Here is a 114,182-nt window from a genome sequence, read left to right on the forward strand (position 1 = left end):
CAGAAGCGCACCACGAGGATGGCGAACGAGACGAACATCATCAGGCCGGCAAACGGATGCAAAATGCGCGTCCATTGCCCGCCGCCGAACAGGTTCGCCAGCCACGCCATCGAGGGATGGAACATGGCCAGGCCGGACAGGGCCAGCATGACGAAGGTGATGGCCGTCACCCAGTGATTCGTGCGCTCGTTCGGGTTGTAGCGTTCGATCAAGGGATTGCCATCCTTGTCGCGCAGCTTGCCATCGTGAAGGTCACTATGCTTCATGCTGTTCCTCCCGGATGCGCTTGGCCTCTTCCAGCGCCTCGTGCTCTTCGTCCTTGCTCACTTCGTTCGGGCCGACACGCGTGTAATGGAAGAAGCCTGCCAGTGCCGTGGCAGCCATGCCGGCCACCGCCAGCGGCTTGGACCAGCCCTTCCAGAAGCCCACCATCGGGCTGATGCGCGGGCGTTCCGGCAAGTTCGAATACAGCTTCGGCTTGTCGGCATGGTGCAGCACGTACATCACGTGCGTGCCGCCCACGCCCAGCGGATCGTACAGGCCCGCATTCTCGAAACCGCGCGACTTCAGGTCGACGATGCGCTCTTCCGCATGCACCTTCATGTCTTCCTTGGTGCCGAAAACGATGGCGCCCGTCGGGCACGTCTTCACGCAGGCCGGTTCCTGGCCCACGGCGACGCGGTCCGAGCACAAGGTGCACTTGTAGGCGCGGTCGTCCTTTTTCGAAATACGGGGCACGTCGAAAGGACAGCCGGCCACGCAGTAGCCGCAGCCGATGCAGTTTTCCTGGTGGAAATCCACGATGCCGTTCGTGTATTGCACGATGGCGCCCGGCGCCGGACAGGCTTTCAAACAGCCCGGGTCCTCGCAGTGCATGCAGCCATCCTTGCGGATCAGCCACTCGAGGTTGCCGTCGTTGTTTTCGTGTTCGGCAAAACGCATCACCGTCCACGATTGCGGCGTCAGGTCCGTCGGATTGTCATAGGTGCCATGGTTTTCGCCGACTTCGTCACGCAAGTCGTTCCATTCCATGCACGCCGTCTGGCAAGCCTTGCAGCCGATGCATTTCGACACATCGATCAGCTTGGCCACGGTGCCCGTCACCGGGCTGCGCGCCTGCGGCGGCGTTACCGTGGTCGCCGACAGGCGCCGGATATCTAAGGATTGCAGTGCCATTATTGAGCTCCCATCATGCTTTTTCCACCTTCACGAGGAAGGACTTGAATTCCGGCGTTTGCGAATTCGCATCCCCCACGCCCGGCGTCAGGGTATTGATCAGATACCCCGGCTTGGCCACGCCCGTAAAGCCCCAGTGCAGCGGCAGGCCCACGGTATGCACCGGCTTGCCTTCGATCATCAAAGCCTTGATGCGCTTGGTGACGACGGCCTTGGCGATGATGTGCCCGCGCTTGGAACTGACGCGCACTTCGCCGCCAGCCACCACGCCGATGCTCTTGGCCAGCTCTTCGCCGATTTCAACGAATTGCTGCGGCTGGATGATGGCGTTCAGGCGCGCATGCTTGGTCCAGTAATGGAAATGCTCGGTCAAACGGTAGCTGGTCGCCACATGCGGATATTCCTCGTGCGTGCCGAACATTTTCCGGTCGTCGGCGAACACGCGCGCGGCCGGATTGCTGGTCGCCTGCGGGTTTTTCGGATGCATGGGGTTGTAGCCCAGGGGATTTTCGAACGGCTCGTAATGTTCGGGGAACGGTCCTTCGGCCATGGCGCCGCGCGCAAAGAAGCGCGCCACGCCCTCGCCCAGCATGATGAACGGCCCCATGCCGTTTTCCGGCGGTTCATCGGCCTTGAAGTCGGGAATATCGGCCCCGCTCCAGTTCGTGCCATTCCATTCGATCAACTTGCGGGTCGGATCGAAGGCCTTGCCCTTCAAGTCGCACGAGGCGCGGTTGTACAGCACGCGGCGGTTCGCCGGCCACGCCCAGGCCCAGCCCAGAGTCTGGCCGATGCCGGTCGGGTCGCTGTTGTCGCGCCGTCCCATCTGGTTGCCCGCCTGCGTCCAGCTGCCGGCGAAGATCCAGCAACCGCTGGTGGTCGTGCCATCGTCGCGCAATTGCGCAAACGAGGCCAGCTGCTCGCCCTTTTTCACCAGCAGCTTGGTCGGATCTTTCGGATCGTACAAGTCGGCCAGCGCCTTGCCGTTGAATTCGCGGGCGATTTCTTCCGGCTGCGGGTTATGCGGCTGCGCATAATTCCACGTCAGGTTGACGATAGGATCGGGGAACTTGCCGCCCTCTTTCTTGTACATGCTGCGCATGCGCAAGAACAGGCCCGACATGATCTCCAGGTCGCTGCGCGCCTGGCCCGGCGGTTCGGCTGCCTGCCAGTGCCACTGCAGCACGCGCGAGGAACTGACCAGCGAACCGCGTTCTTCGGCGAAGCAACTGGTCGGCAAGCGGAACACTTCCGTCATGATCTTGGTGGGATCGACTTCGTGGTATTGCCCGTGGGCCTTCCAGAATTCGCCCGTTTCCACGGCCAGCGGGTCCATGATGACGAGGAACTTCAGCTTCGACAGCGCTTCCGTGACCTTCTGCTTGTTCGGCGCGGATGCCAGCACATTGAAACCCTGGCAGATATAGCCCGTCATCTTGCCTTGGTGCATGTTCTCGATGGCTTGCATCAAGTCATACGGCTTGTCGAGTTTCGGCAGGTAGTCAAAGGCGTAGTTGTTCTCGGCCGTGGCAAAGTCGCCCCACCACGTCTTCATGAAGCTGACGTGGAACTTGCGGTAATTGCTCCAGTAGCTGAGCTGGTTCGGCCGCAGCGGCTTGGTGGCGCGCGCGGCGATGTAGGCGTCGAAGTCCTGCTCGCCCTCGTTCGGCAAGGTCATGTAACCTGGCAACAGGTTCGACATCAGGCCCAGGTCGGTCAAGCCCTGGATGTTCGAGTGGCCGCGCAAGGCGTTCATGCCGCCGCCCGCGATGCCCATGTTGCCCAGCAACAGCTGCACCATGGCGCCCGTGCGGATGGTCTGCGCGCCCGTCGAGTGGTGCGTCCAGCCCAGCGCGTACAGGATGGTACCGGCGCGTCCCGGCACGGCGGTCGAAGCCAAAGCTTCCGCCACCTTGTGGAACTTGTCGGCCGACACGCCGCACGTACGCTCGACCATCTCGGTCGTGTAACGCGCGTAGTGCTTCTTCATCATCTGGTAGACGCAGCGCGGGTGTTCCAGGGTCGGGTCGACCTTGGCGTAGCCGTCGTCGCCGATCTCGTAATCCCAGGTGGCCTTGTCGGTGTACTTGCCTTTTTCCTTGTCGAAACCCGAGAACAGGCCGTCCTCGAACGCATAGTCTTCGCGCACGATGAAGGGCATGTCCGTGTAGTTGCGCACGTACTCATGCTGGATCTTGTCGTTCGTCAGCAGATAATTGATGATCGCGCCGAGGAAGACGATGTCCGTGCCGGTACGCGTGGCGCAGTAGTAATCTGCCACGGATGCGGTACGGGTAAAACGCGGATCGACAACGATCAGCTTGGCCTTGTTATGCGCCTTCGCTTCCGTGACCCATTTGAATCCGCAAGGATGTGCTTCTGCTGCATTGCCGCCCATGACCAGGATCACGTCGGCATTCTTGATATCGACCCAATGATTCGTCATCGCGCCACGGCCAAACGTCGGGGCAAGACCTGCCACCGTCGGTCCGTGTCATACACGCGCCTGATTATCAAAGGTCAGCATCCCCATGCTGCGCACTGTCTTGTGGGTCAGATACCCGACCTCGTTGCTGCCGGCGGACGCGGCAAGCATGCCGGTGGAGAGCCAGCGGTTGACGGTCTTGCCGTCGGCATTCTTTTCGATCAGGTTGGCGTCGCGGTCATCCTTCATCAGGCGCGCGATCTTGTCGAGCGCCACATCCCAGGAGATCGGTTGCCATTCCGTGCCGCCCGGTGCGCGGTATTCGGGCACTTTCAGGCGGTTCGGGCTGTGGATGAAGTCGACCAGGCTGGCGCCTTTCGGGCACAGCGTGCCGCGGTTCACCGGGTGATCGGCATCGCCTTCCACGTGGATGATGCTGGAGACGGCGTTTTTCGCGCCATCGCCCAGGCCATACAGCAGGACGCCGCAGCCAACGGAACAGTAAGGACAGGTATTGCGGGTCTCGGTCGTGCGAGCCAGCTTGTATTGCCGTACCTCTGCCAACGCCTGCCCCGGCGCGAAACCGAGCAAGGCGAGGCTGGAGCCAGCAATCGTGGCGCCAGTGACCCGAAGGAACTGGCGCCTGGATATCTGAACCATATCAGACCTCTATGATGTGAGTAAATAAAAAGTCATACGGCGTCATGACAGTGTCATATCCATAAGATATAAGCACCATGCCTGTGCCGTATGAGGCGTATTTTACCCCTCAAAGGCAATCAAGGCTCAGTCCGCCGGAAAAAATTGCACATAGTCAACATTATTTTATCGGTACCGAATAGTTCCTCTAAACAATACCAGCCTGCCCATGCAGCGCCCGCCATGAAAAAAAACCCGCTCACGTGAGCGGGTTTTTTATGGATGGGACCGAACTTGCAAGCTAATTTACAGGCTGTAGCGCAAGGTCAACGCCACGTTGCGCGGCGCGCCCGGCAAGCTCAGGTTCGGGCTGGAACCGTGGCCTGACACGATGTAGCGCGTATCGCCGATATTGTTGATGTTCAGCTGCACTTCATAGCGGCCCGTGCGATAGGCAGCCATGGCGTCGGCCGTCACGTAGCCCGGCAGCACGACCGTGTTGCCCGGATTGGCGAAGCGGCTGCCGACGGCATTCGCACCGCCGCCCACCGTGAAGCCGTGGCCCAGGTCTTTCGTCAGCCACAGATTGGCCGTGTTGCGCGCCGTCAAAGTGGCGCGCTTGCCCTTGATGGCCACCGAACTGGCCGTCGTCGTGCCCGGCGCATTCACGCTGCGGTCGACGGCGATGGAATCGGTGATGGTGGCGTCCAGGTAAGCATAACCGGCCATCATTTTCCAGCCGTCATGCAAGTCCGCGTTGAAGGTCAGTTCCAAACCATCCGTGCGCTGCGTGCCGACGGGCACGATGCGGTTCGTGATCGGGTCGCTGGTCTTGATGTTGTCGCGTTCCAGACGGAACAGCGACACGGTGGCGTTGGCGCGACCGCCCCACAGGTCGTACTTGGCGCCCACTTCCGTGTTGCGCGTGGCTTCCGGCGCCAGGTCGGCATTGTTGGCGGCCAGGGCGAAGTTCTCGCCGCTGGGCTGGAATGAGCGGCTCCACGACGCGTAGTACGATTGCATGGCGCTCGGTTGCCAGACGAGGCCGGCGCGGGGGCTGTAGGCCGAATCCGTGCGCGACAGATTGGCCGTCGTCACGCCAAGCGCATTGGCCAGGCGCGACTGCTGCTTGTAGCGGTCATAGCGCAAGCCGGCCAGCGCCTTCCACTCGTCGCTGAAGCTGATGGCGTCCTGCACGTAGGCGGCGGCCGTGTCGTAGGTGCCGAAGGTATCGCTGCGCGCGCCCAGCTTGCTGCGGTTGACCACAGGCAGGACGGGATGGAAGATCGAGACATTCGTCGCAACCACGGTCGAGGCCCAGCTCGACGCATCCTTGTTTTGCTTGCCGAACTCGGCGCCGTACAGCACTTCGTGGCGCAGGCCGCCCGTGACCAGCTTTTGCGTCAGTTCCGTCTGGTTGAACCAGCCGCTCTCGTCGCGGTTGAGCTTGGCATGACCGAGGCTCATTGTGCCTTTGACCTCGTTGACGTTGCCGGAAATATTCGTGTTGTTGCGGTCCAGGTGGTAATCGTAATAGCGGAAGGCATTGCGCAGCGACAAGGTATCGCTGAACTTGTGCGTCAGGGTGGCGGCCGTGGAGACCACGCGCGACTGGCTGAAGTCCGCATCGCGGGCATTCGCGGCGCCATAATAAGTGCCCGCATCGACGGCGACGGGGCGGCCCTGGTAGGACGGGATGCCGAAGTCCGTCAGGCGGCGGTCTTCCAGGTAGTCGCCCTGCAGCAGCAGTTTCGTCGCGTTTGAGAGGCGGATGGCCACGGATGGCGCCAGCGCCGTGCGGTTGATGAATTGCTGGTCGCGGTAGCTGTCCGACAATTCGCGCGCGCCCGTGAAGCGCCAGTCCACCGTCTCGCCGACACGGCCCACGTCGACTTCGCCGCGGCGCCCTGCCGTATTGGTCAGGCTCAGGGCCACGTCCGTGATATCGATGCCGGGCTTCTTGGTGATGCGGTTCACCAGGCCGCCCGAGGAACCGCGGCCGTACAGCACGGCGGCCGGTCCCTTGATCACTTCCAGGCGCTCGACGTTCGACAGGTCGCGGAAATACAGCGCGTCATCACGGAAGCCGTCGACGAACTGGTCGCCGATGGCCGTGAAGCCGCGGATGAACACCTGGTCGCGCTGGCCGTCGCCCGTGGACAGGCCCACGCCGGGGATGTTCTTCATGATGTCCTGGATCGACATGGCGTTCTGGTCGCGGATGACGGCGGCCGGCACCACGTTGATCGTTTGCGGCACGTCGCGCAGGGCCATTTCCGTCTTGGTGCCGCTGGCGGAGGTGGCGGCGACATAGCCGTCCTTGTCCTTCGATGCCGTCACGGTGACGGCGGGCAAGCTTTCCTGCGCCCAGGCCGCCAATGGCGTGGCGCCCAAGGTCAAGGCGCCCAGTACGGCGATGGTGATCGGTTTACATCCTGGCTTGCGACGTTGCTGCATACAATTCCCTGGTCGATGTTTTAATACGAATGATTATCATTAGTATTTTATCAGGCGAACATGCATAAAGTAAGCGTTTCTGTAAGTGATAGTACTTATGGACTAGGTACTTGATGTAAAAACACAACAGGAAATCAATATCAAAAAATAATTAAAATTGCCGTAAGAAACTATTTCTCTGCGTCAATGCTATACTTGCGCCTTGCTGGGCAACGGTCAGCCTGACCGGCATGCCCCCTGTTTCACCTCCAACGCCACGCTCAGCGCGGCGCGCCGCACAGCCATCACGCGGCACCCGAAGACCCCGATCCCCTGCGCCTCGCGGCGCCTGTCCGCCCCTGCTGGCGGCGGCGATCATGACTATTAAACTGTTAGGAATTACATGAAAAACCTGAACATCGGCAGCCGCCTTGGCGTCGGCTTTGCTGTCGTATTGCTGTTGCTTGCCGCCTTGACCATCACCGCCCTCGTGCGCATGCAAACGGCCAGCGACCTGACTTACCGCCTGATCAATACCAGCATCAAGAACCAGCGCATGGTGGCCGAATGGTCGAAGATCATTGAACTCAACAGCGTGCGCGGCGTCGCCTCGTTCGAAATTACCGATCCTGTCGTGCGCGCCAAGATCGAGGACGACTTGAAAGTCGATGCGGAGCGTTCCAGCAAGCTGCAGGACGACATCGTCGCGTCCCTGCTCAACCCTGCCGTGATCGAGCAATTCAAGGTCGTGCGCAAGGTACGCACCGATTACGTGACGACGCGCGCGCGCGCCTTCAAGATGAAGGCCGACGGCGACATGGCAGGCGCCAAGATCGTGTTCGACAAGGAAGTCGCGCCCATCACCGTGGCCTATCTGGCCGAAGTGAAGCGCTTCGCCAACATGCAGATCAAGGCGGCCGACGGCGTCGGCGCCAGCATCATCGAAGCGTACAGCAGCACGCGCATCTTCCTGATCACCATGGGCGTGCTGGCCGTGCTGATGGGCATCGGTTTTGCGTGGTGGATCACGCGCTCGATCACCGGCCCCATCCGCGACGCCGTGAAAGTGGCGGAAACCGTGGCAGCAGGCGACCTGAGCAGCACCATTACGGCACAGGGCCGCGATGAAACGGCCCAGCTGATGCATGCGCTGAAAACCATGAACGACAGCCTCGTCGGTATCGTGGGCCAGGTGCGCAGCGGCACCGACACCATCGCCACGGCATCGGCGGAAATCGCCGCCGGCAACCAGGACCTGTCCTCGCGCACGGAACAGCAAGCCAGTTCGCTGGAAGAAACCGCCTCGTCAATGGAAGAACTGACATCGACCGTGAAACAGAATGCCGACAACGCGCGCCAGGCGAATAAGCTGGCCGGCGACGCGGCCGGCATCGCCAGCCGCGGCGGCGCCGTGGTGGCCGAAGTGGTCGCCACCATGGGCGAGATCAATACCTCGTCGAAGAAAATCGTCGACATCATCTCCGTCATCGACGGCATCGCCTTCCAGACCAACATCCTGGCCTTGAACGCGGCCGTGGAAGCGGCGCGCGCCGGCGAACAGGGACGCGGCTTCGCCGTCGTGGCAACAGAGGTGCGCAACCTGGCGCAGCGCTCGGCGGCGGCAGCGAAAGAGATCAAGGGCCTGATCGACGATTCCGTGCAAAAGGTCGACGTGGGCACGGACCTGGTCGACAAGGCCGGCAAGACGATGGAAGAAATCGTGCAAAGCATCGGCTTCGTCACGTCCATCATGAGCGAGATCAGCAATGCCAGTGAAGAGCAGAGCGCAGGCATCGAGCAAGTCAACCAGGCCATTTCGGAAATGGATCAGGTGACCCAGCAAAATGCGGCGCTGGTGGAAGAAGCGTCGGCAGCGGCCGAAGCGATGCAGGAACAGGCGAGCGAACTGGCGCAGGTGGTCAGCGTGTTCCGCCTCGATGCAAACGCTGCGGCCACCGACCGTTTCAGCGCCAAGGCGGCGCAGCGCAGCGCGCCGGCAACCCCGGCAGCGCCGGTCCGCAAGGCCTCCATCCCTGCCCTGCGCCTGCCCGCGACGCGCGCCAGCAGCAAGGCGAGCGCACCTGCCGAAGGCGAGTGGGAAGAGTTTTAAATCTGCTGCAGCAAGCCGCGCGCCATCAAGCCGCGCGCGCTTGCGCTGTGGCGATCAGTGCCGCCAGCTCGCGCGGCGCGGATTGCCCCAGAAATTCCAGGGCCAGCGCCTCGGGATCGATGGCGGCCTCCGCCGGCAAGCCATGCTCGAAACCACCCACCATGGTGCGGCAGAAATGCGGCGATTCGGCCCGCGTTTCCACATACCAGCAACCCGCATGACCCTGCACAAAGTATTCGCCGATAAAGTAGCCGAGCATGGTTTTCACCCATTGCCAGCTCTCGTCGCGGATGACGATGGTGCGCATGGCCGCATCGATGTACGGCAGGTACTCGGCCGCATTGGTCAGCACTTCGTGCGCGGGCTGGATGCCCAGGCGCTCGACAAAATTCACTAGCGACGCGCCCAGCGCGTCATAGTAGGCATCAAAAGCCGTTTGGCTTTGCTGCAATAATTGTTCTTGTTCGTACGACAGCATTCACACTCCACAGACATTCAACAATTCCGCCCATCCCGAGAAATCGGGCGGAGCAGACTTTCCCCTATTTTACGCCACGCTCACATCGACGCCCGCGCGCTGCAGCAAGGCCTGGTTGCGGGCGGACAGATGCGTCACCTGCAGGTGCTTGCCCGCCTTGTCGTAGCGCTCGTACAAGGCTTCGATGGCCGCGACGGCCGAGTGGTCGGCCATGTGCAGATGCCGGCAATCGAGGATGACGCGGACCGGATCACCGGCCGGCTGGAACAGTTCCAGGAAATGCGTGGTCGAGGCGAAAAACAGGGTGCCGTGCGGCAGGTACACGCGCACGCCGGAGCTGCCATCATCGATGTCGGCGCGCATGTCGCGCGCATGTTGCCAGGCAAAATTCAAGGCGGCAATCACGATGCCGCACAGCACGGCCATCGCCAGGTCCGTAAACACCGTGATCACCGTCACGGCGACGATCACCAGCGCATCCTGCAACGGCACCTTGCCCAGCACGCGCAAGGAACCCCAGGCAAACGTCTGCTGCGCCACGACGAACATCACGCCGACCAGCGCAGCCAGCGGGATGCGCTCGATCAGCGGCGACAGGAACAGGATGAACAATAAAATCATCACGCCGGCCGTCACGCCCGACAGGCGCGAGCGGCCGCCCGAGCTCAGGTTGATCATCGTCTGCCCGATCATGGCGCAGCCGCCCATGCCGCCAAACAGCCCCGACACGACATTCGAAGCGCCGAGCGCGATGCATTCGCGGTTCGGCTGGCCCCGCGTTTCAGTCATCTCATCGGTGAGATTAAAGGTGAGCAAGGTTTCCAGCAAGCCCACCATGGCCATCAGCGCCGCATACGGGAAGATGATGTGCAAGGTCGCCATATCCAGCGGCACGGCGGGCCAATGCAGGGCCGGCAAGCCACCGGCGATGTGCGCGAGGTCGCCCAGGGTGCGCGTGGGCAGGTGCAGGAAATGGCTGAGCACGCCCACGCCCAGGATGGCCACCAGCGCGGGCGGCACGGCTTTTGTCAGGCGCGGCAACACGTAGACGATGGCCATGGTAAGCAGCACCAGCGCGCCCATCACATACAAGGGCGTGCCTTGCAGCCAGGCCTCGCCCTGCGGCGTGGCCTGGCGAAAGTGTTCGAGCTGGGCCATGGCGATGACGATGGCCAGGCCATTCACAAAGCCCAGCATTACGGGATGGGGCACCATGCGGATCAGCTTACCCAGGCGCAAGAGGCCAAACAGCGCCATGATGATGCCGCTCAGCACCACAGTCGCCAGCAGATATTGCACGCCATGCTGGGCCACCAGTGCCACGATGACGACGGCCATGGAACCGGCCGCGCCCGAAATCATGCCGGGACGCCCGCCAAAGATGGCCGTCAATGCGCAGATGATGAAGGCGCCATACAGGCCCATCAGGGGATTCAACTGTGCCACCAGGGCAAAGGCGATGCATTCGGGCACCAGGGCGAACGAGGTGGTCAGGCCCGCCAGGACATTTTTTTGTATGTTCGAGAACCAATCTTCCCGAAAACTTGCGTTGATCATTGATTCACATCCAGGGTCGGAACAGGGAAATGCGCGTCCAATGGACAGCGCAGCCATGCAGGCAGGCTTCGCGGGGGAGCCACGACTAGCTTTAACGGAGAGGGAAATCGTCAGCGACTACATGGGGTGGCGAAAAGGAAAAGATTCATCAGCGCACCATAGGGTGTGGCTGAGCCTGCAGACATTATACAAGATGCGGCCGGGCCGGATGGGCGGGACCGCGGCACCCAGACGCGGGCAGGAAAATAATGTTTCCAGCAGCTGTATTTGCAAAATAAAAATAATTTAAATGGAATATTTTTAAATAATACTGCTGTTTCAATTGGATAGTATCTATGCAATTTTCTCCATTATTCTACACAGCAGCGGTGGAGACTGCTTACCACATTAAAAAACGGGGCGTATCCGAAAAGCCAGACGAGTAGGAAAACCGAGGAGGAATCATGACCGACGCGCAATTATATGCCAGCAATATTACAATCAACATTCTCGTTGTAATAGACACCGATCTGATTATGGCTCAGCATCCGCGTCAGACCGCCCCTGATCAGAGCAAGCCCGTGGGCCTGGCGCATACCAGCCAGTACATGATTGCCACCGACCCACGCGGCATCAATAGCGGACAAGGCTCTGCTGACCTGAGTTTCAGGGCCAACGTGGGCGACTATGTCTCGTTCACCGGCGCTTCCATCTATGACAACGCCGATTCGGCCGTCATTGTGTATGGCATCAATTACTGGAATGGCGACAAGGTCTTCAATACCTTTGTCTCCAATACCATTACCCGCAGAAATGCGGTCATGCCGAATTCGGATTCCTCGAATGGTTTGCCGGCAATACAGCAACCGCGCAATTTTTCTAATTTCACGGCGCAGGTATCCAAATCCGGCACGGAAAATTTCTATGTCTATATTGCCGTATATAGCCTGAATGACGATGGCCAGACGCAAAGCCTGTATGGTTATTTTTATTGGGATCCACAGATTACTGTCGGTTAGTCATTTCCCGGAAATCAAATAAACTGAAGCCCTGTATTTAATTGCAGCCGACGCCGTTCAGCCGCATAGGCAAAAAAAAGCCCACCGAAGTGGGCTTTTTTATCTGCGCGTCAATCACTGCGCTGCATCTGGAGGCGAGGACGGGAATCGAACCCGTCTAAACGGCTTTGCAGGCCGCTGCATAACCTCTTTGCTACCTCGCCAGAGGAACTGCTTGGATGCGCCTTGCGGCCCACCTTGAAAACTGGAGCGGGAGAAGAGTCTCGAACTCTCGACCTCAACCTTGGCAAGGTTGCGCTCTACCAACTGAGCTACTCCCGCATTGGAGCTTGTTTACCGCTTAATCACGCCGCATGACTGCGTTGCGGCGGATAAAAAAAGGAAGCCAGCTTAGCTTCCCTTTAGAATTCTGGAGCGGGAGAAGAGTCTCGAACTCTCGACCTCAACCTTGGCAAGGTTGCGCTCTACCAACTGAGCTACTCCCGCATTGGAGCTTCTATTTTCTGCTACTGCCATTTTTGCTATGCTGCTTCAGCTTTCGCTGGAGCGGGAGAAGAGTCTCGAACTCTCGACCTCAACCTTGGCAAGGTTGCGCTCTACCAACTGAGCTACTCCCGCATACGAACCGCTATTTTACTGCTTTTTGCTACCGTTTACCAGTGCTGCTTTACTGCTGATCCAGTGTTCACTGGAGCGGGAGAAGAGTCTCGAACTCTCGACCTCAACCTTGGCAAGGTTGCGCTCTACCAACTGAGCTACTCCCGCAGTGGACAACATTGTATCAGAAGCTCTACTACATCGCCAGTACTACTTTTTACTGCATTTGCTGTTTTTACCTATGACACGATCCAGAAAACTGGAGCGGGAGAAGAGTCTCGAACTCTCGACCTCAACCTTGGCAAGGTTGCGCTCTACCAACTGAGCTACTCCCGCGTCATCAACAACAGGCCAGCATTATAGAGGGATTACAGGGGCTGTCAACGGGCAATATCTGGTCTTTTGCAAAATATTTGGGGTCAGACCCTTTGGGTCTGACCCCAGCTCTTGCGTTTGGGTTAAAAAGACGCCAGCCCAATGCTATCGGCGTCCATCACCTCAATGCAGATTGCCCGCTTTTTCCTTGATGAGCGGCCATGCCAGGCGCAGGTAATAGAACATCGACCACACCGTCAGCACGCAGGCGATCCACAGCAGCTTCTCGCCCCACACATGGGTGTCGATCGCGCCGAAGATCACTTCGTGGTACAGCAGCAAGGGAATGGCCGTCATCTGCGCGGCCGTCTTGATCTTGCCGATCGAGCTGACGGCCACCGATTTCGACGCGCCGATCTGCGCCATCCATTCGCGCAAGGCGGAAATCGTGATTTCACGGCCGATGATGATGAAGGCCAGCACGGCATTGACACGGTCCAGCTGCACCAGCACCAGCAAGGCGCCCGCCACCATCAGCTTGTCGGCCACGGGGTCGAGGAAGGCGCCGAAGGCGGACGTCTGGTTCCAGCGCCGCGCGAGGAAACCATCGAACCAGTCGGTCACGGCCGCAACGATGAAGACCAGGGTGGCAACCAGGTTCTGGTCGCCATGCAGCAGCATCGACGGCGGCAGGTAAAACACGCCGACGACGAGCGGGATCAGGGCCACGCGCAGCCAGGTCAAAAGGATGGGAATATTAAAAGGCATAAGAGAGCAATCGGCCGACGGGTAAATTGAACATGAAGAAAGCGTGAAGAAAGCGCCACTAGTCTACATGGCCCGGCAACATTAGCCTAGTCCGGTTGCCGCAGCGCCGGACCAGGCCCCCATCCATTAATGCAGCTGCTTGTAGATCTCTTCCGCCAGTTGCGTGGAAATCCCCTCCACCGACATCAGGTCCTCGACGCTGGCGTCGACCACGCCGCGCAAGCCGCCAAAGCGCGACAGCAGTTTCTGGCGGCGCTTGGCGCCGATTCCTTCGATTTCTTCCAGGCGCGACGTCTGGCGCGTCTTGGCCCGCTTGGCGCGCATGCCGGTAATGGCAAAGCGGTGCGCCTCGTCGCGGATTTGCGCGATCAGCATCAGCGCCGCCGATTCCTTGCCCAGTTCCTGCGCCGCGCGGCCATCTACGAACAGCAGGGTTTCCAGGCCCACCTTGCGCCCTTCCCCCTTGGCCACGCCGACAATCAAGCTGATATCGAGTCCCAGCTCGGCGAACACCTGGCGCGCCATTTCGATCTGGCCCTTGCCGCCGTCGATCAGCACCACGTCGGGCATCACGCCGTCGCCATTGGCCACCTTCTCGTAGCGGCGCATCAAGACCTGGCGCATGGCTGCGTAATCGTCGCCGGGCGTGATGTCGTTGATGTTGTAGCGCCGGTATTCGCCATTCTGCATAGCGTGATGATGGAACACCACGCACGAGGCCTGCGTCGCTTCGCCCTGCGTGTGGCTGATGTCGAAACATTCGACGCGCAGGCTGTCGAGATCCTCCGTTTCCAGGCGCAGCGCCTCGGCCAGCGCCCGCGTGCGCGACTGCTGCGAGCCCTGCTCGGACAACAATCGCGCCAGCGAAATCCCGGCGCCCTTCTGCGCCATTTCCAGCCACTGGCGACGCTGCCCCTGCGGCTGGAAGATCAGGTTGATGCGGTGGCCGCACTGCTCCATCAACGCCACCATCAGGGCCGGCTGGTCGAATTCGATATTCAGGATCAAGGTGCCGGGAATGAATTTTTCCGTGTAGTGCTGGGCCAGGAAGGCGGCCAGCACTTCCACCTCGATCGGCTCTTCGGCAATCGCCGCCGCATCGCTGAGCTGGCTGGGGAAATAGGCGCGGTCGCCCAAGTGGCGCCCGCCCCGCACCATGGCCAGGTTGACGCAGGCGCGCCCGCCCTGCACCAGCACGGCGATGATGTCGACGTCGGCGTCGCCCGTCGTTTCCATGCTCTGCTGGTGCAGCACGCGCGACAGCGAGGCGATCTGGTTGCGCACCACCACGGCTTGCTCGAATTTCAGTTCGGCGGCAAACGCGTGCATCTTCTTTTCCAGGTCGGCCATCACCTCGCTCTGGCGCCCGCGCAGGAAGCGCGCCGCGTTTTCCACGTCGTTTTTATAATCTTCCTTGCTGATCAGGTCCACGCACGGCGCGCTGCAGCGGCCGATCTGGTGCAGCAGGCAGGGCCGCGTGCGGTTCGCATACACGCTGTCCTCGCAGGTGCGGATGAGAAAAACCTTTTGCAGGATCTGCATCGATTCCTTGACGGCCCAGGAACTGGGGAACGGCCCGAAATACTGGTTTTTCTTGTCCACCGCGCCCCGGTAATACACCATGCGCGGCGCATCGCCATTGGTGATTTTCAGATACGGATACGATTTATCATCGCGGAACAGGATGTTGTAACGCGGCTGCAGCGCCTTGATCAGGTTGTTTTCCAGGATCAGCGCTTCCGCCTCGCTGTGCGTGACCGTCGTTTCCAGGCGCGCGATGCGCTCGACCATCATGGCGATGCGGGGGCTGGCCAGGTTTTTCTGGAAATAGCTGGAGACGCGCTTTTTCAGGTCGCGCGCCTTGCCGACGTACAACACCTTGTCGGCGGCGTCGAAATAGCGGTACACGCCGGGCAGGTTCGGCAGCTTGGCAACGGTGGCCAGCACCTGCGCGCGCGGGTCGGGCGGCGTTTCCGTGGAATTGAGGTCGGGTATTGCTTCGGTCATTGCTGGCTCTTAAATGGGGTCAGACCCGCCGGGGGAATACGTCCCAGTGGGACGCATTCCGATCGAAAAGACTGACCCCAGCAGTCGTCTGCATTACGGCGCTTGCTCCACAATCACAAACGCCACGGCATACTCTTCTTCATCGCTGATCGTCACTTGCGCGCTCAGGCGATTCTTTTCCATGAAGTCGGCCAGCACGCCGCTGCAGACGATCATCGGCTTGCCGCTGGGGTGGTTCAGCATTTGCGCGGCGGGCCACGTCATCGGCATGCGCAAGCCCAGGCCGATGGCCTTGGAAAACGCCTCTTTGGCCGCGAAGCGCGTGGCCAGGAAGCGCACGCCGCGCACGGCGTTCTTGGCGCTGCGGGCGCGGAACTTGTCCAGCTCCTGCGGTCCCAGTATCTTTTTGGCGAAACGCTCGCCGTGGCGCGCCAGGGCCGCCTCGATGCGGGGAATCTTGCAGATATCGGTACCGATGCCGTAAATCATGCCGAGCTCCCTTGTCAGGCCCTGTGGCCCAGGCGCGTGGCCACCATGATGGCCTTCATTTCGCGCACGGCGTTTTCCCAGCCGACAAACACGGCATGCGCGACGATGGCGTGGCCGATGTTCAGTTCGGCAATATCGGGAATCGCGGCAATCGCCTGCACATTGGTGTAATGCAAGCCGTGGCCCGCGTTGACCTTCAAGCCGCGGCCCACGCCGAACAGCACGCCCGCCTTGATGCGTTCCAGTTCCGCCAGCTGTTCCGCGCCTTGCGTATCGGCGTAGCGCCCCGTGTGCAGTTCGATCACGGGCGCACCGAGTTCGGCGGCGGCGGCGATCTGCTGTTCGTCCGCGTCGATGAACAGGCTCACGCGGATGCCCTCGCCCTGCAATTGCTTGACGGCAGCCTGCACTTCCTTGAAGTAGCGCACCACGTCCAGGCCCCCTTCCGTCGTCACTTCCGTGCGTTTTTCCGGCACCAGGCACACGTCGGCCGGGCGGATGCCGCAGGCGAAGTCGATCATTTCCTGCGTCACGGCCGCTTCCAGGTTCATGCGCGTGAGCAACTGCGGCGCGATGGCGATCACGTCCGCATCCTTGATGTGGCGGCGGTCTTCGCGCAGGTGCAGGGTGATGGCGTCGGCACCCGCCTGTTCGGCCAGCAATGCCGCGCGGATCGGGTCCGGATACGCGGTGCCGCGCGCATTGCGCAAGGTGGCCACGTGGTCAATGTTGACGCCCAGGTCGATGACGGGGCCGGAAGGCTGCAAAAAGCTCATAGTGATGGTATCCGTAAAGTGCTGTCCTGCGACGAACCGCCGCTACAGCTGCATTAAATCGATCAGTATCTGGCGCGTGTTCAAGGTGGCGCCCCCCAGTTGATGGGCCAGCAAAAAGCGCATCAGCAGCTTGCTTTGCGCCTGCGTGGCCACGTCAAGGTAATCTTCGCGCTCCATGTCGAGCAGGGTCTTGCCCGTGATCTTGGGCCAGGCGTCGGCGGCGCGCGCCGGGCGCGGTCCCCGTTCCGGGTCGACCACGTACACCTGCCCCGCTTCGACGGCCTGGCGCGTGCCCGTGCAGCGCGTCAGGTCGGCCGCCACGCCCGTTTCCTTGAGCAGCGCGCGCTCGAACTTGCGCAGCACGATGGGCGGCGGCTCATTGTGCGCCAGTTGATTCAAGGTGGCAACGTAGTGGTCGAACAGCACGGGATGCGGATCGTCGCGCGCCAGCAATTTCACCAGCAATTCGTTCAAATAGAAACCGCACAGCAGGGCCGTCTTTTCCAGCGGCAGCATGCCGCCCACCCATTCCGCGCCCGTCAGGATGCGCAGCTCGGACTTGCCCGTCCAGCCCGCCTGCAGGGGCTGGAACGTCTGCAGCACGCCGCGCAACTGCGAATGGGGCCGCTTGGCGCCCTTGGCGACGAGCGCGATGCGGCCGTATTCGCGTGTGAACACGTCGACGATAAGGCTGGTCTCTTTATGCGGATAGCTGTGCAGCACGAAGGCTGGCTGGCCCGTGATGCGGCCGTCGCGCGCGGGCGGACGGCTGCGCCGGGGTGCTGCGGAAGGTGCGGCCGGCGGCGCGATGGCCGCCGGCGCGGGGACAACGGGTGAGGCTGGCGCAGGATCGTGCAGCGCTGGCGTGGTGGTGCTCATGCGTGTGGTGTCGCCCCCGGGTTGCGGATTACTCGTAGCCGTAGGCGCGCAAGCCCGCCTCGTTGTCGGCCCAGCCCGACTTGACCTTGACCCAGATTTCCAGGTACACGGGGCCGCCGAACAGTTTTTCCATATCCAGGCGGGCCTGGGTGGAGACTTCCTTCAGGCGCGCGCCCTTGTTGCCGATGATCATGGATTTATGCGTATCGCGCTCGACCAGGATGGCGGCGAACACGCGGCGCAAATCGCCTTCCTGCTCGAATTTCTCGATCAGCACGGTGCTCGTGTACGGCAGTTCGTCGCCGACGAAGCGGAACAGTTTTTCGCGCACGATTTCCGAGGCGAGGAATTTCTCGCTGCGGTCCGTGATGTCGTCCGGGCCAAAGATGGGCTGGTTTTCCGGCAAGAAGCGCTTGATCTCGTTCTGCAGGCCTTCCAGCTGGAAGTGCAGCTTGGCGGACACAGGAACGATGGCGGCGAAGTCGCGCATGGCGGCGATCTTTTGCGCGAACGGCAGCAGCACGGCCTTGTCCTTGACCCTGTCCGATTTATTGATGACGAGGATGCACGGCACTTCCTTCGGCAGCAGGTCCATCACTTGCTGGTCGGCCGGGCCGAACGTGCCCGCCTCGATCACGTACAGGATGACGTCCGAGGAAATCAGCGTGTTCGTGACGGTCTTGTTCAGCGTCTTGTTCAGCGCGTTCGAGTGGCGCGTCTGGAAGCCGGGCGTGTCGACGTAGATGAATTGCGCGTCCGGCACCGTCTGGATGCCCGTGATGCGGTGGCGCGTGGTTTGCGCCTTGCGCGAAGTGATGCTGACCTTCGCGCCGATCAGCACGTTCATCAGGGTCGATTTGCCCACGTTGGGGCGGCCCACGATGGCGATATAGCCACAGCGGAAGTTGTCGGGCATTTTGGTGGCTGTCATGCTAGTGTCGATTCTGTTTAGTGTGAGCGGCGATCGCCGGGGCAGCCGGGGCTGACGCGTCGTCGCTCTGGATGGTGGCAATGCCGGCCAGCTTGAGCTGGGCGGCGCGCGGTTTGGGCTTGCGGCTGGCGGCAGGCGACTTCAACAGCGCCTGCTCGGCCACGTCCAGCGCCAGTTTGGCGGCGGCTTGCTCACCGGCGCGGCGGCTTCCGCCACGGCCGTAAACCTGGATGTTCAATTTCGGCACCAGGCATTCGATCTCGAATTCCTGGCTGTGGGCGGCGCCATGGGTAGCCACCACGTTGTACTGTGGCAGCGAAATTTTCTTGCTCTGCAAAAACTCCTGCAGCAGGGTCTTGGCATCCTTACCCAGCGTTTGCGGATCGACCGAGTCGAGGATGGGAATGTAGAAGGCGCGGATCACCGTGCTGGCGGCGTCAAAACCCGTGTCGAGGAAGATGGCGCCCAGCAAGGCTTCCAGCGTGTCGGCGAGGATCGACGGACGGCGAAAGCCGCCCGATTTGAGCTCGCCTTCGCCCAGGCGCAAAAATTGCGACAATTCCAGCTTTTGCGCGATTTCATACAGCGACTGCTGCTTGACCAGGTTGGCACGCAGGCGCGACAGGTCGCCCTCGTCGATAGTCTTGAAACGTTCGTACAGGATGGAAGCGACCACGCAGTTGAGGATGGAGTCGCCGAGGAATTCCAGCCGCTCGTTATGCAAACTGCTGTGGCTACGGTGCGTCAAGGCTTGCTGCAACAGGCCAGCATCCTGGAACGTATAGCCTAAACGGGTTTGCAATAGCTGAAGATTCATTGTTGTTTCTGTGTCATCTGAGTAATTCGGCTGGCCGCCGCGCGGGGAGTCGGCGCGGCAGCCATGGTTGGTCCATTACAGACCAGGCCGGCTTAGTGTATGCCGCCCACGCGTTTCGGATTGCTGAAGTTCATCCACACCAGGAAAGCCTTGCCGACGATATTCTCGTTCGGCACGAAACCCCAGTAGCGGCTGTCCGCGCTATTGTCGCGGTTATCGCCCATCATGAAGTAATTGCCTTGTGGCACCACACACGTGAAGCCGTCTTCGTTATAGTTGCACGCCTCCTTGTGCGGGAAATCCTTCACTTCGCGCAAGTTCAACGTCGGAGCGGGCTCGTCGTTGAGGATGCGGTGGCTCACGCCCGTCAGGTTTTCTTCCAGCTGCTTGTGGTAGACCGTGCTTTCGTCATCGAGGTAGTCGTCCAGCGGGGTGTACGCCACTTCCTTGCCGTTGACCGTCAAGCGCTTGTTTTCATAGGTGATTTTATCACCGGGCACCCCGATCACGCGCTTGATATAGTCTTGCGACATATCTTTCGGATACTTGAACACCATCACGTCGCCGCGCTGCGGATCATTGACTTCAATGATGCGCTTGTTGACGATCGGCAAACGAATGCCATAGGTGAACTTGTTTACCAGGATCAAATCGCCGACCAGCAAGGTCGGCACCATCGAGCTCGACGGGATCTTGAACGGCTCGTACAGGAACGAACGCAGGCAAAACACGAGGGCGATGACGGGAAAGAAGCTGCCCGAATACTCGACCCAGGTCGGCTGGCGCAACAGATCTGCCTCGATGGCGGCGCGGCGGCTGCTGCTACTACCATCGGACTTGATGCCTTCAGCCAACGACTTCGCTTGACGCTCATCGAACTCGGCCAGGGCACGGTCGGCCGCCTTGCGGCGCTGCTTGGAGAGATAAAACACATCCAGGCACCAGACCAGGCCCGTCAACACCATCAGCACGAACAGGATTAAAGCGAAATTTCCTAAAATCACTTGCAGGTTCATTGATTAACCATCCACTTGTAAAATTGCCAGGAATGCCTCTTGCGGGATCTCCACGGAACCCACTTGCTTCATGCGTTTCTTACCCGCCTTTTGTTTTTCCAGCAATTTTTTCTTGCGGCTGATGTCGCCGCCGTAGCACTTGGCCAGGACGTTCTTGCGCAAGGCTTTTACGTTCTCGCGCGAAATGATGTTCGCGCCGATGGTCGCCTGGATGGCCACGTCGAACATCTGGCGCGGAATCAGTTCGCGCATCTTGGCAGCCACCTGGCGGCCACGGTACTGGCTGTTCGAACGGTGAACGATGATGGCCAGCGCATCGACTTTTTCGCTGTTGATCAGCATGTCGACCTTGACCACGTCGGCCGCGCGGTATTCCTTGAACTCGTAATCCATCGAGGCATAGCCGCGCGACGTCGATTTCAGGCGGTCGAAGAAGTCCAGCACGATCTCGGCCATCGGCATTTCATACACGAGCTTGACCTGGCGGCCGTGGTAGCTCATGTCCATCTGGATGCCGCGCTTGCCGATACACAGGGTGATCACGGAGCCCACGTATTCCTGCGGCATGTACAGATTGACCGTGACGATAGGCTCGCGCACTTCCTCGATGCGCGACGGATCGGGCATCTTCGACGGATTGTCGACGTTGATCATGGTGCCGTCGCGCTGGATCACTTCGTACACGACGGTCGGCGCCGTGGTGATCAGGTCCATGTCGAATTCGCGTTCGAGGCGCTCCTGCACGATTTCCATGTGCAGCAAGCCCAGGAAGCCGCAGCGGAAGCCGAAGCCCAGCGCCTGTGACACTTCCGGCTCGTACATCAGGGCCGCATCGTTCAGTTTCAGCTTTTCCAGCGAGTCGCGCAACGCGTCGTACTGGTTCGCTTCCACGGGGAACAGGCCGGCGAACACTTGCGGCTGCACTTCCTTGAAGCCAGGCAATGGCGCGGCGGCAGGACGGTTGGCCAGGGTGACGGTATCGCCCACTTTCGCCGCTTTCAATTCCTTGATGCCGGCAATGATGAAGCCCACCTGGCCTGCTGACAACTGCGGCAAGGATTGCGAACGGGGCGAGAACACGCCGATGTCTTCCACCAGCTGCACCGAATCGGTGGCCATCAGACGGATCTTGTCTTTCGGTTTCAGGGTACCGTTGATCACGCGTACCAGCATGACCACGCCCACATAGGCGTCATACCAGGAGTCGACGATCAGCGCCTGCAGCGGTGCATCGGGGTCGCCCTTCGGTGGCGGCACCTTGACGATCAGCTGCTCGAGCACGTCCAGCACGCCGAAGCCCGTCTTGGCCGAGCAATGCACGGCGTCGGCCGCGTCGATGCCGATCACGTCTTCGATCTCGGCAATCGCGCTCGGCGGATCCGCGTTCGGCAAATCGATCTTGTTCAGGACGGGCACCACTTCCACGCCCAGATCCAGCGCCGTGTAGCAGTTGGCGACCGTTTGCGCTTCCACGCCTTGCGATGCATCCACCACCAGCAGCGCGCCTTCGCACGCCGACAGCGAGCGCGACACTTCATAGCTGAAGTCGACGTGGCCGGGCGTATCGATCAGGTTCAGGTTGTAGATCTGGCCATCGCGCGCCTTGTAGTGCAGGGCCGCCGTTTGCGCCTTGATGGTAATGCCGCGCTCGCGCTCCAGATCCATCGAATCGAGCACCTGCGCCTCCATCTCGCGGTCGGACAAGCCGCCGCACAATTGAATGATGCGGTCAGCCAGGGTCGATTTACCGTGGTCAATATGGGCGATGATGGAGAAGTTGCGTATGTTGTTCATTAACTAATATAAGTGCGAAGTTGACGACACTGCTTTAACAGGAATCAGGGGGATCATGTCCGGGCCAAACAGGGCCAAAACCAGGCGCCCCACTCATGATGAAAAAAGCGCTCCGAGCAGGACATCTGCATGCCCAGGCGAGCGCTTTTGAAGCGACAGAAGCTGCTGCCTCGGACAGTAGCTTTTTCGACCTCCCCATTTTACCGGATTTCAGAGTAGAAAGCCCGTCTTATGAGGCCGGCACCGGGGCAAGCCGACATTTTCGGCTGTTTTCAGCACCAGAATGGTGCAATGCAGTGTCAATATTGACAGTTAAACTACATCAGGCAGCGCCGCACGGCCGCCTCGTCGAGAAAATAATGGCAGAGCTCGGGCTGCGCCAGGTCGCCGAACAGCACCGGCACCAGCTCGTCAAAACGGGCCAGCAGCGAGGCGTCGGGCGAGGCGTCGATGTCGATCACGTCCACCGTGAACGGTTTGCCGGGCGGCTGCAGCAGGAGCAAGGCGTCGAGCATGTCCTGGCAAAGGTGGCAATAACTGCGGGAATAGAGCGTGAAGTGCATGGAAAAGAGAAAAAGGCATCCCGGCCACAGCCGGGATGCAGGTGAATCAGAACCTTACTTCGCCGACGGGCGCAGCGAAACGAATTGCGCTACGTCGCCACGGCGCACCAGCACGGCCGACGTCTTTTTCGGATCGAGCTTGGCCACGAGGGCGTTGAACTGCTTGGCGTCTTTCACGGCAACGTTATTCAGCTGCAAGATCACGTCGCCAGGCTGCAGGCCGGCCAGAGCCGCCACGCCATCGGCCTCGTCAACCTGCACGCCGGCGTCGATCTTCAATTCCTGTTTCTTGGCGGCCGGCACGTCGCTGACCTTCAGCCCCAGTGCATTGACGGCTTGCGCTTCCGGCTCCCTGGCGCCCTTCTTCGCCGTTTTCTCGCTTTCCAGTTCGACGACGGTGACGGGAATGTCCTGCTGCGCACCCTTGCGCCAGACGGTGAGCGTGGACTTGCCGTTGACGGGAGCGCCGCCCACCAGACGCGGCAGGTCCGACGAACGCTCGATCGGCGCGCCGTTGAATTTCAGGATGATGTCACCCGGCTTGATGCCCGCCTTGTCGGCCGGACCGCCCGGCTCCACCATCGACACTTGCGCGCCCTTGGCATTCGGCAAGCCCAGCGATCCCGCCACGTCCTTGCTCACTTCGCCGATCTGCACACCGATGCGGCCGCGCACGACCTTGCCCGTCTTTTTCAGCTGCTCGCCTACGCGCATGGCTTCATCGATGGGCACGGCAAATGAAATGCCGTTGTAGGCGCCGGACAGGGTGGCGATCTGCGAATTGATGCCGATCACTTCGCCGCGCATATTGATCAGGGGACCGCCCGAGTTGCCGGGATTGACGGCAACATCGCTCTGGATCAGCGGCAGGTAGTCGCCCGTGTCGCGCGACTTGGCGGAAATAATGCCGGCCGTCACCGTGTTTTCCAGGTTGAACGGCGAGCCGATGGCGATCACCCATTCGCCCACGCGGATCTTGTTCGAATCGCCGATAGTCAGGCGCGGCAGGTTGCCGCCCTCGATTTTCAGCAGGGCCACGTCGGTGCGCGCATCGGCGCCGATCACCTTGGCCTTGAATTCGCGCTTGTCCGTCAGCGTCACGTAGACCTCGTCGGCGCCATCGACCACGTGGGCATTGCTCAGCACGTAGCCATCGGCCGAGATGATGAAGCCGGAACCGACACCGCGCTGCACTTCCTGTTCCTGCGGCACGGCGTGGCGGCCGCCACGCGGCGCCTGCTGGCGCGGCGTCGGCATGGCGCCGCCGAAGAAGCGGCGCAGGAATTCCTGCATTTCCTGCTCATCCTGACTGCCGGCGCCGGCGCCGCCCATTCTCAGGCGTTCGGTGGTGCGGATATTCACCACGGCCGGGCCCACGGCGTCGACCAGGTCCGAGAAATCAGGCAGTTTCACTGCCGGCACGGCGGCCTGCGCCTGTGGCGCCAGGCCCAGCATGGTGGGAGCCAGAAACACGCCAGCGGTACCGAACAATAAGGCGGAAAGCGTCTTTACTGAAAACGACTTGCTGGCGGCACACATGTTTTTTTTCATGGAAAGGATCTCTTCGAATATATAAACGGATCAAAACGCGAATCAGGCGATTGCCTGCGTGCACGATTGGCCGTCATGACGGCGTCCCCGGGGCAAACCCATCCGGTAGCGCGCATGGCAGCAACAATATATCGCAAAAGCAAGATATTGCCTGCACACAGTGTCAATCGTACCGAAGGCCAGTGTCAAGAGGGCGACAGGAACGTTAAGCCTGGCATAAGATGGCGAAACGCCCTAGCGCTGCGCCAGCGGCCCCGCCTCCAGCGGCTCGGCTGCGCCCGGCGGCACGATGGCGGCGGACAGGGGCAGCAGCGGTTCCGCATGGGCAGGCGCCGACTCGGCGGCCAGGCGGCTGGCCAGGCGTGCATCGAACTGGGCGCTCAGTGCATGGCCGCACTGCTCCGAGCGCAGCACGTCACCAATATGGCGATAGACATTCCAGGCTTGCCTCCCCTCATCCGTGTCGAGGGCGGCAAAAGCCAGTTCGAGTTCGCTCGCCGCCAGTTCGCCATCGGCCAGGGCGGAAATAGTCTCGTGCAATCGTGTGTGCGTATCCATGATGGGTCCTGCCATTTCAAGAGGATCGGTGCGAAAACCGGGCGCAGCCATGCCAACCTCATACTCTTCAGATTACCAGCGCTTGTCAATTGGCATGTCCAGCAACGGTTTCAATTTTTCCGCAATCACTTCGCGCGCGCGAAAAATCCGGCTGCGCACGGTGCCGATGGGGCACGCCATGATCTCCGATATTTCTTCATAGCTCAGGCCCTCGATCTCGCGCAGCACGATGGCAGTGCGCAATTCGATGGGCAGCACATCCATGGCCGCATTGACGGTGGCCGCAATCTGCTTGCTCGCCAGCACCGATTCCGGTGTATTGTTGTCACGCAATTTATTGCCATCATCGAAGGACTCGGCCTGCTCGGCGTCGGCATCGCTGGACGTGGCGGCGCGCCTCCCCTGCGTGACGAGATAATTCTTGGCCGTATTGATGCCGATGCGGTACAGCCAGGTATAAAAGGCGGCATCGCCGCGAAAATGGCGCAGCGCCCGGTATGCCTTGATAAAGGTTTCCTGCACCACATCTTCGGCCTCCGCCGGGTCGTGCACCAGGCGCGACACGAGGCGCATCAAGCGGCGCTGGTATTTCGATACCAGCACATCGAATGCCCGTTTGTCGCCAGCCTGCACCCGCTCGACCAGTAACTGATCATACTCGCGCTCTGTCCTCACGCCCAATGTCCCTGTAGTCATGCAGCGTGGGCGCCTGTATGGATATAGAGTTGGCCCGCTGCAAGAAGTTCAGTGTTCGCCCCACTTTTATTCGTCCCCACTCCGCGCCGCAATGGCCCGGCACGCCACGGCCAGCGGGCGGAAGGCGGGGCAGCCGCCGCCGCGCTGCACCAGCACCTGCGTGCGCCGCCCCGCGGCATCGGCCAGGCACAGCACCAGCAGCGACGGCCACAGGGTCGAGCCCGGCAACAGGCGCAGTCCTGACGGCGGCGACGGCCCCGGGCCGGGCGGCGCCGCCACCCCGCCGGCATCCGCCCCTGGCGCTCCGCCATGCTCCAGATATACCGCCAGCCGCAATTGGCCAACCGGCGAAATATCAAGCGTCTGCGGCTTTCTGCGCCTGCGCAGCAAAGCGAGCAACAACACGCCGCCAGCCGTGCTCAGCAACGCACCGGGCCAGCCCAGCGCATAGCCGCCCACCAGTTGGCCAGGCACCGCCGCAGCGCGCCACGCACCGCTCAGGGGCCAGGCGGCCAGCAAGGCGCACAGTCCCAGCACCGCTTGCAACAGACGCAAACAGACAGGCGTGCGAATGACAGCCGCTACTGCGATTGACATACTTCATGGGAAAAAAAAGGCGCGCCGGCAACATGCCGGGCAAATTCAGGCGCCAACGAACGTTGGCGCCGAATCAGCGCTCACTACGATTTGACCGTAGCGAGCGCTTGAAAGTTCCTGCTTATTTCGCTTTACCGAAAATCAGTGTGCCATTCGTGCCGCCGAAGCCGAACGAATTCTTCACTGCATAATCGATCTTCATATCCCGCGCCGTGTTGGCACAGAAATCGAGATCGCAAGCCGGATCCTGGTTGAAGATGTTGATGGTCGGTGGCGACACCTGATGGTGCAATGCCAGGACCGTAAACACCGCTTCCAGACCGCCCGCGCCGCCCAGCAAATGGCCCGTCATCGACTTGGTCGAGTTGACAACCAGATTCTTGGCGTGCTCGCCGAAGGTGCGTTTGATGCCCATAACTTCCGCCACGTCGCCTTGCGGGGTCGACGTGCCGTGCGCGTTCAGGTACTGAATCTGATCCGCGTTCAAGCCGGCGTTGTTGAGGGCCGCGATCACCGATTTGCTGCCGCCGCTGCCATCTTCCAGCGGCGAGGTCATGTGATAAGCATCTGCGCTCATCCCGAAACCATGCACTTCGGCATAGATCTTGGCACCACGGGCCACCGCGTGCTCGTAGTCTTCCAGCACCATGACGCCAGCGCCCTCGCCCAGCACGAAGCCGTCGCGGTCGGTATCCCACGGACGCGATGCCGTTGCCGGATCGTCGTTGCGGGTCGACAAGGCGCGTGCCGAGGCGAAACCGCCCAGGCCCAGCGGCGACACGGTCGATTCAGCGCCACCGGCGATCATGACGTCGGCATCGCCGTACTCGATCATGCGCGCTGCGGCACCGATGCTGTGCAAACCGGTGGTACACGCCGTCACGATCGCCAGGTTCGGGCCCTTCAGACCATATTTGATCGAAAGGTTGCCAGAGATCATGTTAATGATCGAGGCAGGCACGAAAAAGGGCGAGATACGGCGCGGACCGCGCTTTTCGTACTCGGACTTGGTTTCCTCGATCAGCGGCAAGCCGCCGATACCGGAACCGATGATCACGCCGATGCGCTCGGCGTTTTCTTCGGTCACTTCCAGGCCGGAGTCCTGCATCGCCTGGATGCCGGCAGCCATGCCGTAATGGATAAAGGTATCCATATGGCGGGCTTCCTTACCGGAGATGTACTCTTCGATATTGAAGCCTTTGACTTCACCGGCAAAATGCGTGGTGAATGGCTGTGCATCAAACTTGGTAATCGTGGCAATGCCGGATTTACCTTCAATGATTGCGCCCCACGCCTCGGCAATAGTATTGCCGACAGGTGAAACGCAGCCCAGGCCGGTGACAACAACACGACGGTTTTTAGAACGGCTCAAGCGATTCTCCTGAAGTCGGTCAGACAGGCTTAGGCCTTGACGTGTGCGGTGGCGTAGTCGATCGCCTGTTGCACGGTGGTGATTTTTTCAGCTTGTTCGTCAGGGATTTCCATTTCGAATTCGTCTTCCAGGGCCATGACCAGTTCCACGGTGTCCAGGGAATCGGCGCCCAGGTCGTCGACGAAGGAGGATTCGATTTTGATGTCTGCTTCTGCAACGCCCAGTTGCTCAGCGACGATTTTCTTAACGCGTTGTTCGATATCCGACATGTTATGGCTCCAAAGTGTGTGTTACGGAAAGTGCGCGCATTTTATCAGGTTTGCGCGTCCGAATACTAATTTCGGTGTCTGCTGCTAATTCGACCGAAGCTGCTGCTAAAAGATGCGATTATAGACAAAAACGGCCATTGAATGATGCCACAAACGCCCGCCCCGTCTAGCTTTCACATCAATTCATGTACATACCGCCGTTCACGTGCAGGGTGGTGCCCGTGATGTAGGCCGCTTGCGGCGAGGCCAAAAAGGCCACCGCCGCCGCCACGTCTTCCGGTTTACCCAGGCGGGACAGGGGAATTTGCGTCAACAGGGCCGCGTGCTGCTCTTCGCTCAGGGCCTTGGTCATGTCGGTATCGATGAAGCCAGGGGCGATGCAGTTCACGGTAATGTTGCGGCTGCCGATTTCGCGCGCCAGGGCGCGGCTCATGCCTTCCACGCCGGCCTTGGCCGCCGCGTAATTCATTTGCCCCGGATTGCCCGACGAAGCCACCACCGACGTGATATTAATGATACGCCCAGTTTTGGCTTTCATCATCCCGCGCAGTACGGCGCGCGACAGGCGGCCGACGGCCGACAGGTTCGTGGAAATCACGCTGTCCCACTCTTCATCCTTCATGCGCATGGCCAGCTGGTCTTGCGTAATGCCCGCATTGTTGACGAGGATCGACAGGCTGCCGTAGGCTTTCTGCACTTCATCGACGACGGCTGCGCAGCGCGCCGCATCGGTCACGTTCAGGACCAGGCCCTTGCCCGTGACGCCTTCGGCGGCCAGGTAATCGGTGATCGCTTGCGCACCGCTTTCCGAGGTGGCGGTGCCAACCACGGTAGCACCCTGTTTGCCCAGTTCGGTGGCAATGGCGCGGCCGATGCCGCGCGAGGCGCCCGTGACCAGCACGACTTGATTTGCTAAATTCATGAGTATCCTTAAAAGCAAGCGCGGCAGGCAGGCTGCCGCGATCTGATGTTTATTTGAGCTGCGTCAAAATGCGTTCCAGCGAAGCCTGATCGACGATGGCGTCGCCCACCAGCACGGGATCGATGCGCTTGGCCAGGCCCATCAGGACCTTGCCCGGACCGCATTCGATCACTTGCGTGATGCCGTCTGCCGCCACTTTTTGCATGGTTTCCACCCAGCGCACGGGACTGGCTGCCTGGCGCACGAGCGCATCCTTGATGCCGGCGACGTCGTTGACGATGGCCACGTCGACGTTGTTGATCAGGGCGATCTGCGGCGCGGCGAACGTCAGGCCGGCCATGTACTCGCGCAGGCGGTCCGATGCCGGTTTCAGCAGCGACGAGTGGAATGGCGCGGAGACGGGCAGCTTCATGGCGCGCTTGGCGCCCTTGGCCTTGGCCAGTTCGCAGGCACGTTCGACGGCCGCCGTGTGACCGGCGATGACCACTTGCGCAGGCGCATTGAAATTGACGGGTTCGACCACCAGGGTCGGGTTTTCCGCCGCCGCTTCCGCACAGGCGGCGCGCACGTCGTCGTCCGACAGGCCCAGCACGACAGCCATCGTGCCCTGCCCTACCGGTACGGCTTCCTGCATGGCTTGCGCGCGGAAACGCACGAGCGGCACGGCATCCTTGAACGAGATCACGCCGGCGGCGACCAGCGCCGAGTATTCACCGAGGCTGTGACCGGCCACGACCGTCGGCACGGGGCCGCCCGCTGCCAGCCAGGCGCGATAAAAGGCGACGGCCGCCGTCAGCATCACCGGTTGCGTATTGGTGGTCAGGTCCAGCTCTTCCTTCGGACCTTCGGCGATCAGCTTGCCCAGGTCGAATTGCAGGGCGTCCGACGCTTCGGCGACCGTTTGCGCAACCACAGGGTTGCCGGCGAAACCGTCGAGCATCGCAATCGCTTGCGAGCCTTGGCCTGGGAAAACAAATGCAAATTGTGTCATGTCGACTCCGTTTTTTTACTATTTAGAGAATCAGAGACCCAAAGGCAACTGCTGGGGTACGTCCCTGCGGGATCGGAATGCATTCCATTGGAATGTATTCCCCCGACGGGTCGGACCCAAAAGTCAGCCTTCGGCTATCACATCCTTGCCAGCACGGCGCCCCAGGTAAAGCCGCCGCCCACGCCTTCCATCATGACGTTGTCGCCCTTCTTGACCCGGCCGTCGCGCACGGCGATGTCGAGCGCCAGCGGGATCGAGGCGGCCGAGGTATTGCCGTGCTGGTCGACGGTGACAACCATCTTTGCCAGTGGCAAGCCGAGTTTCTTCGCCGTGCTGTTCATGATGCGGATATTTGCCTGGTGCGGGATCAGCCAGTCGATCTGGTCCGACGTCATGTTGGCGTGTTCGAGGGCTTCGTGCGCGACCTTTTCCAGCACGGACACGGCCAGCTTGAAGACGGCGGGGCCATCCATGTACAGGAAGGCGCTGCCGTCCAGCGCGCCGCCAGCCAGGCTGCCCGGCACGCTGAGGATGTTCGAGTGGCGGCCGTCCGCGTGCAGCTTGGTGGCCAGAATGCCGGGGTCTTTCGACGCCGTCATGACGATGGCGCCGGCGCCGTCGCCGAACAGCACGCAGGTGCCGCGGTCATCGAAATTGAGGATGCGCGAAAACACTTCGGCGCCGATCACCAGCACGTTTTTATGCATGCCCGATTGAATAAAACTGTCGGCCGTGGCCACCGCATACACGAAACCGCTGCAGACAGCTTGCACGTCGACGGCGGCGCAATTGTTCGTGATGCCCAGCTTGTTTTGCACAATGCAGGCGGTGCTGGGGAAGCTGCCGAAGAAGTCGGGGGTCGAGCTGGCGACGATGATCAGGTCGAGGTCGTTGCCGTTCAGGCCAGCCATCTCCAGGGCCTTTTTGGCCGCTTCCACGCCCAGGTCCGAGGAGTTTTGCGTTGGCGCCGCGTAATGGCGCGCCGAGATGCCGCTGCGCGAGACGATCCATTCATCCGACGTCTCGATGCCCTTGGCGGCCAGCTGTTCGGTCAAGTCCTGGTTGGTGACGCGCTTCTCCGGCAGGTAGCTGCCGGTACCGATAATTTTGCTGTAAGTTTTGCTAAAAACAGTCATGCAAGTACCCGTCCACTAAATGGTAGAGCTTGTTGATGTAGGTTCATCCGGAACTGGCGTGCGCGGCATCAACTCGGCGATCATGCTGGCCAAGTGCGCTTGCACGTCATTTTTTGCCGCATCAAAGGCGCGGCGCAAGGCCCATTCGAAGGAATAGGCATCGGCGCTGCCATGGCTCTTGAAGACGAGGCCACGCAGGCCCAGCAGGCTGGCGCCGTTGTAACGCGATGGATTCAAGCGGTTGCCGATGGCTTTCAGGGCCCCGCGGGCGATCAGCGCGCCCAGCATGGTAATCGGATTGCGCTTGAATTCGGAAGTGAGCACGTCTTTCATGAAGCGCGCCAGGCCTTCGATGGCTTTCAGGGTCACGTTGCCGACGAAACCGTCGCAGACGACGATATCGGTCGTGCCTTTGAAGATATCGTTGCCTTCCACGTTGCCGTAGAAGTTCAGCGCGCCACGCTCGTGGTCGGCCTGCAGCAGCTTCGAGGTGAGTTTCACCACTTCATTGCCCTTGATATCTTCCGTGCCCACGTTCAGCAAGCCGATCGTGGGACGTTCGATACCCTCCATGGCGGACACGAGCACGGAGCCCATGATGGCGAACTGGTGCAAGTGATGCGGTTCGCAATCGACGTTGGCGCCCAGGTCCAGCATGTAGGTCGGGCCGTTCTTTTGATTCGGCAAGATGCTGCAGATGGCCGGGCGGTCGACGCCGGACATGGTTTTCAATACGTAGCGCGACACGGCCATCAAGGCTGCCGTATTACCGGCGGAAACGGAGGCTTGCGCCGCGCCGCTCTTGACCTGTTCGATGGCCACGCGCATGGAGGAGTCCTTCTTGCGGCGCAGGGCCACTTCCAGGGGATCGTCCATGGTAACTTGTTCGGAGGCATGCAATACCGACAGGCGCGGATGCGTGTCGGCTTTATGTTTCTTCAGTTCGGCACGAATCACGTCTTCCAATCCAACAAGGATCAGTTCGGCTTCAGGCTCATGTTTTACGAAGGAAATTGCTGCGGGGATAGTGACTGAGGGACCGTGATCTCCGCCCATGCAGTCGATAGAAATTTTGATTGTCATTTGTGTTGATTCAATACCGCTGCGGGCGTGCGGCAAGATGTGAATCGGACTGGAGCATATGCAGGGCGCAGCATGTCATGCACAGGCCTGGACAGCGTGATTCAAAATGACGGGTGTGCAAGATGAATTGCAGCCGATAAAAAAGAAGAAGCGGCGCCACGCCGAATAACCACGCAACACCGCTTTCATCTTACCCAACAAAAACGTCGATTACTCGTCGTTTTTGGTCTTCAACACTTTACGGCCACGATAGAAGCCGTTAGGGCTGATATGGTGACGCATGTGTGTTTCGCCGGTAACTGGCTCGACGCTCAATTGCGGCGCGACCAGGAAGTCGTGCGAACGGTGCATGCCGCGCTTGGAAGGGGTTTTCTTGTTCTGTTGAACTGCCATGATGACTCCTAATACATAAGTTCTAAAATTTTAGCACAATCGATTGGCAAATACATGCGAATCGAGTATCCCAGCGGCAAAGACTACCCGAAAATAGCCCGGACCGACATCGTTTATTACAATTACATTTCACTACACTTGCCATACTCGATTACTACACGCGTTTGACACGTTCTTTACTGGAAGCATCAAAAACCTGCTGCGCTTCCCGCTATCGCCTCGGCGGCGCTCAGTACTTCCGTACGCTTGCGCTACTCAGCGATATCGGGCCGCTCGCTACGGTTTTTGAGGCCCCCTACAAACTACCACTACTACTTAACTTATTCTCTTAACTTATTCTGGCTTCAAGTCTTTCAGTGCCGCAAACGGCGACTTCTTTTCAGACTTGAGAGCATCGAGCTGCGCCGTATCGGGGCAGACGTCGTGTTTGGGTACCTGCGGCAGGGCCAGCAAGGCTTCATCTTCGATCAGGGCCGCGGCATCCATGCTGCGGCTGCCGACGATCACGTCGATCGATTCATCGTTGATGATTTCTTCGATCTCGTCCGCGTGCTCGTCATCCTTGCCCAGCATCAGAGTGGTCGTCGAATCAATTGCGTAAGCATACGGAGTCAGGCAGCGCTGGCAAACCAGCTGAACGGTGCCGTTGACCGACAAGGTCAGTTGTGGGTAGCCCAGCTTGCTGGTGCCGCCGACGATCTTCCAGGCGATCTCGCCGGAATTATCTGCACAATCCTTGGTCAACCGGGTCATTTCAGCGACAGGAGTTACACCCTCGCGGCTCCCGCTGATACGACAAAAATCAAAGGCGTCGATCACAAAAGCATTCATTGGTAGAAAATTTCCCCGGAAAACCTGCGATAATAACAGGGTTTTTAGCACGGAGTCAAAGGCTAAGCATCTTTTTTGACGCAATCATTGCCATCAACATGACAACTTCATCAACACCGTCATGCCGCATGGAGCCTCAGTTATGGGCTCTGCGCCCTGGAATTTGCGTGAAATCCCACTGACATCGACCTGCGCGGCCATGCCGGCCGCCATCCACTACCGAATGATACCAACTTCCGCCCCATTGCGCTTGATTCTTGCATCGAGCTCGACCTACCGCAAGGAATTGCTGCAACGCCTGCGCCTGCCTTTCGAGGTGGCCGTTCCCGATCTCGACGAAAGCCCCCTGCCAGGCGAAAGCCCCAGCGCCACGGCCTTGCGCCTGGCGCAGGCCAAGGCGCAGGCCGTGCTCGACCGCTATCCTGGCAGTCTCGTCATTGGCTCCGACCAGGTCGCCACCCTGGACGGCGCGCAGATCGGCAAGCCCGGCAACCATGACTATGCCCTGCGCCAACTGCAAACCATGCGCGGGCGCCAGACCGTGTTCCACACGGCCCTGTGCCTGCTCGACGGGCGCCACACGCCGGCCGTGGCGCAGGTGGAAGATATCCAGACCCTCGTCACCGTGCGCGACTTGCCCGACGCGGAACTGGACGCCTACCTGCGCATCGAGCAGCCGTACGACTGCGCCGGCAGCGCCAAGAACGAAGGCCTGGGCATCGCCCTGCTCGAACGCATCGACAGCACCGACCCGACCGCCCTCACCGGCTTGCCGCTGATCGCCCTCACCGGCATGCTGCGCAAGGCGGGCGTGGCGTTTTTTAAAATTTAAAATACCCCTAACGGCAACATCTGGGGTCAGACCCGACGGGTCTGACCCCGGCAGTTTGACGTTGGGGTACTAACATGACTGACTAAAATCCATGACCGGCACCCTGTACCTGATCCCCAACCACCTCGGCCTGTCCGATGGCGCCATCGACCCGCTGGCAAGCATCATTCCCGAGCAGGTGCGGCAGATCACCTCGCAGCTCGACTATTTCGTTGCGGAAAACGCCAAGACGGCGCGCGCCTTCCTGAAACTGATCGGCAACCAGCATCCGCTGGCCAAGCCGCTGCAGGAAATCACGATTTCCGAACTCAACGTCAATACCCCGGCGCAAGCGCTGGCCGGCTTGCTGGCACCGCTGCTGGCGGGACGCGATGCGGGCCTCGTGTCGGAAGCGGGCGTGCCCGCCGTGGCCGACCCCGGCGCCGACCTGGTACGCCTGGCGCATCAGCACGGCATTAAAGTGCGTCCGCTGGTGGGCCCGTCGTCGATCCTGCTGGCCGTGATGGCCAGCGGCTTGAACGGCCAGAGCTTCGCCTTCAACGGCTACCTGCCCACGGACGCGGCCCTGCGCGCCAAGCGCATCAAGGAACTGGAAAGCCGTTCGCGCAATGAAAAGCAAACTCAGCTGTTCATCGAAACGCCATACCGCAACGCCGCCATGCTCGAAGCCCTCGTGGCGCAATGCGCGCCGTCAACCCTGATCTGCGTCGCCACCGACCTGAGCCTGGACTCGGAAAACGTGCAGACGTGGAATGGCGGACAGTGGAAGAAACAATTGGCCGCCGGCAAGGCGCCGGACTTCCACAAGAAACCGACCGTGTTCTTGCTGCTGGGGCAGTAAACGACAAACGCCACGGGCAATTACCCGTGGCGTTTTTTATTGCAGCCCTACCAAGACAAGTAGGATTACACTCTTCTTGTTCCCGTATTTTTCTGTCCACCCTTGCCCGTTTCCAATACGAACTTGGCGCCATCGTCGCGGCCCAGCACCTTGACCAGGTAAGGCATGACTTCACGCAGCATCGGCTCCAGCGTGTATGGCGGATTCAAAATGAACATGCCGCTGCTGTGCAAGCCGAAGCCGTCCGGCGACGGCGTGTTGACGGTCAGGGTCACGTGCAGCCAGTCCGAGCTGGGCAATTGCTTGAGCTTGTCGGCGAACTGGCGCGATTCCATGCGCTGCAGCACCGGGTACCAGACGGCATACATGCCGGACGGGAAGCGCACGAGGGCGTCGGCCAAGGTATCTTTGACCTTGCGGTAATCCATCTTGTCTTCGTATGGCGGGTCGATCAGCACCAGCGCGCGGCGCGATGGCGGCGGCAGCAGGGCTTTCAGGCTCTGGAAACCGTCCGCCTTGGTGATGAGCACGCGCTTGCCGCGCACGGTCGGACGCTCGCCCTGGGCCAGCGCATGCGCCTCGACCTTGCGGAAGTTGTCAGCCAGAATCTTGGCATCGGCAGGATGCAGTTCGAACAGGCGCAGACGGTCTTGCTCGCGGCTGACCTTGTCGGCGCAGTACGGCGAACCCGGGTAGTAGCGCATCTTGCCGCTCGGATTCATTTCCTTGATCAGCTTCATGTACTCGGCCAGCGAGGCCGGCCAGTCCGTACGGTCCCACAGGGGAGCGATGCCCGTTTCGTACTCGGCATTTTTCGAGGCATAACCGCCGTCGAGCGCATACACGCCCGCGCCGGAATGGGTATCGATATAACTATAGGCGGTATCTTTTTGATTCAGGTATTGCAATAACTGAATCTGCACATAATGTTTCAACACATCGGCGTGATTACCCGCGTGAAAGGCGTGGCGGTAACTCAACATAAGCTGGCTAATTCCATAATAAAAATAAACAAAGGCGGGAGCGCTGACACCGGGCAGGGCATGAAAACAGACTGGAGGGGGTCAGGCTGCGGGGCCAGGAAACAGCATGGACCAGCGTAATCAGCGCGCAATTATCAGCATTATCCACCAGAAAGGTGTATTGCATCAAAAAACACCCATAAACAAGCTCATGCATTCTCGGGACCGCGGGGGCCGGGCGCGGTAGAATACGCGCATCGGGCGCCCCGCGCCCATCAGCCTACTAATATATACAGCCATGCACAGCCTGACCCTCACGACCGATAACCGCGCCGACGTCGCGGCAGCCCTGGCCGGCCCGCGCTGGACGGTGGCCTGCCTGTGCGCGCTGTGGTGCGGCACTTGCGGCAGCTACCGCGCCACGTTCGAGGAACTGGCCGCGCGCCATCCGGACACCGTCTTCGTCTGGATCGACATCGAAGACCAGGCCGACGTGGTGGGCGACCTCGACATCGACAACTTCCCCACCCTGCTGATCCAGCACGAAGATAACGTGGCCTTCTTCGGCACCGTGCTGCCCGACGGCGGCCTGGCGCACCGCATGGTGCAGGCGCAGCAGGCGCTCAGCGCCGAGGAACTGGCGGCGCTGGCCACCAGCACGCAGGAACGGCGCGACTGGCAGCGCGACTGCAATCTGCGCCATTTACTGGCTACCACGCTGGCCTGATCCGCATCAAGCCAGGCGCAGCGGCAAGCTGCGCAGGCGTTTGCCCGTCAGACTGAACACGGCGTTGGCCACGGCCGGCGCGATCGGCGGCGTACCCGGTTCGCCCACGCCTTCCGGATGCTCGGCGCTGGCGATGATGATGGTTTCCACCTCGGGCGTTTGCCCCATGCGCAGCACGGGATAGTCGTGGAAGTTGCCTTGCTCGACCTTCCCTTCCTGGAACGTGATCTCGCCGCCCAGCGCCGCCGACAGGCCGAACAGCACGGCTGACTCCATCTGCTGGGCGATGATGTTCGGATTGACGGCGATGCCGCAATCGATGGCGCACACGACGCGCTGCACGCGGATCTCGCCGTTTTCCACGGACACTTGCGCCACTTGCGCGACGATGCTGCCGAACGACTGGTGCAGGGCAACGCCATGCGCATGGCCGGGCGGAGCACTGCCCGCCCTGGCGACGGCTGCATCGAGCACGGCCAGGTGGCGCGGATGCTGCGTCAGCATGGCGCGGCGGAAGGCGATGCCGTCCTGCCCCGCCGCATGCGCCAGTTCGTCGATAAAGCTTTCCTTGAAGAATGCATTATGCGAATGCCCGACGGAGCGCCAGTAGCCGACCGGCACGGCACTGTCGGCGATCACGTGGGCGATGCGCTGGTTGGCGATTTCATACGGCATGTCGAATTCGCCTTCCGCCGTGGTCTTGTCCGGCCCCGCGCCGGGCAGGCCGAAATTGCGCTGCAGGTACTGGTGCGTGATGGAGCCGCTGACGGATTTATTGTCCCAGGAAGCGATGCGGCCATGCTCGTCGAGCCGGGCCGCAAAGCGGGCCAGCGCGGCGGGACGGTACATATCGTGCTTGGTGTCCTGTTCGCGCGTCCACACCAGCTGCACGGGCGCGCCATCGCACTGCAGCGCGATGGCCACGGCTTGCGCCACCATGTCCACTTCCAGGCGGCGGCCGAAACCGCCGCCGAGCAACAGCACTTCGATGCTGACATCCTGCGCATCGACGCCGGCCACTTTCGCCGCCACGTCGACGGCGATGCCGGGCGCCTGCGTCGACACCCACAGCATCACCTTGCCATTTTTCACCTGCGCGGTGCAGTTGACGGGTTCCATGGCGGCGTGCGCGAGGAACGGCGCGCGGTATTCGGCCTTGACGCTGCGCAAGCCTTGCACGGCTTTACTTTCCACCTCGCCGCTGGCGTGGTAGGCGTAACCGGCTTCGCTGTCCAGCAGGCGGGCAAATTCCGCATACACGCCGGCGCTGGACAAGTTCGCCTGCGGGCCCGCCTTCCACTGCGTCGGCAAGGCGGCGGCCGCCTGTCTGGCGTGCCACCAGGTATCGGCCACCACGGCGGCACACGAGACGCTGCGCTGGGCCAGCTGCGGCGTCAGGTCCAGCACTTTCTTTACGCCGGGCATGGCCAGGATGGGCGCCGCATCGAACGCGGACAAGGTATCGCCCAGGCGCGGCGGCACATGCAGGGCCGCGTACAGCATGCCGGGCGGACGCGCATCGATGCCGAAACGCGCGCTGCCGTTGACTTTGGACGGCGTGTCGCGGCGCGGCGCCGGCTGGCCGATCAGTTTGAAATCCTTGGGCAGTTTCAGCACGGGCGTGCCCGGATCGATGGCGGCGGCGCGCTGCGCCAGGCTGGCGTAGCTGGCGCGCCGGCCATCGGGGTGGAGCACGTCGCCATTTTCCGTGCGGCATTGCGCGGCAGGCACCTGCCACAATGCGGCGGCGGCTTGCAGCAGCATGGCGCGCGCGGACGCCCCCGCCTCGCGCATCGGACCCCAGCCATCCTTCACGCTCGACGAGCCGCCAGTGACGATCACGCCCAGTTCGCGCGCCGCCTTGGCCACCGTCCACTGCGCCAGCGCTTTGACGCGGCCCTGGTCATCGGGATGGAACGGCAGGCTATCCTTGAGCATGGCAACGTTGCCGAAGATTTTATCCATGGGCGCCTGGATCAGCTTGACGCTGGCCAGCGGCACGTCGAGTTCCTCGGCCACCAGCATGGGCAAGGCCGTGTGCACGCCCTGCCCCATCTCGCTGCGCGGCATGGCCAGCAGCACCGTGCCGTCCGATTGAATCGCCAGCCAGCCGTTCAAGGCCACGGCGCCATCCTGGAGCGGCAGCGGCGAACTGCCATGCAGGCGCTGGCGCGGCGGCAGCACGCCCCATCCCAGTACCAGGGCGCCCACGCCGGCCACGCCGAGGCCAAGGCCGCCGAGCAGGAAACGACGGCGCGACGGGGAGGATTGTGCGGCCATGGGCTGTCCTTTATAGTAGTGAGTGATCGATCCAGCGCTCCAGCATATCCTGTGCCAGCACCGGACGGCTATAAAAATAACCTTGCGCCAGCTTGCAGCCATGGCGCAGCAGGAAGGCGGCCTGCTCTTCCGTCTCCACGCCTTCGGCGATCACGGACAATTGCATGCTCTTGCCCAGCTGGATGATGGCAATCGCAATCGCTTCGTCATTGACGTCCGTCGAGATATCCTTGATGAAGGAGCGGTCGATCTTCAAGGTCTGCACGGGCAGCTGTTTCAGATACGCGAGCGAGGAATAGCCGGTGCCGAAATCGTCGATGGCCAGGCCCACGCCGATGGCGTGCAAGTCATTGATGAAACCGAGGGCGTCGCCCGTGTTCATGATGACGGACTCCGTCACTTCCAGCTGCAGCCGCTGCGGCTCGAGACCCGTTTCCTGCAAGATGGCGGCCACCATGCCGGCGATGCTGCCCCGTTCGAACTGCTTGACGGACAGGTTGACGGCCATCTTCGGCACATGCAAGCCTTGCGCCTGCCAGCGCATCATCTGGCGGCACGCTTCGTCGAGCACCCATTTTCCCAACTGGTTGATGAAACCGCTGTCTTCGGCCAGCGGGATGAAACGCGCGGGCGGCACCAAGCCCAGTTCCGGGTGGTTCCAGCGCACCAGCGCCTCGACGCCGACCAGGCGGCCCGTGTCGATTTCCACCTGCGGCTGGTAATTGAGGAACATCTCGTGCTTTTCCAGCGAACGGCGCAAAAAGGTTTCCAGACGCAGGCGCTCGACGCCCTCGCCCGTCATCGACGGCGCATAGAAGCGGTAGCCGTTGCGCCCACGCGCCTTGGCCTGGTACATGGCCACGTCGGCATTACGTATCAGCATGTTCAAGTCCAGCGCATCGTCCGGATACAGGCTGATGCCCACGCTGCAGGTGACGAACAGTTCGTGGTCGGCCACCGTGAACGGCTGGTCGAACATGGTCATCAGCTTTTCCGCCACCTGCGTCGCGCCGTACTCGCCGTCGATACCCTCGAGCAGCACGATGAACTCGTCGCCGCCCAGGCGCGCCAGGGTGTCGCCTTCGCGCAGGCGGGCCGCCAGCTGGCCGGCCACCTTCTGCAGCAATTCGTCGCCCACGTGATGGCCCAAGGTGTCGTTGACGTTCTTGAAGCGGTCCAGGTCGATGAACAGCACGGCCAGCTGCTCCTGGTCGCGCGCGGCGCGCAGCAGCGCGTGCTGCAGGCGGTCGTGGAACAGCAGGCGGTTCGGCAGCGCCGTCAGCGGATCGTGGTGGGCCATGTGGTCGAGCTTTTCCTGCGACTCCTTGACCAGCGTGATATCGCTGAACACGCCCACGTAATGCGTGGTGCCGGCGCGCGCGTCGCGCACGGCGCTGATCGTCAGCCACTCCAGATACAGCTCGCCGTTCTTGCGCTGGTGCCAGATCTCGCCGCGCCAGAAACCGCTGGCCTTCAATTCGTCCCACATGGCCTGGTAGAACGCAGAGTCGTGGCGCGCCGAGCGTGTCAGCGAGGAATGCTGGCCCACCGCTTCGGCTTCGGTATAGCCGGTGATCTGCGTGAAGGCGGGATTGACGGTGACGATGATGCCGCCCGCATCGACCACCATCACGCCGTCGGCGATATGTTCGAGCACGGTGGCCGACAAACGCAGCTTTTCCTCGGCTTCCTTGCGCGCCGTGATATCGGCATACACCCAGATGCTGCCCTCGTTGGGGCGCAGGGGATCGAGCGCGCAACCGCTGACCAGCGCCCAGAACAGGCTGCCGTCGCGGCGCTTGTACTGGCGCTCCTCGCTGAAATCGCCGCCCGCGGCCATTGCCGGATACTGGCGCTCGCCCGCCTCCTCGAAGTCATATGAGGTCATGAACACGATGGCGGTGGAACTGCCCGTCATCTCGGCATGGCCGTAGCCGAACAGTTCCTCGCAGCGGCGGTTGACGGAAATGATGCGGCGGTGGCGCACGAACATCACGCCGAACATCACGTTGTCGAGGATCGCGCTCTGCTCCGTGAGCAGCGCCTCGATGCGCATCTCGTGGTGCTTGCGCTGGCTGATGTCGGCAATGATGCCGTCGATCCAGATGACGCCCTGCTCGCCCGCCTGCGGCTGGCCATTCTCGGCCACCCAGCGCTCGATGCCGAAAGCGTCGATGATGCGGTATTCGAGCGCATACGGCCGTTCGTCGGCCACGGCCTGGCGCACGGCGCGGCGGTGCTCGCGCCGGTCTTCCGGACAGATCAGGTCGGCCCAGGCATGCGTGGTGCCGCGCATGAACTGGTGCGCCGAATAGCCGGCGATCTCTTCGATGGCGTCGCTGACGAAATCGATGGGCCCATCGGGCCGGTAGCGGAAAACGGCACCCGGCACCTGCGTGACGATGGTGCGGAAACGCTCTTCGCGCTGACCCACATCCTCGAACAGCTGGCCGATGGCCGCGCGCATTTGCTCGAGCTGGGCCGTCAGGCGACCCAGTTCATCATTGCTGTGCGACGTCAGCGGCGTGTCGAAATCGCCGTGCGACAGGCGGTCGGAAAAGCGCGTCAGGCGGCGCAGGGGTTTGAGCAGGCGGCGGTTCAGGAACAGCACGATCAGCGCCATCGACACGGCCAGCTGGGCGCCCAGCACGAAAATATAGGACATCTGCTTTTCGCGCAGCTCCTGCTGGCTGCGCGCGTCGTCCATCTCGACGACGATATGGCCGATGCGTTCGCCGCGCACGAGGATGTCGCGTTCGGCGCGGTACAGATTGCCCACGGGCCGCTGCGGCGCCTGCAGACGGATGAATTCCGTGTCGCCCTGCCCCAGCACCTTCACCAGCAGCACGGCGCGGTCGCGCATCACCGATTCGACCAGCGAATGGGCCGATTCCGCATTCATGTTCCACAGCGACTCCTGCATGCCCAGCGCCAGGATGTCGGCATTGCGCTGCAAGGCTTCGTTCAGGCTGGTGCGCGCCGACTGGCGCTCATGCACGCCGACCAGCACATAGCTGCCGAAAATGGCGGGCACGACCAGGCCGCCGAACACCACCAGCAGCAGGGCGCCATAGATCGATGAGCCGTACAGCACGCGCAGGCTGGCGCGCAGGCGCTGGTAAGGTGAATTAAACATGCGGCAACAGGGCAACAGGGATCAGGCGGGCGATCATCGAACTTTACAGGGGAATTCAGGTGACAAGGCGGGAAGAAACTTTTTCAAAAGCAATTATGCATGGAAAAAGCGGGAAAAGTCACCAATAAACACGTGTCAGCATCCAGGTCATGCTATATAGACAGGCTTGAAAAACCACACGTGGGCCGGCGCGCCCGGGCGGCGCCAGCAAAAAAGCGCGCGGCTTGCTATCATCGCGCCACTTTACCTAGAGGAACCACCATGACCTTCTCCATCTACTCCGCTTCGATCCCCGTCTTCAAACAGATCCTGGGCAGCCTGGCCGCCATCCTGGACAAGGCGGAAACGCACGCGCAAGACAAGAAAATCGACCCGAACGCCCTGCTGCAATTCCGCTTGTTCCCGGACATGCTGCCGTTCGTGCGCCAGATCCAGATCGCCACCGACTTCGCCAAGGGCTGCGGCGCGCGTCTGGCCGGCGTGGCCGTGCCGCCGTATGAAGACAGCGAACAGAGCTTTGCAGAGCTGAAAGCGCGCATCGTGAAAACCATCGCCTTCCTGGAAAGCCTGCCGCAAGCGGACATCGACGGCAGCGAAACGCGCGCCATCACCACCGGCAGCGGCGAAAAGACCAAGCACTTCACGGGCCAGACCTATCTGTTCCACTATGCGCTGCCGCACTTCTTCTTTCACGCGACGACCGCGTACGACATCCTGCGCCACAATGGCATCGAAGTCGGCAAGAAAGATTTTATCGGTAGTTATTGATCGTTAGCGTCAACAGTACCGGGGTCAGACCCTCAATGCCGCTCACACAAAAGTCATCGCCGGCATGTGAGGGGGTCTGACCCCAGCAGTTGCCTTTGGGTTAGCTAAGTATTCCGGCGCGGATACCCCTGCGCCAGGATACGCACCCACACCACTTCCTTCTCCTCGTCCGTCATCGACACCCAGTGGGCCACTTCCACCACGGTGCGGCCGCAGCCGCGGCAGATTTCATCGAACGTCGTCGAGCACACGGCCACGCAAGGCGTGTCTGGACGCGGCGGCAATTCCTTGTCAGCCATCAGGATACCTTCGGCAAGCCGAGCTTTTCCCAGCCTTCGACGCCCAGCGCTTCCAGGGTGGCGATATTCTTGTCGAAGATTTCCGACGCTTCCGGGAAGGCCTCGACGGCGCGCTCGATGCTGTCTTCGCGCAGCAGGTGCAGGGTCGGGTACGGCGAGCGGTTGGTGTAGTTGCTGATGTCGTCCTCGAACGTCTCGGCAAACTGGTAGTGCGGGTGGAAACTGGCCACTTGCAGTTCGCCGGCCAGGTGCATGTCTTCCACGGCCGCGTCGGCCACATCGAGGAACTCGTTGTAGTCGAGGAAATCGTTCAGGGTGTACGGGTGGATCAGCAAGGTCGTGTCGATCTGTTCCGGGTCCGTGTCGGCCAGGGTTTGCAGCTCGTCCATCAGCATCGCCAGCAAATCTTCCGGGTTCTCCGACTCGCATACCACATAGCGGATCTGCTTCTTGACGTGCACGGCCTTGGCGAACGGGCACAGGTTCAGGCCGATCACGGCCTTTTCCAGCCAGGCAACGGTATTGGCGATGATGACGGCGTTGTCGTCGTCGTGGCGCGGCGGGGTGTTCATATACTTGACTCTCTATCAATAAGGCGGCCGGCAGCCGAATGGCCGGCCAAAGCCAAATTGTACGCACTCTTTGCGCAGTCTCATACCGGACGGGCGCCAAGCTTGCGCCAGCCTCGTCGCCATGTATGCTATAACAGCGGCCGAATCGCACATCTGGCAAATTAAATTTGTAATAATTGCATTATTAGCGACTGGAAACATCGCTATTGACGCCTATGTGCTGTCATCATGCTGACATAATTCTTGACTCCGGCATGTGGATATACGTACACTCGCAACTTGATCATGGGTCTGTCCGATGTTTCTCCGACGACAACAATGGAACACTATGCACGAAAACTCCTTTAAATCTACCGTCCTGGCGGCGTTGGCCCTGGCGCTTGCGCCCGCCCTCAGCCAGGCGTACGAAGCCGGTGTTGAGAGCGATAACGCGCCAGTCGCCGCCGCCGCACCAGCCCTGATCCCGATGACCGCCCAGGTCACGGCGAAACTCCCCACCCTCGACAACCGCCTGCAAAAGACCGACCGTCTGCTGAAAAACCTCAGCGACAATTCCGATCCGCTGCGCGAAGCCGACGTCTGGGGCCGCATCCGCAGCGGCTATGCGATTCCCGACATCAACAACCAGCTGGTGGCGAATCACGTCAACTGGTACGCCACCCGCCCCGACTACATCGCCCGCACCACGGCACGCGCCTCGCGCTACATCTTCCACGTGGTGCAGGAACTGGAAAAGCGCGGCATGCCGACGGAACTGGCCTTGCTGCCGTTCATCGAATCCGCCTTCAACCCGCAGGCATTCTCCAGTGCCAATGCGGCCGGCATGTGGCAATTCGTGCCCGCCACGGGGCGCGATTTCAACCTCAAGCAAAACATGTTCAAGGACGAGCGCCGCGGCGTGCTGGCCTCGACCGATGCGGCCCTGACGTACCTGCAGCGCCTGTATGACATGTTTGGCGACTGGCAACTGGCCCTGGCTGCCTACAACTGGGGCGAAGGTTCGGTGCAGCGCGCCATCAAGAAAAATCAGGCACTGGGCAAGCCGACCGATTTCGAAAGCCTGGCCGACCTGATGCCGGCCGAAACGCGCAACTACGTGCCGAAACTGCAAGCGGTCAAAAACATCATCGCCAATCCGGCCCAGTTCGGCCTGACCCTGCCCGTGGTCGACAACCAGCCGTATTTCACGGCCATCGACAAGACCAGCGACATCGACATCACCGTCGCCGCCCAGCTGGCCGAACTGTCGATGGATGAATTCAAGGCCTTGAATCCGCAATTTAACCGCCCCGTCATCATCGGCGGCGAAAAGACCAAGATTCTGTTGCCGCAGGAAAACGCCGCCAAGTTCACCACCAACCTGGCGCAATGGGGCCATGCCTTGTCGAGCTGGACCACGCACAAGATCACCAATGCGCGCGAACGCATCGAAACCCTGGCGTCGAAATTCGGCACCACGGCCGACGTGCTGCGCCAGGCCAACAATATTCCCCAGCGCACCAGCCTGCGCGCCGGTTCCACCATCCTCGTGCCGAAAACCTCGGCCACGATGAACAGCGACATCACCCAGGAAATCGCCGACAGCGCCACCATGCTGCTGGAAGCGGACCGTCCTGAACGGGCCGCCAAAGCGCTGCGCCGCGTCGCCAAGGGCGGCAAGGCGCAAACGGCACCGATCTCGCTGGTGAAGCCGCGCATCCAGCGTGGCGGCGGTAACAGTCGGGCAAAAGCGCGTCACTGATCGCCTGAGTTGTATTGACGCACTTCACCGGCCGCCACAGCTTTGCTGTCGCGGCCGGTTGTACATTCGCCCGACCCACCACCCCAGACAGGAGTCGTCATGGCTTTCTTGCAAGGCAAAAAAATCCTCATCACGGGCTTGCTGTCGAACCGCTCCATCGCCTATGGCATCGCCAAGGCTTGCCACCGCGAAGGCGCCACCCTCGCCTTCACGTATGTGGGCGAGCGCTTCAAGGAGCGCATCACGGAATTTGCGGCGGAATTCGGCAGCGAACTGGTGTTCGACTGCGACGTGTCCAGCGATGAACAGATCGCCGCCGTCTTCCGCGACCTGGCACGCCACTGGGATCAATTGGACGGCCTCGTGCACGCCATCGGCTTCGCGCCGCGCGAGGCGATCGCGGGCGACTTCCTCGACGGCCTGTCGCGCGACAGCTTCCGCATCGCCCACGACATTTCCGCCTACAGCTTTCCCGCCATGGCCAAGGCCGCCCTGCCCCTGCTGCATCCGGGCGCGTCGGTCCTGACCCTGACCTACCTGGGCGCCGTGCGCGCCGTGCCCTACTACAACACCATGGGCCTGGCCAAGGCGTCGCTGGAAGCGTCCGTGCGCTACCTGGCCGAATCGCTGGGCCCGCGCGGCATCCGCGCCAACGGCATCTCCGCCGGCCCCATCAAGACCCTGGCCGCTTCCGGCATCAAGGATTTCAGCAAGCTGCTGGGCTTCGTGGCCGAGCACGCCCCGCTGCGCCGCAACGTCACCATCGAAGAGGTCGGCAACACGGCCGCCTTCCTGCTGTCCGACCTCGCGTCGGGCATCACGGGCGAGATCACCTACGTCGATGGCGGTTTTTCACAAGTGATGGCGGTCAATCCCGAAGTGGAGTAATGCGGTGACGTGTGCCGACCTGGCGGCATGCCAAGGGAATGTATCAGCTGGAGCCCGGCCTGCACGGCAGGCAGCGCCGCTGCCCGCCGACATCGTGGCCATGCTCCATTAAACGGGCGAAATCTACGTATTCCTACTGATTTCAGATAGGAAACATCTTCAAAACGTGGTAGGACTTGCGTTTCTTCCCATTTAGCCCGTGCAAAACGGCGGCAAATACGGTATAGTGTCGTTGTGCGCTGCAATATGTTCCCTTGAAGCGATGGCAACACCGCAGTCATGCACTACAAACTTAGCAGCTTCGCAAGCCTTAGCGCATCCACAGGATGCCGCTTATAAAGCCCTCCCGCCTTGTGTGTCGCACCTGACACCGTCCCGGCGCAAAGCTTTTGTGCCGAAATTTCTTTTTAGTTGAGTCATTTCGTTTTGGTTGGCGTTGCTATTTTGCGTTCTGCTTTTTGCAAGAACGCTGATTTTTACGAAAGAAAAGAATGACATTTGAATCCTTAGGCCTGCATCCGTCCATCATCGCCGCTCTGACCGAATCGGGCTACACCGCGCCAACCGCGGTACAGTCGCAAGCGATTCCAGCCGCGATCGAAGGCCGTGACCTGCTGGTCTCGTCGCAGACCGGTTCGGGCAAGACCGCAGCTTTCATGCTGCCGTCGCTGCACAAACTGGCCAGCGCCGAACAAAGTGCCGCCGGCAAGACGCCGAACCAGGAAATGCAAGCATCGCGCGCCCGCGGCGAGCGTCCACGCTTCAAGGCTGCCCAGCCAAAAATGCTGGTACTGACGCCAACGCGCGAACTGGCCCTGCAAGTAACCACCAATACAGACAAGTACAGCACCGGCATCCGCCGCATCAAGGCTGTGTCGATTCTGGGCGGCATGCCTTACCCTAAACAGATGCAATTGCTGGCCAAGAATCCTGAGATCCTGGTCGCCACCCCTGGCCGTCTGATCGACCACATGGATTCGGGCAAGATCGACTTCTCGCAACTGGAAATCCTGGTGCTGGACGAAGCCGACCGCATGCTGGACATGGGTTTCATCGACGACATCGAAAAAATCGTGGAAGCGACGCCGGAAGGCCGTCAAACCATGCTGTTCTCGGCAACCTTGGACGGCGTCGTCGGCAACATGGCCCGCCGCATCACGAAAAACCCGCTGGTCATCCAGGTGGCAAGCTCGAGCAACAAGCATGAAAACATCACCCAGCGCGTGCACTTCGTCGACGATCTGTCGCACAAGAATCGCCTGCTGGACCACCTGCTGCGCGACGAATCGCTGGACCAGGCTGTTGTGTTCACCGCCACCAAGCGTGACGCCGACACCATCGCCGACCGCCTGAACATCGCCGGTTTCTCGGCTGCCGCCTTGCACGGCGACATGCATCAGGGCGCGCGTAACCGCACCCTGGACGGCATGCGCCGCGGCCAGGTCAAAGTGCTGGTTGCCACCGACGTTGCCGCCCGCGGCATCGACGTGCCGACGATCACCCACGTGTTCAACTACGATCTGCCGAAGTTCCCGGAAGACTACGTCCACCGCATCGGCCGTACCGGCCGCGCTGGCCGCAATGGCCTGGCCATCTCGCTGGTGAACCACGCTGAAGGCATGAACGTCAAACGCATCGAACGCTTCACCAAGCAATTGATCCCGGTCAATGTCATCGAAGGTTTCGAGCCGAAGAAAACGGCATCGGCGCCACGTTCGAGCGCCCGTCCAGGCGGCTGGAAACCAGGCGACAACCGTGGCGGCGCGAAGCCAGGCCAACGCACGTTCAGCAAGCCGGGCGCACCACGCAAGGACGGCGCGCCGAGCACCGGCGGCGGCTACAAGGGTTCCAACCCGCGCAGCACCGACGGCGCACGCCGCAGCTACGGCGACCGTTAATCACGGCGCCATGCCGCCAGCAGGCGGCAGGCAATAAAAAAAACGGCCACCAGATTGCTCTGGCGGCCGTTTTTTTATGCCGATTGCCTTTACTTCTTCGACACCTTCTGGCGCGACAGCTTGCGCAGCTTGGCTTGCTCGAAGCGCGCATGCTGCTCCGGCGTCTCGAGCACCAGTGGCGGCACGGCCACCGGCTTGCGGTTGGCGTCCACGGCCACCATCGTGAAATAGCAGCTGTTGGCGTGGCGCACCAGGCGCTGCTGGATGTTTTCCGTCACCACGCGGATACCCACTTCCATCGACGTCGTGCCCGTGTAATTGATCGAGGCGAGGAACGTCACCAGCTCACCCACGTGGATAGGCTGCAGGAACATCACCTGGTCCACGGACAGGGTCACCACATAGCTGCCCGAATAGCGGCTGGCGCAGGCGTAGGCGACGCTGTCGAGGTATTTCAGGATGGTGCCGCCATGCACGTTACCGGAAAAGTTGGCCATATCGGGCGTCATCAGGACCGTCATCGTCAGTTCGTGGGCCGACCAGTTCATCGCGCTGTCCAAAGTGTTCTCCAAGGGGAAAATGAAAAAATGAGGGGGATGTGAAAACCGGCCACTGGGGCCGGTTGCCGGGACAGGCTGTTACAGTCCCAGGTTGTCGATGTCGGCCAGCGATTCGCGGCCCTTGTCGGAAATGTCGTGGCCCTCGCCTTCGGCGCGCGCCACGATGTGGGCTTTCTTGCCCAGAAAGTATGCCACTTCCGTGTCCAGCTTGGTCAGCGGATCGGCGGCGACGGCGCGCAGCCCCATGATGCAGCGGCGCAGGAACAGCAGTTGCTGCGCCTTATCGGTGATGGACAGACGGCCATCGCGTGCATAGCTGAGCAGCTTCAGGCCCGACAGGCGCTTGGCATTGCGGGCAACGCAAGCACTGGGGCGCTCGGTCTTGATGCCGCGTGCAACTTGCTCCAGCGCGTCATATTCATCGGTTGTTAATTTCTCGTTCTTCATTACTTTTCCATAAAAGGCCAGGTGTTCGGCCCCCATGGTACGCGCCCCGCTGCGCATCGGCAACAGGCAACGTGCATCTACCGCCGCCGGCCAGGCGGCCAGGCGGCGGAAACACGCGTGTGATGAGCGTTATTTGTAGCTGCGCAGCAGCAGCCATGCGAGGCCGCAACCAGCAACGGCACCCGCCAGGGCCAGCGCCACGAGGTGTTTGCTGGTGATCACAGGCCGCCGGCCCAGGTAGATTTTGTTATGCAAGGAATTGCCCACGATGGTCTCCTGTACAAGAATTTTTATGATGTCTCATTATAAGAACAGAATCGTGACGGCCGCATGACACTCGACAGTTGGGGCTTGATTTGTATCCACTCGGCAACATTTGTGGGCATTTTTGTTGTTTAAATGGCGTACCTCCGGCGAGGCCCGCGCCTTCCATTTCTGACTGGAAATAAACACGGCGCGCGCCTGCCCACCGCAGGCCTTGGCGCGGCGCCATGGCACGAAAACCGCTCAATGCATTTTCACGGGCGGTGGCGGCGGCGTTGGCTCCTCGACCGGCACGGGGTCGATGTGCGGCGGCTGTTCCGGCGGCGGCGTGAGGGGATCGCCTTCCGGCGGTGGCGGCATATCGGGTTCGGGCGTGCTGTGTGCACGCAGCGGGGAAAAATGGAATTGTGGCTGCATGGTGGCCTCCTTTGCCCCACTCTAGCCGATGCGGCCAAATCCTGGCGCCCGCCAGTGGCACGCTGCAGGGGAACTAAACGGCGTGGCGCCACTCCAACTTGACAGGCATCCCCTACAGCACGAGTGCAAGCGACCCTATGGCGCGCAAGAAAATCCTCTTTATGGCCGAGGCAGTGACCCTGGCCCATGTTGGCCGCCCACTGAGCCTGGCCCAGGGCCTGGACGAGGAAGCGTACGAAGTGCACTTTGCCTGCGCCGATGGGTATGACTTTTGTTTCAGGCAAGCCCACTTCCGCCGCTGGCGCATCGACAGCATTTCATCATTGCAATTTCTGCAGGCGCTGGCCCACGGCAAGCCCGTCTATACGGAAAGCACCTTGCATGCGTACGTGGAAGATGACTTGCGCCTGCTCAATGCCGCCCAGCCCGATCTCGTGATCGGCGACTTTCGCCTGTCGCTGTCCGTCAGCGCGCGCCTGCAGCACATTCCCTACATTACCGTCAGCAACGCCTACTGGAGTCCCTGGGTGCGCCAGCATTACACGGTGCCCAGCCTGCCCCTGACGGGCGTGCTGCCCATCTGGCTGGCCGATCCCCTGTTCCGCCTGATCCGCCCGCTGGCCTTCGCCTCGCATGCCGTCCCCCTGAACCGCGTGCGCCGACGCCATGGCCTGCCATCGCTGGGCAGCGACCTGCGGCGCATCTATACGGATGCCGACCGCACCTTGTACGCCGATATTCCCCAGCTGTTCCCGCCGCATGGCATGCCACCCACGCACGACTACCTGGGCCCCATCATCTGGGCGCCGCCGCTCGACTTGCCGGACTGGTGGCAGCGACCGGAACTGAGCAGCGGACGGCCGATCGTCTATGTCACGCTGGGCAGCTCGGGCCAGGGGCAATTGCTGCCGCGCGTGCTGCGCGCGCTGGCGCCCCTGCCCGTCACCGTGCTGGCGGCCACGGCCGGCACCATCCGCGTCGATGCCGTGCCGCCGAATGCCTATGTCGCGCCCTTTCTGCCGGGCGACGCGGCCGCCCGCCGCGCCAGCCTGGTGATCTGCAACGGCGGCAGCCCCACCAGCCAGCAGGCGCTGACGGCAGGCGTACCCGTCATCGGCATCGCCGGCAACCTCGACCAATTCCTCAACATGCACGGCATCGCGGGCGCCGGCGCCGGCCTGCTGCTGCGCGCCGACCGTTTCCAGGAAACCGCCCTGCGCCATGCCGCCACCCGCATGCTCGACGATGGCCGCGCCAGGCTGGCGGCGCGTCAACTGGCCACGGCCATGCGCGACTATGTGCCAGGGCAACGCTTGCTGCCCCATCTGCACGCCCTGCTGGGCTCGTCGCCCCGTGGTAGCCAGCCTTGACGGGCGCCGTCGGTTTTTCTTACAACGCGTCCGGCAACACCTGCACTGTGTCAACAAAAGCACGCCAAGTCATTGATTTCAAAAGAACCTCATGCGTTGGCATGGAAGTCGCTTAAGTCTGGCCATGAGCACCTGCCGACAGGACTCAGGCAAGACTTCCAGACTCACTCAACCACGAGGTGAATGACATGAAACTTTCTAAACTGAAACTGCTCCCGGCGGCAGCGACACTGGCCATGCTGTGCGCGGCCGGTAGCGCACAAGCGGGCGCCTACGGCTATTCCTACAACAACATCTTCGGCCTGGTCATCGCCGTGCCGACGGGCCAGATCACGGTGGCCAACAGCACCACGATTTCGCGCAGCACGGCCACCCTGAACGGCGTGAGCGTCATCAACGGCGGCGCCGGTTCGCTCGACGCGCCGCGCGCCAACGTCGGTGCCGTCACCAAGGGCGAAAACGACTTCACCCAGCAAGGCCCCACTGGCACCTATTCGCGCGGCGATGCGCAGATCGTCAGCACGCAGTTCCCGTCGTTCCCGCCCGGCTCCACCTCCACCCAGGTGGTGAACGTGGCCGAAGCCCATCTGGGCGGCCCTGCCGGTACGGCCGATGCCTCCGGGCGCAATGGCTCGACCACGGGTTTTTCCGTCGATTTCGTCGTCGGTTCGCCCACGGCGACGCTGAGCTTTGACTTCCTGGCGTCGCCCTTCATGCAGGTCTTCCTGCAAAGCACGGTCGGCCAGTTGTCCACGGCCACGGCCAACCTGGTCGTCACCTTCACCATCACGGATGCGGCGGGCCTGACGGTGTTCAACTGGACGCCCGATGGCGTGATCGGCTCGGGCATCTTCGGTGGCACGGAAAACGCCGACGGCGCCAACCTGAACACCAGTCTGGCGACCAATTTCCTGACGCGCGGCAACCTGTTCACCTACGACCCTTCCGGCTGCGGCACGCCAACGGGCACAGGCGTCGGTACGGGCTGCGGCAGCAACTTCAGCTCCGTCAGCAATGCTTTAACGGCCGGCAACTACACCTTGACTTTGAATGCGGTGGAAAGCGTGGACCTGGTGAAACAGGCGGTGCCGGAACCTGGCACTCTGGCACTGCTGGGTCTGGGCCTGGCTGGCCTGGGCTATGCCCGCCGCCGCAAGGTTGCCGCCTGAACCAGGCAACAGGGGGATTTACAGGCGAGGGAGTCTCCTCGCCTTTTTTTATGTGGCAAGCCTGTCGGTTTTCCTTACAACGCGGCCGACCGGCAGATGAGGATTTTCATGACTACATTTTCTTGTACCCGCTTGTCAACGGCCTTGCTGGCCTTGCTGTTGCTGGGCAGCAGCGGCACTGCCGGCGCCGCCGCCTATGGCTATTCGTACACCAGCGTCTTTGGCCTCGTCATCAGCAACCCCACCGGCTCCACCACCTTGGTCAGCAATATCGACCTGTCGCGCACCACCGCCACGCTCAATGGCAGCAGCGTCATCCACGGCGGCAGCAACGAGATCGATGCGCAGCAAGCGACACGCGGCGCCGTCACCAAGGGGGAAAATGATTTTACGCAACAAGGCATGGGCACGGCCTCGTTTGCGCGCGGCGAGGCGCAGATCGTCACCTCGCAAATCCCCCCCTTTCCGCCAGGCTCGACCAGCACGCACACGGTGAATGCGGCGGAAACCTTCCTCACGGGCGGCGGCAGCGCCGACGCCTCGGGACGCAACGGTTCCAGCACCGCGATGACCGTCAATTTCGTCGTCGGCCAACCGGGCGCGACCCTGGCCTTCGACTTCCAGGCCCTGCCTTTCATGCAGTTGTACCTCGATGCCCTGGCCGGCACGGGCTCGGCGGCCACGACGAATATGGCGATGACGTTTACCATCATCGATGAACATGGCCAGATCGTCTTCAACTGGGCCCCCGACGGCAACCTGGGCTCCGGCATCCTGGGCGGCACCGAACTGGCCGACGCCGCCAGCCTCAATACAGGGTACGCACAAACGCCGCTGACCAGCGGCAGCGTGTTCACCTACGATCCCGGCGGCTGCGGCGCGCCCACGGGCACCGGCATCGGCACGACGTGCGGCGGGCAGTATGGCGCCGTCACGGACAATCTGGTGGCAGGCAGCTATACCCTGGTATTGAACATGCTGAACAGTTCCGAACTGGCCTATGTGCCGACGGACACGCCGATACCGCTACCGGGCACCTTGCCGCTGCTGGTGGCGGGCCTGGCCGCGCTGGCTGCCCTGGCGCCACGGCGGCGGCGCTGACCGCGCAGGGAGTCACGCCTCACGGCCCAGCCGTGGGCGCCACCAGCAAGTCTTGCAGCGGACGGCGCAGCGAGCGCGCACTGGCCGCCGGCCCGGCGCCGATGCGCCCTAGGAACACGGCCCGCTCGACCGCCGCCTCCCCCAGCACGCCCTGGCATTGCACGGCCAGCTCCTGCGCCATGTCCTGCATGCCATCGGTGCGCGAAAAGGCGCGCCGTTCGCGCACGTAGCGGGCAAAGATCAGCGGCGTCAGTTCCGGCTGCAATTGCAGTCCCAGTTGCGTGGCCGTCAGCCAGAAGCGCTGCATGGCGCGGCCGGCCGCCACGTAATCGTCGATATGGCGCGGCGGCGCATCGGCCAGCAGCACGAAATGCGCGGCACAATACAGGCCCGGCAGCAAGTCCATCTGCAGCCGCGGGGCAATCGTGCCGCCCAGCCAGGTATTGAAAAAATCCACGCGGCGCCAGCTGTGCATGACCCAGCGCATCAGCCGCGCCGTCATGGCATCGACGCCGAGCGCCTGCTCCGGGATGCGGTCGGCACTGAAGCGCGCGCCCCATTCGATCACGTCGCGGTGCACCTTGTGCGCTTCGGGCATGGTCAGGCGCAGCTTCGCATTGTCGAACATCAGCCGCGCGCAGGCCAGGCGCGCGCGCCCGCCTTCGAACCACTGCACGCCGTAGCCGGGCGGCAAGCTGGCCGCCAATGCCGCCTTTTCGCTGGCGCGCAGGCTGCGCGTGCTGAGCCGGCGCCGCTGCACGCTGCGCCGGGGCAGGAAGGCCGCCAGCGGATCGGGCAGCATGCCCGGGCTGTCGACCAGCCGTACGTCGAAGGTGGGCAAGGTGTCGGGCATGGACAAACGCCGGCGCGCTTCCATGCGCAAGCCGTGACAGCTGGCCGCCAGGGCCATGCTTTCAAGCAAGGCACCCAGCGACAGCTGGCTGGGATGGCCGTCGAGGTCATACACGCAATGGCTGCGCGTATCGAAACCATGCACGACCACGTGCCGCTGGTCCACGACTTCAAAGCGCCACGGCTGCGTATTGTCGCCGCTGGGCGCCCAGCGCGCCTGCTCGAGGATGTTTTCCAGCACGGGATCGTTCAGCAATGCTTGCGCCATTTATGCCCCCTGTGCGGCGCGGCGCCGCTTGATGATGGCCATCGTCAAGCGCTGCAGCGGATGACGGTTGCCGCCTGGACGCCAAGTATGCACGAGCTTGTTGCGGTAGGAGTCGAAATGCACGCCGTGCGGCGCCGCCATCACCTTGCCCCGTTTTAACAGGATTTTCAAGGCTTCCGTGGCGGCCGCGCCCGCGCACAGCTGGCAGCCCATGATGGTCGACGGTCCGCGCCGCTCCTTCAGGTTGATGGCGGACGGGTCGACCAGATAGGGGCCGTGCAAGCCGGACGGCGCCAGCCCGACGAGAAAGCGCAGGGCCTTTTCTTCCTCGGGCAAGTCGCCCCAGCCAAAATACTCTTCGAACGTCATGCCGCCCGGCATGAAGCTGAGCACGGCCGTGCCCATGCCCAGCGGCGCGGCCGTGATGGCGGGAATGCCCAGGCGGGCGCACGTGGCGAAGGTGGCCTGGCGCGCGGGGAAGGCAAAGAAATCCAAGCCATCCACGTACAGGTCGACACCGGCAAAGAACTCCGCCAGGTTGCTGTCGTGTATGCCGTCGGGAAATTGTTTAATCTCCAGTTCGGGATTGATGTCCTTCGCCATCTGCGCCAATACGGCCACCTTGGGCTGGCCCAGGGTCGACATCATGGCGCCGGCCTGGCGGTTGAAGTTGGCGATATCGAAGGTGTCGAAATCGGCGATGTGGAAGGCGCCGATGCCCAGCCGCGCCAGGGTCAGCAAGTGCACGCCGCCCACGCCGCCCATGCCCGCGATGGCCACGCGCTTGCCGCGCAAGCTGTTTTGCTCCGCCTGCGTGACCCAGCCCAGGTTGCGGGCAAATGCCGCGTGATAGGAAAAACCTTCTGTCATGCTCACCTCTTCTGTGCATCCATTGCGGACGAAAAAGTTTGGACAGGTGAGCCGGGGATAAGTTCCCCCGTGACAGATAAAAAGCGGCTAGCGCGTCAGGCGCCGCTGCGCCGCGGCCGGCGCCACGGCGCCCACCTTGAATACGCTGACGATCTGCGCCAGCCCGGCCGCCTGCTCGTTCATGGCCTGCGCTGCCGCCGACGCCTGCTCGACCAGGGCCGAGTTTTGCTGCGTCATGTTATCCATCTCGACGATGGCCTGGTTGATCTGCTCGATGCCGGCGCTCTGCTCGGCGCTGGCCGAGGAAATCTCGGCCACGATATCGGTCACGTGCTGCACGCTGGAGACGACTTTTTCCATCGTTTCGCCCGCCAGCGCCACCAGTTTTTCACCGGCGCCCACTTGCTCGGCGGAGCTGTCGATCAGTTGCTTGATCTCCTTGGCGGCACTGGCCGAGCGCTGGGCCAGGTTGCGGACCTCGCTGGCGACGACGGCGAAACCACGGCCCTGCTCGCCCGCGCGCGCCGCTTCCACTGCCGCATTCAGGGCCAGGATATTCGTCTGGAAGGCGATGCCGTCAATGACGGCGATGATGTCGCCGATTTTCTTCGACGAGGCATTGATGGCGCCCATGGTGTCGACCACCTGGCTCACCACGCCGCCGGCCTGCGTCGCCACTTGCGAGGCAGAAATGGCCAGCTGGTTGGCCTGGCGCGCATTGTCCGCATTCTGGCGCACGGTCGAGGTCATTTCTTCCATGGTCGATGCCGTTTCTTCCAACGATCCCGCCTGCTGCTCCGTGCGCGCCGACAGGTCGTGGTTGCCCGAGGCGATCTCGCCCGATGCCGTGGAAATCGATTCCGCATCGCTGCGCACCTGGCTCACCAGATGCGCCAGGTTGTCGCGCATGGCCTTGATGGCCATCAACAGACTGGACGTATCGCCGGGACGCGTGTCGATCTGCGTGGTCAGGTCGCCCTGCGCGATTTGCGCCACGATGGCGGCGGCATAGTCGGGTTCGCCACCGAGCTGGGCCAGGATGCGGCGCAGCATCAGGGCCGCCAGCGCGCCCACCACCAGCATCAGCGCACCGCCGATGGCCAGCAGCACGCCCGCCTGGGCCCAGAATTTGTGGTTGATGTCATCGATATACGTGCCCGTGCCGATCAGCCAGTCCCACGGTGCAAATTTCACCACGGCATACATCTTCGCCACGGGATCGGGCACGCCCGGCCTCGTGCCGTCCGCCTGCACGAGGCCGATGCGGCTGTTGGCCAGCGCGGCGCGGTAGCGGTCGCCCGACTGCTTCATGTTCTTTTGCGGCGTGCCGATGCGCGACGCATTCGGATGCACGTACAGCAAGTCCGTGCTGAAATCGCGCACAAAGTAATACATTTCGTCCTTGACGAAGCTGCCGATAGCCAGCTTGGCCTGCTGCTGGGCCTGCTCCCGCGTGAGCTTGCCCGACTGTTCCAGCGCGTACGCCTTTTCCACGGATGCGTTGGCCAATTCGACCAGCACCGTCAATTGCTCGACGCGCTCGGCCATCATGGTCTGGCGCAGGGAATACAGGGAGAAGGAAGCGATGAGGACGATGCCCAGCAAGGTGCTGAAACACAGGAGGAGAATGCGTGAACGGAGTGTCATGGGTGCCTGGAGTGAATAGGAAATTTAATTGCCCGATGGAAATCTTTTCAGAAAAGCAAAACGGGCGGCGCTACCGGGCTGTGCCCGGCAGGCACCGCCCGCTGTAAGTCGTGTTTAAAAGGTCAGGCCAAGGCTTCCTTGGCCGCCTCTTCCGGCGTCAAGCCGTCGTAGAACTGGTCGGTAAACCACTCGACCTGCTCTTCGATGTGGTCCTGCGCCTGCGCCACGGTGGCGCCGCCAGCCACGAGGAAGCCTTCGACCTCGATACACCAGTTGATCAACTCCAGGGTTTCCGGATCGAGCTCTTCTTTCTTAGCCATCGTATTTCCTTGCTTGTTAAATTGCGATATCACATCAATAAGCGGCAGTTTAACAGCTTCGCCACGCTGCCGCCCATGCAGATCAAACACGAGGATTACTTGGCTGCAACATTTTTACGTTCCGGATACAGCACCACCTGCACATAATTGTGCATGTCCAGGTAGCGCTGCGCCGCCAGTTTGACGGCTTGCGGCGTGATGGCGCGCACGCGTTGCTCATAGCGCAGAATGTGCGCGGGGTCGCGCCCCTGCGTCACCGAACCCATCAACTGATTCATCCAGTAGTTGTTTTCGCGCAGGGATTTCTGCTGGCGCGTGATCCAGTTCAGCTTGACCTTTTCCAGGTCGGCCACGGATGGCCCATCCGCCTTCATCTTGTTGATTTCGGCAAAGGCGGCGGCGATCACCTTGTCCACGTTTTCCGGTCCCGTCGGCAAGTTCAAGGCCACCGAATAATGGCCGTACGGATGCTGGCCCATCGAGGTTTCAAAGCCGCCGCCATAGATCATGCTCATCTTTTCGCGCAGCACTTCGATGACTTTCAGGTTCAGCACCTCGCCCAGCGCCTGCAGGGTCAGCTTTTGCTCGTCCGAATACGCGACGTCGCCATTGAAGGTGATGGAAATCGTACTCTTGGGCTCGCTGCCCATATAGATATCCTTCTTGACGACCCCGGTCACCGGGCGCATGCCCACGTCGCGGTAGGCGTGCGCCACCTCGCCCACGGGCAAGGTGCCCAGGTAGCTGGCGATCAGCGGCTTGATCTTGTCGAGCTCGAAGCTGCCCGCAAAGATGAAGGTCATGCCGCGCGCGCTGGAAAAACGCTGGCGGAAGATGTCCAATGAGCGGTCCAGGCCCACCTTGTCGAAATCGGCCGCACGCGGCACGCCATCGACGCGGGGGTTATCGCCATACATGGCGTGCTGGATGGCATCGTAAAACACGGCTTCCGGCTGCGCCATGCTGTTTTTCGCCAGGTCCTGCTGCTTGCCGATGAAGGACTGGTACAGGCCCGCATCCTTGCGCACGTCATTGAAATACAAATACACGAGCTGCAACATGGCTTCCACATCGGCGCTGCTGGCCGAGCCGCCAAAGCCTTCGCTCAGTTCGCCCAGCGAAGCGCCCACATTGACCGTTTTGCCGGCCAATACTTTTTGCAAGTCCAGCGGCGCCAAATCCTTCAGACCCATGCTGCCGACCACGGCGCTGGCGTAGCGGGCGTTGTAGATGTCGGCGTCGCCAAACAGCGACTGGCCGCCGAAGCGCGTCGAGCCCATCAGTACCTGGTCATTCTTGAAGTCCGTCGGCTTGAGCAGCACGCGCACGCCATTGCCCAAGGTCAGTTCCGTCACGCCGATGGCACTGTTCAACTTTTCCGAAACGATGCTGCCGCCGGCCGGCGGACCGTCCATCAACTTGCTGGCAAGCACTTTTTCCGTGCGCGGCTCGACCTTCTGCTGCTCGGCCTTCGCCACGGCGTCGAGCAATTGCTGCTGCGTCGGCACGCTGGACGTCGCATCGCCCGCTTTCGGTTCGGCGCCCATGAAGACCACCAGCTTCTTTTGCTGGTCGGGAATCACCTTGGCCACCGTTTCGTTGATTTCCTGCAAGGTTACCTGCGGCAAGAGTTCCTTCGCGTACAGCAATTCATTGGCGATGCCGGGAATGGCTTCCTGCTCCAGGAAGTTGCGCGAATACTCGGCCACGAAGCCGGCCGAATCGGATTTGTCGCGTTCGCTGTACGCACGCTCGTAATTGCGCAGCATGTCCTTGCGCGCGCGGTCCAGTTCATCCTGGCTGAAACCGAAGCGGCGCGCCCGCTCGTCTTCCTGCACCAGTGCATCGACGGCCGGCTGCACGCCGCCCTTGCCCAGCAAGGCATAGGCGCTGAACGATTCATAGCCGCGCACCAGCTTGCCCATGCTGCTGCCGCCCTGGATGAACGGCGGGTTGGCCTGCTGCGTCAATTCCTGCATGCGCGCGCTGAGCATTTGCCCGTACAGGTTTTCGATCATCTGGCGGCGGTAGTCGGCAATGGTGACGGGCTCCTGCGCGGCGCGGATCGGGTAGCGGATGAAGACGCTGTCGTCCGGTGCTTCCTTGTCCGTGATCACCACCGCTTCCGTCTGCGAGCGCTGCGGCACTTCCGCATACAGGCGCGGACGCAGTTTCGCGGGGTTTTTCAGCTTGCCGAAATGCTGGCGTATCATCGCTTCAGCCTGTTTCGGCTCCACGTCGCCGACCACCATCACGGCCATCAGGTCGGGGCGATACCAATCCTTGTAGAAACGCTTAATGGCTTCCGGCTTGAAGGTTTTCAACACGGATTCCTTGCCGATCGGCATGCGTTCCGCATAGCGCGAACCGTTCAGCAGCTTCGGATACAGCACCTTGTTCATGCGGTCGCTGGCGCCCTTGCCCAGGCGCGCCTCTTCCAGCACGATGCCGCGCTCGCTATTGATGTCGGCCGGATTGAATTTCAAGCCGTGCGCCCAGTCTTCCAGCACGAGAAAACCTTTTTCCAGGTTTTCCTTCTTGTTCGTGGGAATCGGCAACACGTAGACGGTTTCATCGAAGCTCGTGTAAGCATTCAGGTCGGCGCCGAACTTCACGCCGATCGATTGCAAATAGGAAATCAGCTCATTGCGCTTGAAATGCGTGGAGCCATTGAAGGCCATGTGCTCCGTGAAATGCGCCAGGCCTTGCTGATCGTCATCTTCCAGGATGGAGCCGGCTTTCACCACCAGGCGCAATTCCACTTTCTGCGCGGGACGGGCATTTTTCTTGATGTAGTAGGTCAAGCCGTTCGGCAGTTTTCCGACGGTAACTTCTGGTGCCAGCGGCAGGGGATCGGTCAAACGGATTTCCGCCTGGGCCATGCAGGCGCACGCCAGCAAGACGGCGCCCGAAATCAGGCGTAATTTACTCAGCTTCATGTATTCTCAACGGTAAAATTCAGTAGCCATACCTTACACTGAAATTCTGTTTCCGCCATTAAAAACAGCTTAGGAAAAACCGCTTTTCCCAGGCAACTTTGCCGAATGACAAACTCAACGGTGTCCTGCCAGCTTTTTTCAATTGTGCTAAAGTATTGCCGCCGGTCATGTGGACCGGCACAACAATACGTCTTCGGGGCGGGGTGCGATTCCCCACCGGCGGTAAGACCGGCAACGGTCAAGCCCGCGAGCGCTTGTCAGGTTTCGCCTGATGAGGTCAGCAGATCCGGTGTGATTCCGGGGCCGACGGTATAGTCCGGATGAAAGAAGATGTGCAGTAGTGTGATGTCCCGTCGCCACGGCGATGCGGTCAGTTGCGTCTATTCGCTTGCCCTGCAGCGTTTTTCGCCTATGCGAGGAGCGTTTCACCATGTTAGTCAACAGCTATACCCTGCTTTCCAACGACCTGGAAGGTCGCATCCAGTCCGCCCTGGCCGCCATGCGCGCCGGCATTCCCGTCATCCTGCTCGACGATTTCGACCGTGAAAACGAAGCCGACCTGATCTTGTCTGCCGAAAAATTGACGAACGAAACCATGGCTTTGCTGATCCGCGAATGCAGCGGCATCGTCTGCCTGTGCCTGCCGACAGATGTCGTCAGCGCGCTGGAATTGCCGCCCATGTCGCCCGACAACGGCAGCCGCTACGGCACGCCGTTTACCGTCTCCATCGAGGCGCGCGACGGCGTCACGACGGGCGTGTCGGCCGCCGACCGGGTCACCACCATCCGCGCCGCCATCGCGCCGGACGCCAAACCGGCCGACCTGGTGCGCCCCGGCCACGTCTTCCCCCTGCGCGCCGCGCCGGGCGGCGTGCTCGAGCGCCGTGGCCACACGGAAGGCTCCGTCGACCTGTCGCGCATGGCGGGCCTGAACCCGGCCGCCGTGCTGTGCGAGCTGATGAATCCGGACGGCACCATGATGCGCGGCGACGATATCGAACGCTTCGCCGAACTGCACGGCATGCCGATCCTCACCATCGAAGAACTGGTGGAATGGCGCAGCACGCGCGAACAGTAAGCCTGCTTCAGGCGGCCACGGCCTTCGGCACATGCACATGCCGGTAGACGAGGCCCGCCGCCAGGCCATACGCGGCGGCAATCGTCGCGTAGGCCAGCGGCAGGCGCAGCGACCATTCGGGCAACATGTGCAGGATGCTGCCGATCAGGGCCACGCCCACCAGGGCGCCGATCTGGCGGTTGGCATTCAGGGCGGCCGCCGCGCTGTTCGCATGCGGCTTGCCGGCCACCCGCATCACGGTGGCCGTCATGGCGGGAATGGCGATGCCGATGGCCACATTCATCACAGCCGTGCCCAGCGCCAGCCAGCCATACGGCGTGCCCGGACGCAAGCCCATCAGCAGCAAGGCCATCACGGCGCCCACCAGCAAGCCGGCCAGCATGGGCCTACGCGTGCCATGGCGCGCCGCGATACTTCCCGCCATGAAGTTCCCCAGCGTGTAGGCCGCCATCATGGGCAGCAGGCGCAAGCCCGACTGCAGGGCGTCGGCGCCGCCCGACTGCTGCAGGAACAGGCTCAATAAGAACAGCTGGCCGAATACGCAGAAATTGATCAAAAAACCCACGCCATTGGCCGCGCCAAAACTGCTGCTGTGAAACAGCGCGCGCGGCAACAGCGGATGGCTGCCGCTGCGCTCGCGCCGCAGCAATTGCCCTGCCGACAATACCGTCAAGGCCCCCGCCGCCAGCACGCCCGGCGACAGCCAGCCCAGCACGGGCCCTTCGATCAGCACGAAACTGAGGCCCGCCAGCGCGGCCACGCCCAGTGCATGGCTGAACAGCGACAAATCGCGCGGCTGACGCGCCGGCGCGACCAGCAGCAGCTGCGCCATGACGATGGCCAGCACGCCCAGCGGCACGTTCACCCAGAACACGCTGCGCCAGCCGAACTCGTGCACGAGGATACCGCCGATCAAGGGGCCGGACGCACCGGCCACGCCCACCAGCGCCGACCAGGCACCCAGCATGCGCGTGCGTTCGCGCTCGTCGTCAAAGCTGTGCGTGAGCAGGCTGAGCGAACTGGGCATGAACAGGGCCGCGCCCGCCCCCTGCAGCAGGCGCGCGGCCGTCAGGAAATACCCGTCGGGCGCGGCGCCGCACAGCACCGAGCCGAGCAGGAAGACGCCGAGGCCGCCCTGGTACACGGCTTTCGGCCCGTAGCGGTCGGCCAGCGCGCCGCCGGCCAGCAGCAGCGCGGCAAACGTCAAGGTGTAGCCGTCGACCACCCAGACCAGGCCCGTCAGCGGGATATGCAAGTCCAGCGCGATATCGGACAGCGCCACGTTGACGGCCGTGACGTCGAGCATCGCCATGACGAAGCCGAAGGCCAGGGTCAGCAAGATCAAGCCGTTGGCGCGGCGCGGTGTGGGAACAGACATGGTACTCCTTGCAGTAACAGGGGGGACGGCCATTATGCGAGCGTTGCATGATGCAGTAAACAGGCATAAACTCGGCGCATTGATGCAAAAATGCATCACAATAAGCAATAGGAGAAGCAGCTTGGATTGGGATAACGCGCGCATCTTTCTCGCCATCGGGCGGGCCGGCACCCTGCGCGGCGCGGCCGCCCTGCTGGGCATCGACCAGGCCACGTGCGGGCGCCGCCTGGCCGCGCTGGAAAGCTCGCTGGGCGCCACCCTGTTCCTGCGCACGCCATCGGGCTACGTGCCCACGCCGGCCGGCGAGCTGGCGCTGACGGCGGCCGAAGCAATGGAGCGGGCGGCCGACAAGCTGCAGCGCGAGATGCAGGGCGTCGACAACCGTTTAAGCGGCATGGTGCGCGTGGCCACCACGGACACCATGGCCAGCCATTTCGTCATCCGCGCCATGCAGCGGCTGCACGCGGCCCACCCGGACATCCGCATCGTGCTCAACGTGGCGCCCGCGCTGGCCAGCCTGACGCGGCGCGAGGCGGACCTGGCCGTGCGCGGCGTGCGCCCCACCGACCCGGACCTGATCTCGCGCCACCTGGTCAAACGCAGCCTTGGCCTGTACGCCTCGAAAACCTATCTGGCCGAACGGGGCGAACCCGTGCGCGGCACGGCGCTGGCCGGCCACGACATCGTCATCTACCACCAGTCCGTGACGCCGCGCCACGCAGAGAAAATCGCCGGCGAATCCGTCGCCAACGCCCGGGTCGCCATGGAAGTGAACTCGGCGGCCATGCTGCAGGAAGCCACGCGCGCGGGCCTGGGCGTGGCCGAGCTGGCGACTCATCTAGGCGACATCGACCCGCAGCTCGTGCGCATCTGGCCCGAGCGGGCGGAAAGCTACGACGTGTGGCTGGTCATGCACGCGGACCTGAACCGCTCGGCCCGCGTGCGGGCGGCGGCTGACGCCATCATTGCCAGCGTGGCCGGCCCGGCGCACTAGGCGCAAGTCCATCCCCAAAAAAATCATTCCCAAAAGAAACTTTATCTCTTGCGAATCTGATAAAATTCCTCTCCCCGCCGCGCACAGCCGCCGCCAATCGCCGCGGGATCCCTCAATCCCCCTGGAGAATTTTTATGCTTATCTGGCAAGGCTTCGGCATACTTGGCCCCCTTATCTGTTTGATCGTCGTACTGGCCGCGCAAGCGCTGTTTGGCGCCACCCTGGGCGAGGCCTATACAAAGAGCCACACATGGACCCTGGCCCTGGCCTTCCTGCTGGCAGCTGCCGCCAGCTGGTATGCGGGCGTACGCCTGAACAGCGCGCCCGGACGCGAACTGATCGACCCGGCCACGCAGGAGCGCGTGATCCTGCGCCAGCGCCACACCCTGTTCTGGATTCCGATGCAATACATCGCCGTGCTGATGGTCGTCATGGCCGGCTTCGCCCTGTTTGAGTAAGTAGGTCGTGGGAAATTATTGTGAAGTTATGACGAACAGAACCGGATGCGCTGAAAGGCGCCCGTTGCGACGCAGTGCAGGCACTGCTAGCAGCGGGTAACGCCGCAGAGCGCCGGTTATGGAAGTCAGAAATCACAATAATTTATTACGACCTACTTCAGCGCGCACGCCTGACGTGCCCGGCGGGCGGGCAGATGTTAAGATGCCATGATGACCCTATCCGTCTCCCTCATCATCAGCCTGCGCCGCCTGCACCGGGCCACCATGGCCTGGCTGGTCAGCTGGTGGCGCATGCTGCATTTCGCCATCCTCGTGTTTTCGCTGGCCCTGTCGCCATCGAGCTATAACCGCGACAACCGCCCCATCCTCGCGCACCGGCTGGTAACGAACACGGCGCCCAATCTCGTGTGGTTCAGCGTGGCCTGCGCGCTCGTCAGCCTGGTGCTGATCCGCATCGTCGTCGTCAGCGCCCAAAGCTACGGCCTGTCGCGCTATGCGCTGGAAATGGTGGTGCGCGTGCTAGTGCTGGAATTGATACCGCTGACGGCCGCCCTGTTCGTGGCCCTGCGCCTGACCCTGCCCGACGGCATTGCTTTCGCGCAAATGCGCTCGTCCGGCATGCTCGATACCATGCAGCGCCAGGGCATCGACCTGTTGCGCCGCGAATATTTTCCACGTGTCATGTCGGGCATCTTCGCCGTGTGGATGCTGGCCATCGTCAGCTGCGTCACCTCGCTGATCCTCGCCTATCTCACCATCTACGGTTTCACGCCATGGGCGCTGCAAGGCTACACGCGCGTGGTGGGGCAGATCTTCAATCCGGCCGTGGCGCTGATCCTGATGCTCAAGGTCATCTTCTTCAGCTTTGCCGTGGCCCTGATCCCGCTGGCCTCCTCGTACTATCCGGAAGACCCGCACGGCCGGCGCAACCGCCTGTGGGCCGCGCACGGCCTGTCCGAAATGCTGCGCCTGTTTTCCGTCATCCTGCTGATCGAAGTGGCTTCGCTGATGGGCAATTACTACTGATGCCCCGCCCGCCACCGCCAGCGATCCCGAACCACCCATACGAGAGCCAAAAGCCATGAGCCAACCGCAAAATCCCGACCAGGTCGACGTCACGGCGCCCGCCGGTCTCGCGCAAGATAGTGTCCTGCCCGCCCCGCCGCCCGTGCGCCACGCCGAACTGAAGGCGGCCATCCTGCTCATCTTCATGTTCGTGCTGGTGGTCGGCTCCGTCGTCTACCTGATGTATGCGCGCGGCGCCTTCGAAGCCACGCAAACCCTGGTGCTGACGGCCGATGACTCGGACGGCGTGGGCGTGGGCGCCGACCTGACCTTTTCCGGCTTTCCCATCGGCCGCGTGCAGCGCATCGAACTGGCGCCGGACGGCCGCGCACGCGTCATCGTCGACGTGCCGCGCAAGGACGCGCACTGGCTGCGCAGCAGCTCCATCTTCACCTTGGAGCGGGGCATCGTGGGCGGCGCCAAGCTGCGCGCCTACAGCGGCATCCTGACGGACCCGCCGCTGCCCGACGACGCCACGCGCGACTTGCTGGTGGGCGACATGGCGGCGGAAATCCCCCGCCTGCTGGCCGCCGCCAAGGATTTGCTGAACAACGTGGCGACCCTGACGGGCAGCGATTCCGCGCTCGACGGCACCTTGCGCAATGTGCAGGCCGTGACGGGCAAGCTGAGCGGCCCCGGCGGCGCCATGGGCTTGCTGACGGGCGACGACAAGCAGTCGCGCCTGCTCGTCGAGCGGGCCAACGCCCTGCTGGTCACTGCCGACCAGCTGGCGCGCCGCACGGATGGTCTGGTGGCCAATGCCGATACGCGCGTGTTTGGCGACAAGGGCGTGATGACGGATGCGCAAGCGACCATCGTGCAGCTGAACGCGCTGCTGGCCGACACCCGCGCCAGCCTGAAAAAAGTCGACGCCGTGCTGGTCGAGGCGCAAGCCGTGGGCGCCAACGCCAGGGCGGCCACGGCCGACCTGGGCCCGCTGCGCGCCGATGTGGAAAGCAATCTGCGCAAGGTCGAACAGCTGGTCAATGAAATCAACCGCAAATGGCCGTTCAAGCGCAATCCGGAGATCAAACTGCCATGAAAATGTCCCGCCCCGCCCTCGCCGCCCTGCTGTCCACCTTGCTCGCCGCCTGCTCCAGCGGCCCGCCCGTGCCCGACTGGAAAATGAATGCGCAAAGTTCCGTCGAACGGTTTCAAGCGGCCTACCTGGGCGGCAACGCCCTCGTCGAACAGACGGAATTCCGGCGCGCCCGCAGCCAGGTGGCGGGCACGGGCAAGCTCGAACTGGTGGCGCGCATCGAACTGCTGCGCTGCGCCGCGCGCGTGGCCAGCCTGGCCTTCGAGGACTGCGGCGGCTTCGATGCGCTGCAAGCGGACGCGAACGACGCCGACCGCGCCTATGCGGCTTACCTGGCCGGCAAGGCGCAAGGGGCCGATGTCGCCCTGCTGCCGGAAGCGCAGCGGGCGGCAGCAGGCGCCGCATCCGACACGGCCGCCGCCAGCGCCGTGGCGGCCATCGATGACCCGCTGTCGCGGCTGGTGGCGGCCGGCGTGCTGCTGCGCTCGGGCCGTGCCACGCCGGCGCTGCTCGACACGGCCGTCGCCACCGCCTCGGACCAGGGCTGGCGCCGTCCGCTGCTGGCCTGGCTGGGCGTGCAGCGCCTGCGCGCCGAACAGGCGGGCGACACGCAAGCGGCGCAGCGCATCGCGCGGCGCATGGCGGTCGTCGAGCAGCCGCCGGCCCCCTGAGCGCGCCGATGGCGGCCCAAGGCAGGCGGAATCAGGCATAATTCAGCCAGGATGACAGCTATGCCGTGCAGGCAGCGAGGTGTGACGATGCAGTTCGAGGATTTCGACCTTTCCACTCCCGATACCGGCCGGCATGCCGGGGCGGCGCCTGGCGATGAAGCACCGGCGGCTACGGCCGTGCGCCTGCAATACCTGCTCGACAATACGCCCTCCATCATCTATTGCACCGTGCCCAGCGGCGACTTCAAGATGACTTTTGTCAGCAACAATGCCTTGAACGTGCTGGGCTACCAGCCCGAGGACATGGTCGCCGATCCCAATTTCTGGTTCGACCACATCCACCCCGACGATGCGCCCGGCATCTTTTCCAGCCTGGCGCAGATCTTTGTCGAAGGCGCCCGCGCCTATGAATACCGTTTCCGCGTGCGCGACGGCAGCTATCTGTGGATGCACGACAGCCTGCGCCTCGTGCGCGACGAGCACGGCGTGCCGTTCGAGGTGATCGGCTCGCTGACGGATATCACGGAACGCAAGGGCATGGAAGCGATGCTGCAGGCGCGCGGCGAAGAGCAGCAACTACTGATCAGCAAGTTACAGGAAGCGCACGACCAGCTGCTGCAATCGGAAAAGATGGCGTCCATCGGCCAGCTGGCGGCCGGCATCGCGCACGAAATCAATAACCCGATCGGCTTCGTCAATTCCAACATGAGTTCGCTGCAAGGCTATGTCGGCACCCTGTTCGGCGTGATCGGGCAATACGAAGCGGCGATGCGCGAAACGCCCGACGGCCCGGCCCTGGCCGCCCGCGTGGCCGAGGTGCGCGCGCAGGCCGACCTGGCCTTCCTGCAGGACGACATGGTCGATCTGGTGCGCGAATCGATGGATGGCTTGAAACGCGTGCGCGACATCGTGCAGGCGCTGAAGGATTTTTCCCACGTGGGCGAGACGGACTGGCAGGTGGCCAGCCTGCATGCGGGCCTGGACAGCACCCTCAATATCGTCGCCAACGAGTTGAAATACAAGGCGCGCATCGAGAAGCACTATGGCGAGCTGCCGCCGATCCTGTGCCTGGCCTCGCAGCTGAACCAGGTGTTCATGAACCTGCTCGTCAACGCAGGCCAGGCCATCAGCAGCGACGGCGTGATCAGCATCCGCACGGGCCACGCGGGCGACTGGGTGTGGGTGGAAATCGGCGACACGGGCGCCGGCATCGCGCCCGAGCACCTGAACCGCATCTTTGAGCCGTTCTTCACCACCAAGGCCGTGGGCAGCGGCACGGGTTTGGGCCTGTCCCTCTCGTACGGCATCGTCAACAAGCACGGCGGACGCATCGAGGTGGCCTCGGAAGTGGGCCAGGGCACGCGCTTTACCGTGCACCTGCCGCTGCAGCCGCCCACCGCCGCGGCCGCGAACGCCTAGGCGTCCTTCACGGGCGCGTACACGCGGATGCTGAGGCGCCCGCCATTCTTGCCTTCGAAATCGAGCAGCTGGGCGATCACGCGGGCCGTCAGCACGTGTTCGGCCGCCAGCAGCATCAGGCCGTCGCGGCTGATCAGGTCGCGCGACAGCACCATGCCCGGTTCCAGCTGGCCCGACAGCACGGTCAGGTCGCGCGCCGGCGGCTCCGTCTCCTCCATGATGCCGCGGAAAGCGGCCACCACGGCCGGGTCGTAGCGCTTGCCGATGCTGTCGTAGATCAGGGTGCGCGCTTCGTCGGCGCGCAGGCTGCGCTGCACCATGGCGCCGATCTGCAAGCCGTCGTAGTCGGACGCCAGCGCCAGGATGCGCGCGCCCATGGGAATGGCCAGGCCCACCAGGCCATCGGGAAAGCCGCCGCCGTCGAAGCGCTCCAGCTGCGAGCGCAGGATCACGGAAACGGCGCGCAGCTCGTCGAGCGCCATCAGCAGCTGTTCGGCGCGCAGCGGATGCTTGCGGAACGCGGCCAGCTGCTCGCCCGTCCAGGCGCTGGCCGGCAGTTCCAGCACGTCGTCGCTGAGGCTGAGCTTGCCGATATCCTTGAGCAAGGCCGCGATGAACACGTCGCGCGCCTCCTGCCCTTCCAGGCCCAGCGCCTGCGCCAGCTTGCGCGACAGCTCGGCCACCCGCCGCGCATGGCCGGCCAGCTTGCCGCCGCGCATTTCGATCAGGTTGGAAAACACCTTGATCGTCGTCACGAACGTGGCTTTCAGGCGCTCGTTGGCCGCCTGCACCTCGTCGTGCGACTGTTTCAGCTGCTGCGTGCGCGTGGCCACCTTCGCTTCCAGGCTGGCGTTGAGCGCCTGCAGCTCCACGTTCTGGCTGGCCGTCAACGCTTCCAGGCGCCGTTTTTCCTGTTCCAGCGCGCGCCGTTCCAGCGCGTGGCGCACCACCAGCACGATATCGTTCTCGTCCCACGGCTTGGTCACGTAGCGGTAGATTTCGCCCTGGTTGATGGCGTCGAGGATGGACTGGATATCGGCATAACCGGTCAGCAGCAGGCGGATGGTGCCGGGCCAGCGCTGGCGCACCTGGGCCAGGAACTGCGCGCCATCCATGTGCGGCATGCGCATGTCGGAGATGACCAGGTCCACCGTTTCGCTCTCGAGCAGGGCCAGGCCGGCCGCGCCGCCGTCGGCCGTCAGCACGCGGTAGCCGTGCGGGCGGAACAGCCGCCGCAGCGACGACAGGATATTCGGTTCGTCGTCGACGCACAGGATGGTGGGCGGCGCGGCCGCGGTGCTGGTGCTGGCGCTGGTACTAGTGCTAGTGCTAGTGCTCGTGCTCATGCTGTCCTGTTCGTTCATGGTGTGACGGGCTGCGCCTGGCGCACGGGCAAGGTGATGCGGAAGGTGGTGCCGCGGCCGATGATGCTGCGCACGTCGATGCGGCCATGGTGTTTCTGCACCGTCGTGTAGGCCAGCGACAGGCCCAGTCCCGTGCCCTTGCCGACCGCCTTGGTGGTAAAGAACGGGTCGAAGATGCGCGACAGGTGTTCGGGCGCGATGCCGCCGCCCGTGTCCTCGACTTCGATCCACACTTCCGTGGCGTTGTCGCTGCCCGTGCGCAGGGTGATGCGTCCGCGCGCCTCGCCCATGGCGTGGGCCGCGTTGACGACGAGGTTCATGATCACCTGGTTCAGTTCGGAAGGCTGGCATTCGATATCGGGAATGTCGCCATATTCGCGCACCACGTCGGCCTTGTACTTGACCTCGTTGTTCACGATGTTGAGCGTGGTATCGATGCCCTGGCGCAGGTCGGCCCAGACCCACTCCTGGTGCGCATCCGTGCGCGAAAAATCCTTCAGGTCCTGCACGATGCGGCGCACGCGCGAAATGCCTTCCTTCGACTCGCCCATCAGCATGGGAATGTCGGTGCGCAGGAAATCGAGGTCGATCTGTTCGCGCAGCGCGCGCAGGCGCGCCGCCACCACGGGGTCGGCGACGGCCGGCTCGGCGTCCTCGTAGGCGTCGAGCATGCTGAACAGGTCATCCAGATAACCTTCCAGGGTGCCGACATTGGAAAACACATAGCCGATGGGATTGTTGATCTCGTGCGCCACGCCGGCGGCCAGCTGGCCGATCGACGCCAGTTTTTCCGACTGCAGCAGCTTTTGCTGGGCCAGCGACAGCTTGCTGTTCAATTCCGTCAGGGCCAGGTTGCGCTCGCGCAGTTCCAGATCGGCGATCTGGCGCTGGCGGATATCGTCGGCCAGGCGTTCGTTCATTTCCGCCAGCTGGGCCGTGCGCTTGGCCACCAGGTGTTCCAGATTGTCGTGCGCCTTGCGCAGCGCCAGTTCCGCCAGGCGCCGCTCGCTCACGTCGCGCAGGGTTTCGATGGCGCCCACCAGGCGTCCCTGGCGGTCTCGCAGGGGCGCCGCCGTGAAATGCAGCCAGTGGCCGTCGGGCCCGATATCGGCAAAGAAATCCTCGGCCTCGAAGGCGCCGGGGATCACGGGAGAACGCTTCAGCTTGCCAAGGTAAAGGTCATTTTCGCCGAGCGCGATATCGTCGGCCACCAGCAGGTCGGCCAGGCAGGCGCGCGGCTGCGGATAAAACGCCTTCCAGTGGTCGCGCGTGCCGACCATTTCGGCGGCCGTAAAGCCCAGCAACTGTTCGCAGGCGCTGTTCCAGTGCGTCACCACGTGGTTCGTATCGATGGCGAAAGTGGCCACGGGATGGCCGTCGAAAAATGCCGACAGCGCGATGGTGTCGCCCTGGCGGCGTTCCGGCATGGCGGGCAGCGCCTGTCCTGCATCTGTTTCCATGGCCTCTATCCTGTTCATGCCAGCATGATCCGCGACATTTCATCGAAGGTGTGTTCCGTTTGCGCCAGCAGCGCCAGCCAGGCCTGCTCATCCAGCGCGACGCTGCGCCAGCCCGCCGGCGACAGCGGCGGCACCAGCGCATCGTCGACCCCGGCCAGATCGAGCGCCAGGGCGACGGCATTGGCCATGTGCACGGCCAGCGGCAAGCCGCCCGCTTCCAGCCGGTCGATGGCATGGTGGTCGGCCACCGCCTGCTGTATTGCCTCGGGAAACTTCCAGTAGGCGGCCAGGGCGCGGCCCACCTGCGCGTGGTCGATGCCGATGACGGCCAGTTCCGCCTCGGCCATCTGGCAGTCGTGCGCCTGGCGGTAGCTGCGCACGAGGGCGTGCTCGGCCGGGAAGCGCGTCACCAGCACCAGGGTGCCCAGGTCGTGCAGCAGGCCGGCCGTGAACGCCGTTTCGGGATTGACGCGCAAGTGCGGCGCCAGCAGGCGCGCGGCGATGGCCGTGGCCAGCGAATGGCGCCAGAATGCCTGGAAATCGAAGCCGCCGCTCACCGGCGCGAAGCTGCCCGTCAGGGCGCAGGCCGTGACGACGGTGCGGATGCTGTGAAAGCCCAGCACGGATACGGCTTGCGGAATGCTGGTGACCTTCGATTGCATGCCGTAGAACGAGGAATTGGCGATACGCAGGGTCTTCGCCGCCAGGCCCTGGTCCAGCTCGATCTTTTGCGCCAGCACGTGCACGTCCGTGTCGTCCTGATCCATGCTCGACAGCAGTTCCAGCACGACCACCGGCAGCGAAGGCAGTTCCTGTATCTGGCGGATGATATGTTCAAAGCTGAGCCGTGTCATGCCGCGCCCCCTTGCCGGTAGCGCTGCACCAGCGCCAGCAGTTCGGCCCCGGCGGAATCGGGCGGCGTGGCGCGGAACAGCACGGCCAGCCGTTCCAGGCGGCGCAAGCGTTCCTGCTCGGCGTGCGCCTGCGCGGCGGGGTCGGGCGCCTCATCCATGACGACGTGACAGCGTTCCACATTGCGCCGGCGCAAAGCCGCCAGGTTCGCCGCCGTCAGGGTGGCGCCCTGGGCCAGCAGCACGGCGCCGCTGGCGTCGTTCAAGGCCTGCGCCAGCACCATGCCTTCCTGCGCCTGCTCCATGGAAATTTCGCGTCCGCTTTCACTCATGTATCCGCTCCATGACGACTCAGGGTGACCAGGCTGCCGCGCGAGCGCGAATGCAGGCCCATCGGATGGACCGCCACGGTATATGGCTGGCCATCGATGGCTGCCAGGCAAGGCGCGCCCTGCCCGTCAAACAATTGCGGCAAGACGATCGCCGCCTCGTTGCCCAGCAGGGCCGCGCCCCGTTCGAACAGGTTGGCCGCCGCCGCGTTGATGAAGGCGATCATGCCGTCCTCATCGAGGCCGATCACGGGCAGCGGCAGAAATTGCAGCAATTCGCGCGCGATGCCGAGGCTGACCTCGTCGCGGCTGATCTGATGCTGCTGCTGGCGCACCAGCGCCTGCATGGCGGCATTGGCCGCCGCCAGCGCCTGGTTGGCGTCGCGCAGCTGCGCATTGAGGCGCACATTGTCGTCGTCGATGCCCTTCAGGCGAAAGGCTTCGGCGATATGCTCGCGCAGCTGATGGTCTTCCCAGGGCTTGGTGAGAAACTTGAAGATGGCGCCCTCGTTGACGGCGTCCGTGACGGCCTGCAACTCGGTATAACCGGACAGCATGATGCGGATGGTTTGCGGACACAGCAGCTTGGCCTTGCGCAGGAAGTCGGCGCCCAGCATGCCCGGCATGCGCTGGTCCGACACGATCACGTCGACGGCATGGCTGGCCAGCACGTCCAGCCCTTCCTGGCCGCTGTTGGCCGTAATGATATGGTAGCCATCGCGCCGCAGCAGGCGCTTGAGGGAAGCGAGGATATTGGGCTCGTCATCGACCAGCAGCAAGGTGCGCGGCGCCGCCGCAGGCTGCTGCCCGGCGTCCGCCGCCAGCGCCGCCATACCCGGCATGCCATGCTCGTCGTGCACATCCATCGGACCATCCTCTCATCGCCATGGCGATATCGGAGCTTGCCTGGAGGGGAATCTGCCGCGCGAGACAGTCTTGCGAGTCTTGCGCGGCAGCCAGCTTGCGTTGAAATTATACGACTAAATATTCCTTCATTGCACTTATCCTGCACTTATCCGCGCCGCGCCGGACAAGGCGTGTTGCGGTAGAACACAAAGCCGCCCAGGCCGATGGCTTGCGTGTCGGCCTTCACGGCGTACACCAGCGTGTTCCTGGCCGCATCGACCCTCAGCAGATTCTTGTGCAGCACCGTTTGCGCGTGCGACAGTTCCAGAGACGGCGTCGGCGCCAATGCCAGACTTAGTTCGGACGTGGCCGCGTCATACGTCCAGCGGCCCGGGTTGAAAAAGGCGAAGCCGCCGTCGAAACGCAGGCTGCCATCCTTGAACTGGGTCAGGCAAATGCCGGGAAATTCGCTGGGCGGGTTGTACCAGGTGGCGGCCACGGCGGCATCGGCCGGCGTCTTGCCCGGCATCTGCATGCCGGTGCTGTCAGTTTTGCCGCCCAGGCCGGCGCAACCGGCCAGCGCCAGCGCGCCCGCCAGCACGCCCGCGCGTATGGTGTATATCATGTGCATTGCCGTCCCCTTGCTTTATAGAAACACAATCTTAAAGCGGGATGGCTGGCCGTTCAAGCGGCCAGCGCACATAAGGCCAATTTAATTGTCCCCGGTCGCCTTCGCCGCCATGGCAGCCGCTTCGCGCAATTTGTCCTTCTTGCTCTTGCGCGCGCCCTTCACGCCGCCGTTCACCGCATCGGTGACGGGATGCACGGGCGCAGGCAGTTCCGTCGGCTCGAAACCGGCCACCACTTCGCGCACGATGCGCAAGTCGTTGCGGTTTTCGATCAGGCGGAAATGCGCTTCCGTGTCGGCCGTGACGAAACTGATGGCCGTGCCGCTTTCGCCGGCGCGGCCCGTGCGGCCGATGCGGTGCGTGTAGTCGACGGCCGAACGGGGCAAGTCGTAGTTGACGACGGCCGGCAGGCCGGCGATGTCGATGCCGCGCGCGGCCACGTCGGTGGCCACCAGCACCTGCAGCCGGCAGGCCTTGAAGTCGGCCAGCAGCTGGCTACGCGTGCCCTGGCTGAATTCGCCGTGGAAGGCGCCCACGTGCAGTCCCGCGCGCTGCAGCTTGTCGGCCACGTGTTCGGCCGCGTACTTGGTGGCGACGAACACCAGCACGCGCTCCCACTGCTGCTGCAGGATCAGGTAGCGCAGCAGCTGCGTGCGACGGGGCACGTCGACCGTGATGGCGCGCTGCACGATATCGGGCTTGTCCTGCGCTTCGGACGCCACCTCGATGCGCACGGGGTCCTGGAGCAGGCTGTCGGCCAGCGCCTGCACGCTGTCGGGGAAGGTGGCGGAAAAGAACAGGTTTTGCCGCTGTTTGGGCAGCAGCGCCAGGATGGCGTTGATCTCGTCGCTGAAACCCATGTCGAGCAGACGGTCGGCTTCATCGAGCACGCACAGCGACACGCCGCCCAGCTTCACGGCGTTCTGGCGCACCAGGTCCAGCAGGCGGCCCGGCGTGGCGACGACGATATCGGCGCCGCCGCGCAAGTCCATCATCTGCGGATTGATCGACACGCCGCCGAACAGCACGGAAATCTTCAGTTTCACGGGCAGCGGCTTGGCCAGCGCGTGCACCGTCTGCCCCACTTGCGCGGCCAGCTCGCGCGTGGGCACGAGGATCAGCGCGCGCACCTGGCGCGGTCCGGAAGCGGGCGCCATCAGCGCCTGCAGCAGCGGCAGCGCGTAGGCGGCCGTCTTGCCGGAACCCGTCTGGGCCGCGCCCAGCACGTCGCTGCCGCGCAGGATGGCGGGAATGGCGGCCGCCTGGATGGCCGTCGGCGCGGCATAGCCGGCCTTGTCGACGGCGCGGACCAGGGCGGGAATCAGACCCAGGGAGGAAAATGGCATAGCGGGCCTTCTTTATTCGTAAAGTGAGACCGGCCGCAATGTGCGGCCGGTCGGGATAGCGACAGTATAAGGCAATGACCGTTAACGCCCAACCAAACCTACTGCGCGTCGGCATAGGCGGCCTGCGATGCTCACTGTACTATTCGTACAGTTCCGCTTCTCGGCCACCTCTTCCTTCCGCTCGCTACGGTTTGATTGAGCGTCGTTGCGACAGTAGATCATTGCTTGGGCATTTGCAGCGTCGGATGGCCCGCGTCATCGTAGCCCGGGATGCCGCGCCGGATCGTATGCGAAAAGTCCGCATCGTCGTTGGCGGCCCGCGCGCGCGCCGTGACGTGACCGCCATCGCGCAACTGCTGGAAGGTCTGGCCAGGTACCAGGCCCTTGACGTCGAACAGATAGCGGTCGAGGTAGCCCGAGGCCATCAGCCGGTAGTCGAGCGGCAGGCCCGGCACGATGCGGCGCACCATCTCGAAGACGATGGTGGTGCAGTTGGCCGTCAGGGTGTTGTAGAAGCGAGGCTGGTTCTTCAGCGCCTGCGCCTCGTCCAGGTAGGCGAGGAACAGTGAGCGCATGGCCGCTTTCGGCATCATCACGCGGTACAGATGCATGTCCTCGCCGCGCGCATTCGTGCGCACGCGCAGGATGTCGCGCTCGTCGGCGGCGATCAGGCTCATTTCAAAATGCTTGAAAAAGCCGCCGATGGCGGAAAAGCTCTCGCCCTTTTCCTTGCGGATCTCGATGGAAAACGTCAGAAAGCGCCCGTCGGCGAAGCCGAACGAGATCAGCGTATGCGCGATGTACGGCCCCGTCCAGTACGACAGCGCCGTATCCACCGTGCGCAGCTCGTCGAGGTCGTAGCTGCGCTGCTCCCACTTGACCGTGTAATCGTCGTCGCTGCGCCAGTCGAAATTGCGCACATTGTCCAGGGTGACGAGGTTGCCCTTGAGCGTGCCCGTCACATTGCGCGCCACGTCGTCGGCCCACACGCGCTGCTGTTTCGGCGCGATCAGGCTCCACCACACAAGCAGCAGGATGAAACCGGCCGCATACGGCAGCAGCACGCGCGCGTCGCCGCGCGTCCACCACAACGCGATGCTGGCCACGCCCAGCGCGGCCCACAGCAAGGCGCCGATGGCTTGCGCCGCCGTGCCGCCGGACAGCTGGTACCACAGCGCCAGCGCACCCCACAGTGCAGTCAACAGGATAATCAGGGAAACGGCCATTTTGCCAATGCTGGCCAGCACGGAGCGGGCATGGTGTGATAAGAAAGTCATGCCCCGATTATACGGGCAAGCGCAGGAAGAGGTGCGTCCGAGCAAGTACAGCCGAACAACAGGCACTGGCCGCACATCATTGCTTGCCTGCTAATTTATTTCATGAGAGCATATTGCAAAAATAAAATGTATAGACAAGGCATCCTGTCACCACAGTGCGGCCTTGCCGATTTCCGGAGACACCTTTGCAAGCCCCTTCCCTCTACGCCCTCGCCGGCAGCCTCAATTCCCTGTTCATCATCGTCAGCCTGTACGGCCTGTGGTCGCAGCTGCAAAAAATCTGGCGGCGCAAGCGCGATGCCGGTATCGGCGCGGGCAAGACGACGGACATCCTGTCGCTCAACCAGTTCACCGTCAGCTTCCTCGCGTATTGCGCGTTCTTCGTCTACGGCTATTCGATCACGCCGTTCAACCACTACATCGTCTGGCCCCGTTTGGTCGCTTCCCTGATCGCGCTGGCCATCCTGCATGAAATCGAGCGCGACCGCCGCAGCCGGGCATCGCGCCATGCGCTGCTGACCTGCGCGCTGCTGCTGTGCGCGGGCGTGGCGGGGCTGGCCTTCGGCCCCACGTTCAGCGATGAAAAGCGCGTGATCTCGCAAAGCCTGATCGTCGCCGTCACCGTGATGCTGGCGCAGGGCTATGCGCACCAGATCCGCCTCATTTACCGGTCGGGCAGGACGGGCGCCGTGTCGTTAAAGATGAGCCAGTTCATCCTGGCGATGGATGTCAGCACCATCTTCTTTGCCTGCGTCATGGGCCTGTCGACGGGCTGGCCATTGCTGCTGCTCGCCAGCGTCAGCGCCACGACCAAGCTGATCATCATGTGGCTGTTCCGCTGGGAGAAGAGCAGCCGCGCCGCGCAGGTCAAACGGCAGGCACCGGCCTGAGGTTATTGCCCGCTCAGCGCGCGCATTTCCGCATACAGGTTCGCCTTGCCCTCGAAGCCGATGCCGACCAGGTCCGGCATGGTGATGTGGCCGTTTTCCACGCGCACGCCATCGGGAAAGCCGCCGAACGGCTGGAATAAATCCGGATACGATTCGTTACCGCCCAGGCCCAGGCCCGCCGCGATATTCAAGGACATCTGGTGGCCGCCGTGCGGGATGCAGCGGCTGCGCGACCAGCCGTGCTGGTGCAGCATGTCCAGGGTGCGCAAATATTCCACCAGGCCGTAGCTGAGGGCGCAGTCGAACTGCAGCCAGTCGCGGTCGGCGCGCATGCCGCCGTAGCGGATCAGGTTGCGCGCATCCTGCATGGAAAACAGGTTCTCACCCGTCGCCATGGGCTTGTCGTAATAGCTGCGCAAGGTCGCTTGCAGCTCGAAGTCGAGCGGATCGCCCGCCTCTTCATACCAGAACAGATCGTACTGGCGCAGCGCCTTGGCGTAGGCGATCGAGGTATCGAGATCGAAGCGCCCGTTGGCGTCCACGCACAGCTTCTGCCCATCCTGCAGCACCTCCATGATGGCGTCGATGCGGCGCAAGTCTTCATCGAGCGAGGCGCCGCCGATCTTTTTCTTGACCACCGTGTAGCCGCGGTCGACATAGCTGCGCATCTCGTCCTGCAGGGCGGAAAGGCTCTGGCCCGGGTAGTAATAGCCGCCCGCCGCGTACACGAACACCTGTTTGTCGGGCACGCCCGTGCCGTGGCGTTCGGCCAGCAGCTGGAACAGCGGTTTGTTCTCGATCTTCGCCACGGCATCCCAGATGGCCATGTCGATTGTGCCGATGGCCACCGAGCGTTCGCCGTGGCCGCCCGGCTTTTCATTGGTGTACATGCAATCCCAGACCTTGTGCGGATCGAGGTTGGCGCCGTCCTCCGTGACGAGCGAAGCGGGATCTGCCTCGAGGATGCGGGGAATGAAACGCTCGCGCATCAGCATGCCCTGGCCATAGCGGCCGTTCGAATTGAAGCCGTAGCCGACGACGGGCTTGCCGTCTCGCATCACATCGGTGACGACGGCCACCAGGCTTAAGGTCATCTTCGTGAAATCGATGTAGGCGTTGCGGATGGGGGAAGAGATGGGGATGGTCTTTTCGCGGATCTCGACGATTTTCATGCGGCTCTCCTGTGGATGAAAACAATGACGCCAGCTTACCGCGATACAAAGCCATATAATCGATATCAATTTAAAGCATTATTCACTTGAAGTGAAAGATGAACCATGAAAACGGATGCCACCACGGAAATGGCCTTCTTTGTGCTGCTGGCCAAGCTGGGCAGCCTGTCGGCCACGGCGCGCGAGCTGGGCATCACGCCGCCCGCCGTCAGCAAGCGATTGGTGCTGATGGAGCAGCGCCTGGGCGTGCGTTTGCTCAACCGCAGCACGCGGCGCATCAGCCTGACGGGCGACGGCGAAAGCTATCTGCGGCAGGCGCGGCAGATCCTCGACGATATCCGCGCCATGGAGGAGTCGCTGGCCAGCGGCGGCGCCGAGCCGCGCGGACTGCTGCGCGTGAATGCCACCCTGGGCTTCGGGCGCACGGTGATCGCGCCCCTGCTGTCGCAATTCGCGCTGCGCCACCCGCAGCTGGAAGTGCAGCTGCAGCTGACGGACAGCCCCATCAATCTCGTCGAGCAGGCGTACGACCTGGGCATCCGTTTCGGCGAGCTGCCCGACACGCGGCTGTCGGCGCGGCGCATCATGTCGAACCGGCGCTTCCTGTGCGCCTCGCCCGCCTACCTGCAGGCGCACGGCACGCCGCGGACACCGGACGACCTGGCGCAGCACCGTTGCATCGTGCACCGGCAGAACGACGACGCCTATGGCATCTGGCGCATGAGTAAGGGCCGCGCCAGCCACACGGTGAAGGTGCGCGGCACGGTGGCCAGCAACGATGGCGACGTGGTGCTGGGCTGGGCGCTGGACGGGCACGGCATCCTGCTGCGTTCGGAATGGGACCTGGCGCGCTACCTCGACAGCGGCCGCCTGCGCGTGGTGCTGGCCGACTATACGCTGGCGCCGGCCGACCTGTACGCCTACTATCCGAGCCGCCACCAGCTGCCCGCCAAAGTGCGCGCTTTTATCAATTTTCTCATCCAGCAATTGCAGCCGGAAGCGGCCACAGCGGCAGAATCAGGTTAAACTATAATATTGCGATATGGCAATATTATGAAGGAGTAGGTTTTGCTAGTCATACTCGGATTTCTCGTCGTGCTGTTTTCCGTCTTCGGCGGCTTCGCCATGCAGGGGGGACACTTGGGCGCCCTGTTCCAGCCGCTGGAACTGCTGATGATCGGCGGCGCCGCGCTGGGCACCTTCTTTGTCGGCAATGACGCCAAGGCCATCCGCGCCACGTTCGCCGCCCTGCCCACCCTGTTCCACGGCTCGCAATACACGAAGGCGCGCTACATGGAGCTGATGGGGCTAATGTATGAAATCCTCAGCAAGATCCGCAAGGAAGGCTTGATGTCGGTCGAGGACGATATCGACGACCCCTACCGCAGCGCCATCTTCGTGAAATACCCGTACACGCTTGGTGACGAGCACATCCTGGAATTCATCACCGATTATCTGCGCCTGATGGTGTCGGGCAATATGGACGCCTACCAGATCGAAAATCTGATGGATAACGAGATCGAAACGCACCATGAAGACGCGGAAATGCCGATCCAGACGATTTCGCAGCTGGCCGACGCCATGCCGGCCTTCGGCATCGTGGCCGCCGTGATGGGCGTGGTGCATACGATGGCCTCCGTCGGCTTGCCGCCGGCCGAGCTGGGCGTGCTGATCGCACAGGCGCTGGTGGGCACCTTCATCGGCATTTTGCTGGCCTACGGCTTCATCGCGCCGCTGGCCAGCTTGCTGCGCCGCAAGCACCATGAAACGGCGAAGATGTACCAGTGCGTGAAAGTGACGTTATTGGCCAGCCTGAATGGCTACGCGCCGGCGCTGGCCGTGGAATTCGGCCGCAAGGTCATTTCCGCCACGGAACGCCCTTCGTTCAGCGAACTGGAAAACCACGTGCGCCAGGTGCGCACGAAGAACTGATCCCGCCTGCCTGCTTACCCGGCGCGTCAGGCTTGCGGCGCCGTCCAGACCAGGTTCCACAGGTGGCCGTCGATATCCTCGAAGCCCTGGTCATACATGAAGCCATGGTCTTCGGGCGGATGCGGTATGCGGCCGCCCGCGGCGGCGGCCTTGGCGATCAGGCTGTCCACCTCTTCCCGGCTTTCGCAACTGAGGCAAATGACGACTTCATTGGCTTGCCGGGCATCCGCGAGCGGCTTGTCGATCAGGGACCGGAAGAACGGTTCGGTCGTCAGCATGGCCTCGATGCTGCCTTCGACGATGTTCATGAACGCCGCGTTCTCGCCGCTGAAGCGGGAATTGAAGGTGAAGCCGAGCGAGGAAAAGAAGGCCCTGGATTTATCCAGTTCCTTCACGGGCAGGTTGAGGATGATCTGTTTGTTCATGGCGATTCCTTGCTTCCTTGGTGAAGGTGGGATGGGCAAGCGGTGCGCCTTCCCTGCGACGAGTGACGGCATACCAAATTGACACGCTTACGAAAAAATCGTTCCTCCAGAATATCAATAAATACTGAAGAAAGGCGCGGACTATGCTCAGGACTTGCCCTCGATGCTGGCGGCGGCGCGGGCGCGGGCCAGGCTTGAGCGCGCGCCAGCCACCGCGCGCAGGCGTTCTTCCAGGTAGGCGCTCACGCGCGGATGCTGGCTGAAGGCGACGTTGAAGCGGATGTGCTGATCGGGCGTGTCGTTGGCCGAAAACGCGGCGCCGCGCATCAGCAGGATCTTGTTGCGGTAGGCATCCTGCACCAGCAAGTCCACGTCCAGCCCTTCGGGCATGCTGCCCCACAGGAAAATGCCTGCGTCGCCGGGCTGCTCGAACAGCACGCCGGCCGTGCTCAGCTGACGCGTGCTGGCGTTGCGCGCCACCATGATCTTGCGTTGCAGCCGCTCCAGGTGCTTGCGCAGATTGCCGGCCTTGAGCACTTCCAGCAGCACGTATTCGTTCAGCGCAGGCAAGGTCATGATGGAATGGATCTTGGTGCGCATCAAGGGCTTGAGCAGGGAAGGCGCCGCGGCCAGGTAGCCCATGCGCAGGGCCGGGCTCAGCGCCTTGCACAGGCTGGAATAGTAGATCACGCCGTCCAGTCCGGACAGCGACGCCAGCCGCGTGCTGTGGCCCGGCTGGAAATGGCCGTGCACGTCGTCTTCGGCGATCAGGAAGCCGTACTGCTGCGCCATGATCAGCACCTTGTGCAGGTTGGCGGCGCTGCTGCTCCACCCGGTGGGATTGTGCAAGGCCGTCTGCATGAACAGCAGGCGCGGACGGTGCGTGCGGCAAGCCGCTTCCAGCTCGTCCAGATCGAGGCCATCGGGCCGGCGCCGGATGGGCACCAGGCGCACGCCGTCCTGGCGCAGCCTGCCGAACATCAGGAAGTATCCGGGGTCTTCCACCAGCACCGTATCGCCGGGCTGCAGGAACGTGCGGCAGATCAGGTCGATGGCATGGGTGCCGCCGAACGTGGTGAGGATGTGGCTGGCGTCCGCCGCGATGCCGATACCGCGCAACAGCAGCGCGATCTGCTCGCGCAGCTCGGCCAGCCCTTGCGGCGGGCAGCGCGAAGCCATGCCGGCCGCGCTGCGCGCCAGACCGCGTTGCACGGCGGCCGCCGGCAGCGCGTCCTGCAGCCAGGTGGGCGGCAAGGCGCCGCTGCTGGCCAGCAGCACGCCCGGCCGCTGGTCGTTCACTTGCTGGCTCAGCCAAACCGGCTCCTGCTCCTGTCCCGCTTCCAGCGCCACCTCGTCGGGAATGGCGCGGCCGGCGTCAGCCGGTGCGCAGACGAAGAAGCCTGTCGTGCCGTGCGTATCGATGACGCCTGCAGCCACCAGCCTGTCATACGCGACCACCACGGTGTTGGTGCTGACCGCAAGCTGCGTGGCGAGCTGGCGGATCGACGGCAGCCTGGTCCCGCCAGGCAGCACGCGTTGCGCGATCTGCTGGCGCAGTGCGGCCTCGATCTGCTTGAACAGGGGAATGGGTGAGGAGCGGTCGATGGCGAACATGGCGCAAGTCTAGCGTAAAAACGTCAGGGCGAGGACCAGCAGGATGGCGCCCATCGCCAGATTGAAGATGCGCTGGTTGCGCGGTGCTTTCAGCACGCTGCGGATCGACACGCCGAACAGCGCCCACATGGCGTTGCACGGCATGCCCACCACGGTGCCGGTCACGGACACCAGCAGCGCGCCGGCGAGCATGTTGCCGTGCGCCGGCATGAAGACCGACGCCATGGTGATCGCCTTGAGCCAGCTCTTGGGATTCAGCGCCTGAAACAGCGCCGCCTGCGCAAACGACACCGCCTTCGGCGCGCTGCTTCCCGCCACCGAGGCGCCGGCCAGCTTCCACGCCAAAAACATCAGGTACAGCGCGCCCGCGATGCGCAGCAGCTGCTGCGCCATCGGGTACGCGACGAACACGCTGCCCAACCCCACGCACATGAGCATGGTCTGCACAAAGATGCCGGCCTGGATGCCGAGGATCACCGGCAGCGCCCCCCGATAGCCGAAATTGGCGCCGGTGGTGGCCAGCATGACGTTGTTGGGCCCGGGGGTGGCGGACATCACAAAGCAATAACTCATCAGGGGCAGAAGTTCGGTCATGGCAGGCAGTCGCAGCGTGGAGAAGGCCCCAGTCTAGAAGCGCGGCACGGCGGCGACAAGGCACAAGGCGGCGCGTACAGGCACATGCTGTATCAGCCGGACGACTGCTACAGCGGCGATACGAAAGTCAGGATTTTTGCGGCAACATCAGGCCGCTTTGAAACGCCAGCTTGATGTCGCTTTCGTTCGAGTAGGCAGAAGATGCCCACACCTCGCCTGCTTGAAGCCTGGTGAATGTCTGGATGATATTGCGCCGCCATGGGGATGGCCTGGAAGAAAAGTATCCAGTGAAAAAACGCTGCGCCTGTTCCTGCGTCCCGAAGCACAACAGGAATGACAAAGGGGTAGACGATGGATCGCAAATGGCGGGAAAACCGCCCCCATGCGACGCAAGATGTTCAAGCGCCCGCGGACGATCGGCGAACAAGGAGAACAGCGGCAGCGCGCGTTCGGCAAGCAAGTGGCACATCTGCTCAATCGAGGAACGCGCCGTCGAACCCGCCACCTGCCAGATCATGGCGCTGGCATCTTTTTCGGATCGAAGCAGGCCGCCGAACAGAACGGCGCCATCGTAACCAGCTCCGCCGCCCTTCTCCGCAAGCCACTTCTTGAGGGCCTTGCTGGCGATGGAAAGGTCGACCTTCATGCGGACATCGCTGCGGGAATTATAGCGCTCGGGCTCGAACGACACCTCGAAAACGGTGTCCTTATCGGCAGCCACCTTCTTCCAAACGGTTCCTGCCTTGTTGGGCTTAAAGCCATGGGGCGCGAGAAATTTCCCGACTTCCTGGCAAGCGTGAAGAAACTGGGCTTTTGGATCGCCATGACGGTTGACGGGATCGGCCGACCACGCTTGCCATTGGCTGTAGCGCTGGTCGAGGATGGGTTTCAGTTGATCGAATTTCTCCCAGGTATTCTCGACGTGATAGACGCTCGGATACTCAAAGCCGTGCGCGGCGGCGTGACGGTTGAACACGTCGCAATAGTCTTGCAGAAAACTGCCATGCTGTCGGGCAAATGCCGACTTTGCGTCGTAATAGTCAACGGCGAAAGCATTGCCCTGATCGTTGAGATCTTCTTCCCATAGTTTGCCATCGCAAGCATCAATCAGAAATTGTAGTCCGGTAATTTCCCGACTGAGCAGGCGCCTTAACTCCCCGGCGGAATCCGTGCGGTGGAAATTGCTCGCCATGTCCTGGTGAACCAGCCAGGCCAGGAACATGCCGATATGGATGCCGCCATGCTCTTCCGGCAAATCATCGGGATATTTTCCACCAGAATGCCAATCAATCCTGTCATATGCCATTGTGCAAACCTATAAGAATATCGAAATAATCACCTTGAGCGACTCCAGCATCATGACCAGCGTGCTTGCCAACGGCCTGACCTGGATGGCCATTCAGGGACCCGGCGCCGTCTCCTCCGGGCAGCTGACCTCGTCCTCTGGCGTATACAAGGTCATCGGTACGCGCTGGCCGTCGACTTCCAGCTCGCGCACTTTCGGCGGCACCAGCTGGAATTCGCCCGCCTGCAGTTTTTCGCGCAGGGGCTTGCAGCGCAGGGCGTCGGTGGGGATTTGCCCGCGCGCGGTCCAGCTGCCGTCGTCCTTCTCCGCCAGCAAGACGGATGAGGCCCGCGGGTCATTGCTGATCAGCAGCACGTCCTGCTTGCCGTCGCCATCGAAATCGAGCAGGTAGGCGTCGCACTGGGGCCCTGCCCGCTTCAAACAGGCGGGCAAGCGCCAGGCCGGGCTCACTTGCGTCCAGTCCTGGCGCAGGAAACTCTCCGGCAGCTTGGCCGTGGCCGGGCGCAGGGTCAGGTTGATCGACACGTCGCTCAGCGCGCCCGTCTCGTCGAGACGGTTCTGGCGCTTGAGCATGGCCTCGGCGCGCGCCCGCACGATGGCGGCGTCCGGGCCCGTCGTACGCGTCTTGAGTTCCTGCAAGGCCGCCTGGCCGTAGCGGGCGCCCTGGAAGCGCAGGTATTCGAAATCGAACTTGTCCACGCCAACCTTGCCGCTTTCCAGGCGCGCCATCTGGCTGGCCACGGAAATGCGCGCCGGGTCGGCCAGCGGCGAGAACAGGACGAACAGCACCAGCAGGGTAACAAAGGCGGTCGCCACGTTGACGTTGGCGATCAGGTGCAGCCAGTCGCCGTACTTGCTGGCCGCCCAGGCATAGCCGGCGGCGTAGCAGGTGGCTATCAGCAGGCAAGCGGCGGCGATCAGACGGTCGGACGTCCAGCCATGCGACATCACGCGCAGAGTCAGCGCATAGATGGCGATGCCCACCACCCACGGCAGCAGCAAACATGCCAGGCGCGTGCCCAGGCGGATGCCGCGCGCCACGCCATGGCCCACTTCGCCATTCTGGAAGGCGGCATTGATCAGCACCACCAGCACGCCGGCCATGCCCAGCAACACGGACGCCGCATGGCGCGTGGCCCACAGGCGCTCGAAGCCGATGAATGGCAAGGTCAGCAGGAAACCGGAGACGAGCACGGCGGCGATCGGCACCAGCCACGACAGCAGCACCAGCAGCAAGGTGCGGATGCCGCGCACGATGGATGGGCGCACGTCCGTGATGTGGATGGCGAATGAGAACGCGAAGCAGATGACGGGAATCACGAACCAGGCTTGGCCCAGCAGCTTTTTCAGGAAACTGAGCTTGATCAGCAGAAACAGTTGCCCGCCCAGCCACAGCACCAGCCACAGGCCCAGCACGAACAGCAGGGAAAACAGCAACTGGATGCCCAGCTTCCAGGCGATTTCAAAGTAGGTGGGATAGCGGGCGATGCGCTGGCCATCCTGGGCACTGGCCAGCACCAGCGCGTGGGCAATATACAAGCCCACCACGCAGAAGCCGAACAGCTGGGCGGAAATGACGCGCAGGGGCGCGCCCGGCTTGTAATTGCCCCAGATCACGTGTTCGGCGCCGCGCGCCACGTCGTGCCAGGCCAGCACGGCCAGCACGACGGCGGCGCCCGCCATCCACAGGGCGATGCGCTTCACCGACATATGGCCCAGGCTGGACACCAGCAGAATGGGCAGCAGCAAGCTGATCAGCATCAGCGGCCCCAGCAGGTAGGCTTCCGTGGCGGGCCACACCTTGTCCTGCGCCGTGCTGTACAGCCAGTACAGCAGCAAGCCTTGCAGCAGGCCCGTCACCAGGCGCGTCACCGCGATGCGCGGCGCCACCACCGGATCGAGCAACGCCATGTTTTTTCCTGCGGCATCCTGCTGCATAGTCATTCCTTTAATAGTCGTTTATTGCTGTAAAGCACGCCCATTATTGCATTTCGTTATATTCATCTCAACAGCGATTCGTGCGCGCGCCCTTCCCGCCCATCCCCGGCGCGGTGCAATGGCAGGCTTTGCGCGAGGCCCCAGGCCAGTTCCGGCACGAGGAACAGCCACAACAGGGGCTGGCCCGTCTTCAGCAGCGCCCACGCCATCCATGCGGAAAACAGGTAGCGCGCCGCCGCGTCGTAGCGGCCGAAGCGCGGCTGCGGGTCAAGCATGCGCAGCACGGACCAGACCATCACCACGCTGCCAAACAAGCTGCTGATCAGCAGATGCAAGGGCTCGAAGGGAGGCAGCGGCGCGCCGCCCAGGCCCACATTGAGAGCGGTCAAGTGCTCGCGCAGCAGCAAAAACGTCCACGGCGTGGTAAACGGGGCCGTCATGAGCACATCATAAATGGCGCTGGCGCGCACCACGCGGCGGAAAGCGGAAACGGACAACATGGGAACTCCTGTCTATGAAAAGCGCCCATGATCAAGCTTGGAGTACACTCCATGGTCAAGCATTTTATGAAAGAAAAGAACCATGCAGATCGGCGAGATGGCACAGGCGACGGGCTTGAGCCGCGATACCCTGCGCTTCTATGAAAAACGGGGCTTGCTGCGCGCGCGGCGCGGCGCGAATGGCTACCGCGACTACCCGCCCGAAGCGGCCGACTGGCTGCGCTACCTGCGCACGGCGCAGCAGCTGGGCTTTACCCTGGCGGAAATCGAAGCCGACATGCCGCTGCTGGCGGCCGCCGGCGATCCCGCCACGGCTGACCAGCTGCGCGCGGCGCTGGCGCGCAAGCTCGGTGAAATCGATGCGCGCATCGATGGACTGACGCAGTTGCGTGGCGAACTGGTGCGGCGTATGGGGGCGGCAGCGGCGGCGTGCCCGTTGCGCGGCGATGCCGGTGCGAATCCCTGAACTGCTGCCGTGGCTGTTCCTGCTGGGCGCGGGCAGCGCGCAAGACCCCTGACGTCAAAAAACCGCCTGTGCATGGCAGCAGGCGGTTTGATGTCGGGCAACCCCGGCTTACTTGGCAGCCTTACGGCGGCGCAGGAAACCCATCAGGCCCAGGCCGGCCAGCAGCATGGCGTAGGTTTCCGGTTCCGGCACGGCGGCCATCACAGACACGTTGTCGATGACGGCGCCCGAGTAATTGTCGAATGACGTGCCGGCCTTGGCGGCACTGGCAAACGACAGGGTCGCCAGGCCGGTGGAAGCGGCAGTGAAGCTCAGGGTGTTGCTGTACAAGGTGTTGGACGCGGCAGCGGTCGAGTAGAAATTACCGGCCGCGCCACCGAAATTGACGCTCACGCCCTGGCCTGCGGGGCCGCCGGAATTGCGCGCCATGTCAAAGCTCAGATTGTAAGTCTGGCCGGCAACGACATTGAAATTTTGCGACAGGAAACCAGGACCAGGCGTGCCCAGCATATCGATGCTGTAGCCATCGATGGCGTTATACGCATTGCGGATCAGGTCGACGGAGCTGGCGCCCACGGTCCAGCCCGTGATGGCCGAAGAACCGCTGTTGACGACTTTAAAACCGCTGTCGAAGGTGTAGCCGGAAGCGACCGTGTCAAAATTGCCGTTCGTAATCAGGTTGACGGGACTGGCGCTGGCGGTACCTGCGGCAAACAGGGCGACAACTGCTGCGATGGTGGCGATTTTCATGATCTGATTTCCTTGCCTTATTAATATTAAAGTTTCCTTAAGTGAAATCATATCTCAGCCTTGATGAAAATCAAAGAACTTTACAGAAATATATTGAATGTAGATAATTTGCAACGCTTTCAGGCGCGCTGCGCCGTCAATCGAGTTCCTGCCGCGCTACCAGGATGCCGTCCGCATCGGCATAGATCCAGTCGCCCGGATGCACGGCCACGCCGCTGAGCTGCACACGCACGTCGCGCTGGCCGGCGCCCGTCTTGTTGCTCTTGCGCGGATGCGTGGCCAGGGCGCGCACGCCGATCTGGCAGACATTGATTTCCTCGCTGTCGCGAATGCAGCCATCGACAACGATGCCGGCCCAGCCATTGCTTTCGGCCAGCACGCCCAGTTGACCGCCCACCAGCGCGCGGCGCAGGCTGCCGCCGCCATCGATGACCAGCACGTGGCCCTGGCCCGGCGTTTCCAGCGTGCTGCGCACGAGGGCGTTATCCTCGAACACTTGCAAGGTGGTGGCGGGCCCGCTGAAACGCACGCGCTGGCCGAAAGCGCGGTACACGGGCGGCAGCACGGCCAGAGTGCCGTCGTCGAGCATGGCCGCATAGTCGTCGCACAGGTCGGTGGTGGCAAAGGTCATGGGGATTCCTTTCGTAGCAGATGGCAACGATTCTATGCCTTTTGCAGCGCGGCGGCACGTGTTTTGCCGCCCACTCCCACGGCCGTGGCAATCGCCAGCGCCTGGAACAGGCCGATGAACACGAACAACAGGGCCGGATGGTCGCCATCCATCAGCGCCCCAAAGAACAGGGGGCCGACGGCCAGGCCGCTGTCGAGGCCCGAATACACGACGCCATACACGCGCCCGGTGGCATTCTTCGGCGCCGCCGCGCGTATCATCAGGTCGCGCGACGGCCCCGCCACGCCCGAGGTCAAGCCGATGGCGCCCATCAGCAACACCGCGCCCCAGGCCGGCACGACGGCCATGGACAGCAGCACGGCCAGCAGCGCGGCGGCGGAAAAGGCGATCGCCACGTTGCGGTCCGGCTGCTTGCTGCGCGCGCCCACCACGCCGCCGGCCAGCATGCCCACGGCCGAGGCCAGCATATATGCCGTGTAGGCGCTGGTGGCCAACGCCAGGCTCATGCCGTACAGCTTGACGAGGGCCACGCTGGCAAAGCTCTGGATGCCGCCCAGCGCGATGGCGGTAATGAAGAAGAAGGCAAAGCACATCCACACGGCAGGCAGGCGCAGGAAATCCAGGGTGCCTTCGCCGCCAGCCGGCTGATCCGCTGCGGCTTTCTTGACAGGCTCGGGGCGGATGGCATGACGGTTCAGGAACAGGATCAGCAGCACGCCGAACGGCAGCACGGCCGCGCATTGCAGCGCGATTCGCCAGTCATAATGGGTGGCGACATACGTCATGAACAGCGGTGCCAGGGCCCAGCCGATGTTGCCGCTGATGCCATGCACGGAAAAACCGTAGGCCACGCGGGCCGCCGAAACGCGCTGGTTGAGGATGGTATAGTCGGCCGGATGGAACACGCTGTTACCCATGCCGGCCAGCATGGCGCCCAGCATCAGCGCGGCATAGCTGTGCGCGGTGGACAGGGCCAGCGCCGACACGCCCAGCAGAAAGACGCCGGAAAACAGCACGGCGCGGGCGCCGAAGCGATCGACGACAAAGCCGGCCAGCGCCTGCCCCACGCCCGAGATGATGAAAAACACCGTCATCAGCAGGCCCAGCTCCGCATACGACAGGTCGAATGCGGGTTTCAGCCAGACGAACAGGGCCGCGAGGATCAGATGGTAGAAGTGCGACACGCCATGCGCCAGCCCCACCAGGGCGATGACGCGCGCATCGCTGCGCAAGGTTGGAAGTTCGGATGCTGAGTTAGTTGTTATCATGTCATACCCTGTCTTATACTGGTGAAGCTCAAGTGTATGCAAAATATCATCGTCTGTTTTCCGACAGGATGACATAATTTATCGAATTAAGGCCAAGCTGATGGGTGTACCTATCCTCCACCATACCCGCATGTGTCCGCCGCGGGAAGCGCCCAGCGCGACCATCCCCGTGACGATGATCGCGCGCGACCTGCAACCCGATGAATTCTTGTTACCGCATACCCACCCCTGGGGCCAGGTCACGATGGCGCTCGAAGGCGTGCTGCGCATCACTGCCAACAACAGCAGCTGGGTGCTGCCGCCCATGCGCGCCATCTGGATCGCGCCCAACGTGGAGCATGCCGTCACGATACTGGAAAAAACCCGCTTGCGCCCCCTGTGCATCCACGCCGCACGCGCGCCGTTCGCGGGCCAGGATTGCAAGGTGCTGGAAGTGTCGAACCTGCTGCGCCAGCTGATCATGGCGCTGGAACAGCTGGACCCGGGCCAGGAACCGGCGCGCGAGGCCTTGCTGGCCGAACTGATCCTCGATGAATTGAAACGCTCGGCCACGCGCCCCATCCGCGTCCCCTTGCCCAGCGACAAGCGCCTGAAGACCCTGTGCGACAGCCTGATCGAGAAACCGGGTTTGAATCAGACCCTGGAACACTGGGCGCAGCTGGTCGGCGCCTCGGAACGCACTCTGGCGCGGCTGTTCGAACGCGAATTGGGCATGAGTTTTGGCCAGTGGCGCCAGCAGGTGCGCCTGGCGCACGCGGCGCCCCTGATCGCGCGCGGCGTGCCGCTGTCGCAGGTGGCCGAAGAACTGGGCTACGCCAGCCAGTCGGCCTTTTCCGCCATGTTCAAGAAGACTTTCGGCAGTTCGCCATCGGCCTTCTTTGCGCAGGGCGAACGAATATAGCAAGCGCGCCGATATCGTGCTCAGGGCAAGGGGCAGCGCCGCAGACAGTACGCTGGTACGGCAAGGCGGCGCAACACCGCCATGGGCGCTTTAGCGGTGCGCCCTCAGGCCATGAAGTCGAAGAGGGAATTCTTGCCGGTATAGCCCGGCAAGGCCGAGTTCGTTCCCATCTGTTCCTGGGCCGAATAGGCTTTGATCAGCGCCTGCGCCTGGGCCGTCAGCGCCTTGGCCAGCACGGCTTTCTTGTTGGTCAGCGTGGTGATATCCTTGCCGACCGTCTGCACTTCCTTGCGGATGATGCTCGTTTCGCCTGTCAGCTCGCCGATCTTGCTGGAAAACTGGTCGGCCACGCCCTTGCCGTTATTCGTAAACAACTTGCTGACGGCATCCGGGTCGGCAGCGATGGCGGCCTTGAGTTTTTTATCGTCGAGCACCAGTTCTCCGCTCTTGCCCAAGGTCACGCCAGCGCTGCTGAGGATGGAGGCGGGCACGCCCGTGCTGGCCGTGCGCAGCACTTGCTCCATCTGCGAACGCACCTGGCCCAGGGCCGTGTCGGATTTCAAGTCGCCCTGCTGCAGGCTTTGCAGCTTGCTGTTGAGTTCATTGTAGGCCGTGACGAAGCTGGCCACATTGGTCGCGATCTGGCTGCTGTCCTTGGCGATGACGAGATCGGTCGTGCCCTTTTTCTTCAATTCGATGGTGGCGCCCTCGACCGCCGTCGTCAAGGTATTCGTGGCGCTCTTGATCTCCTTGCCGTCGACGGTGAGCAGCGCATCCTGCGCGGCAGCCGTCTGCTGCAGGCCCTTGCCGGCGCCGGGGGCATAGCTGAGCAGGTTGCTGACGGCAGCGTCGCCGGACACGCTGATGCGCATGCTGCTGTCGGCGCCGCTCTTGCCATTGATGGCCAGCGAATAGCCATCGGCGCCCTTCACCACGCTGGCGTCGACGCCCTGCTGCTTGAGCGCGGCGGCGATACCGTCAAGGCTATTGTTGCTGCTGTCTATCGTCAGCGAAATGACCTTGCCGCTGCCGGGCGTAAATTGCTTGCCGTCGGCCGTGCCCACTTCGATTTTGACCAGCGCCGGCGCCCCCGTGCCGATGGCCGCGCTCGACGATTTCTGCGCGCCGCTGAGCAGTGTCTGTCCCTGCGCGAGTTGCTTGACGTTCAGCTCATGGCTGCCGCTGACGGCCTTGTCGGTGGTGGTGGCGCTCAGCACATCCTTGGTGCTCGACGTGGCCGACGTGGCCAGGCCGCTGCCGGCCATGTTCTTGGCCACGGTCTGGAATTTTGCCAGCGCCGATTGCAGCTGACCCAGGCCCGAGAATTTGGCCTGGTCGCGCGCCAGGCTGGCGTTGAGCTTGACGACGCCCGTGTTCTGCGACTGCATCTGGCGCTCCACCTTCGCATACACATCGGCCGAGATATTGCCCTGCGTCGTCTGCTGCGTGTTGTTGGTGTAAGCCCTGCTGTTGATGGTCGAATTAAACATGGTAGGCATTCCCGTCGGGTGTATGGTCATGGCACACGGTTCAGGTCTTGACCGTGCTGCGCTGGAAACGGACGGCAGGCGCGCGTGGCGCGGCAAGGTCCCTCTTCTGGTTGATAATTATGCAGTATTACCGGAATATCAAAACAGCGAACAGAACAGGTTTTTCCTGACTGCAAACCCATATGCACCATTTTAGCGCATTTCATTTGCAGCCGATCTTGTCTTGTTTCAGCGCATGAATCTCGAAATGGCGCTGCTGACAGCCATGTCCAGCTGCGGGAAAGTGAGTCCCACCTTGAAACCTGCACTGCTGAAAATGCAGTGCGAGACGGACACGCGCGCCTCAATGATGTGCGCCGCGCCATCGTAAAACAGCTCGAACAGCACCTTGCCCTGCTTGCCTGCCGGCAGCGGTTCCGCGATGACGGCCGTCATGCCGCCCGGCCCCACGTCAAGGGTGCGCGCCGCCACAGGGTCCGCGCCGTCCATCACCAACATTGCCTTGGCACGCAATATCTTGCGTGCGCCCTGCCTTTGCTCAACTAACACTATATTCCGCTTCTCTATCAATTCATTGTCGACGCGAACTCGCTACGCGAATTCATCGGACAAATATTATAGTTCCAAACGGAAACTTTGTTTGACTTACCTCAAGCTTGGCATTTAAACCATACCAACTCTTACTCCAGGTCGCGCAATTTATTGAACGCTTCGTCGATGCGCTCGACGCCGATGACCTTGAGGCCTTCGATGACTTGCTTCGGCAGGTTGGACTTGGGCACCACGGCCAGGGTAAAGCCCAGTTTGGCCGCTTCGCGCAAGCGCTCCTGGCCCCGCGGCGCGGGGCGGATTTCGCCGGCCAGCCCCACTTCGCCAAACACCACGAGTCCCCGCGGCAGGGGCTTGTTGCGCATCGACGAGTTAATCGCCAGCAATACGGCCAGGTCGGCCGCCGGTTCCGTGATTTTGACGCCGCCGACGGCGTTGATGAACACATCCTGGTCGAAGGCGGCGATGCCCGCATGGCGGTGCGCCACGGCCAGCAGCATGGCCAGGCGGTTCTGCTCCAGGCCGACGGACAGCCGGCGCGCATTGGGTAAGTGACTCGTGTCGACGAGGGCCTGGATTTCCACCAGCAAGGGGCGCGTGCCTTCCTGCGTCACCATCACGCACGAGCCGGGCACCTGGTTGTCGTGCTGCGACAGGAACAGCGCGGACGGGTTCGACACCCCTTTCAAGCCCTTTTCCGTCATGGCGAACACCCCCAGCTCATTGACGGCGCCGAAACGGTTCTTGATGGCGCGCACGAGGCGGAAACTGGAATGGGCGTCGCCCTCGAAATACAGCACCGTGTCGACGATATGCTCGAGCACGCGGGGGCCGGCCAGCGCCCCCTCTTTCGTCACGTGGCCGACCAGAATGATCGTCACGCCCGTCTGCTTGGCCGCCCGCGTCAGCTGCGCCGCGCATTCGCGCACTTGCGCCACGGAACCGGGCGCCGAGCTGAGGGCGTCCGAATACACGGTCTGGATCGAGTCGATGACCACCACTTCCGGCTTCAGGTCGTTCAAGGTGGAGAGGATCTTTTCCAGCTGGATCTCCGCCTGCAATTTAAGTTCCTTGGCGTCGATGACGAGGCGCTTGGCGCGCAGGGCGATCTGCGCGCCCGATTCTTCGCCGCTGACGTACAGCACGCGCTTGTGGTGCGACATGTTCGCCAGCGCCTGCAGCAGCAGGGTCGACTTGCCGATGCCGGGGTCGCCGCCGATCAGCACCACGCCACCCGCCACCATGCCGCCGCCCAGCACGCGGTCGAATTCCTCGATGCCCGTGCCGAAGCGGGGCACGTCGATGGCGTCGATATCGTCGAGCGACAACACGGGCGCCGTCTGCGCCAGCGACATGTGCTGCGGATTCGAATAGCGGTTGTTGCCGCCCGTCTCGGGCAGAGTTTCCACCATGGTATTCCACTGGTTGCACGAGGTGCATTGCCCCATCCATTTGTTGCTGATGGCGCCGCAATCGCTGCAGGTGTAGATGGTCTTGACTTTTGCCATGGTGTACTTTGCCCGGGTAAAATGAAATAACTGGTTATATATACAGTATATACAAACCGCGCTTCCGCGTCACCCTACGCTTCGATCACCGGTACGCGCGGCGCCAGTGCGCACATGAGCTCGTAGCCGATGGTGCCGGCGGCCAGCGCCACCTCGTCGATCGGCATGCCCTGCCCCCACAAGGTGACGCTGCTGCCGACCTTGGCGCCCGGCACGTGGGTCAGGTCGACCATCAGCATGTCCATCGACACCCGGCCGATCAGCCCGGTGCGCACGCCGTCGACCAGCACGGGCGTGCCTTCGGGGGCGTGGCGCGGGTAGCCGTCCGCATAGCCGCAGGCCACCACGCCCACCTTGACGTTGCCGGCCGCTTCATAGCGGCTGCCGTAGCCGACCACCTCGCCGGCGGCGATGTCCTGGATGCCGATAATGCTGCTGCGCAAGGTCATCGTGGGCAGCAAGCCGAACGCCTGCGCGGACGTGCCGCCCGGAGCGCCGCTGGGCGTGCCGCCATACAGCATGATGCCGGGACGCACCCAGTCGCTGTCCAGATGGTGCATCAGCACGCCGGCCGAATTGCACAGGCTGCGCGGCAGCGGCGTACCGATGCTGGAGGCGCCCGCCTCAAAACGCAGCATCTGCTGTTCCAACGGCAAGCGCGTGGGACCCGCCTCGTCCGCATTGGCGAAATGCGTCATCAGGGTGATCGTGCCGATATGCGGCATGGCGCGCAAGCGCGCATACGCGGCGGCGATGGCGTGCGGTGTGAAGCCCAGGCGGTTCATGCCCGTATTCATTTTCAGGTGCACGTCGATGGCGTGCGGCAGGCGGGCCGCTGCCAGCATGGCGATCTGTTCTTCGCAATGCACGCTGCCATTCAATCCATATTGCGCCATCACGGGCAAATCGCTGGCGTCGAAAAAACCTTCCAGCAGCAAGATGGGTTTGGTCCAGCCCAGTTCGCGCAAGCGCACGGCGTAATCGACCTCGACCAGCGCCAGGCCATCGGCCTCGGCAAAGCCCCGCATGGCCCGTTCCAGGCCGTGGCCATAGGCATTCGCCTTGACGACGGCCCACACCTTGGCGCCGCGGGCGCCGGCACGGGCGCGCGCCAAATTGTGTTGCATGGCATCGAGATGGATGGTGGCGAGGAGGGGCCTGGGCATATGCGTCGTTCACGGCAGGTGGGAAAGCCGTATTTTACCGGATGGGCCGCAAGCGGGAGCCGCAAGCAGGTCCGCAGCGCGCCCGAGACCGGCGCCCAGGACACCATGTATAAAATGCTCACATATATGTGTATTTTTCTACGGCAGAAAAATTAAGCTTCGCTTAGGCAAGACTATGCAAAGCAGCCCCTGCCAAACTTGGGGTTTGCTGTTTTTTCGTGGTATAAAGCAAGCCAGATATGATTTCAGGCAATCCAGAATGAATCGTGGTTTTTATACCATCATGGCGGCGCAGTTCTTTTCCTCGCTGGCAGATAACGCCCTCTTTTTTGTCGCCGTCGATTTATTGGTGTCCATGAAATCCCCGGCGTGGATCACGCCGCTGCTCAAATTGTCGTTCGTGCTGTTTTACGTGCTGTTGGCCGCTTTTGTCGGCGCCTTCGCGGATGCTTTACCAAAAGGCAAGGTCATGTTCATCGCCAACATGGTCAAGATCTTCGGCTGCGCCCTCGTCTTCTTCCACGTGCATCCGCTGCTGGCCTACGCCGTCGTCGGTTTCGGCGCGGCCGTGTACTCGCCCGCCAAGTACGGCATCCTGACGGAACTGCTGCCGCCGGAAAAGCTCGTGGCGGCGAATGGCTGGATCGAAGGCTTGACCGTCACTTCCATCATCCTCGGCACCGTCATGGGCGGCGCGCTCGTCAGCGGCCACGTGTCCGACATGCTGCTGTCGATCGACATTCCGCTGATCGACACGGGCATCACCAGCAAGACGGAAGCGGCCTTGTGCGTCGTGGTCGGCATCTATGTGCTGGCGACCCTGGCCAACCTGAAGATTCCCGACACGGGCTGCGTGTATCCTCACCAGGAACGCAATCCTATCAAACTGATTACCGATTTTTCCAATTGCTATTCCATCTTGTGGAAAGACAAGCTGGGCCAGATCACCCTGGCCGTGACGACCCTGTTCTGGGGCGCCGGCGCCACCTTGCAGCTGATCGTGCTGGAATGGGCCAAGCAGTCGCTGAACATGCCGTTCGACAAGGCGACCAGCCTGGTGGGCGTGGTCGCCATCGGCGTGGCCGCCGGCGCCGTGCTGTCGGCACGCTTCATTCCGCTGCGCAAATCGCTGACCGTCATTCCGCTCGGTATCGCCATGGGCGTGATCGTCATGATGATGACGCAAGTACACTCCGTGTGGATCGCCTACCCGCTGCTGATCCTGATCGGCGCCCTGTCCGGCTTCTTCGTCGTTCCCATGAATGCCCTGCTGCAACACCGTGGTCACGTGCTGATGAGCGCGGGCCATTCCATCGCCGTGCAGAACTTCAACGAGAACCTGTCAATTCTCACCATGCTGGCCGTGTATTCGATCATGATCCGTCTGCACCTGCCGCTCAACATCATCATCACCCTGTTCGGCCTGTTTGTTGCCGGCACCATGTACGCCATCATGCGCAAGCACAAGCTGAACCAGGCTGAGCATGACAATCTGTCGCTGATTGGCGAGCAGAAGCATTAAGCAATGTAGCGTCGGATTACGCGCTATGCGCTAATCCGACCTACATGACTCCGGCGTTACGGCTGTGGCTCATGGTTACGCAGGTAGCGCACCCGCTATCCGCCGCGCGGCTGCCTGCTGCGTCCAGTCATGCGGCACGACAAAACCGCGCGTGCGCTCCACTTCCCAGCCTTCGATAGTATCCACGGTGGCCACCATCACCGGTTGCGCCAGATCAAACAACTGCGCGCGCAGGGCCTCCACGTCCAGCACGTCCACGTCGCGGCCCTTGAACGGCGCCAGCCATTGCAGGCGCGGCAGCACAACGTAGCGCTGCTCGGGCAGTTGGGCCGGCGTATACCAGAAACCGTGACCGTGTTCGGGGGAAATACCGTCCATGGCGGGCGTCACGCCTGCCGGATAAAACAGCCAGCCCTTGACCAGCGCCTGCGCCGCGCGCACGGGCTGCGCCAGCAGGCTTTGCGCGGCCGGATGGCGGGACAGGGCCAGTTGCTTGTCGAGAATCTTGCGCATCTTCAAGCCCAGGGTGTCGGCCAGGTTGGGGCCGATCAAATGGTTGAAGTCGCCGGGATCGGGCGCGCCTTCGAGCAGGTAGAACTTGGTGGCAAATTCCCAGTGCAGCAGGTCATTTCCGTCACGCAACAGGAAATCGAACTCGCCCACCGTGTCGTTGCGGTTGACTTGCACTTGCAAGCCATGCGCGGCCAGCAAGCCGTGTTGCTCAAAATAAAAGGCCAGCAGCTTTTCAGCATACAGGCCCAGGCGGGAATAGAATTTCAGTCCTAACGCCGCATCGAGCGGCGACGGATCGTCCTGCAGCGCGCCCAGCCACGCCGCCACGGCAGGCGTGACGGGGGGCAAGCTGGCGATGCGCCCGCCCCAGTGGGGGCTGGCAGGATCGAGCAAGTCGGGCGAATCGAGCAGCCAGGCCAGCGCCCGCACGCGGGGGTGCGTCAGATGTCCCCAGCGCTGCTCGAAGCGGACCTGGAATGTATCAACCACCGTGCGTGCTTTTCGCCAGGCACAGGTCGGCCCAGGCACGCGCCTTGGCCTTGCCCGTCCCGTCCTGCAACAGTTGCTCTGGGTGGAAGGTGGCCACGACGGACGCACTGCCCAGCTGGCGCACCTTGCCCCGTACGGGTTTTTCGCCGGGATTGATGCCGGCGGCGGCCATCGAACCGAGGGTGACGATGGTGCGCGGCTGCAGCAGGGCCAGTTCGCGGTCAAAATACGGACGGCAGGCGGCCGACTCGGCCTCGGTGGGCAAGCGTTCCTGGCCCGTCTCGTCAAGCGGACGGCATTTCAGCAAGTGCGTGATGTACACATCGCTGCCCGCATCGACGTCGATGGCTTTCAACATATTGTCGAGCAACTTGCCCTGCTCGCCCGGCAAGGCGCGCCCTTCCCGTTCTTCCAGGCGCGAGGGGCTGCTGGCCAGCATCAGCCAATCGCCCTGGCGGTCGCCACGGCCCATGACGACGCCCTTGCGCGTCTTGCACAAGTCGCAGCGCGCGCACTTGGCGACGGCCGACGTCAAGCCTTCCCAGTCGAGGGCGGCGATGTCAGTATCGCTCAGCTGTCTGGCGGGCGGCGGCGGAGGCGCATCGTCGAACCAGGCCGTGTCGTCGGGCGCGGCGGCAGGCACTGGCGTAGCGGCAACGGCGACGGGCGCAGCAACCTCCACAGTGTCCACGACTGCCACCTCGGCCAGCATTTCGATCACAGGTGCCGGAACAGCGACGGTTGCGGCAACTTCGGCCACGGGTTCCGCCACGGCCACTTCTGCCTCCACGGCGGCCTCAGCGACGACGTCGACAGCCTCGGGTGCGGCGCCCTGGCGCAAGCGCCACAAGGGGCCGACGCCCATTTCATCGAGAAAAACGGCGCTGCGGCTCATAAGGTATAACGCATCACGATGGCGTCCTCACGTTGCGAGTTGCTGGCCGGATAGTATCCCTTGCGCCGGCCTATCTGTTCAAATCCATAACGCTGGTAAATATCAAGCGCGCGGACATTCGACGGACGCACTTCCAGCAGCATCGATTCCATGCCCAGCTGGCGCGCGCAGGCGCAGGACTGGTTCAGCAGGAAGCGGCCCAGCCCCTGGCCCTGGATGGCGCCCTCGACGGCCACGTTGAGCAAGTGCGCCTCGTCGACGACCAGCATCAGCAAGAAATAGCCAAGCAAGGTGCCATCCACGTCGCGCAGCACCCAGGCCGGATAGCCGCTCTTGAGGGAATCGACAAAGTTGCCGTGCGTCCAGGGATGCGGGTAGACGCGCTGTTCCAGCGCCAGCACCTCAATCAAGTCCGCTTCCTGCATCGGCTGATAGTCGAGGCGCAGCAAGTCCCAGCCTGCCGCGCTGTCCTTGCCCGTCTCCATCATTGTGCCGACTCCGCAGCGGCCTTGGCCTGTTGCATGTCGAGGCGTTCGGCACTGGTATAAGCGATCTTGTTGCGCAAATACAAAGGCTGCGCCTCGGCCGCCGTCACGACATGACCGGCCGCAAAGGCGAGGCGCGCCAGCTGCGCCACTTGCACGGCGTGCGGCATGATGGCGGCATCGGCCGTGGCGGCGCATGGCAGCGCGGCCAGCGCTTCGGCATAGGCAACAAAGCCGTTGCCGCAACCAACCACGTCGCCTTGCGGCGCCACGCCGGCCGGCGCGCTCAGCGCCGGCGGCAGGACGGCTTGCAAGCCATTTTGATAGTCATATTGCGCCCAGTACACTTCGCCCATGCGGGCGTCGAGCACGGTCACGATGTGCTGTGCGCCATGCAGCTGGTGGCACGCGAGGGCCATCGCGTCGAGCGTGACGACGGGCACGACGGGCAGCTTGGCGCCATAGGCGAGGCCTTGCGCGATGCCGCAGGCCGTGCGCACGCCCGTAAACGAGCCGGGGCCGGAGCCGTAGGCGATGGCGTCGACGTCGGCCAGGGTCACGCCCGCTTCGGCCAGCAATTCCTGCACCATGGGCAAGATCGACTGGGAATGGGTGCGCACGCCCGACGAGGCGCGGGACAGGACGACATCGCCGCGCAACAAGGCGCAGGACGCGAGTTCGGACGAAGTTTCAATGGCAAGCAGGGTGGGAAGTAAGGTAGACATAGCGTATTTTACCTTGCCAAGCCCGGGAGCGACATGCCGTGCAGGTCAACAACAGCCCACTTGCACAGCCTGCGCCCGAGGACGGCTATAATAAAAGGCTAAGCTGATTGCTTGACCGGCGTCATTGCGCCATGCCAGGCAATCCATACGCGACACTATCACCCCACTCTTGCCCTGGTCCGCTCCGTGAATCCACTTCTTGCTAAACTGCAACCATATCCATTCGAAAAGCTGCGCCAGCTGTTTGCCGGCGTGACCGTCAATCCCGAGTACGCGCCCATCAGCCTGGGCATGGGCGAACCCAAGCACCCGACGCCAGCCTTCATCGAGCAGGCGCTGGTCGACAATATCCACGGCCTGGCCAGCTATCCGACCACCATCGGCTCGGAAGCCTTGCGCAGCGCGATTGCCGGCTGGCTGGAACGCCGCTACGGCATCCCCAAGCTCAATCCTGCCACGCAAATCCTGCCCGTGAACGGTTCGCGCGAAGCGCTGTTTGCGCTGGCGCAAACGGTGATCGATCCGGCAGCCGGCTCGCTCGTGATCAGCCCGAATCCGTTTTACCAGATCTATGAAGGCGCCGCCTACCTGGCCGGCGCCGAACCGTATTTCGTCAATTCCGACCCGGCGCGCAATTTCGGCTGCGACTACGACAGCGTACCGGCCAGCGTGTGGGAAAAGGTCAAGCTGCTGTTCCTGTGTTCGCCGGGCAATCCGACGGGCGCCGTGCTCACCTTGACGGACTGGGAACACCTGTTCGCCCTGTCCGAGCGCTACGACTTCGTCATCGCCGCAGACGAATGCTATTCCGAAATCTACCACGGCGACACGCCCCCGCTGGGCGCGCTGCAGGCGGCGCACATGCTGGGCCTGTCCACCATCGAGCGCCCGTATGCGCGCCTGGTGGTGTTTTCCAGCCTGTCGAAGCGCTCGAACGTACCGGGCATGCGTTCGGGCTTCGTCGCCGGCGACGCGGAAGTACTGAAAAAATTCCTGCTCTACCGAACCTACCACGGCGGCGCCATGAGCCCCGCCGTGCAGGCGGCCTCCATCGCGGCCTGGAACGACGAAACCCATGTCGAGGAAAATCGCGCCAAGTACCGCGCCAAGTTCGACGCCATCACGCCGCTGCTGCAATCGGTGATGGACGTGCAATTGCCGGACGCCGGTTTCTACCTGTGGGCCGACGTCAGCCGCACGGGCCTGTCCGACACCGAATTCGCGCAACGCCTGTACGCCGAATATAATGTCACGGTATTGCCTGGCAGCTACCTGGCGCGCGACGCGCACGGCATCAATCCGGGCCGCAACCGCATCCGCATGGCCCTGGTGGCCGAAACGGCCGAAGGGCTGGAAGCGGCGTTGCGCATAGTAAAATTCTGCCAGCAGCTTTCCGCATCCGCATCAACCAACTAAATGAACAAGACATCATCATGAGCCAACAACTGCAAACCATCATCGACCAGGCCTGGGAAAACCGCGCCGAGATCAATCCGCGCAACGGCACGGCCGAACTGCGCGACGCCGTCTCCCACGTCATCAATGGCCTGGACAACGGCAGCATCCGCGTGGCGGAAAAAACCTCGGGCGACTGGGTTGTCAACCAGTGGGTCAAGAAAGCCGTGCTGCTGTCGTTCCGCCTGGAAGACAACGTCGTCCTGCCGTCCGACGGCACGATGCAGTTCTACGACAAGGTGCCGACCAAGTTCGCCAACTACACGGCCGAAGACTTCGCCAAGGGCGGTTTCCGCGTGGTGCCGCCAGCCGTTGCCCGCCGCGGCAGCTTCATCGCCAAGAACGTCGTGCTGATGCCGTCCTACGTCAACATCGGCGCCTACGTCGATGAAGGCGCCATGGTCGACACCTGGGCCACCGTCGGTTCCTGCGCGCAGATCGGCAAGAACGTCCACCTGTCCGGCGGCGTCGGCATCGGCGGCGTGCTGGAGCCGATGCAAGCGAACCCGACCATCATCGAAGACAACTGCTTCATCGGCGCCCGTTCGGAAATCGTCGAAGGCGTGATCGTCGAAGAAAATTCCGTCATCTCGATGGGCGTGTACATCGGCCAGTCGACCAAGATCTACGACCGCGCCACGGGCGAAGTGACCTACGGCCGCGTGCCGGCTGGTTCCGTCGTGGTCTCGGGCAACCTGCCTTCGGAAGATGGCAAGTACTCGCTGTACTGCGCCGTGATCGTCAAGCGCGTGGATGCAAAAACCCGCGCCAAGACCGGCATCAACGAACTCCTGCGCGGCATCTGATGACACCTCTGTAAACCTGCTGCGCGTCGCGGGGCGCGACCGGCGATGCTCACCGTACGCATGTACGGTTGCGCTTCTCGGCCACGCCGCGCATCCGCTCGCTACGGTTTGCAGAGGCGTCGAGACGCACGTAAAAAATCATGTCCTGCCATCCGGCGGGACATTTTCATTTCCGACTAGCAACTTCAATCGTCCCGCTGTCCTCTCCCATCCTGTCCTATACTGGATGGCATGAATACTCCTCCCGTATTGATCGTCGGCGCCGGTCCTACCGGCCTCATGCTTGCCTTGCGCCTGGCGCGCCATGGCGTCGATTGCCGCATCATCGATAAAAACAGCGGGCCGGGCCAGGCGTCGCGGGCCATGGCCGTGCATGCGCGCACCCTGGAGTTTTACCAGCAACTGGGCTTTGCCGACGAGCTGGTCAGCCTGGGCATCAAGATCAATGCCATGCACATCCACGAAGGGGGCGAAGAGCTGGTGAAACTGGCGCTGGGCGAGATCGGCGAAGGGCTGAGTCCCTACCCTTTCGTGCTGAGCCTGCCCCAGGACGAGCATGAACGCTTTCTGATCAGCAAGCTGGCGGCGGCCGGCGTGCACGTGGAATGGAACGTCACCCTCGACCTATGGACGCAGGACGATAGCGAAGTGCAAGCCATCCTGCTCAACAATGGCGAACGACAATATTGCACGTTTGACTATATCTGCGGCTGCGACGGCGCCCGCAGCAAGCTACGCGAGATCGCCGGCTTCGAATTTTCCGGCGGCACCTACGACCACCTGTACTACGTGGCTGATGCGCAAGTGGCCGGCAACAACACGGATTTGCATGCCCACCTTGGCGCGAACTCTTTTGCGCTGATGTTGCCCGTGCGCACGAGCGGCATGCAGCGCCTGATCGGCATCCTGCCCGACCGCCCCGAAGGCGCGCCCGCGCCCGTCTTCGACGACGTGCGCGGCGACGTGGAAACCCTGCTGGGTATCCACGTCGAACACGTGAACTGGTTTTCCACCTATAAAGTCCATCACCGCGTGGCGGGCCAGTTCCGCGCGCGCCGCTGCTTCATTTTGGGCGACGCGGCCCACCTGCACAGTCCCGTGGGCGGCCAGGGCATGAACACGGGCCTGGGCGATGCCGTCAACCTGGCCTGGAAGCTGGCGCAAAAGCTGCATGGCCAAAGCAACGATGCCCTGCTCGACACCTATGAAAGCGAGCGCATCGTTTTTGCCCGCAAGCTCGTCGCCACCACCGACCGCGCCTTCCAGGCCATCGTCGCGCAGGGCATCGCCGGACAGTTCCTGCGGCGCTGGCTGGTGCCGCACGCGCTGCCCTTCCTGTCCGGCTTTGCGCGGGCGCGCCGCTTGCTGTTCAAGACCGTGTCGCAAATCGAGATCAGCTATGAAGACAGCGCTTTGTCTGCCGGCCATGCGGAATACCTGCGCGGCGGCGACCGCCTGCCCTGGTTCTCGGACGGCACGCAAGACAATTTTATCGCCCTGCGCAGCATGGATTGGCAATTGCACATCTATGGCGAGCCGGCGCCGGAACTGCTCGACGAGGCGCGCGTGCTGAAACTGCCCGTGCATTGCTATACCTATAACGTGGCCGCCAAGCTGGCCGGCCTGGGCCGCGACGCGGCCTACCTCGTGCGCCCCGACGGCCACATCGCGCTGGCCCTGCACCTGCAGGAAAGCGGCGCCCTACGCGCCCTGGCCTTGCGGCTGGGCCTGCATTTCGGTCCCGTCGAACCGGGCAAGGCGGCGCCCCGGCCGGTGTAAGAGACAACGCCGCAGGTTTGTGCTGCATCAAGGCAGATAGAGTTAATCTCCTTGCTTTGTTTGCTTTGTTTGACTTGCTATCCTATGCTGAGACTTGCGTTTCAAGGATACGGCCATGTCGAACACACATCGCAACCACTCAACAACTGACCAGCCCGCCTGCGAAGCCGAAGATGCTGAATCGGCATCCCCGCTAGCTGAGCAGCTGGCCGCCACACTGGCTGCCAGCACCACAGGCTTGCGCTTCAACATTGCGCAAGACACTTTCCAGGAAGCCTATGCATCACTGCTGGACGCCGTGCCGCGCGACGACCGGCCCGCGCTGCTGGCGCAAATGCGGCACGATCTCGATATCGTGGCAGAGCGGGAGCTGAGCATGGCTTCCGGCAACGATACGCAGACAGGCCACGTCAGCACCCGGCAATTCATGCGCGGCCTGGAAGAACAGGAACGGCATCAGCGTGAAAAAGACGTGGCCTCGCACAGCTTGCTGTCCGGCCCCGAATTGCGCGCCCGGCTGGCAGTCACGCCGCAGGCACTCAGTGCGGCACTGAAAGCCAGACGCCTGTTCGCCTTGCGCGGCGCCTCCGGCGAATATGTTTACCCGGCATTTTTCGCCGATCCCCGCCACGACCGGCACACGCTGGAAAAAATCAGCAAAATTCTCGGTGACTTGCCCGGCGCCGCCAAATGGGACTTTTTTACCATCCCGCGCCTGTCGCTGGGCGGCAAGTCGCCGCTGCAAGCCTTGGCAAAAGGAAAACTCGACGCTGTGATGGCGGCCGCCCGCGCCTACGCCGACGAATAGCGGCGCAACCGTGGCAACATTGCGCCACGCCCAGGCTGGCGATGGCGTCCTCCACGCCGCTATCCGCGCACCGCGACTTCGGCCAGGTGGCGACGCAACTGGGCATCCGCAGCGCCTGGTCCTGAACCTGCCCGTAACATGCAACCGTGTTGCACTGCCGCATCGGCTGCGCATCGACTGTATAATGGCGGCTACCATCGCATTTTGTCCTGGCGCAAGCGCCGCGATCAAGCGAACCGCATTCATTCCCCTTAGCCCTACCCATGACGACCATTACACTCTACGGTATCCCCAACTGCGATACCGTCAAAAAGGCCCGCACCTGGCTGGCCGCGCAGCAACTCGATTTCACCTTCCACGACTTCAAGAAGCAGGGCCTGGAACGCGCCACCGTCGAGGCGTGGCTTACGCAATTGCCGTGGGATGTGCTGGTCAACAAGAAAGGCACGACCTGGCGCGCCCTGTCCGACGAGCGCAAAGCGTCGATCACGGACGCGGCCAGCGCATTGGACCTGATGCTGGAAAACCCGTCCATCATCAAGCGCCCCGTGCTGGACAAGGATGACCAGTTCAGCGTGGCGTTTTCCGACGCGCAGTACAAGAGCATTTTTTCAGTTTAAACCCGACACCTGCAAAGCTGGGGTCGTACGGGGACGCCGAGTCCCAAGGGTACGCCCCCGCTCCACACCATGACCACCTCCAAAACCCTCGCCCTGACCGAAAAACTGATCGCCCTGTCCTCGGTCACGCCCGACGACAAGGGCTGCCAGCAGCACCTGATCGACCTCCTCACCCCGCTGGGCTTCGTCTGCGAGACGATCCAGTCGAACGACGTCACCAATCTGTGGGCACGCCGTGGCACGACGTCCCCCGTGTTCGTCTTTGCCGGCCACACGGACGTGGTGCCGACCGGCCCCGTCGAGCAATGGCGCTCGGAACCGTTCATTCCCACGCACCGCGACGGCAAGCTGTACGGCCGTGGCGCGGCCGACATGAAGACCTCGATCGCCGCCATGGTGGTCGCTTGTGAGGAATTCATTGCCGCCACGCCCGGGCACACCGGTTCCATCGCTTTTTTGATCACCAGCGACGAGGAAGGCCCGGCCACGGACGGCACCGTCATCGTCTGCGAGCAACTGAAGGCGCGCGGCGAGCAGATCGACTATTGCCTCGTGGGTGAGCCGACCTCGAGCGCGCAGCTGGGCGACATGATCAAGAACGGCCGCCGTGGTTCGCTGTCGGGCCGCTTGACCATCAAGGGCGTGCAAGGCCATATCGCCTACCCGCACCTGGCGAAAAACCCGATCCACGAAGCGGCGCAGGCGCTGGCCGACCTGGTCGAGGAAAAATGGGACGAGGGCAACGAGTATTACCTGCCGACCTCGTGGCAAATGTCCAACATCAACGCGGGCACGGGCGCCAACAACGTGATCCCGGGCGACATGGTGATCGACTTTAACTTCCGCTTTTCCACGGCCAGCACGGCCGAAGGCTTGCAGGAACGGGTCCACGCCATCCTCGACAAGCATGACTTGCAGTACGATTTGCAGTGGACCCTGAGCGGCCTGCCCTTCCTCACGCCGCGCGGCACCTTGAGCGATGCGCTGTCGTCGGCCATCCTGGAAGAAACGGGCCTCACGACGGAGCTGTCGACCACGGGCGGCACCTCGGATGGCCGGTTTATCGCGCAAATCTGCCCCCAAGTGATAGAATTCGGGCCGCCCAATGCCAGTATTCACAAGATCGACGAGCACATCGAACTGCGCCACATCGATCCTCTGAAGAATATTTACCGGCGCACGCTGGAGCATTTGCTGCCCGTCTGAACCAGAATACCGAGGCCCGTCACGGCGGGCCAGAACACCGTCTTTTCGAGAATGCCATGACCCCGAACCCGTTTTCCACGCCACGCGACCTGCTGCGCTACGCCGTTACCCGTTTTAATACCGCCAAGCTGTTTTTCGGCCACGGCAGCGCCGAAGCGTTCGACGAAGCGGCCTATCTGATCCTGCACACCTTGAAGTTGCCGCTCGACAAGCTCGAACCGTTTCTCGACGCCAAGCTGCTGCCGTCGGAAGTGGCCAGCGTGATGACGGTCATCGACCGCCGCAGCATCGACCGCGTGCCGGCCGCCTACATCACCAAGGAAGGCTGGCTGGGCACGTACAACTTCTACGTCGACGAGCGCGTGATCGTGCCCCGCTCCTTCATCGCCGAGCTGATCCCTGAATACTTCTCGCCGTGGGTGGCGGAACCGGAAGCCGTGGAAAACATCCTGGAACTGTGCACCGGTTCGGGTTGCCTGTCCATCATGATGGCCGATGCCTTCCCGAACGCCAGCGTCGACGCGGTGGACATTTCCGCCGATGCCCTGGCCGTGGCCAAGCGCAACGTCGACACGTACAAATTGCAAGACCGCGTGAACCTGATCGAATCGGACCTGTACACGAACGTGCCGGCCAAGAAGTACGATTTGATCATCAGCAACCCGCCGTACGTGAATTCCGCGTCGATGGGCGCCCTGCCCCAGGAATACCTGGCCGAACCGCAAATCGCCCTCGACGGCGGCAGCGACGGCATGGACCTGGTGCGCAAGATCATCGCCGGCGCAGCCGAGCGCCTGACGGACGACGGCATCCTGATGATTGAAATCGGCAACGAACGCGCCTACGCGGAAGCGGCCTTCGGCGAGCTGGGCCTGACCTGGCTGACGACGAGCGCCGGCGACGACATGGTATTCCTGCTGACGGCCGAGCAGCTCAAGCTGGTTTGATCGACTTGGCAGGTCGGATTAGCGTAGCGTAATCCGACATGCCTGTGCGGCACCCGTCGGATTACGCCCTTCGGGCTAATCCGACCTACACGATGTTTTTACGGCGAGGGGTAAAGCCCAGCCTTTACAAAGAAAAAAATGATACGTTTCCTACAAGTAAGCCTGATGCGCGGCATCAAACCGTTGCTCGAACAAGTCGATGTCACCCTCAATCCGGGCGACAAGATCGGCCTGATCGGCGCCAATGGCGCGGGCAAATCGAGCCTGTTCGCCATGATGCGCGGCGAATTGCACCCTGACCAGGGCGAGATCGATTTCCCGGCCAAATGGCGCGTGGCTTACGTGGCGCAGGAAACGCCGCCGCTGGACCGTGCCGCGCTCGATTACGCCATCGACGGCGACGTGACCTTGCGCAAGCTGGAAGCGGAACTGGCGCGCCTGGAATCGGAACCGGCCACGTCGGAAAACGGCATCGCCATCGGCGAGATCTACAGCGCCATGGCCGATGCCGATGCATATACCGTGCAGTCGCGCGGCGAGCAGTTGCTGCTGGGCCTGGGCTTTACCCTGGACCAGATGCAGCAGCCTGTCGCCAGTTTTTCCGGCGGCTGGCGCATGCGTCTGAACCTGGCGCAAGCGCTGATGTGCCCGTCCGACCTGCTGTTGCTCGATGAACCGACCAACCACTTGGACCTGGACGCCATCATCTGGCTGGAAGACTGGCTCAAGCGCTACGCCGGCACCTTGCTGATCATTTCCCATGACCGCGACTTCCTCGATGAAGTGGTCAACGTCGTCGTGCATATCGACGAGCGCAAGCTGAAACGCTATTCGGGCAACTATTCGAGCTTCGAGCGCCAGCGCGCAGCGCAGATGATCCTGGCCGCCGGCGCGCTGGAAAAGCAGCAACGCAAGCGTGCCCATCTGGAATCGTTCGTGAACCGCTTCAAGGCGCAAGCCTCGAAAGCCCGCCAGGCGCAAAGCCGCATGAAGGCGCTGGCGAAGATGGAAGAACTGGCGCCGCTGCGCGCCGCCGCCGAATTCTCGTTCGAATTCCGCGAGCCTTTGAGCGCCCCGAACCCGCTGCTGGTGATGGAAGACGTCGATGCGGGCTACAAGATTGAAAACGAAGCGACGGGCGAGATCACGCACAAGACCATCGTCAACGGCATCAAGTTTTCGCTGCAGATCGGCCAGCGTATCGGCCTCCTGGGCCAGAACGGCGCCGGCAAATCGACGCTGATCAAGACCATCGCCGGCGAACTGATGCCATTGACGGGCGACGCCACCATGGGCAAGGGCCTCAACATCGGCTACTTCGCCCAGCACCAGGTGGAAATGCTGCGCCACGACGAATCGCCGCTGTGGCATCTGGCGAAGATCGCCCCGACCGTGCGCGAGCAGGAACTGCGCAACTTCCTGGGCGGCTTCAACTTCCCCGGCAACATGGTCACCGCGTCGATCGCGCCGTTCTCGGGCGGCGAAAAAGCCCGCCTGGCGCTGGCCCTGATCGTCTGGCAGCGTCCGAACCTGCTGCTGCTCGATGAACCGACCAACCACCTGGACCTGGAAACGCGCGAAGCGCTGACGGAAGCGTTGGCCCAGTTCGAAGGCACCTTGGTCGTCGTTTCCCATGATCGCCATTTGCTGCGCGCCACCACCGATGAATTCATCATCGTGGCCGATGGCAAGCTGCAGCCGTTCGACGGCGACCTGGACGACTACAAGGATTGGCTGTTCAAGACCAAGCTGGGCAAGGGTACCGACGTGCTGCCGGCCGCCGGCAAGGCCAACAAGACCGACTTCCCGGTAACGTCGTCCGTCCCTGTGCCGGCCGCCGCCCCTGCCGCACCCGTGCGCGACAAGCGCCAGGAAGCGGAAGACCGCCAGAAGGCGGCCGCCCTGCGCAAGCCGATCGAAAACAAGATCAAGCGCCAGGAAGAGCAGATTGCCAAGCGCAACGCGCAAAAGGCGGAAACGGAAGAAAAGCTGGGCGAGCCGACCATCTACGACGCGGCCAACAAGGCCAAGCTGAAACAGTTGCTGGCCGACCAGACCTTCTTCACCAAGGACCTGGCGCAGCTGGAAGCGGAATGGCTCGATCTGCAGGATCAGCTGGAAAAACTCGGTTAATCAAGCAGCGACAAAAGACGACCTCCGGGTCGTCTTTTTTTTAGGCTACCTGCATGGGACCGGGGCTGCGGATCGCCATCAGGCGGTCGATGTCGACGAGGATCAAGCGGCGTCCCGCCACCGTGGCCAGGCCCAGCAGGTAATCGGCCTCCGCCTCGCCCAGGCCGGGCACGGCGGCGATGTCGGCGGGCGCCAGGCTGACGATATCGGTGACGCCGTCGACCACCATGCCCATCACGCCATTACTCAGCTGCAGGATGATCACGTCGGTGGCCGGGTCTGGCGCGCCGTGGGCGCTGCCGAACGCGGCACGCATATCCACGATGGGGATGATCACGCCGCGCGAGACGGCCACGCTGTGCAGCACTTCCCCTTCCGAAGAAAAACGGTCGAGCTCCTTGAGGGCACGCAATTCCCGCACGCAGCGGTAATCGAGGCCATATTCCAGGCCGCCCAGCCGAAAGCTCAAGTACTGCGTCAGGGATTGCGCGGTGCCGCGTTCCGCCGTCGCTGCGGCGCCAGGCGTGGTCGTGGGCTGCATGGTGTTCCTTTCATCCGGTAAGCGCTGCCAGGATGCGCAGTGGCGCAACGTTGGCCCATGCTAACCAGCATCCCCGCCTCCAGCGTTGAGAAACATCAACTTTCCCGGAAGACATCATCGACTGGCCGCCCGCCCTTGCGCCGGCGCAGCCATCTTCCCTTACAATACCCACATCACTCCCTACAGGCAGGCCATGCAACACCTCGTCAACCCCGCTGAAGTTGAATTTTCCGCCATCCGCGCCCAGGGCCCGGGCGGGCAGAACGTCAACAAGGTGTCCAGCGCCATCCATCTGCGCTTCCCCATCGCCGCCTCGTCGCTGCCGGAAGCGTACAAGGAACGGCTGCTGGCCCTGCGCGACAGCCGCATCAGCAAGGATGGCGTACTGGTGCTCAAGGCGCAGCAGTCGCGCAGCCAGGAGCAGAACAAGGAAGAAGCCTTGCGCCGGCTGCAGGAAATCATCGACAGCGTCACGTTCCTGCCCGCCGTGCGGCGCGCCACCAAGCCCACGCGCAGCTCGCAGCGGCGCCGCCTCGACAGCAAGAGCACGCACAGCGTGCTCAAGCAGTCGCGCGGCAAGGTCACGGATTAAACGCTAGGGCGGCGGCGCATACGTCCAGTCCAGGCTGCCCGTGCTGTCCGCGAACACGGCTTGCGTGGCCGGCGTGGCGCTGCGCAGCAAGGCCTTGATTTCTTTCGGCGGCCGGTCGTAGACCTTGGCCGGCCCGGGCGGCACGACCAGGGCGCGCACCGTCGTCTCGCCATCGACCAGGCCCAGGCTGCAGCGCGACTGGCCAGCCGTCGCCTGCCGCTCCTGGCGCAGCTGCGCCACCAAGGACAGCATCTGCGCCTGCAGGATTTCCGACTGCTTGACTTCCACGCGCAGCCGCGCCACCTCCTTCAGGACGGGAGCGATGCGCGCGGCCAGCTTGTCGTATTGCAGCTGTTGCGCCGGCTGCAGTTGCAATTCGCCGCGCCGCAGCTGGCCCGCCAGGGTCAGGTAGTTGCGCACTTCCGGCAACTGCGCGATGGCATCGATTTCCTGCTGGCGCTTGTGCTGCACCTGCTGGTACTGCGCGGCCTTGGCCAGACTCTCGGCGATCTGTTGCTCCAGGACGCTCAAATCGGGCACGAGGGGAAATAGCAGCATTTCCACCTGCTTGCGCGGGCCGGCGCTGCCGATGCGGATGGTGCGCGCCGCCACGGCGCAGCCTTCGGCCAGTTCGATGACGACCTCGTCGGCGATGATCTCGCAATTGCTGGCGCTGTCGATCACCACGCGCGTGCCGGCGATGACACAGCTTTCGGCGCGCTTCACATGCACTTGGCCGCTGAGCGCCTGCAGCACGGAACCGGAAGCGACGCCCTCGACGCGCACATCGCCGTGTTCATTGAACGCCGTGCCGCCCACCAGGTTGCGCTGCAACAAGATCAGTCCGCCATGCGAGTGCAAATGGCCATACACGTCGCCATGGATGGTGATATCGCTGCCGTCGAGCTGACGCTGCTCCTGCACGTCGCCATACTCCTCGTAGGCGGCGCGCAGCTTCAGATTGCCCGTGGTGCGGCTGCTGACGCCTTCGCGGCTGACGATCTTGTTCTCGATGGACATCTTGCCGTGCTCATCGACGTTCACATAGCCATTCGTGGTGGCGACGACGAAATCACCATCGCTGAAATGTTCGACCGTCGTCCCCGGCCCCGCCACTGTGGCCAGGTCCAGCGCCAGCGGCGCGGGCGGCGGCAGGGCCTTGCCGGCCAGGTCATAGCCGGGCAAGCCGGGCGCACCTGGCAGCAGACGCAGCAGGCGCGCGTGTTTTTTGACTTGCGGAAAGCGGTTCTTGAAGCTGAGCAAATCGAGGCGGCCATCGGAGCGTTCGCGCGGCGCATCGTCGCGGTGGATGCCTTGCGACACCTCGACCAGTTGGGCGTCGCGCCCCGGCTGCGGCGGCAGCACCCGCGCCACCGTGATGCGCTCGGCCTTGCCGCTGGCGAGAATGGCGCGCACGGCCACACTATCGATGCCGTAGTGCACACCCTTGCACCACAGGTCAGCCACCAGCTCGTCAAACTCGCGGCGCACAGGCACCTGGCCATCGGCGTCAGGAAGCAATGCTTCAAAGTAAAACTCGGCGCTGTCGCCGTGGATCTTGACCTGTTTATACAGGGCGCGGCGCTGGGGTGAAAATGGCACCACGCGCACGGCGATGCGCAGCAAGGCGTCACCCTTGGGCGCGGCGCGGGGCGTGGGGGCATGAAACAGGGTCAGCAGGAACAAACCGTAATCGAGGCCAGCCAGCAACTGCCCCGACTGGAACAGCTGGTCGACGGCGGCGCGCAGCTGCGCCGGCGCCAGCGACAGGTCCAGGAACACGCCCCCGTCGCGCTGGACCAGGCCGTACGGCAGGCCGCCTGCGGGGGCCGCATCAGGAACGGGTGTGTCGTCGTCGCTCACCACTTGCCTCCCCCTGCAACACATTCAGAGAATTGTCTCAGTGCACTAGAACAATATCACGGGGCGTGGCGGTATGCCGGATTAGCATAATCCTGGCGCAACAAACAGGGGAATGAAAAATGGAGATGGATGTTTCAGGTAAAGTCACGACATCTGGCAAGACCGTAGCGAGCGGAAGTGAATTGTGGCCGAGAAGCGGAACTGTACTTTAGTACAGTGAGCATCGCAGGCCACAAGTCGCGACGCGCAGTAGGTATTGCCGGATGTCATCAACGACGCGGCGGATTCGAGTAAATATCCTGGCCCACTTCGTTGATCTGGCGGCGCAGGTCGCGGCGCTCGTCGGGCGTCATGCGGCCCGTGCGGCGTGAGGCGTCTGCGCCCTCGTTGGCGCGGCGCTGCTCTTCGGCGCGGGTGTCGAAACTGCGTGCGTCACGCTGTTCGCGCAGTCGCGTATCATTGCTATTGCTGCGCTGTACCTGTTCATACCGCTGGGCCTGCATTTGCTGCTGGTCGTCACGGCGTGGCGGCGGCTGGTTTTGCGCCAGCGCCAGGCTGGCGGCAAACACGGAACAAACGGCAAATGCGGACAGCACAGTCGTACGTGCGGCAATAGCTGCGCTGGGAGCGGCGTGAATTTTTTTAGTAAAGATATTCATTGAGTTCCTCTTCCGCGATGCCGTATAAACTAAAGCTGATTTCCACTGTGGCCCCAGTGTATGATGCTTTACACGGTGCAGTAAGAGTAATTGGGTAAAGTTTGTAACACTTTGTAATGGGTCGCCACAGCCCCTTGCCGACGCCGCGCGAGGCGTTACTATAGCAACTAATATAAGATAACACGACACCCTAAATGACCACAACCTCCACTACCGGCAGCAATACAACAACGCAATCGATCCATGGCCACCAGGCAAAAATCATGGTGGTCGATGACGATGTGCGCCTGCGCGACCTGCTGCGGCGCTACCTGACCGAACAGGGCTTCAATGTCTTCACGGCAGAGAGTGCGACGGCCATGAACAAGCTGTGGCTGCGCGAACGCTACGACCTGCTGGTGCTCGACCTGATGCTGCCGGGCGAAGACGGCCTGTCGATCTGCCGCCGCCTGCGCGGCGCGGGCGACCAGACGCCGATCATCATGCTGACGGCCAAGGGCGA

107 protein-coding genes, 6 tRNA genes and 1 riboswitch (2 of these 114 only partly in view) are annotated in these 114,182 nt (G+C 62.6%); of the genes, 35 read left to right on the plus strand and 78 right to left on the minus strand.

The window, feature by feature from the left end:
* The 4 genes from D9M09_RS17300 to D9M09_RS17320 form a co-directional block, all read right to left on the minus strand.
* Positions 1-266 carry the 5' portion of a formate dehydrogenase subunit gamma gene (locus tag D9M09_RS17300; RefSeq protein ID WP_121669999.1) on the minus strand. Its footprint begins 406 nt before the window's first position, so the window shows 266 of its 672 coding nt (coding positions 1-266); the start codon lies at positions 264-266; its stop codon lies off the left edge, out of view.
* Complete coding sequence (fdxH, locus tag D9M09_RS17305; RefSeq protein ID WP_070290616.1) at positions 256-1,176, minus strand: formate dehydrogenase subunit beta; 921 nt, start codon at positions 1,174-1,176, stop codon at positions 256-258. The genes D9M09_RS17300 and fdxH overlap by 11 nt, the downstream gene beginning before the upstream one ends.
* A 13-nt stretch (positions 1,177-1,189) precedes the next feature.
* Complete coding sequence (gene fdnG / locus D9M09_RS17310) at positions 1,190-4,261, minus strand: formate dehydrogenase-N subunit alpha (protein WP_162995737.1); 3,072 nt, start codon at positions 4,259-4,261, stop codon at positions 1,190-1,192.
* Positions 4,262-4,546: 285 nt separating this feature from the next.
* Positions 4,547-6,697, minus strand: coding sequence for a TonB-dependent receptor (locus tag D9M09_RS17320; RefSeq protein WP_121670001.1), 2,151 nt, complete (start codon positions 6,695-6,697; stop codon positions 4,547-4,549).
* 382 nt (positions 6,698-7,079) lie between these two features.
* Between D9M09_RS17320 and D9M09_RS17325 the strand changes: the two genes are divergently transcribed.
* Positions 7,080-8,786, plus strand: a complete 1,707-nt coding sequence (locus D9M09_RS17325; RefSeq protein WP_070222325.1) for a methyl-accepting chemotaxis protein — start codon at positions 7,080-7,082, stop codon at positions 8,784-8,786.
* 25 nt (positions 8,787-8,811) lie between these two features.
* Here D9M09_RS17325 and D9M09_RS17330 read toward each other — a convergent pair whose 3' ends face one another.
* Positions 8,812-9,264, minus strand: coding sequence for a hypothetical protein (locus D9M09_RS17330; RefSeq protein WP_070311973.1), 453 nt, complete (start codon positions 9,262-9,264; stop codon positions 8,812-8,814).
* A gap of 69 nt (positions 9,265-9,333) precedes the next feature.
* On the minus strand, positions 9,334-10,821 hold the full coding sequence (locus tag D9M09_RS17335) for a SulP family inorganic anion transporter (RefSeq protein WP_121670002.1): 1,488 nt from the start codon (positions 10,819-10,821) through the stop codon (positions 9,334-9,336).
* 443 nt (positions 10,822-11,264) lie between these two features.
* Here D9M09_RS17335 and D9M09_RS17340 point away from each other — a divergent pair, with 443 nt between their 5' ends.
* Positions 11,265-11,819, plus strand: coding sequence for an inclusion body family protein (locus tag D9M09_RS17340; protein ID WP_070222332.1), 555 nt, complete (start codon positions 11,265-11,267; stop codon positions 11,817-11,819).
* Positions 11,820-11,948: 129 nt separating this feature from the next.
* Here D9M09_RS17340 and D9M09_RS17345 read toward each other — a convergent pair.
* The 28 genes from D9M09_RS17345 to D9M09_RS17480 all read right to left on the minus strand — a co-directional run bounded on the left by D9M09_RS17345 (position 11,949) and on the right by D9M09_RS17480 (position 33,170).
* A tRNA-Cys gene (locus D9M09_RS17345) sits at positions 11,949-12,022 on the minus strand.
* Positions 12,023-12,064: 42 nt separating this feature from the next.
* Positions 12,065-12,140, minus strand: a tRNA-Gly gene (locus D9M09_RS17350).
* A gap of 89 nt (positions 12,141-12,229) precedes the next feature.
* A tRNA-Gly gene (locus D9M09_RS17355) sits at positions 12,230-12,305 on the minus strand.
* 56 nt (positions 12,306-12,361) lie between these two features.
* Positions 12,362-12,437 (minus strand) — tRNA-Gly (locus D9M09_RS17360).
* Between the two features lie 71 nt (positions 12,438-12,508).
* Positions 12,509-12,584: transfer RNA gene (locus tag D9M09_RS17365), tRNA-Gly, on the minus strand.
* A 92-nt stretch (positions 12,585-12,676) separates the two neighbouring features.
* A tRNA-Gly gene (locus tag D9M09_RS17370) sits at positions 12,677-12,752 on the minus strand.
* Between the two features lie 162 nt (positions 12,753-12,914).
* Positions 12,915-13,499: a CDP-diacylglycerol--glycerol-3-phosphate 3-phosphatidyltransferase gene (gene pgsA, locus D9M09_RS17375; RefSeq protein WP_034749601.1), complete on the minus strand. Its 585-nt coding sequence runs from the start codon at positions 13,497-13,499 to the stop codon at positions 12,915-12,917.
* A 126-nt stretch (positions 13,500-13,625) separates the two neighbouring features.
* Entirely contained in the window at positions 13,626-15,506 is a 1,881-nt protein-coding gene (uvrC, locus tag D9M09_RS17380) for an excinuclease ABC subunit UvrC (RefSeq protein ID WP_099411204.1), read from the minus strand.
* 93 nt (positions 15,507-15,599) lie between these two features.
* Complete coding sequence (gene acpS, locus D9M09_RS17385; protein ID WP_070223854.1) at positions 15,600-15,995, minus strand: holo-ACP synthase; 396 nt, start codon at positions 15,993-15,995, stop codon at positions 15,600-15,602.
* Between the two features lie 14 nt (positions 15,996-16,009).
* Entirely contained in the window at positions 16,010-16,771 is a 762-nt protein-coding gene (gene pdxJ / locus D9M09_RS17390) for a pyridoxine 5'-phosphate synthase (protein ID WP_121670003.1), read from the minus strand.
* Positions 16,772-16,813: 42 nt separating this feature from the next.
* A complete protein-coding gene (gene recO / locus D9M09_RS17395; RefSeq protein WP_070223858.1) occupies positions 16,814-17,650 on the minus strand; it encodes a DNA repair protein RecO in 837 nt (278 codons plus the stop codon).
* 28 nt (positions 17,651-17,678) lie between these two features.
* Complete coding sequence (gene era / locus D9M09_RS17400) at positions 17,679-18,581, minus strand: GTPase Era (protein WP_034749612.1); 903 nt, start codon at positions 18,579-18,581, stop codon at positions 17,679-17,681.
* Position 18,582: 1 nt separating this feature from the next.
* Positions 18,583-19,398, minus strand: coding sequence for a ribonuclease III (rnc, locus tag D9M09_RS17405; RefSeq protein WP_099411201.1), 816 nt, complete (start codon positions 19,396-19,398; stop codon positions 18,583-18,585).
* Positions 19,399-19,490: 92 nt separating this feature from the next.
* Positions 19,491-20,414, minus strand: a complete 924-nt coding sequence (gene lepB / locus D9M09_RS17410; RefSeq protein ID WP_121670004.1) for a signal peptidase I — start codon at positions 20,412-20,414, stop codon at positions 19,491-19,493.
* 3 nt (positions 20,415-20,417) lie between these two features.
* Entirely contained in the window at positions 20,418-22,208 is a 1,791-nt protein-coding gene (gene lepA, locus D9M09_RS17415; protein WP_070223864.1) for a translation elongation factor 4, read from the minus strand.
* Positions 22,209-22,525: 317 nt separating this feature from the next.
* Positions 22,526-22,771: a glutaredoxin family protein gene (locus tag D9M09_RS17420; RefSeq protein ID WP_070223866.1), complete on the minus strand. Its 246-nt coding sequence runs from the start codon at positions 22,769-22,771 to the stop codon at positions 22,526-22,528.
* A 54-nt stretch (positions 22,772-22,825) separates the two neighbouring features.
* Positions 22,826-24,322: a DegQ family serine endoprotease gene (locus tag D9M09_RS17425; protein WP_121670005.1), complete on the minus strand. Its 1,497-nt coding sequence runs from the start codon at positions 24,320-24,322 to the stop codon at positions 22,826-22,828.
* Between the two features lie 234 nt (positions 24,323-24,556).
* Positions 24,557-24,880, minus strand: coding sequence for a sigma-E factor negative regulatory protein (locus tag D9M09_RS17430; protein ID WP_070288657.1), 324 nt, complete (start codon positions 24,878-24,880; stop codon positions 24,557-24,559).
* 72 nt (positions 24,881-24,952) lie between these two features.
* Positions 24,953-25,576 (minus strand): RNA polymerase sigma factor RpoE, encoded by a 624-nt coding sequence (gene rpoE, locus D9M09_RS17435; protein ID WP_070223871.1) that lies wholly within the window; start codon positions 25,574-25,576, stop codon positions 24,953-24,955.
* Between the two features lie 66 nt (positions 25,577-25,642).
* Entirely contained in the window at positions 25,643-26,173 is a 531-nt protein-coding gene (locus D9M09_RS17440) for a hypothetical protein (RefSeq protein ID WP_162995738.1), read from the minus strand.
* A gap of 121 nt (positions 26,174-26,294) precedes the next feature.
* The gene (gene fabF / locus D9M09_RS17445) at positions 26,295-27,545 is read right to left on the minus strand and encodes a beta-ketoacyl-ACP synthase II (protein WP_070223875.1); all 1,251 of its coding nucleotides are present in this window, start codon (positions 27,543-27,545) and stop codon (positions 26,295-26,297) included.
* Between the two features lie 29 nt (positions 27,546-27,574).
* The gene (acpP, locus tag D9M09_RS17450; protein WP_008449912.1) at positions 27,575-27,814 is read right to left on the minus strand and encodes an acyl carrier protein; all 240 of its coding nucleotides are present in this window, start codon (positions 27,812-27,814) and stop codon (positions 27,575-27,577) included.
* Positions 27,815-27,992: 178 nt separating this feature from the next.
* Positions 27,993-28,736, minus strand: coding sequence for a 3-oxoacyl-ACP reductase FabG (fabG, locus tag D9M09_RS17455; RefSeq protein ID WP_070223877.1), 744 nt, complete (start codon positions 28,734-28,736; stop codon positions 27,993-27,995).
* A 49-nt stretch (positions 28,737-28,785) separates the two neighbouring features.
* On the minus strand, positions 28,786-29,727 hold the full coding sequence (gene fabD / locus D9M09_RS17460) for an ACP S-malonyltransferase (protein ID WP_099411195.1): 942 nt from the start codon (positions 29,725-29,727) through the stop codon (positions 28,786-28,788).
* A gap of 137 nt (positions 29,728-29,864) precedes the next feature.
* Complete coding sequence (locus D9M09_RS17465) at positions 29,865-30,863, minus strand: beta-ketoacyl-ACP synthase III (RefSeq protein ID WP_121670007.1); 999 nt, start codon at positions 30,861-30,863, stop codon at positions 29,865-29,867.
* A gap of 15 nt (positions 30,864-30,878) precedes the next feature.
* Positions 30,879-31,946, minus strand: coding sequence for a phosphate acyltransferase PlsX (gene plsX / locus D9M09_RS17470; RefSeq protein WP_099411193.1), 1,068 nt, complete (start codon positions 31,944-31,946; stop codon positions 30,879-30,881).
* Positions 31,947-32,156: 210 nt separating this feature from the next.
* The gene (gene rpmF, locus D9M09_RS17475; protein WP_034749653.1) at positions 32,157-32,339 is read right to left on the minus strand and encodes a 50S ribosomal protein L32; all 183 of its coding nucleotides are present in this window, start codon (positions 32,337-32,339) and stop codon (positions 32,157-32,159) included.
* 333 nt (positions 32,340-32,672) lie between these two features.
* Positions 32,673-33,170 (minus strand): YceD family protein, encoded by a 498-nt coding sequence (locus D9M09_RS17480; RefSeq protein WP_121670008.1) that lies wholly within the window; start codon positions 33,168-33,170, stop codon positions 32,673-32,675.
* 223 nt (positions 33,171-33,393) lie between these two features.
* Between D9M09_RS17480 and D9M09_RS17485 the strand changes: the two genes are divergently transcribed.
* Together D9M09_RS17485 and D9M09_RS17490 are read left to right on the plus strand one after the other, a co-directional pair.
* Entirely contained in the window at positions 33,394-34,002 is a 609-nt protein-coding gene (locus tag D9M09_RS17485) for a Maf-like protein (protein ID WP_070224171.1), read from the plus strand.
* A gap of 91 nt (positions 34,003-34,093) precedes the next feature.
* Positions 34,094-34,843, plus strand: a complete 750-nt coding sequence (locus D9M09_RS17490; RefSeq protein WP_121670009.1) for an SAM-dependent methyltransferase — start codon at positions 34,094-34,096, stop codon at positions 34,841-34,843.
* A 65-nt stretch (positions 34,844-34,908) separates the two neighbouring features.
* Here D9M09_RS17490 and D9M09_RS17495 read toward each other — a convergent pair whose 3' ends face one another.
* On the minus strand, positions 34,909-35,826 hold the full coding sequence (locus D9M09_RS17495; RefSeq protein ID WP_092714677.1) for a 23S rRNA (adenine(2030)-N(6))-methyltransferase RlmJ: 918 nt from the start codon (positions 35,824-35,826) through the stop codon (positions 34,909-34,911).
* A 277-nt stretch (positions 35,827-36,103) separates the two neighbouring features.
* On the opposite strand from D9M09_RS17495, the gene D9M09_RS17500 reads away from it, so the two are divergent.
* Entirely contained in the window at positions 36,104-36,532 is a 429-nt protein-coding gene (locus D9M09_RS17500) for a thioredoxin family protein (RefSeq protein WP_070288662.1), read from the plus strand.
* Between the two features lie 6 nt (positions 36,533-36,538).
* Here D9M09_RS17500 and D9M09_RS17505 read toward each other — a convergent pair whose 3' ends face one another.
* A complete protein-coding gene (locus D9M09_RS17505; protein ID WP_205602264.1) occupies positions 36,539-38,812 on the minus strand; it encodes a xanthine dehydrogenase family protein molybdopterin-binding subunit in 2,274 nt (757 codons plus the stop codon).
* A 10-nt stretch (positions 38,813-38,822) separates the two neighbouring features.
* A complete protein-coding gene (locus tag D9M09_RS17510; protein ID WP_070223898.1) occupies positions 38,823-41,948 on the minus strand; it encodes a bifunctional diguanylate cyclase/phosphodiesterase in 3,126 nt (1,041 codons plus the stop codon).
* Between the two features lie 261 nt (positions 41,949-42,209).
* Between D9M09_RS17510 and D9M09_RS17515 the strand changes: the two genes are divergently transcribed.
* Positions 42,210-42,716, plus strand: a complete 507-nt coding sequence (locus tag D9M09_RS17515) for a DUF1993 domain-containing protein (RefSeq protein ID WP_034779265.1) — start codon at positions 42,210-42,212, stop codon at positions 42,714-42,716.
* Positions 42,717-42,820: 104 nt separating this feature from the next.
* Here the strand turns inward: D9M09_RS17515 and D9M09_RS17520 are convergent, their stop codons facing one another.
* On the minus strand, positions 42,821-43,015 hold the full coding sequence (locus D9M09_RS17520; protein WP_034749680.1) for a DUF1289 domain-containing protein: 195 nt from the start codon (positions 43,013-43,015) through the stop codon (positions 42,821-42,823).
* Positions 43,015-43,587, minus strand: a complete 573-nt coding sequence (locus D9M09_RS17525; RefSeq protein WP_070311434.1) for a DUF1415 domain-containing protein — start codon at positions 43,585-43,587, stop codon at positions 43,015-43,017. Before D9M09_RS17525 ends, D9M09_RS17520 begins: the two co-directional genes overlap by 1 nt.
* A 328-nt stretch (positions 43,588-43,915) precedes the next feature.
* On the opposite strand from D9M09_RS17525, the gene D9M09_RS17530 reads away from it, so the two are divergent.
* The 3 genes from D9M09_RS17530 (at position 43,916) to D9M09_RS17540 (ending at position 48,114) form a co-directional block, all read left to right on the plus strand.
* Complete coding sequence (locus D9M09_RS17530; protein WP_070288666.1) at positions 43,916-45,328, plus strand: transglycosylase SLT domain-containing protein; 1,413 nt, start codon at positions 43,916-43,918, stop codon at positions 45,326-45,328.
* 99 nt (positions 45,329-45,427) lie between these two features.
* Entirely contained in the window at positions 45,428-46,216 is a 789-nt protein-coding gene (fabI, locus tag D9M09_RS17535; protein WP_070223906.1) for an enoyl-ACP reductase FabI, read from the plus strand.
* Between the two features lie 491 nt (positions 46,217-46,707).
* Entirely contained in the window at positions 46,708-48,114 is a 1,407-nt protein-coding gene (locus D9M09_RS17540) for a DEAD/DEAH box helicase (RefSeq protein ID WP_035820280.1), read from the plus strand.
* Positions 48,115-48,203: 89 nt separating this feature from the next.
* Here the strand turns inward: D9M09_RS17540 and D9M09_RS17545 are convergent, their stop codons facing one another.
* The 4 genes from D9M09_RS17545 to D9M09_RS29135 all read right to left on the minus strand — a co-directional run bounded on the left by D9M09_RS17545 (position 48,204) and on the right by D9M09_RS29135 (position 49,802).
* Positions 48,204-48,662 carry an acyl-CoA thioesterase gene (locus tag D9M09_RS17545; protein WP_034750191.1) on the minus strand — a complete coding sequence of 153 codons (459 nt, stop codon included), beginning with the start codon at positions 48,660-48,662 and terminating at the stop codon, positions 48,204-48,206.
* 90 nt (positions 48,663-48,752) lie between these two features.
* Entirely contained in the window at positions 48,753-49,121 is a 369-nt protein-coding gene (locus tag D9M09_RS17550) for a hypothetical protein (RefSeq protein WP_121670010.1), read from the minus strand.
* 129 nt (positions 49,122-49,250) lie between these two features.
* Positions 49,251-49,388: a hypothetical protein gene (locus tag D9M09_RS29130; RefSeq protein ID WP_162995739.1), complete on the minus strand. Its 138-nt coding sequence runs from the start codon at positions 49,386-49,388 to the stop codon at positions 49,251-49,253.
* Positions 49,389-49,628: 240 nt separating this feature from the next.
* Entirely contained in the window at positions 49,629-49,802 is a 174-nt protein-coding gene (locus tag D9M09_RS29135; protein WP_162995740.1) for a hypothetical protein, read from the minus strand.
* Between the two features lie 137 nt (positions 49,803-49,939).
* Here D9M09_RS29135 and D9M09_RS17555 point away from each other — a divergent pair, with 137 nt between their 5' ends.
* The 3 genes from D9M09_RS17555 to D9M09_RS17565 all read left to right on the plus strand — a co-directional run bounded on the left by D9M09_RS17555 (position 49,940) and on the right by D9M09_RS17565 (position 53,442).
* On the plus strand, positions 49,940-51,172 hold the full coding sequence (locus D9M09_RS17555) for a glycosyltransferase (protein ID WP_121670011.1): 1,233 nt from the start codon (positions 49,940-49,942) through the stop codon (positions 51,170-51,172).
* A gap of 188 nt (positions 51,173-51,360) precedes the next feature.
* On the plus strand, positions 51,361-52,341 hold the full coding sequence (locus tag D9M09_RS17560) for an EDSAP-1 family PEP-CTERM protein (protein WP_083287582.1): 981 nt from the start codon (positions 51,361-51,363) through the stop codon (positions 52,339-52,341).
* A 108-nt stretch (positions 52,342-52,449) separates the two neighbouring features.
* Positions 52,450-53,442, plus strand: coding sequence for an EDSAP-1 family PEP-CTERM protein (locus D9M09_RS17565; RefSeq protein WP_121670012.1), 993 nt, complete (start codon positions 52,450-52,452; stop codon positions 53,440-53,442).
* Between the two features lie 19 nt (positions 53,443-53,461).
* Here D9M09_RS17565 and D9M09_RS17570 read toward each other — a convergent pair whose 3' ends face one another.
* From D9M09_RS17570 to D9M09_RS17590, 5 genes are all read right to left on the minus strand, one after another.
* Positions 53,462-54,562: a nitroreductase family protein gene (locus tag D9M09_RS17570; protein ID WP_070288671.1), complete on the minus strand. Its 1,101-nt coding sequence runs from the start codon at positions 54,560-54,562 to the stop codon at positions 53,462-53,464.
* Entirely contained in the window at positions 54,563-55,432 is an 870-nt protein-coding gene (locus tag D9M09_RS17575; protein ID WP_121670013.1) for a ThiF family adenylyltransferase, read from the minus strand.
* An 87-nt stretch (positions 55,433-55,519) separates the two neighbouring features.
* Positions 55,520-57,079 carry a methyl-accepting chemotaxis protein gene (locus D9M09_RS17580; protein ID WP_070223920.1) on the minus strand — a complete coding sequence of 520 codons (1,560 nt, stop codon included), beginning with the start codon at positions 57,077-57,079 and terminating at the stop codon, positions 55,520-55,522.
* A 122-nt stretch (positions 57,080-57,201) separates the two neighbouring features.
* Positions 57,202-57,399 carry a hypothetical protein gene (locus tag D9M09_RS17585; RefSeq protein WP_010399555.1) on the minus strand — a complete coding sequence of 66 codons (198 nt, stop codon included), beginning with the start codon at positions 57,397-57,399 and terminating at the stop codon, positions 57,202-57,204.
* Positions 57,400-57,494: 95 nt separating this feature from the next.
* A complete protein-coding gene (locus D9M09_RS17590) occupies positions 57,495-60,338 on the minus strand; it encodes a M16 family metallopeptidase (protein WP_121670014.1) in 2,844 nt (947 codons plus the stop codon).
* A 185-nt stretch (positions 60,339-60,523) separates the two neighbouring features.
* A riboswitch (FMN riboswitch) is annotated at positions 60,524-60,674 on the plus strand.
* Between the two features lie 94 nt (positions 60,675-60,768).
* Here D9M09_RS17590 and ribB point away from each other — a divergent pair.
* Positions 60,769-61,416 (plus strand): 3,4-dihydroxy-2-butanone-4-phosphate synthase, encoded by a 648-nt coding sequence (gene ribB / locus D9M09_RS17595; protein ID WP_121670015.1) that lies wholly within the window; start codon positions 60,769-60,771, stop codon positions 61,414-61,416.
* 7 nt (positions 61,417-61,423) lie between these two features.
* Here ribB and D9M09_RS17600 read toward each other — a convergent pair whose 3' ends face one another.
* Complete coding sequence (locus D9M09_RS17600; RefSeq protein WP_121670016.1) at positions 61,424-62,794, minus strand: MFS transporter; 1,371 nt, start codon at positions 62,792-62,794, stop codon at positions 61,424-61,426.
* A 121-nt stretch (positions 62,795-62,915) separates the two neighbouring features.
* Between D9M09_RS17600 and D9M09_RS17605 the strand changes: the two genes are divergently transcribed.
* The 6 genes from D9M09_RS17605 (at position 62,916) to D9M09_RS17630 (ending at position 68,440) form a co-directional block, all read left to right on the plus strand.
* On the plus strand, positions 62,916-63,788 hold the full coding sequence (locus tag D9M09_RS17605) for a LysR family transcriptional regulator (RefSeq protein WP_121670017.1): 873 nt from the start codon (positions 62,916-62,918) through the stop codon (positions 63,786-63,788).
* 134 nt (positions 63,789-63,922) lie between these two features.
* Complete coding sequence (locus D9M09_RS17610) at positions 63,923-64,246, plus strand: hypothetical protein (RefSeq protein ID WP_070223930.1); 324 nt, start codon at positions 63,923-63,925, stop codon at positions 64,244-64,246.
* A 210-nt stretch (positions 64,247-64,456) separates the two neighbouring features.
* Entirely contained in the window at positions 64,457-65,272 is an 816-nt protein-coding gene (locus tag D9M09_RS17615) for an MlaE family ABC transporter permease (protein WP_121671138.1), read from the plus strand.
* A 55-nt stretch (positions 65,273-65,327) separates the two neighbouring features.
* A complete protein-coding gene (locus D9M09_RS17620; RefSeq protein WP_121670018.1) occupies positions 65,328-66,353 on the plus strand; it encodes an MlaD family protein in 1,026 nt (341 codons plus the stop codon).
* Positions 66,350-67,021 (plus strand): hypothetical protein, encoded by a 672-nt coding sequence (locus D9M09_RS17625; protein WP_070223934.1) that lies wholly within the window; start codon positions 66,350-66,352, stop codon positions 67,019-67,021. Before D9M09_RS17620 ends, D9M09_RS17625 begins: the two co-directional genes overlap by 4 nt.
* An 87-nt stretch (positions 67,022-67,108) precedes the next feature.
* Positions 67,109-68,440, plus strand: a complete 1,332-nt coding sequence (locus tag D9M09_RS17630; RefSeq protein WP_070223936.1) for an ATP-binding protein — start codon at positions 67,109-67,111, stop codon at positions 68,438-68,440.
* Here the strand turns inward: D9M09_RS17630 and D9M09_RS17635 are convergent.
* The 8 genes from D9M09_RS17635 to D9M09_RS17670 all read right to left on the minus strand — a co-directional run bounded on the left by D9M09_RS17635 (position 68,437) and on the right by D9M09_RS17670 (position 76,542).
* Positions 68,437-69,786 carry an HD domain-containing phosphohydrolase gene (locus tag D9M09_RS17635; protein ID WP_121671139.1) on the minus strand — a complete coding sequence of 450 codons (1,350 nt, stop codon included), beginning with the start codon at positions 69,784-69,786 and terminating at the stop codon, positions 68,437-68,439. The two genes, D9M09_RS17630 and D9M09_RS17635, sit on opposite strands and share 4 nt — an antisense overlap.
* 14 nt (positions 69,787-69,800) lie before the next feature.
* Positions 69,801-71,264 carry an ATP-binding protein gene (locus tag D9M09_RS17640; protein ID WP_070223938.1) on the minus strand — a complete coding sequence of 488 codons (1,464 nt, stop codon included), beginning with the start codon at positions 71,262-71,264 and terminating at the stop codon, positions 69,801-69,803.
* A gap of 14 nt (positions 71,265-71,278) precedes the next feature.
* Positions 71,279-72,118, minus strand: a complete 840-nt coding sequence (locus D9M09_RS17645) for an HDOD domain-containing protein (RefSeq protein WP_070223940.1) — start codon at positions 72,116-72,118, stop codon at positions 71,279-71,281.
* Positions 72,115-72,447: a hypothetical protein gene (locus tag D9M09_RS17650; RefSeq protein ID WP_099411175.1), complete on the minus strand. Its 333-nt coding sequence runs from the start codon at positions 72,445-72,447 to the stop codon at positions 72,115-72,117. Before D9M09_RS17650 ends, D9M09_RS17645 begins: the two co-directional genes overlap by 4 nt.
* Entirely contained in the window at positions 72,444-73,310 is an 867-nt protein-coding gene (locus D9M09_RS17655; RefSeq protein ID WP_083287572.1) for a response regulator, read from the minus strand. The genes D9M09_RS17650 and D9M09_RS17655 overlap by 4 nt, the downstream gene beginning before the upstream one ends.
* Positions 73,311-73,456: 146 nt before the next feature.
* Positions 73,457-73,915: a hypothetical protein gene (locus D9M09_RS17660; protein WP_070223944.1), complete on the minus strand. Its 459-nt coding sequence runs from the start codon at positions 73,913-73,915 to the stop codon at positions 73,457-73,459.
* A gap of 87 nt (positions 73,916-74,002) precedes the next feature.
* On the minus strand, positions 74,003-75,265 hold the full coding sequence (locus D9M09_RS17665) for a DEAD/DEAH box helicase (protein ID WP_121670020.1): 1,263 nt from the start codon (positions 75,263-75,265) through the stop codon (positions 74,003-74,005).
* A gap of 218 nt (positions 75,266-75,483) precedes the next feature.
* On the minus strand, positions 75,484-76,542 hold the full coding sequence (locus D9M09_RS17670) for a DUF4105 domain-containing protein (RefSeq protein WP_162995741.1): 1,059 nt from the start codon (positions 76,540-76,542) through the stop codon (positions 75,484-75,486).
* A 185-nt stretch (positions 76,543-76,727) separates the two neighbouring features.
* Between D9M09_RS17670 and D9M09_RS17675 the strand changes: the two genes are divergently transcribed.
* Positions 76,728-77,432, plus strand: coding sequence for a hypothetical protein (locus D9M09_RS17675; protein ID WP_121670022.1), 705 nt, complete (start codon positions 76,728-76,730; stop codon positions 77,430-77,432).
* A gap of 2 nt (positions 77,433-77,434) precedes the next feature.
* Here D9M09_RS17675 and D9M09_RS17680 read toward each other — a convergent pair whose 3' ends face one another.
* Complete coding sequence (locus D9M09_RS17680) at positions 77,435-78,604, minus strand: mandelate racemase/muconate lactonizing enzyme family protein (RefSeq protein ID WP_070223949.1); 1,170 nt, start codon at positions 78,602-78,604, stop codon at positions 77,435-77,437.
* Positions 78,605-78,709: 105 nt separating this feature from the next.
* On the opposite strand from D9M09_RS17680, the gene D9M09_RS17685 reads away from it, so the two are divergent.
* Together D9M09_RS17685 and motA are read left to right on the plus strand one after the other, a co-directional pair.
* Complete coding sequence (locus D9M09_RS17685) at positions 78,710-79,630, plus strand: LysR family transcriptional regulator (RefSeq protein WP_121670023.1); 921 nt, start codon at positions 78,710-78,712, stop codon at positions 79,628-79,630.
* 42 nt (positions 79,631-79,672) lie between these two features.
* A complete protein-coding gene (gene motA / locus D9M09_RS17690) occupies positions 79,673-80,536 on the plus strand; it encodes a flagellar motor stator protein MotA (RefSeq protein WP_035820336.1) in 864 nt (287 codons plus the stop codon).
* Positions 80,537-80,562: 26 nt separating this feature from the next.
* Here the strand turns inward: motA and D9M09_RS17695 are convergent, their stop codons facing one another.
* The 6 genes from D9M09_RS17695 to D9M09_RS17720 form a co-directional block, all read right to left on the minus strand.
* The gene (locus D9M09_RS17695) at positions 80,563-80,961 is read right to left on the minus strand and encodes a VOC family protein (RefSeq protein ID WP_070288688.1); all 399 of its coding nucleotides are present in this window, start codon (positions 80,959-80,961) and stop codon (positions 80,563-80,565) included.
* Positions 80,962-81,108: 147 nt separating this feature from the next.
* On the minus strand, positions 81,109-82,575 hold the full coding sequence (locus D9M09_RS17700) for a PLP-dependent aminotransferase family protein (protein ID WP_121670024.1): 1,467 nt from the start codon (positions 82,573-82,575) through the stop codon (positions 81,109-81,111).
* Between the two features lie 9 nt (positions 82,576-82,584).
* Positions 82,585-83,130 (minus strand): LysE family translocator, encoded by a 546-nt coding sequence (locus D9M09_RS17705; RefSeq protein WP_240453408.1) that lies wholly within the window; start codon positions 83,128-83,130, stop codon positions 82,585-82,587.
* 166 nt (positions 83,131-83,296) lie between these two features.
* On the minus strand, positions 83,297-84,475 hold the full coding sequence (locus tag D9M09_RS17710; protein ID WP_070288691.1) for a hypothetical protein: 1,179 nt from the start codon (positions 84,473-84,475) through the stop codon (positions 83,297-83,299).
* A 93-nt stretch (positions 84,476-84,568) separates the two neighbouring features.
* The gene (locus D9M09_RS17715) at positions 84,569-86,386 is read right to left on the minus strand and encodes a DUF4153 domain-containing protein (protein WP_121671140.1); all 1,818 of its coding nucleotides are present in this window, start codon (positions 86,384-86,386) and stop codon (positions 84,569-84,571) included.
* A gap of 89 nt (positions 86,387-86,475) precedes the next feature.
* Complete coding sequence (locus D9M09_RS17720) at positions 86,476-86,913, minus strand: hypothetical protein (protein ID WP_121670025.1); 438 nt, start codon at positions 86,911-86,913, stop codon at positions 86,476-86,478.
* Positions 86,914-86,995: 82 nt separating this feature from the next.
* Here D9M09_RS17720 and D9M09_RS17725 point away from each other — a divergent pair, with 82 nt between their 5' ends.
* Complete coding sequence (locus tag D9M09_RS17725) at positions 86,996-87,379, plus strand: MerR family transcriptional regulator (protein WP_121670026.1); 384 nt, start codon at positions 86,996-86,998, stop codon at positions 87,377-87,379.
* A 108-nt stretch (positions 87,380-87,487) separates the two neighbouring features.
* Here the strand turns inward: D9M09_RS17725 and D9M09_RS17730 are convergent, their stop codons facing one another.
* The 3 genes from D9M09_RS17730 to D9M09_RS17740 all read right to left on the minus strand — a co-directional run bounded on the left by D9M09_RS17730 (position 87,488) and on the right by D9M09_RS17740 (position 90,028).
* Positions 87,488-88,129, minus strand: a complete 642-nt coding sequence (locus tag D9M09_RS17730) for a choice-of-anchor C family PEP-CTERM protein (RefSeq protein WP_070311416.1) — start codon at positions 88,127-88,129, stop codon at positions 87,488-87,490.
* Between the two features lie 136 nt (positions 88,130-88,265).
* Entirely contained in the window at positions 88,266-88,760 is a 495-nt protein-coding gene (gene rraA / locus D9M09_RS17735; protein ID WP_070223974.1) for a ribonuclease E activity regulator RraA, read from the minus strand.
* A 32-nt stretch (positions 88,761-88,792) separates the two neighbouring features.
* Positions 88,793-90,028 carry an MFS transporter gene (locus D9M09_RS17740; RefSeq protein ID WP_121670028.1) on the minus strand — a complete coding sequence of 412 codons (1,236 nt, stop codon included), beginning with the start codon at positions 90,026-90,028 and terminating at the stop codon, positions 88,793-88,795.
* A 100-nt stretch (positions 90,029-90,128) separates the two neighbouring features.
* On the opposite strand from D9M09_RS17740, the gene D9M09_RS17745 reads away from it, so the two are divergent.
* Positions 90,129-90,929, plus strand: a complete 801-nt coding sequence (locus D9M09_RS17745; protein ID WP_162995742.1) for an AraC family transcriptional regulator — start codon at positions 90,129-90,131, stop codon at positions 90,927-90,929.
* Between the two features lie 104 nt (positions 90,930-91,033).
* On the opposite strand, the gene fliD is transcribed toward D9M09_RS17745, so the two are convergent.
* The 4 genes from fliD to alr all read right to left on the minus strand — a co-directional run bounded on the left by fliD (position 91,034) and on the right by alr (position 95,642).
* Positions 91,034-92,419 (minus strand): flagellar filament capping protein FliD, encoded by a 1,386-nt coding sequence (gene fliD / locus D9M09_RS17750; protein WP_099410908.1) that lies wholly within the window; start codon positions 92,417-92,419, stop codon positions 91,034-91,036.
* A 228-nt stretch (positions 92,420-92,647) separates the two neighbouring features.
* Complete coding sequence (locus D9M09_RS17755; RefSeq protein ID WP_257218134.1) at positions 92,648-92,968, minus strand: PilZ domain-containing protein; 321 nt, start codon at positions 92,966-92,968, stop codon at positions 92,648-92,650.
* Between the two features lie 131 nt (positions 92,969-93,099).
* Positions 93,100-94,476 (minus strand): DNA repair protein RadA, encoded by a 1,377-nt coding sequence (radA, locus tag D9M09_RS17760; RefSeq protein WP_046683923.1) that lies wholly within the window; start codon positions 94,474-94,476, stop codon positions 93,100-93,102.
* 74 nt (positions 94,477-94,550) lie between these two features.
* The gene (gene alr, locus D9M09_RS17765; protein WP_121670030.1) at positions 94,551-95,642 is read right to left on the minus strand and encodes an alanine racemase; all 1,092 of its coding nucleotides are present in this window, start codon (positions 95,640-95,642) and stop codon (positions 94,551-94,553) included.
* Between the two features lie 259 nt (positions 95,643-95,901).
* Here alr and lplT point away from each other — a divergent pair, with 259 nt between their 5' ends.
* Positions 95,902-97,164, plus strand: coding sequence for a lysophospholipid transporter LplT (gene lplT, locus D9M09_RS17775; RefSeq protein ID WP_121670032.1), 1,263 nt, complete (start codon positions 95,902-95,904; stop codon positions 97,162-97,164).
* A gap of 75 nt (positions 97,165-97,239) precedes the next feature.
* Here lplT and D9M09_RS17780 read toward each other — a convergent pair whose 3' ends face one another.
* From D9M09_RS17780 to tsaB, 4 genes are read right to left on the minus strand one after another with little or no spacing between them, the layout of a single operon-like run.
* Positions 97,240-98,166: a DUF1853 family protein gene (locus D9M09_RS17780; protein ID WP_240453410.1), complete on the minus strand. Its 927-nt coding sequence runs from the start codon at positions 98,164-98,166 to the stop codon at positions 97,240-97,242.
* Entirely contained in the window at positions 98,159-99,061 is a 903-nt protein-coding gene (locus D9M09_RS17785; RefSeq protein WP_070223990.1) for a uracil-DNA glycosylase, read from the minus strand. Before D9M09_RS17785 ends, D9M09_RS17780 begins: the two co-directional genes overlap by 8 nt.
* Positions 99,058-99,546, minus strand: a complete 489-nt coding sequence (rimI, locus tag D9M09_RS17790; RefSeq protein ID WP_430886700.1) for a ribosomal protein S18-alanine N-acetyltransferase — start codon at positions 99,544-99,546, stop codon at positions 99,058-99,060. Before rimI ends, D9M09_RS17785 begins: the two co-directional genes overlap by 4 nt.
* Positions 99,546-100,271 carry a tRNA (adenosine(37)-N6)-threonylcarbamoyltransferase complex dimerization subunit type 1 TsaB gene (gene tsaB / locus D9M09_RS17795; protein WP_162995743.1) on the minus strand — a complete coding sequence of 242 codons (726 nt, stop codon included), beginning with the start codon at positions 100,269-100,271 and terminating at the stop codon, positions 99,546-99,548. The genes rimI and tsaB overlap by 1 nt, the downstream gene beginning before the upstream one ends.
* Before the next feature lie 186 nt (positions 100,272-100,457).
* Here tsaB and dapC point away from each other — a divergent pair, with 186 nt between their 5' ends.
* The 8 genes from dapC (at position 100,458) to D9M09_RS17835 (ending at position 110,025) form a co-directional block, all read left to right on the plus strand.
* The gene (gene dapC, locus D9M09_RS17800) at positions 100,458-101,687 is read left to right on the plus strand and encodes a succinyldiaminopimelate transaminase (protein WP_121670033.1); all 1,230 of its coding nucleotides are present in this window, start codon (positions 100,458-100,460) and stop codon (positions 101,685-101,687) included.
* Positions 101,688-101,704: 17 nt separating this feature from the next.
* Entirely contained in the window at positions 101,705-102,532 is an 828-nt protein-coding gene (gene dapD / locus D9M09_RS17805) for a 2,3,4,5-tetrahydropyridine-2,6-dicarboxylate N-succinyltransferase (protein WP_070223998.1), read from the plus strand.
* Positions 102,533-102,763: 231 nt separating this feature from the next.
* A complete protein-coding gene (locus tag D9M09_RS17810; protein WP_121670034.1) occupies positions 102,764-104,311 on the plus strand; it encodes an FAD-dependent oxidoreductase in 1,548 nt (515 codons plus the stop codon).
* 115 nt (positions 104,312-104,426) lie between these two features.
* Positions 104,427-105,119 carry a hypothetical protein gene (locus D9M09_RS17815; RefSeq protein WP_162995744.1) on the plus strand — a complete coding sequence of 231 codons (693 nt, stop codon included), beginning with the start codon at positions 104,427-104,429 and terminating at the stop codon, positions 105,117-105,119.
* A 263-nt stretch (positions 105,120-105,382) separates the two neighbouring features.
* Positions 105,383-105,739 carry an ArsC family reductase gene (locus tag D9M09_RS17820; protein WP_121670036.1) on the plus strand — a complete coding sequence of 119 codons (357 nt, stop codon included), beginning with the start codon at positions 105,383-105,385 and terminating at the stop codon, positions 105,737-105,739.
* A gap of 69 nt (positions 105,740-105,808) precedes the next feature.
* Positions 105,809-106,945, plus strand: coding sequence for a succinyl-diaminopimelate desuccinylase (gene dapE, locus D9M09_RS17825; protein WP_070311406.1), 1,137 nt, complete (start codon positions 105,809-105,811; stop codon positions 106,943-106,945).
* Between the two features lie 56 nt (positions 106,946-107,001).
* Positions 107,002-107,892 (plus strand): 50S ribosomal protein L3 N(5)-glutamine methyltransferase, encoded by an 891-nt coding sequence (gene prmB / locus D9M09_RS17830; RefSeq protein WP_070288708.1) that lies wholly within the window; start codon positions 107,002-107,004, stop codon positions 107,890-107,892.
* Between the two features lie 138 nt (positions 107,893-108,030).
* Positions 108,031-110,025, plus strand: coding sequence for an ATP-binding cassette domain-containing protein (locus D9M09_RS17835; RefSeq protein ID WP_162995745.1), 1,995 nt, complete (start codon positions 108,031-108,033; stop codon positions 110,023-110,025).
* Between the two features lie 40 nt (positions 110,026-110,065).
* On the opposite strand, the gene D9M09_RS17840 is transcribed toward D9M09_RS17835, so the two are convergent.
* Entirely contained in the window at positions 110,066-110,566 is a 501-nt protein-coding gene (locus tag D9M09_RS17840; RefSeq protein WP_070311405.1) for a chemotaxis protein CheW, read from the minus strand.
* Positions 110,567-110,759: 193 nt separating this feature from the next.
* Here D9M09_RS17840 and arfB point away from each other — a divergent pair, with 193 nt between their 5' ends.
* Positions 110,760-111,158, plus strand: a complete 399-nt coding sequence (arfB, locus tag D9M09_RS17845; protein ID WP_034749850.1) for an alternative ribosome rescue aminoacyl-tRNA hydrolase ArfB — start codon at positions 110,760-110,762, stop codon at positions 111,156-111,158.
* 3 nt (positions 111,159-111,161) lie between these two features.
* Here arfB and D9M09_RS17850 read toward each other — a convergent pair whose 3' ends face one another.
* Positions 111,162-113,021: a flagellar assembly protein A gene (locus tag D9M09_RS17850; protein WP_240453411.1), complete on the minus strand. Its 1,860-nt coding sequence runs from the start codon at positions 113,019-113,021 to the stop codon at positions 111,162-111,164.
* A gap of 269 nt (positions 113,022-113,290) precedes the next feature.
* The gene (locus D9M09_RS17855) at positions 113,291-113,680 is read right to left on the minus strand and encodes a hypothetical protein (RefSeq protein WP_070224012.1); all 390 of its coding nucleotides are present in this window, start codon (positions 113,678-113,680) and stop codon (positions 113,291-113,293) included.
* A 263-nt stretch (positions 113,681-113,943) separates the two neighbouring features.
* Here D9M09_RS17855 and ompR point away from each other — a divergent pair, with 263 nt between their 5' ends.
* A protein-coding gene (ompR, locus tag D9M09_RS17860) for an osmolarity response regulator transcription factor OmpR (protein WP_223278807.1) crosses the window boundary here: on the plus strand, positions 113,944-114,182 show its beginning. 463 nt of this gene lie beyond the right edge of the window; only the first 239 of its 702 coding nucleotides appear in the window; it begins with the start codon at positions 113,944-113,946; its stop codon lies off the right edge, out of view.

It is taken from the genome of Janthinobacterium agaricidamnosum, assembly GCF_003667705.1.
Lineage (GTDB): Bacteria > Pseudomonadota > Gammaproteobacteria > Burkholderiales > Burkholderiaceae_D > Janthinobacterium.

Bases quoted from the DNA above. Each gene is read 5' to 3' on its own strand.
- D9M09_RS17635 (WP_121671139.1), bottom strand. From the start codon at position 69,786: ATGAGCACGAGCACTAGCACTAGCACTAGTACCAGCGCCAGCACCAGC.
- D9M09_RS17510 (WP_070223898.1), bottom strand. From the start codon at position 41,948: ATGTTTAATTCACCTTACCAGCGCCTGCGCGCCAGCCTGCGCGTGCTG.
- fdxH (WP_070290616.1), bottom strand. From the start codon at position 1,176: ATGGCACTGCAATCCTTAGATATCCGGCGCCTGTCGGCGACCACGGTA.
- D9M09_RS17655 (WP_083287572.1), bottom strand. From the start codon at position 73,310: ATGGATGTGCACGACGAGCATGGCATGCCGGGTATGGCGGCGCTGGCG.
- acpP (WP_008449912.1), bottom strand. From the start codon at position 27,814: ATGTCGGATATCGAACAACGCGTTAAGAAAATCGTCGCTGAGCAACTG.
- D9M09_RS17620 (WP_121670018.1), top strand. From the start codon at position 65,328: ATGAGCCAACCGCAAAATCCCGACCAGGTCGACGTCACGGCGCCCGCC.
- pgsA (WP_034749601.1), bottom strand. From the start codon at position 13,499: ATGCCTTTTAATATTCCCATCCTTTTGACCTGGCTGCGCGTGGCCCTG.
- lplT (WP_121670032.1), top strand. From the start codon at position 95,902: ATGAATCGTGGTTTTTATACCATCATGGCGGCGCAGTTCTTTTCCTCG.
- fabD (WP_099411195.1), bottom strand. From the start codon at position 29,727: ATGACACAATTTGCATTTGTTTTCCCAGGCCAAGGCTCGCAAGCGATT.
- rpmF (WP_034749653.1), bottom strand. From the start codon at position 32,339: ATGGCAGTTCAACAGAACAAGAAAACCCCTTCCAAGCGCGGCATGCAC.
- pdxJ (WP_121670003.1), bottom strand. From the start codon at position 16,771: ATGAGCTTTTTGCAGCCTTCCGGCCCCGTCATCGACCTGGGCGTCAAC.
- D9M09_RS17680 (WP_070223949.1), bottom strand. From the start codon at position 78,604: ATGAAAATCGTCGAGATCCGCGAAAAGACCATCCCCATCTCTTCCCCC.
- era (WP_034749612.1), bottom strand. From the start codon at position 18,581: ATGACAGCCACCAAAATGCCCGACAACTTCCGCTGTGGCTATATCGCC.
- D9M09_RS17555 (WP_121670011.1), top strand. From the start codon at position 49,940: ATGGCGCGCAAGAAAATCCTCTTTATGGCCGAGGCAGTGACCCTGGCC.
- D9M09_RS17425 (WP_121670005.1), bottom strand. From the start codon at position 24,322: ATGAAAAAAAACATGTGTGCCGCCAGCAAGTCGTTTTCAGTAAAGACG.
- fabI (WP_070223906.1), top strand. From the start codon at position 45,428: ATGGCTTTCTTGCAAGGCAAAAAAATCCTCATCACGGGCTTGCTGTCG.
- arfB (WP_034749850.1), top strand. From the start codon at position 110,760: ATGCAACACCTCGTCAACCCCGCTGAAGTTGAATTTTCCGCCATCCGC.
- D9M09_RS17630 (WP_070223936.1), top strand. From the start codon at position 67,109: ATGCAGTTCGAGGATTTCGACCTTTCCACTCCCGATACCGGCCGGCAT.
- D9M09_RS17840 (WP_070311405.1), bottom strand. From the start codon at position 110,566: ATGCAGCCCACGACCACGCCTGGCGCCGCAGCGACGGCGGAACGCGGC.
- D9M09_RS17570 (WP_070288671.1), bottom strand. From the start codon at position 54,562: ATGGCGCAAGCATTGCTGAACGATCCCGTGCTGGAAAACATCCTCGAG.
- dapD (WP_070223998.1), top strand. From the start codon at position 101,705: ATGAGCCAACAACTGCAAACCATCATCGACCAGGCCTGGGAAAACCGC.
- D9M09_RS17480 (WP_121670008.1), bottom strand. From the start codon at position 33,170: ATGAATGCTTTTGTGATCGACGCCTTTGATTTTTGTCGTATCAGCGGG.
- D9M09_RS17600 (WP_121670016.1), bottom strand. From the start codon at position 62,794: ATGTCTGTTCCCACACCGCGCCGCGCCAACGGCTTGATCTTGCTGACC.
- D9M09_RS17650 (WP_099411175.1), bottom strand. From the start codon at position 72,447: ATGAGTGAAAGCGGACGCGAAATTTCCATGGAGCAGGCGCAGGAAGGC.
- uvrC (WP_099411204.1), bottom strand. From the start codon at position 15,506: ATGACCGAAGCAATACCCGACCTCAATTCCACGGAAACGCCGCCCGAC.
- D9M09_RS17660 (WP_070223944.1), bottom strand. From the start codon at position 73,915: ATGATATACACCATACGCGCGGGCGTGCTGGCGGGCGCGCTGGCGCTG.
- alr (WP_121670030.1), bottom strand. From the start codon at position 95,642: ATGCCCAGGCCCCTCCTCGCCACCATCCATCTCGATGCCATGCAACAC.
- D9M09_RS17420 (WP_070223866.1), bottom strand. From the start codon at position 22,771: ATGCACTTCACGCTCTATTCCCGCAGTTATTGCCACCTTTGCCAGGAC.
- D9M09_RS17855 (WP_070224012.1), bottom strand. From the start codon at position 113,680: ATGAATATCTTTACTAAAAAAATTCACGCCGCTCCCAGCGCAGCTATT.
- D9M09_RS17335 (WP_121670002.1), bottom strand. From the start codon at position 10,821: ATGATCAACGCAAGTTTTCGGGAAGATTGGTTCTCGAACATACAAAAA.
- D9M09_RS17565 (WP_121670012.1), top strand. From the start codon at position 52,450: ATGACTACATTTTCTTGTACCCGCTTGTCAACGGCCTTGCTGGCCTTG.
- D9M09_RS17705 (WP_240453408.1), bottom strand. From the start codon at position 83,130: ATGTCCGCCACCCCCGGGCCCAACAACGTCATGCTGGCCACCACCGGC.
- D9M09_RS17720 (WP_121670025.1), bottom strand. From the start codon at position 86,913: ATGTTGTCCGTTTCCGCTTTCCGCCGCGTGGTGCGCGCCAGCGCCATT.
- D9M09_RS17485 (WP_070224171.1), top strand. From the start codon at position 33,394: ATGATACCAACTTCCGCCCCATTGCGCTTGATTCTTGCATCGAGCTCG.
- D9M09_RS17715 (WP_121671140.1), bottom strand. From the start codon at position 86,386: ATGGCGTTGCTCGATCCGGTGGTGGCGCCGCGCATCGCGGTGACGCGC.
- ribB (WP_121670015.1), top strand. From the start codon at position 60,769: ATGTTAGTCAACAGCTATACCCTGCTTTCCAACGACCTGGAAGGTCGC.
- D9M09_RS17500 (WP_070288662.1), top strand. From the start codon at position 36,104: ATGCACAGCCTGACCCTCACGACCGATAACCGCGCCGACGTCGCGGCA.
- tsaB (WP_162995743.1), bottom strand. From the start codon at position 100,271: ATGTCTACCTTACTTCCCACCCTGCTTGCCATTGAAACTTCGTCCGAA.
- D9M09_RS17740 (WP_121670028.1), bottom strand. From the start codon at position 90,028: ATGATAACAACTAACTCAGCATCCGAACTTCCAACCTTGCGCAGCGAT.
- D9M09_RS17320 (WP_121670001.1), bottom strand. From the start codon at position 6,697: ATGCAGCAACGTCGCAAGCCAGGATGTAAACCGATCACCATCGCCGTA.
- D9M09_RS17665 (WP_121670020.1), bottom strand. From the start codon at position 75,265: ATGCCATTTTCCTCCCTGGGTCTGATTCCCGCCCTGGTCCGCGCCGTC.
- D9M09_RS17785 (WP_070223990.1), bottom strand. From the start codon at position 99,061: ATGAGCCGCAGCGCCGTTTTTCTCGATGAAATGGGCGTCGGCCCCTTG.
- D9M09_RS17490 (WP_121670009.1), top strand. From the start codon at position 34,094: ATGACCGGCACCCTGTACCTGATCCCCAACCACCTCGGCCTGTCCGAT.
- D9M09_RS17465 (WP_121670007.1), bottom strand. From the start codon at position 30,863: ATGACTGTTTTTAGCAAAACTTACAGCAAAATTATCGGTACCGGCAGC.
- fliD (WP_099410908.1), bottom strand. From the start codon at position 92,419: ATGTTTAATTCGACCATCAACAGCAGGGCTTACACCAACAACACGCAG.
- D9M09_RS17590 (WP_121670014.1), bottom strand. From the start codon at position 60,338: ATGAAGCTGAGTAAATTACGCCTGATTTCGGGCGCCGTCTTGCTGGCG.
- D9M09_RS17670 (WP_162995741.1), bottom strand. From the start codon at position 76,542: ATGACTTTCTTATCACACCATGCCCGCTCCGTGCTGGCCAGCATTGGC.
- D9M09_RS17610 (WP_070223930.1), top strand. From the start codon at position 63,923: ATGCTTATCTGGCAAGGCTTCGGCATACTTGGCCCCCTTATCTGTTTG.
- D9M09_RS17700 (WP_121670024.1), bottom strand. From the start codon at position 82,575: ATGTTCGCCATCGACCGCTCCTCACCCATTCCCCTGTTCAAGCAGATC.
- D9M09_RS17730 (WP_070311416.1), bottom strand. From the start codon at position 88,129: ATGAAAATCGCCACCATCGCAGCAGTTGTCGCCCTGTTTGCCGCAGGT.
- rnc (WP_099411201.1), bottom strand. From the start codon at position 19,398: ATGAATCTTCAGCTATTGCAAACCCGTTTAGGCTATACGTTCCAGGAT.
- D9M09_RS17645 (WP_070223940.1), bottom strand. From the start codon at position 72,118: ATGACACGGCTCAGCTTTGAACATATCATCCGCCAGATACAGGAACTG.
- D9M09_RS17520 (WP_034749680.1), bottom strand. From the start codon at position 43,015: ATGGCTGACAAGGAATTGCCGCCGCGTCCAGACACGCCTTGCGTGGCC.
- lepA (WP_070223864.1), bottom strand. From the start codon at position 22,208: ATGAACAACATACGCAACTTCTCCATCATCGCCCATATTGACCACGGT.
- D9M09_RS17525 (WP_070311434.1), bottom strand. From the start codon at position 43,587: ATGAACACCCCGCCGCGCCACGACGACGACAACGCCGTCATCATCGCC.
- D9M09_RS17625 (WP_070223934.1), top strand. From the start codon at position 66,350: ATGAAAATGTCCCGCCCCGCCCTCGCCGCCCTGCTGTCCACCTTGCTC.
- D9M09_RS17505 (WP_205602264.1), bottom strand. From the start codon at position 38,812: ATGGCCGCACAATCCTCCCCGTCGCGCCGTCGTTTCCTGCTCGGCGGC.
- D9M09_RS17640 (WP_070223938.1), bottom strand. From the start codon at position 71,264: ATGGAAACAGATGCAGGACAGGCGCTGCCCGCCATGCCGGAACGCCGC.
- D9M09_RS17340 (WP_070222332.1), top strand. From the start codon at position 11,265: ATGACCGACGCGCAATTATATGCCAGCAATATTACAATCAACATTCTC.
- fabG (WP_070223877.1), bottom strand. From the start codon at position 28,736: ATGAATTTAGCAAATCAAGTCGTGCTGGTCACGGGCGCCTCGCGCGGC.
- D9M09_RS17710 (WP_070288691.1), bottom strand. From the start codon at position 84,475: ATGGCATATGACAGGATTGATTGGCATTCTGGTGGAAAATATCCCGAT.
- plsX (WP_099411193.1), bottom strand. From the start codon at position 31,946: ATGACAATCAAAATTTCTATCGACTGCATGGGCGGAGATCACGGTCCC.
- rpoE (WP_070223871.1), bottom strand. From the start codon at position 25,576: ATGACTACAGGGACATTGGGCGTGAGGACAGAGCGCGAGTATGATCAG.
- D9M09_RS17430 (WP_070288657.1), bottom strand. From the start codon at position 24,880: ATGGATACGCACACACGATTGCACGAGACTATTTCCGCCCTGGCCGAT.
- D9M09_RS17615 (WP_121671138.1), top strand. From the start codon at position 64,457: ATGACCCTATCCGTCTCCCTCATCATCAGCCTGCGCCGCCTGCACCGG.
- D9M09_RS17820 (WP_121670036.1), top strand. From the start codon at position 105,383: ATGACGACCATTACACTCTACGGTATCCCCAACTGCGATACCGTCAAA.
- D9M09_RS17515 (WP_034779265.1), top strand. From the start codon at position 42,210: ATGACCTTCTCCATCTACTCCGCTTCGATCCCCGTCTTCAAACAGATC.
- D9M09_RS17325 (WP_070222325.1), top strand. From the start codon at position 7,080: ATGAAAAACCTGAACATCGGCAGCCGCCTTGGCGTCGGCTTTGCTGTC.
- D9M09_RS17695 (WP_070288688.1), bottom strand. From the start codon at position 80,961: ATGAACAAACAGATCATCCTCAACCTGCCCGTGAAGGAACTGGATAAA.
- D9M09_RS17495 (WP_092714677.1), bottom strand. From the start codon at position 35,826: ATGTTGAGTTACCGCCACGCCTTTCACGCGGGTAATCACGCCGATGTG.
- D9M09_RS17685 (WP_121670023.1), top strand. From the start codon at position 78,710: ATGAAAACGGATGCCACCACGGAAATGGCCTTCTTTGTGCTGCTGGCC.
- D9M09_RS17530 (WP_070288666.1), top strand. From the start codon at position 43,916: ATGCACGAAAACTCCTTTAAATCTACCGTCCTGGCGGCGTTGGCCCTG.
- D9M09_RS17540 (WP_035820280.1), top strand. From the start codon at position 46,708: ATGACATTTGAATCCTTAGGCCTGCATCCGTCCATCATCGCCGCTCTG.
- D9M09_RS17810 (WP_121670034.1), top strand. From the start codon at position 102,764: ATGAATACTCCTCCCGTATTGATCGTCGGCGCCGGTCCTACCGGCCTC.
- D9M09_RS17725 (WP_121670026.1), top strand. From the start codon at position 86,996: ATGCAGATCGGCGAGATGGCACAGGCGACGGGCTTGAGCCGCGATACC.
- rraA (WP_070223974.1), bottom strand. From the start codon at position 88,760: ATGACCTTTGCCACCACCGACCTGTGCGACGACTATGCGGCCATGCTC.
- acpS (WP_070223854.1), bottom strand. From the start codon at position 15,995: ATGATTTACGGCATCGGTACCGATATCTGCAAGATTCCCCGCATCGAG.
- D9M09_RS17440 (WP_162995738.1), bottom strand. From the start codon at position 26,173: ATGTCAATCGCAGTAGCGGCTGTCATTCGCACGCCTGTCTGTTTGCGT.
- D9M09_RS17745 (WP_162995742.1), top strand. From the start codon at position 90,129: ATGGGTGTACCTATCCTCCACCATACCCGCATGTGTCCGCCGCGGGAA.
- D9M09_RS17550 (WP_121670010.1), bottom strand. From the start codon at position 49,121: ATGAAGAACGAGAAATTAACAACCGATGAATATGACGCGCTGGAGCAA.
- D9M09_RS17545 (WP_034750191.1), bottom strand. From the start codon at position 48,662: ATGAACTGGTCGGCCCACGAACTGACGATGACGGTCCTGATGACGCCC.
- D9M09_RS17815 (WP_162995744.1), top strand. From the start codon at position 104,427: ATGTCGAACACACATCGCAACCACTCAACAACTGACCAGCCCGCCTGC.
- lepB (WP_121670004.1), bottom strand. From the start codon at position 20,414: ATGAACCTGCAAGTGATTTTAGGAAATTTCGCTTTAATCCTGTTCGTG.
- recO (WP_070223858.1), bottom strand. From the start codon at position 17,650: ATGAGCACCACCACGCCAGCGCTGCACGATCCTGCGCCAGCCTCACCC.
- D9M09_RS17330 (WP_070311973.1), bottom strand. From the start codon at position 9,264: ATGCTGTCGTACGAACAAGAACAATTATTGCAGCAAAGCCAAACGGCT.
- prmB (WP_070288708.1), top strand. From the start codon at position 107,002: ATGACCCCGAACCCGTTTTCCACGCCACGCGACCTGCTGCGCTACGCC.
- D9M09_RS17835 (WP_162995745.1), top strand. From the start codon at position 108,031: ATGATACGTTTCCTACAAGTAAGCCTGATGCGCGGCATCAAACCGTTG.
- D9M09_RS17575 (WP_121670013.1), bottom strand. From the start codon at position 55,432: ATGACAGAAGGTTTTTCCTATCACGCGGCATTTGCCCGCAACCTGGGC.
- D9M09_RS17580 (WP_070223920.1), bottom strand. From the start codon at position 57,079: ATGACACTCCGTTCACGCATTCTCCTCCTGTGTTTCAGCACCTTGCTG.
- rimI (WP_430886700.1), bottom strand. From the start codon at position 99,546: ATGGAGACGGGCAAGGACAGCGCGGCAGGCTGGGACTTGCTGCGCCTC.
- D9M09_RS17585 (WP_010399555.1), bottom strand. From the start codon at position 57,399: ATGGCTAAGAAAGAAGAGCTCGATCCGGAAACCCTGGAGTTGATCAAC.
- D9M09_RS17560 (WP_083287582.1), top strand. From the start codon at position 51,361: ATGAAACTTTCTAAACTGAAACTGCTCCCGGCGGCAGCGACACTGGCC.
- radA (WP_046683923.1), bottom strand. From the start codon at position 94,476: ATGGCAAAAGTCAAGACCATCTACACCTGCAGCGATTGCGGCGCCATC.
- dapE (WP_070311406.1), top strand. From the start codon at position 105,809: ATGACCACCTCCAAAACCCTCGCCCTGACCGAAAAACTGATCGCCCTG.
- D9M09_RS29135 (WP_162995740.1), bottom strand. From the start codon at position 49,802: ATGCAGCCACAATTCCATTTTTCCCCGCTGCGTGCACACAGCACGCCC.